Here is a 115,343-nt window from a genome sequence, read left to right on the forward strand (position 1 = left end):
GACATCACAGGCGCATCAGGTCCCGACGCGCGCAAATCATTGATCCGCGATACATTTGCCGCCACAGCGGGGGCCTGGGCCAGGCTGGCGGCAATCTCACGCTGGAAACCCTGACTTTTCAACTGCTGTCGCGCGCCAAAGTAAAACGAGACAATGACCCCCAGCAACCACCACAGCGGCTCCGGCACCAGTGCCAGCCCCTGCATCCGGGCGGCAAACCACAAGGGATCCACCATCGCCGACCCCAGAAGCGCCAGCGTCGACAGTGCTAGCAAGGGACGTGGCAGGCGGTTCACCCCATCCATCCAGCGATCAAACAGGCTAACGGGGCCGTGCCCTGCCTGACTACGGGCGAATTCCGCTGCGAACTGCGCCAACGCATCCGCCCGGCTGGCGTGATCCCGTATCGCGCCGGCTTCAGCGTTTTCGCGAAACACCTCCAGTGTTTCGGCGACCACATTGCGCTCCCGCCCGAACAGCCCGCGCAGCACATCTGCGATCAACCCCATGCCACCACCCGCGCCTGAAACTCGGCCTCACTCAGGTGATACTGCGGCGAGACGAAACTCTCGGCCCGCAGGATCCAGCCCCCCTTGCCGCCCTTGCGGGTGCGGGCGTATTTGCGGCTGGCGGGACGGCGATCGGCGATGCGAAAGTAATAGTTGCGCCGGGCCACGCCATAGGCATCGCGCAGGGCAACCCGGCCAATCTTGGCCGCAGCGCGGGCCGCGCCCGCCGTTTGCGGACCGATCCGACCATCTACAGCAACCTGATATCCCATCTGCACCAACAGCCGTTGCAGGATCCGCACCGCATTAGCACCGGCATTAACATACATATCGAAGACCGACGGGTGCAGGACCTCAGGCAATGCGGCGATCCGGGGGGTGTTGAAGTAGTGCCGGATATAGAGCTCAGCCGCTTGGTCCACGCTGACTGCTGCCACATCTGCCCTGTCGATACGCCCGTCACCGGTCAGGTCCATATCAAACCGTTGCAAGGTGCCAAGCGTCACCCCGTGGTTCGTCGCCCCGCCCGGATCATCCGGGTCATCAACATAGCCGCCTTCGCGGGCGACGATTTCATGAGCGATGGCTTTGATGTCGTGCATGTGCCTGTCCCTTTGGTTGGTTCGGGACATCAGCATGACAATAAAGAATGAGCGCACCCGGACCTGAGCGTGCGCTGAGGGCGCAACACCCCTCGGGGTGCGCCCTGTTACAATGGCGAGATTTAGGTGTCGGGTTCCTGATAGACGCCCTGTGCTTTCAGCGCGTCCATCACCTCTTTCGGCATGTAGGTTTCATCATGTTTGGCAAGAATTTCAGAGGCTTCAAAGGTTCCGTTGATGTAGCGACCGGTCCCGACCATACCTTGGTTTTCGGAGAAGAGATCGGGCAGAACCCCAGTATAGGCCACCGGAACCGACGCCCCGCCATCTGTCACCACAAAGCGCACAGTTTCCCCCTGTCCGCGCATGATGCTGCCTTCCTCCACCAGACCGCCGATGCGAAACACCTCATTGGCCTCTGGCGGCTGTTCCATCACCTGGCTGGGCGAGCGGAAGAAATTGATGCCGTCCCGCATGGCATAGCCGATCAGCGCCGTGGCCACCACCAATGCCACAGTGGTGAGTGCGATGATCTGGATGCGGCGCTGTTTTTTCAGTGACTTCATCGCGGCCTCTTTAGGTGTGGGTCCGGCGCATGTTGCGCCAGACCTTTGGGTCGTTAGGGGAACAGCGGCGCCATCATCAGCCCGGTTGTCTCCTCCTCACCTAACATCAGGTTGGCATTCTGCAAGGCCTGACCGCTGCTACCTTTTGTCAGGTTATCCAATGCAGCGATGACGATGGTACGGCCTTCGATCCGGTCCGCCGCTACCCCAATGTGGCAGAAGTTCGAGCCGCGGATATGCCGGGTTGAGGGCGCCTCGCCAAACGGCAGCAGCTCGATGAACGGCTCATCCGCGTAGGCCGTCGCAAGGGTCTGATGGATCGTTTGCGCATCGCCTTTCACATAAACGGTGGCAAGAATCCCGCGATTGGCAGGCACCAGATGCGGGGTAAACTGTACCTTTACCGGGCGACCGGCAATCTTGCTGAATTCCTGATCAAACTCGCCCAGATGCCGATGGGTGCCGCCAACGGCATAGCCGTGATAGCCCTCGCTCAGCTCAGCGTGCAGCAGGTTCTCCTTGAGACTACGACCCGCGCCGGAGACCGCGCATTTAAGATCCAGAATAATGTCATCAAGATCAATCACCGCGGATGCAATCAGCGGACGCAGGGCAAACTGGCCCGTGGCGGCGTTGCAGCCAGTGCCCGCCACCAGACGCGCGGATTTGATTTCCTCGCGGTAAAATTCGCTAAGGCCATAGACCGCCTCTTTCTGCTGGGCGAGGGCCGCGTGTGGGTTGCCATACCATTTTTCATACTCATCCGGATCCCGCAGCCGGAAGTCCGCAGACAGATCGACGATCTTCAGATCCTGCGGCAACGCCGCGATGACCTCCTGGCTGGTCTTATGCGGCAGGGCACAGAAACACAGGTCGATACCGGTGAAATCAATCTCACCAATCTTGCACAGCACCGGCAGCTCCAGATGGCGCAGATGCGGAAACACCTGGGCCATGGTCATACCGGCCTTACGCTCTGCGGACAGTGCCGCGATCTCGATCGTGGGGTGCTGGGAAATCAACCGCACCAGCTCAGCGCCGGTGTAACCGGAGGCGCCAAGAATAGCTACTTTATGGGTCATCAGGGACCTCTTTCGTGACTGGGGTAGAACCGAGACACCGCATCAGGGACGCGGCAGCAATAGCTGATAACGGCGCGAGGGGAATTGTTGCAGATCAAACTTCACGCGTGAAGCCACTGCACCAATATCGGTCAGGCCGCTTGAAAGATCATCTCTCGTCGCAAGAACTGCGTGGCGCGGTCGCTGACACGAGCGGGCACGCCGGTGGTGTAGAACCCACCCTGCCCTTGACCCATCATCTGCGGGTGACGCTCAAGGTAATCGGCCAGACTGTCGGCGACCAATCTGCCCTGACTAAACACCTGCACATCAGCGCCCAGTGCGGCCTGAAAGATCTCTTCCATCAGCGGATAATGGGTACAGCCAAGGATCGCGGCCTGCGGCTCTGGCATCTTGCGTGTCAGCGCATCTACATGGCTGCGCACCAGCGCCTCGGCGAGGATCATATCGCCGTCTTCGATGGCATCTACCACACCGCCACAGGCCTGCGCCTCGACATCCACACCGATGGCGCGGAACGCCAGTTCGCGCTGGAACGCGCGGCTGGACACCGTGGCGGGTGTCGCAAACAGGGCCACATGTTTGACAGCCACCTCGCGCGGCGGGGAATTGTCGCCCCATTGGCGTTCGGTCAGCGCCTCAATGAGCGGCACAAAGACGCCCAACACCCGCTTGCCCTCGGGCAGACCATCCTCTTGCATGCGGCGCAGCGCCGCCGCAGACGCGGTGTTGCAGGCCAGGATCACCAGATCGCAGCCCTTGGACCACATATCCTCAACCGCCGCTTTGGTCAGCTGATAGATGTTTTCGGCATCGCGCACGCCGTAAGGCGCATGGGCGCTGTCCGCATAGTAGAGAAATTCCACATCCGGGAGCCGCTTTTGTGCAGCATTCAGCACGGTCAGCCCGCCAAGGCCGGAATCAAAGATACCTACAGCCATCTGTCTCTCTCATTGCACCGTCAGGCGCGGTGTTTCTCCTCAAACTCAAAACCGTAGTCATAGGATTTGAGTGGTGTCGGAGACAGCTCATACGTGGCTTTGCGCAGGAAATCCATCATTGCTTTTGCGTCACCTGCCAGCGGGTCCAGCACATCCCGCTGGATCGGCGCTCCGATGGAGACGCGCACCGGCGTATCGACGCGTTTGTGAAACTCCTTGATTAACAGGCCCATACGTAAGGTCGGATGCAAATGACTTGCCATCTGAAACAGCCGAGAGGTATGCCCGTCAAAGTAGATCGGCACCACAACCGCACGGGATTTTGCAATCATCCGCGCTGTAAAGCCGCGCCACATCGGGTCCATCGGCGGGACCCTTGGCCGCAGAAAAGGCCGCGCGGCGGTGGACACGGTGCCGCCGGGAAAGATGCCGATAGCACCACCCTGCCCCAAATACTCCAACGCGGTCTTGCGGGTTTCAAGATTGGTTTTCAGCGCCGCTTTGGTTTCGGCGAAATCAATCGGCAGGATAACGCGGGCCAGATCATCAGCCTTGCGAAACACCTGATGGGCCAGAATACGGAAATCACCGCGCGCCTCTGACAGGATATGCCCCAGCATCAACCCGTCGAGAATGCCGTAAGGGTGATTGGCGATCACCACTACAGGCTGATCTTGGGGTATATTGGCAAGCGCGCCACCCACCACGTCCAGCTGGAGACCATAGCGGTCGCGCATCACGCTCCAGAAACTGTGCCCGGCGGCAACATCTGCCTCATACCCATCGGCACGTTTTATCAGTTGCAAACGCCCGGTTGCGTTCTCCATCACCCGGATCACCGCACGTCCGGGCCGGGTCTGGGCGGAATGCGCATAAGAGAGATCGCGCGCGCTGCGCATTGCCTCACGTCGTGATCCGTTTTCTCTAGGATAACTGTTCATGTTACCGGGCGTGCTGCGGGTGGGAAACATGGGATGGGCCTCGTGATCTCAGTCGCGGTCTTACGTTGGGGCAGCTTCGCTGCCTGGTCCGGCTATAGAGCCGGTATCCTAGCTTACACAACCGAGGTAACAGCCACACGACAGCCCGCCCGCCATCCTGTGTCTTTTGGGTCTTACGCAATCCGCCAAACAAAAAAACGCCCCGGAAAACCGGAGCGTTCTTTGGTGTTTTATCAGCTGCGCCCTAGGGCAATGCAGTCGTTTACTCTGCGGCGGTCTTTAACTCGGTGCCGCCATGACGCAATGCGGCCAGCAGCTCCTCCCGGCGTTTTGCAGCCTTGGCTTCATTGGCCTGTTTCACCGGACCAAAGCCCCGGATCTCCAGCGGCAATTCCGCCAGCGCAATCAGCGGCGCCATGATCTCAGGCGATGCCTTGGGCAGCCATTCCTTCATGTCGGCCTCATACTGCGCAATCAGCGCCCGCTCCATCTTGCGCTCAGCGGTATAGCCGAACACATCCAGCGGTGTGCCGCGCAGGCCTTTGAACTTCGCCAACAGACGCAAGCCGCGTTCCAGACCAGGGCCGAATTTGCGCTTCTTGGGGCGGCCATTGGGGTCGGTGCCTGTCAGCATCGGCGGCGCGAGGTTGTAGGAAATCTTCAGATCACCCTCAAACTCCGCCTCGGCCTTCTCGCGGCTGGACAGCAACAGGCGCGCAACCTCGTATTCGTCCTTATACGCCAGCAGCTTGTGATAGCCCTTGGTGACCGCTTCCTTCAGCGCCTTGTCGGAAATGCCATCCAGCATCTTGCCATAGCGTTTGGCCAGACGCGGGCCTTGGTAGTCCACCAGCTGCGCACTGCGGAAGGCAATCTGCTCCTCCAGTGATTTTGGCAGCTCCACCACATTGGGCGCGATCAGTTTCTGCACCTCCTGCGGATACAGCACTGCCCAGCGACCGATATCAAAGGCGCGCAAATTGCGTTCAACAGCAGCCCCATTGAGCGTGATCGCCTCCTGAATGGCCTCCAGGCTGATCGGCAACAAACCACGCTGCCAGGCTGCGCCAAAGATCATCATGTTGGAGAAAATCGAATCTCCCATGCTGGCGCGCGCCAGATCGGAGGCATCAAACAGATCCAGCCGATCCCGCAGCCGGGCCTCCAGTGCGACCTGAAGGCGGTCAGTAGGCAGCTGAAAATCAGTGTCGCGGGTGAAATCACCGGTAATGATCTCATGGCTGTTCACCACCGCACCGGTCTTGCCAGTTTTCATCAGACCAATGGTCTTTGCGCCAGCCGACACCACCAGGTCACCACCAATCAGCGCATGCGCTTCGCCAGTGGCGACCCGGATGGCGCTGATGTCTTCGGGTTTGTTGGCGATCCGGCAGTGGATATGCACAGCGCCGCCCTTTTGGGCGAGGCCGGCCATTTCCATCATGCCTGCGCCCTTACCATCAATCTGTGCGGCCTGTGCCAGCACCGCACCGATGGTGACAACGCCGGTGCCACCAACGCCGGTGATTACCACATTATGAGTGCCGTCAATCGCGGGCAGTTCCGGTTTGGGCAGGTCCGGCAGATCCAATGCGGCGGTTGGCTCCTTACGGATCTTGGCACCTTCGATGGTCAGGAAGGACGGGCAGAAGCCTTTGACGCAGCTGAAATCCTTGTTGCAGGAGGACTGGTCAATCGCCCGCTTGCGGCCCAGCTCGGTCTCCTTTGGCACGATAGAGACACAGTTGGACTGAACACCACAATCACCGCAGCCTTCGCAGACGTCCGAGTTAATGAACACGCGCTGATCGGGATCGGGGAACTGGCCCTTCTTGCGACGGCGACGTTTCTCGGCGGCACAGGTCTGGATATAGATGATGGCAGAGACGCCTTCGACCGTTTCCATTTCCTTTTGCACCGCCATCAGCTCGGCCCGCTCATGCATCCGCATACCCGCCGGGAACAGCTTGGCGTCGACGTCTTCTTTCTCATCATAAACCACGGCGATGGTCTTCATTCCCATGGCCGTCAGTTCATGCGCGATCTGATGTGCGGTCAGCCCGCCCTCGGCCTCTTGTCCGCCCGTCATGGCGACGGCGTCATTGTAAAGGATCTTGAAGGTGATGTTGGTCCCCTCGGCCAGCGCCGCCCGGATCGCCTGCACACCGGAGTGGTTGTAGGTACCATCGCCAAGGTTCTGGAACACGTGCTTGCGGGTGGAGAATGGCGCCTCACCGACCCAGTTCACACCTTCGCCGCCCATATGGGTAAAGCCGGTGGTTTCGCGGTCCATCCACTGCACCATGAAGTGACAGCCGATGCCCGCATAGGCGCGGCTGCCGTCGGGCAGCTTGGTCGAGGAATTATGCGGACAGCCCGAACAGAAATACGGCAGACGGGCGGCGATTTCTTCGGCGTTGTCGGCGCGTTTGGCATCATCCAGCGCGGTCAGCCCGGCGCGGATCGCCTCTGTTTCGCGCCCCTCTTCGATTAGGATCTGGCCCAGTTTCTCGGCGATCATGATCGGGTCGAGCGCGTATTTGGTCGGGAACAGCTCTTCGCGGTGCATGGCACCCGCGCCGCCCTTGTACCAGCCATAGACGCGGCGACCCTGACGGTCGTCAAAAATGGCTTCCTTGATCTGGATCTCGATTAGCTTGCGCTTTTCTTCGACCACCACGATCAGGTCCAGCCCTTCGGCCCAGTCGTTGAAGCCCTTCATATCCAGCGGCCAGGTCTGGCCGACCTTATAGGTGGTGATGCCCAGCCGTTCGGCCATGGTCTCGTCGATGTTCAGCAGCGACATAGCATGGACCAGATCCAGCCAGTTTTTGCCCGCGGCCACAAAACCGATCTTGGCACCGGGTTTGCCCCACATGCGCTTGTCCATCTTGTTGGCGTGGCTGAACGCCTCCGCTGCAAAGCGCTTGTAGTCGATGATGCGGTTTTCCTGCCGGAACCGGTCATCATCCAGACGGATGTTCAGCCCGTCGGCAGGCATGTCGAACTCCGGCGTGACCAGCTTCATTCGGTCGGGGTTTCCGTCAACTACGGATGTGACCTCGATCGTGTCTTTCATCGTCTTCAGACCGACCCACAGACCGGAAAATCGGCTCAGCGCAAGACCATAGGCACCGTAGTCCAGGATTTCCTGCACGCCAGCCGGGCTGACGATGGGCAGGTAGCAATCCATCAGCGACCATTCCGACTGGTGCAACACGGTGGAGCTTTCGCCGGTGTGATCATCCCCCATCGCGACCAGAACGCCGCCGTGTTTGGACGAACCGGCCATATTGGCGTGGCGGATCGCATCGCCTGAACGGTCAACGCCCGGTCCCTTGCCATACCACAGGCCAAAGACACCGTCGTATTTGCCCTCGCCCCGGACCTCAGCCTGCTGCGCACCCCATAGGGCGGTCACGGCGAGGTCTTCGTTCAGACCAAACTGAAAGGTAACATCGCTGGCGGTCAGATGTTTTTCCGCCCGTTTCATCTGCATATCAACCGCGCCAAGGGGCGAACCGCGATAGCCTGTCACAAGACCGGCGGTATTCAGCCCCGCGGCCTTATCCCGGTGTTTCTGCATCAGCATCAGACGCACCAGCGCCTGCGTGCCGTTCAGCATTACCTGGGATTTTGTCAGATCAAATTTGTCGTTCAGAGAAATTTTCTGCGTGCTCATCCTGGGCCTCCCCAACCTCGATTAGCTTGCACTTCTTGACACCATATTAGGTCATAATTGCTGACCTGTATACTGTTTTTTGCCGGAATATGTTTCTGGTCGCCCTATCAAATTGAAAGTTTCGATACATTTCATATAGGCTGCAACAGAGGCATCGAAAGTGACGGGTATGGATTGGGATAAGCTTAGAATATTTCACGCGGTGGCGGACGCAGGCAGTCTGACCCACGCAGGCGACAAGCTGAACTTGTCGCAGTCGGCGGTCAGCCGGCAGATTCGCGCATTGGAAGAGAGCCTCAGCTCGACGCTGTTTCACCGCCACGCGCGGGGGCTGATTCTCACCGAACAGGGGGAGTTGCTGTTTGACGCCACCAAATCTATGTCAAAACGGCTTGAGGCCGCCTCCGCCCGCATTCGCGACAGCGAAGAAGAAGTGTTCGGAGAGCTGCGCGTCACCACCACCTTTGGCTTTGGTACCCTGTGGCTGGCGCCGCGCCTGACCAAGCTTTATGAGCAATACCCGGACCTGAAGATTGATCTGATGCTGGAAGAGCGCGTGCTGGACCTGCCCATGCGCGAGGCGGATGTGGCCATCCGTATGAAGGAACCCAGCCAGGCGGATCTGATCCGCAAGCGTCTGATGACCGTGCAGATGAAACTCTATGCCTCACGCGCCTACGTCGAACGCAACGGCGCACCGGAACAGGCGGAGGATATCGTCGATCACCGGCTGATCTGCCAGAACCCTCGCTCCGCTCAGGTCGGCTCGGCTGCCGTTCTGGTGCAGAAACTAATGACCCATAACCCGTCCTCCCTGCTGACAGTGAACAACTACTTTGGTGTGCTACAGGGCGTGATCCATGATCTGGGCATCGGGGTGTTGCCCGACTACGTGACTGAGGACTTTCCCGACCTGGTGCCAGTCCTGCAGGAAGAGGACACCAGCGACGTGCCGGTCTATCTCGCCTACCCGGAAGAATTGCGCCATTCCCGGCGGATTTCCGCATTCCGGGACTTCGTCCAGAATGAGATTATTGCACATCGCAAGCACATGAAAGAACTGGGCAAAATCTGACATTCAGAGAGCCATGCAAAAAATGCATGGCGGCCTTGTCATTTTCCCAGTCTGATTGCTCTTGATCGGGGCGCATCACACCCCTAAATCACATTTCGAAGGCAGCGACATTGTCGTCCTTCATACCTCCCTGTTGGACTTCGGCCGAGCTTAGTGCTCGGCCTTTTTTTTAGCCCACTGCTCTGCGGTGTTTCCGCTTGGATACCAGCGACAGGCGCCGTCATCATTACCCCACCATCTGACGCCATCCTCACCGCGACGCACGATGCAGGTCAACCGGGACGTCCCTCAGTTTCGCCATAGCAGCCCATCAACAACCACAGTGCCGCGATTTTCATCGTAACCGCTCAATATTCACTCAGACATTTGATGCACCCTATTGGCGCGGTAGCAGCACTCATGACCCCGGATCATCGCCACCGGTCATTTTAAAAAATCCTCCGCCACTCGTCAGCAGCACATTATCTATATATATCAGTATATTAACTCCTGAACGCCTGCCAGTCATGGTGCTCCAAATTTCAATGACCGCGAAAATTCAGGAACCATCCTCCCCCAGCTCTCGTTGAGTAGGCAGAACATACATCAATTATTTAAAGGAGAGCCAATATGCTTCGCATGACCTCAATCGCCGCCCTTATCGCCGTCACCGGTGCCGCTAATGCCGACGTTCTGACCGAAAACGCGACCCCGAATGATGCCGGTGAAACCTTCGTTGAAGAGAACATCGAATTCATTGGCGCGCCGGTCGTTGATGTGAATGGCATGTTGCTCGGCAAGGTGGTCGAAGTCAGCACTGCCCCCGGCCCTGACCGCCAAATTCTGGTCGAGTTCCGCGACAATTTCTCCGACAAGCTGAGCGGCATGCGCTTCAACCTTGATGGCATCTGGGAAACCGATGGCGTGCTGCGCATGGGTCAGACCACTGGCGAGCTCAAGACTATGCTGGAAACCTATGCCAGCGAGAACCCTGAAAAGCTGACAGACGGTTCCGTCCTGAACTAAGCGACGTCACTAAAGAGTGATCGCCCCCGCCCCATGCGGGGCCGGGGACCACAGCAGAGCCAGAGCCTTATCGGCTCTGGCTCTCTTTTGCATGTGCAGCACGTTTTGCGCAACGCGGCCCCGCGCTGCTGTCACCTTGCGCTTTTTCCTTCCCCCTTGGCCTTCCTTGCCCTAAAAGGCGCGCAATCGCAGCCATTGGGGACGTTACACGGATGCAAGAACCCGCCATCACGCCTGAACTGATTGCCAACCACGGGTTGAAGCCCGAGGAATACGATCTGATCCTCGAAATCATCGGGCGGGAGCCAACATTCACGGAGCTGGGCATTTTCTCGGCCATGTGGAATGAGCACTGTTCTTACAAATCCTCCAAGAAATGGCTTCGCACCCTGCCGACCGACGGCCCGCAGGTCATCTGTGGTCCCGGCGAAAACGCAGGGATTGTGGATATCGGCGACGGCGATGCCGTTGTTTTCAAAATGGAAAGCCACAACCACCCGTCCTACATCGAGCCTTATCAGGGCGCGGCGACCGGGGTTGGCGGCATTTTGCGGGACGTCTTCACCATGGGCGCGCGGCCCATTGCATCTATGAATGCGCTGTCCTTCGGCGAGCCGTCCCACCACAAGACCCGCCAGCTGGTCAACGGCGTGGTCGAAGGCATTGGCGGCTATGGCAACTGCTTTGGGGTTCCTTGCGTCGGCGGAGAAGTCCGCTTTCACCCGGCGTACAATGGCAACTGCCTTGTGAACGCCTTTGCGGCCGGCCTCGCCAAAACAGACAGCATTTTCTACTCCGCCGCCTCCGGCGTTGGTATGCCTGTGGTCTACCTTGGTGCAAAAACCGGGCGCGATGGCGTTGGTGGGGCCACCATGGCGTCTGCGGAATTCGACGACACCATTGAAGAAAAGCGCCCCACCGTTCAGGTTGGCGACCCCTTCACCGAAAAACGCCTGATGGAAGCCACGCTGGAGCTGATGCAGACCGGCGCCGTGATCTCGATCCAGGACATGGGGGCTGCTGGACTTACGTGTTCTGCCGTGGAAATGGGCGACAAGGGCAAGCTGGGTGTTAAGCTGAACCTTGAAGACGTGCCGCAACGCGAAGAGAACATGACAGCCTATGAGATGATGCTGTCGGAATCTCAGGAACGTATGCTGATGGTACTGAAGCCAGAGCTGGAAGCTGAAGCGCGCGCCGTGTTTGAGAAATGGGACCTCGATTTCGCCATCGTCGGTGAAACCATCGCCGAGGATCGCTTCCTGATCCTGCACAACGGTGAGGTAAAGGCCGATCTGGTTCTGTCGAAACTGGCCTCTACCGCGCCGGAGTACGACCGTCCCTGGGTGCCGACCCCAGCGGCTGAACCGCTGACCGACGCCGACGTGCCCACCATTGATCCGATTGACGGCCTGAAGGCTCTGCTGACCTCGCCGAACTACGCAGGCAAGCAGTGGGTTTATGAACAATACGACACCACCGTGATGGGCGACACCGCCCGCCGCCCTGGCGTGGGCTCCGGCATTGTGCGCGTGCATGGCACCGACAAACAGCTCGCCTTCACCTCGGACGTGACCCCGCGCTATGTCATGGCAAACCCGTTTGAAGGTGGCAAACAGGCAGTCGCCGAAGCCTATCGCAACTTGACAGCTGTGGGTGCCAAACCCTTGGCAACAACCGACAACCTGAATTTTGGCAACCCTGAGAAGCCCGAAATCATGGGCCAGTTCGTCGGCGCCATCAAAGGCATCGGCGAGGCGGTCGCCGCACTGGACATGCCGATCGTGTCCGGCAACGTCTCACTTTATAACGAAACCGATGGCAAGGGCATCCTGCCCACACCAACCATCGGCGCCGTTGGTCTGATCGCGGCCGACGAAGAGGCCATCAGCGGCGAAGTGCGTGACGGCCATATTGCCTTGCTGATTGGCGAAACCGTTGGTCACCTTGGCCAATCTGCTCTGCTGGCCGAGGTGTTTAACCGCGAGGACGGCGACGCCCCGGCGGTGGACCTGGAAGCGGAGAAGCGCAACGGTGAGTTCATTCGCGCCAACCGTGAGCTGATCAAAGCCTGCACCGACTTAAGCGACGGTGGTCTGGCCATGGCAGCCTTTGAACTCGCCGAAGGCGCTGGTGTTGGCGTGCAGATCGACGCCGGCGACACCCCGACTGTGTTTGGCGAGGATCAGGCGCGCTACCTCGTAGCCTGCAACTTCGATCAGGCCGAGGCACTGATGATGGCAGCAGGTCAGGCCGGTGTCACGGTCACCAGCGTCGGCAAATTCGGCGGCGACATGGTGAAGATCGGCGGCTCAGAGGCCCCGCTGGCCGAACTGGCTGAGGTCTTCCGGCGCAGTTTTGCAGAGGCAGTGGCCTGATCCGGCACGCCGCGAACACCATTGCTGCAAGTGATATAGAAACGGGTGGGATGGCGTAGTCATCTCACCCGTTTTGCAACTGGCCACCAAACCGCCCAGACAAGGGATCTGATCCTGTGACGCTCTCTTCCCAGCCCATGCCGACAAACCTGCCACAGCTCAGTGCAGATTGCAGTCGTTGTGCGGCCCTGTGCTGCGTGGCCTACCCCTTTGATGCGTCAGAGGATTTTGCCATCATCAAGGACACAGAAGAACCCTGCCCCAATCTGTCGGTCACATGCTTTGGCTGCACCATTCACGACAATCTGAGCAAACGCGGTTTCGGCGGCTGTGTCGCCTATTCCTGTGCCGGGGCCGGTCAGCGAGTGACACAGGATCTGTTTGACGGCGAGACCTGGCGTGATGACCCCGATCTGATCCCACATATGAGCCACGCCCTGCGGGTGCTACGCCCCATCCACGAGGCGCTGTTGATCCTGCAGGAGGCCGCCGCCATGACACTGCCGGACGAGCTGGGGACGGAACTGGCCCACCTGAGTGAGACCCTCTCCGTGCGCGGTGGCACCTCGATCTGGGATTTTGAGGAACCGGAGGTTCAGGACGCTCTGGCGCAGGTTCCTGAGTTCGTGCCGCGCCTTGCCCCCTATGTGGTGCCACGCGACTAATCCGCCTTGCAGAGGTCCCTGCAGCAACCTACATTTTCCATAAGCTAGAAATAAGGACATCCCCCAATGCCGATGCAAGCCCAAGAAATCGAAGATCTGTTGCGCGAGAGTTTTCCCGATGCGGAAATTCAGGTTGGCGGCCATGATGGTGTGCATATGTCTGCGATGGTCATCGACGAAAGCTTTCGTGGCAAAAACCGTGTCCAGCAACAACGGGCTGTCTACGCCGCGCTGAAGGGTAAAATGGACGGTGCGAACGGTGATCTGCACGCGCTGGCCCTCACCACCAAAGCGCCTGAATAAACCGTTGGAGTGGCTGCTACAGAGTGTTGGAAATCTCGTTTCTCCCGCCGCGGCCCTTTTAATGCTGCCCATTGTGGCATATCTCGCGCTCAACGACTTTCTGCCTGTCCATCCGAGACAGCATGACGAAAAGGACATAGACCAATGACCGACGTAAAAACCCGCATCGACGAAACCGTCAAAGCCAGCGACGTTGTGCTCTTCATGAAGGGCACAAAGGACATGCCGCAATGTGGCTTTTCTTCTCGCGTGGCGGGCGTGCTCAACTATATCGGTGTTGACTACACTGATGTGAACGTGCTGGCAGATGAAGAAATCCGCGCAGGCATCAAGGATTATTCCGACTGGCCGACCATTCCCCAGCTGTATGTAAAGGGCGAATTCGTCGGCGGTTGTGACATCATTACCGAAATGACCCTCTCGGGTGAGCTGGACGGTATGTTTGCCGAAAACGGTGTCACCTTCGACAAGGATGCCGCCGACAAAATCCGCGAAGCCAACGGCTAAACCTGGTCTAGGTCGGCCCCTTACGGCCGCCTATCCGCATCCGATCCGCACCCTCGGCGCTTGCCGGGGGTGTTTTTTTGGGGATTAGATTGGCTCAGATATCATAGAAAACCGCCGCGAAGGGGCTGACCCTTGCGGCGGTTTCAAATATCAGCGCGTCGCGGTTCGGCAGCCTATCAGCCAGCAGCACCCTGCTCTTCCAGCTCCTGTGCCAGCGCTTCGGTGCGGGCGGCCAGTTCTGCAAGGGTTTCGGTGACCAGCGGCGGCACCACCGGCACCTCGATCCGCTCCGGCTCTGGTGCCGGCGCGGCGCGCAGCTCGGCCAGCTCGGCATTGCGCTCGGCCAGTTCGGCTTCAACCTCTTTGATGCGGTCCTCAACAGCCGCCGTTTTATCCGCCAGCATCAGGCCGGCCATCAACAACATCCGCGCTTCGGGCATACGACCGATCTGATCGGACAGCACTTGCGCCTCGTCGTCCAGCATCTTGGCCGCGGAATGCAGATAGCTCTCTTCGCCCTCTTGGCAGGAGACTTCAAAACCGCGACCGCCAATATGAATAGTGACTTCGGGCATCATACATCCTCCCCTTCAGGCATGGGTTGGGCGGTCAGTCCAGGTGATGTCACGGGGGCTATATGTGTTGCGGCTGCGGGCGCTTCAGTTGGCGGCTCGACAAGGGCATGATCTGCCCCGTCGTCTGCACCGGCTTGCGCAAGCAGCGGTTCCAGCTTGGCAAGCACGGCGTTGACCTCTGCCTGGTCACTGGCGCGCGCGGCGCGCAGATCGTCGATCTCGGCCTGTAGACCTGTATTGATAAGCGTCGCATCACCAACACCGGCCGCATTGGCCTCGCGCAGCGCCGCGTTAGAGCTGCGCAGCTGTTCACCACTATGACGCAAGTCCTGCAAAGAAGCATCCAGCTGCACCAATGTTGCATTCTGGTTCGCGAACTCCTCGGCAGTTGGGCCAACCGGCGCCGCATCCGCTGCTGCCATGGCCGACGCCAGCGCCGCATTTGCAGCATTCAGTTGGCCACGCAGCGCCTCCATCTCCGCCTCCATAGCGGCGGTATCAACCGCAGCGCCCAGATCGTCAGGCTGTTCTGCCAGCTCTTCCTGGAGCCGCGCCATCGTAACCTGCGCCTCGTCAAGTTGATCCTGCAAGGCCTCGCGGGCATTGGCCCCCTCATTGCCCTGCACCTCAAGCTCTTGTTTCAGCCGGGCGGCTTCGGCCTTCAGCGCATCTTTCTCGGCGGTATTGCTCAGCTCATTGCGCAGCAATTCCACCTCGGCCTGAAGCGCAGCCACCTGACCGATATCATCCGTTGCCGGTACAGTATTGGCCTCTGCCTCTTCCAGCCGGGCACGCAGCACCTTCAGCCGCTCTTCCAACTGGGCATTGGCAAGCTTTTCCTCTTCCAGCGCGCGCGTCAGGTCACCCTGGGCGGCATCGGTTCTGGACTGTGCTTCTGCCTGTGCCTGTGTCTGGGCCTCTGCCGAGGCCCGCGCGGCGTCCTGCAATGCGGCAGCACCTGCGCCGATGCGGTCCATCGCGGACAGGATCCGACCCTGCAATTCTTCGATCTGCTCCATGCCTGTCCCTCAGCGACCCCATGTTATGTGCCGTATTCTTAGCCATCCTTGGCCGCCTCTGATCGATCCCGGTGTGAACACGTTTGGCGCGAATCACAGGGCCCGACTGGCAGCAAGACCAGCTTAGTTCATGCAGGGATAAATTACCCCCTGTTTGCTTTCAACCACTTGCAGCGTCAACTTCGCGCAGGAAGCCGCGCAAACGCTTGATCTTTGCCATATCACTGCTATTGAGCGCTCAGTCTGCCGAAAACCCAGAGGAAAAATCCAGTGGATCTGACAGCCCTGCGCACTGCAAACCCCGAACATTGGACCAAGGCCGCGGCCATCCGTGCCTTGACCCTTGATGCCGTTGCTGCGGCAAATTCGGGCCATTCAGGCATGCCGATTGGCATGGCCGATGTCGCCACCGTCCTGTTTGAAAAACACATGAAGTTCGATGTGGCCAATCCCCAGTGGCCCGACCGCGACCGGTTCATCCTGTCTGCCGGTCACGGCTCCATGCTGATCTACTCGCTGCTCTATCTCATGGGCGACGCGCAGGTGACGCTGGATCAGGTGAAGAACTTCCGCCAGATGGGCGCGCTGACTGCTGGTCATCCGGAAAACTTCCTGATTGATGCCGTGGAAACCACCACCGGCCCGCTGGGTCAGGGCATTGCCAATGCCGTGGGTTTTGCCATGGCAGAGGAAATGCAGCGCGCACATTATGGCCGCAAGCTGGTCGATCACCACACCTATGTGATCGCAGGCGACGGCTGCCTGATGGAGGGCATCAGCCAGGAGGCCATCGGCCTTGCCGGTCGTCACAGCCTCGGCAAACTGATCGTGTTCTGGGACAACAACAACATCACCATTGACGGCACCGTTGAGCTGTCGGATCGCACCAACCAGGTGCAGCGCTTCAAGGCCTCCGGCTGGCAGGTTATCGAAATCGACGGCCACGACCCCAAGGCCATCGACGAAGCCATTGAAGCTGCGAAGAAATCGAAGAAACCTTCGATGATCGCCTGCAAGACCCACATCGCGCTGGGTCATGCCGCACAGGACACCTCCAAGGGTCACGGCGCATTGACAGATGCGGATCAGATGCGGGACGCCAAGGCCGCCTATGGCTGGACCACCGGCCCGTTTGAGGTGCCCGCAGATGTGAAATCCCAGTGGGAAGCCATCGGCCAGCGCGGCGCAGCCGAGCGCGAAGCCTGGGAAGCCCGCTTTGCCGAAGCCTCCCAGCAGAAGCAGGACCGCTTCAACCGCGCCTATGCACTGGACGCGCCGAAGAAACTCTCCGCCACCGTTAAGGCGCTGAAAAAGCAGGTCTCCGAGACCCAGCCCAAGGTGGCGACCCGGAAATCGTCTGAGATGGCGCTGGAAGTGATCAACCCGATCATGCCGGAAACCGTGGGTGGCTCTGCTGACCTCACCGGTTCCAACAACACCAAGACCGGCGATCTGGGCATCTTTGACACAGATAACCGCAAGGGCCGCTACGTCTACTGGGGCATCCGTGAGCACGGCATGGCCTCGGCGATGAACGGCATGGCGCTGCACGGCGGCATGCGCCCCTATGGCGGCACTTTCTTCTGCTTCACCGACTACGCGCGCCCCGCGATGCGTCTGGCGGCCCTGATGAAGATCCCGACCGTCTTTGTCATGACCCATGACTCTATCGGCGTTGGCGAAGATGGCCCGACCCACCAGCCGGTAGAGCATCTGGCGATCTGTCGCGCGACCCCGAACACCTATGTGTTCCGTCCCGCCGACACCGTGGAAACCGCAGAGGCCTGGGAAATCGCCCTGACCTCCAAGGACACCCCCTCGGTGATGACCCTGACCCGTCAGAATCTGCCCACCGTGCGGACCGAGCATAAGCTCAGCAACCTCACTGCCAAGGGCGGCTATGTTCTGGCCGAAGCTGAGGGCAAGCGTCAGGTCATTCTGATCGCCACCGGTTCTGAGGTCTCCGTCGCGATGGATGCCAAGGCCAAGCTGGAAGCCGACGGCATCGGCACCCGCGTGGTCTCCATGCCCTGCATGGAACTGTTCGCAGAGCAAAACGAAGCCTACCGCCGCAAGGTCCTGCCCGCAGGCCCCGTCCGCGTCGGTATTGAAGCCGCCATGCGCGCCGGCGGCTGGGATCGCCTGCTGATGGGCGAACGTGGCCAGGAGAAGAAAGCCGCGTTTGTCGGCATGGACAGCTTCGGCGCCTCCGCCCCCGCAGGTGAGCTGTTCGAAAAGTTCGGCATCACGGCTGACAACACCGTCGCCAAGGTGAAAGAACTGCTGGGCTGAGGTCCGTAAAATACTAGAAACAGAAAAGGGCTCCTGTCGGAGCCCTTTTTTTCGGTTTGAACCACCTATTGCGCGTTGTCAGTTTCGGCCATTTCCTTCAACGCATCATAGGCTTTCTGTGCATAGTCCAAACGCAGCTCGTAGTTACCGCTGGCGACGATGAATTCTGGAGGTTCTATCCCCGCAGCAAGGAAAGCCTGCGTCATTTGAGTACCGGAAAGCGGGACATAGTCCGAAGACTCGCCGCTGAAATTGTTGAACAACCGGCCTCCGAACCAGCCACTGCGAGCCTGTGCCTGTTTTACGGTATGCAGACGAAAATGGAGGAAACCGTACAACTGTTTCACGTCCATGGGGGCCAGGTCCGCTGCCTTGCTGATTGCCGAGAGCAAAGATGCCGTTCCGTCTGTCGAGATTTCACCTGCTGCGACTTGGTTTGGAGTTGGGCCGGAAAGAATCTTGATAATTGGCTTATTCAAAAGCGAATCCTCAAACTTTTGCAATCATATGACTTATCACTTTCAGTGTCCCGCAGACTTCCCCGAAATCGCCGCAATCACCGGCCCCACAACCTTGGTCGCCAGCGGGATCAGCGCCAGTCCCCAGGCCAGCCCAAACACCCCGTCCATAGCAGCCTTGGCGCTCCACTCAGCAAAGCCCGCCCAAGCGGCAGGCACCGCGTGGCCCACCGCATAGGCCCAGTCGTGGATGTGATGGCCCAGCCAGCCAAAGCCCAGCACCTCCAGCCCGTGAATAATGATAGAACCGCCAACCCAGAGCATCGCGGCGGTGCCGACCACCGACAGGATCCACATCAGCACCGGCATGAATTTCACCAGCCCACGGCCAAGACCGCGCCCGATGGGCGTTGGTGCGTTGCCCGCCAGATACAGCCCCACGTCGTCCATCTTCACAATCACCGCGACTGAGCCGTAGACAGCCAGCGTCACACCAATCGCGACCACCGCCAGTGTTGCCGCCTGCATCCAGACATTCGGCGCCTCAATGGCGGCCAGCGCGATGGTCATAATCTCCGCCGACAGGATGAAATCGGTCTTGATCGCGCCTTTGATCTTTTGTTCCTCCAGATGGCCGGGATCCTTCACCGACATATCCTGTTCGATCTCGTGGCTTGCATGCGGGAACAGCACGTGAAAAATCTTCTCGGCGCCCTCAAAACACAGATAGGATCCGCCCAGCATCAGCAGCGGCGTGATCAGCCAGGGCGCAAAATTGGCCAGCAACATGGCGACCGGCATCAGCAGGATCAGTTTGTTGAACAGCGACCCACGGGTGATGCGCCAGATGATCGGCAATTCGCGCGCAGGGGCAAAGCCTTGCAGATACTTCGGCGTGACCGCCGCATCGTCGATGATCACGCCCGCCGTCTTGGCGCCCGCCTTGCCCGCTGCTGCGGCCACATCATCGACTGAGGTCGCCGCCACCTTTGCAATCGCTGCCACATCATCGAGCAAAGCCAACAATCCGCTCATACCCGGTCCCCTTTTCCATTCGCGCGCATTTTGGCCCACCCTATCCTATCGTCTATCAGGTACAAGCCGTTGAGCCGCCCGTTTGTTCCCGCACTGCATCAAACACCATCACCTTATGCTGCCGCCCCCGGCAGAAACGTTATCGCAATCAGTCAATTCCGTTACCGCAACCAGCCAAGTTTTGCGCTAACAGTCTGGAATAATGCCATTTTTAAGCTTTTGACCCGAGGGAATGGTCGCTATAGCGAGGACAATTCTTGCTCGCTTGGAGATACGCATATGACCATCAAAGTCGGGATCAACGGGTTTGGCCGCATCGGCCGCTGCACCCTGGCACATATCGCAGCCTCTGGTCGGGACGATATCGAAGTGGTCAAGGTCAATGCCACCGGCCCGCTGGAGACCGCAGCGCATCTGTTGAAATACGACTCTGTGCATGGCCGTTTCCCCGGTGAGGTGACCCTGGGTGAAAACACCATGAACCTCGGCCGTGGCGACATGCAGATGTTCTCCACCTATAATATGGACGATTTGGACTGGTCCGGCTGTGACGTCGTGCTGGAATGCACCGGCAAATTCAACGACGGCGAGAAAGCCAAGGCGCATCTGGCGCGCGGTGCCAAGAAGGTGCTGCTGTCTGCCCCTGGCACCAATGTTGACAAGACCATCGTCTTTGGCGTCAACGACGACAAGCTGCGCGCCGACGACCGGATGGTTTCCAACGGCTCCTGCACCACCAACTGTCTGGCCCCGCTCGCCAAGGTGCTGGATGAAACCGTCGGCATCGAAAGCGGGATCATGACCACGATCCACGCCTATACCGGCGATCAGCCGACGCTGGACCGCCGCCACGACGATCTCTACCGTGCCCGCGCTGCTGCCATGGCGATGATCCCAACCACCACCGGTGCGGCCAAGGCGCTGGGTGAAGTGTTGCCAAATCTGAAGGGCCGTCTGGACGGATCCGCCATACGCGTCCCAACGCCGAATGTCTCCGCCGTGGATCTGACCTTCCACGCGAGCAAACAGACCAGCGTTACCGAAATCAATGCCATCATGAGCGAAGCCGCCAAGGGCCATATGTCCCGCGTCATCGGCTATGAGCCTGCGCCGCTGGTGTCGATTGATTTCAACCACACAGAACAAAGCTCGATCTTTGCCCCGGATCAGACCCGCGTAGTGGCAAACAGCCTGGTACGTGTTCTGGCCTGGTATGACAATGAATGGGCCTTCTCCGTGCGGATGGCGGACGTCGCCGTCGCCATGGGCCGGTTGGGATAATTCAGACAGCCCCCAGTACCACCGGCATCGCTTGTAACACACCGCCCGGTCAGGCATATCTGACCGGGCGTATTTTTTGGGCCGGGCCTATGACCAATCGAATTGCGATCATATTAGCGCTGCTGATCATCACAGCAGTCGCCATAGATATCTGGATCTACGGCCAGGTGCATATGGTGTTTCTGGGCAAGCGCCTGTTTGAATTGCTCGACTGGATCGCATTCTGGCGCTGATACCGGTCGCTGCGCTATAACATTAAAGCAGCGGCAGAACCTCGGCGTTGCAGGATCGGTGCTGACACCTGCTATATCGCCCCAAAGAGAAAGCGGCCACTTGGGACCGCTTTCATATATGGACTTCCCTTTTTTGCATTGCGCTGTGGGCAGCCGCTTATTTCGCCAGTTGGCGGCGTAGCTCTGAGGCAACCAGCGGTGTGACGAACTTCGACACATCCCCGTCCAACCGCGCGATTTCCTTGACCAGTTTTGACGCAATCGCCTGATGCCGTGCCTCGGCCATCAAAAACACCGTCTCGACCGAACTGTCGAGGGCACGGTTCATGCCGACCATCTGGAATTCATACTCAAAGTCGGCCACCGCCCGCAGCCCCCGCACGATAATCTGCGCACCAACGTCGCGGGCGCAGTCAATTAGCAGATTCTCAAACGGATGGGCCACAATTTCGGTGCCGGTCTGTTCGCTCAGCTTGGCACATTCGGCCTCGATCATGGCGACGCGTTCTTCTAATGAGAACAACGGCCCCTTGTCACGGTTGATCGCAACGCCGATCACCAGCTTGTCCACCAGCGCGCTGGCTCGGCGGATAATATCTATATGCCCCAATGTGATGGGATCGAATGTGCCGGGATACAAGCCAATGCGCATGGGGCCTCTCCTGCCTGCTGGTTGCGTGCGCGCAGGCAAACATTTTTGTCATCGGGACGCAAGAGCGTGGAAATACCGAGCCGCTCTTGCGCCGTGACGTCAGGGATCTGACCTGTCAGATAACAGACAGGGTCAGTGCCCCATAATCATGCCTGCAAGGGCATCTTTTTCCATCGCGACCTCGGCCAGCTGAGCCTTCACGACATCACCCAGCGACACCAGACCAACCAGCTTGCCATCTTCGATCACAGGCATGTGGCGAAAGCGGCCTGCGGTCATCTGTTGCAGAATGTCCTCGACGTTGGACTGGGTGGTGCAGGTCACCAGTTTGCGGGTCATGTAGTCGCCTGTGGGCTTGCTCAGGCAGCCCGATCCGCTGCGCGCCAGTTCGCGGACGATATCACGCTCGGACAAGATGCCCTCAGCCGTCTCGCCATCGCTAGAGACAACCACGGTGCCGATCTTGTGGTCGCCCAGTAATTTGGCTGCCTCGGAAATCGTCGCCTCGGGAGCAATGGTAACCACTCCAGAGCTTGCCTTGGACTTCAGAATCAATTGGACCAGCATAGGCGCTCCTTTTTTGTTATTTTATTACGTACTACCAAGGGTTGCCCTATCCCGGCATCAAGTCAAGCCTTCGAGCCGGACCACTTCGTCGCGTATGCCTTTTGACAACGCTTGTGCAAAGCGGTTCAGCCGGTCGCTACGCTGATCCCCCTGGTGGCGCACAAGGTAGAAACTGCGCGTCAGGCTGATCTTGTCAGTCAGAACCTTACGTAGGGACCGGTGTGACGGCAGTGTGAAATCATGCGCCACACATAGCGCCGTGCCCTCGGCTGCCAGTTTGATCTGCACCGAGACGGAATTGGAGGCCAGCGCCACCCGCTCGACCCCGAGATTGGCAAGGTAGTCCAGCTCCCGGTCAAAAATCATGTCGGGGATGTAGCCGATCATCTTGTGATGTTTCAGATCGTCTAGTTTTTCGATCGGCGGATGGTCGCGCAGATAGTGACGCGACCCAACGAGATGCAGTTTGTAGTCGGTGATCTTCTGCACCAGCAGCTGCCCGGCGGTGGGCGCGCTGACAGTAACAGCCATATCCGCCTCGCGGCGGCTGAGATTGATCACCCGTGGCAAAGCGACGATCTGAATATCCAGATCCGGGTTCTCGGCGCCAATCTTGGCACAGACCTGCGGCAGCAGATAATTGGCACTGCCATCCGGTGCGCCGATACGGATCTGCCCGGACAGCGTGTCGCTGGGGCCGACCAGCGCCTCCTGCCCCGCGCGCATCGCCTGCTCTGCCGCCTCTGCATGACCCAATAGGCGATCCCCGGCGGCACTCAGCGCATAGCCCTGCGGCGATTTTACAAACAGCGGCGTATCCAGCGCCTCTTCAAAGCGGGAAATCCGCCGCCCCACAGTGGCCGGGTCCATTTTCAGGATCCGCCCGGCCCCTGACAGGCTGCTTTCGCGCGCCACTGCCAGGAACACCCGCATGTCATCCCATTGTGGATCCATGAGCTTTCCCTCCTCCTGCCGTCAACATTCTGTTAACCTTTGCGTTCCTGCAAAGCCTCTTTGAGATCTTTCCTCTTTTCCAGTGTTTTTTGCAAGCCTAGGATGGCGACAACCTGAACAGAGGAGGATCCGATGGAAGATCTCGGCCACTTTATCAACGGCAAACGCGTGTCCGGCACTTCGGGCCGTTTTGACGATGTCTACAACCCGGCAACTGGCGAGGTGCAGTATAAGTGCCCGATGGCCAGCGCTGAGGAAACCACTGATATCATTGAAAAGGCAGCGGCAGCACAACCTGCATGGGGCGCCACCAACCCACAGAAACGCGCCCGCGTGATGATGGCGATGGTTGGCCTGATGAACCGCGATATGGACAAGCTGGCCGAGGCGCTGAGCCGCGAGCATGGCAAGACCATCCCCGATGCCAAAGGTGATTTGCAACGCGGTCTGGAAGTCATCGAATATTGCGTCGGCGCACCGCAGATGCTGAAGGGTGAATTCACCGACAGCGCAGGCCCCGGCATCGATATGTATTCCATGCGCCAGCCACTGGGTGTTGTTGGCTCCATCATGCCGTTCAACTTCCCTGCGATGATGCCACTATGGCACGTTGGCCCGGCCCTGGCCTGCGGCAACGCCGTGGTGCTGAAGCCCTCTGAGCGCGATCCATCTGTGCCGTTGATGCTGGCAGAGCTGTTTGTCGAGGCAGGCCTGCCCGAAGGTGTGTTTCAGGTCGTGAACGGCGATAAGGAAGCCGTGGACACCATTCTGGACAGCGAAATCATCCAGGGCGTCTCCTTCGTCGGCTCCACCCCGATTGCGCATTACATCTACTCCCGCGCGACGGCCAACGGCAAGCGTGCACAGTGTTTCGGTGGCGCGAAAAACCACATGATCATCATGCCCGACGCCGACCTGGACCAGGCGGCTGACGCGCTGGTTGGCGCTGGTTTTGGCGCGGCTGGTGAACGCTGCATGGCGATCTCGGTCGCGGTTCCTGTCGGTGAAGAAACCGCAGACAAGCTGATCGAAAAGCTGATCCCACGTATCGAAAAGCTGAAAGTCGGCCCCTATACGGCTGGCAACGATGTCGACCTCGGCCCGGTTGTCACCGCCGCTGCCAAGGACCGTATTCTGGGCCTCATCCAGTCCGGTGTTGATCAGGGCGCCAAGCTGGTGGTCGACAACCGTGATTTCAAACTTCAGGGGTATGAGGACGGCTTCTTTGTTGGCGCGCATCTGTTTGACCATGTCACCCCCGATATGGACATTTACAAGCAGGAAATATTTGGCCCGGTTCTGTCCACCGTCCGTGCGGACAGCTATGAGGACGCGCTGAAACTGGCGATGGATCACGAATACGGCAACGGCACCGCGATCTTTACCCGCGATGGCGACACGGCCCGTGATTTCGCCAGCCGCGTCAACATCGGCATGGTCGGCATCAACGTGCCAATCCCGGTGCCGCTGGCTTATCACACCTTTGGCGGCTGGAAGAAATCCATGTTCGGCGACCTGAACCAGCATGGTCCCGATAGCTTCAAATTCTACACCCGGACCAAGACCGTGACCTCCCGCTGGCCCTCCGGCATCAAGGAAGGTGGCGAGTTCAACTTCAAGGCGATGGACTGATCAATCAGCCATAGCCGACCATGACAAAGACCCCGGTTTTGCCGGGGTCTTTTTTGTCGCACCTGCCCGTGAAACTGATGTTCCGCCGTCTCAGTCACAAAGTTTCTCTGCAATTGCGCGTGATTTCACGGCTCTGAACCCTGTTTTTACTTGCTCCGCGCGGCTGGTAGTCTATCCGGTCTTGAAGAGGCAGAAAAACGGCAGGCGTATGAGCATTTCCCCAGAACCCAGAGGGCCGCAGGCGGCCGAGAAAACGGCACGTGACTGGGTGAAGGTCCTGGCCAACTACCGTGAGCCGAACGTCCGGCGCAGCGTGTTCGAACTGGCGGTCACCGTTGTTCCGTTTCTGCTGCTCTGGGTCCTGGCCTGGTGGTCGCTTTCGGTCAGCTACTGGCTGACACTGGCGCTCTCATTTCCGATCGCGGCCTTCCTGCTGCGCCTGTTCACCATCCAGCACGATTGTGGACACGGGTCATTCTTCACCAACCGACGTGTCAGCGATTGGGTTGGGCGTGTCATAGGTGTACTTACCCTCACGCCTTATGACGTCTGGCGTCGCACCCATTCTATTCACCACAGCACCCATGGCAATCTGGGCAAGCGTGGTATGGGCGATATTCATACAATGACCGTAGCCGAATACCGCGCTTTGGGACGCTGGGACCGATTGATGTACCGTATCTATCGCCACCCCGTGACGCTGTTTGGCTTTGGTCCGGGCTATCTGTTTTTCCTGCAAAACCGCATTCCCTACGGCCTGATGGGTCAGGCCCGATATTGGATCAGCGCGATGGGCACCAACCTCACCATCCTAGTTGCGGTTGGTACGATCTGGTATTTCGGCGGGCTGATGCCGCTGGTGCTGATTTTTGTGCCTGCAACGCTGCTCGCGGCGACTGCCGGGATGTGGCTGTTCTATGTCCAGCATCAATTTGAGACCACGCAGTGGGAACAGGAAGAAGACTGGCATCTACATGACGCTGCCCTGCATGGCAGCTCGCATTATGTCTTGCCACCGGTTCTGCAATGGATCAGCGCCAATATCGGCATCCACCATGTGCATCATCTCTACAGCCGGATCCCGTTTTATCGGCTGACCGAAGTTCTGCGCGATCACGCAGAACTGGCAGAGGGCAACAAGATGACCATTCGTGAAAGCCTCGCCAATGCCCGGCTGCATCTGTGGGACGAAGACAGCAAACGGCTGTTGTCCTTTGCCCAGGCGCGCCAAGTTCCCGGCTAAGACCCGCCACAAATCTGCTAACAGATCCAAATGCGCGCGAGCGGCGAACTCCCGCCACCTCGCGCGTTTCTGCGTTACACAAGCCTGTGAACCGGCCCGATACCGCCTGTACCCCCCTAGGAAAACCGGCGCGTATGCCTATTTTATTGCGGAGTTTCATAGCAGCCCGTCAAAGGAGAATATGACCATGTCTCGCATGACCCGCCGCGCCGCCCTCACCGGGCTTGGCGCTACATTGGCCACCCCGGCGCTGTTGCGCGCACAGTCGAGCGACGCCTTTCCGGCGGTCGAGCCCAAGATCGAAACCGAAATCCCGGTCAAGCGCAATATCTCCTCCTTCCAGCAACAGGCCTGGCAGGACCACTTTGATGAGCTGGGGGTGGGCTGTATGCTGGCCGATATCTCCTCACGTGCGCTGCATTACTGGGGCGGCGATGGCGTGACCTACCGGCTGTTCCCCTCCTCTGTTCCGATGACGGAAGAATTGACAAAACGCGGCTATACCGAGGTTGTGCGCAAGGCCAAAAACCCGTCGTGGACACCAACGGCCTCAATGCGCGAACGCGACCCGACCTTACCACAGCGCATGGACGGCGGCCCCGGCAACCCTCTGGGCACCCGCGCAATGTACCTCAGTTGGCCTGCGTATCTGGTGCATGGCACCCACGACACCCGCAAGATTGGACGTCAAAGCAGCTCTGGCTGTATCGGGCTTTACAACCAGCACGTCGAATCTCTGTACGATATGGTAGAGGTCGGCACCCAGGTTCGCCTGCTCTGATCTGCCCCGCTGGCGAAGGCTGCGTTGCATTTTGGGGCGCACGCAAATTCCACGCTGTGTTGATCCAATGGACGATCCGCAGGGAACAGCTGACAGCAGATCTCCAAGGCAGATAGAATGCCCCGTTGGGGGGATCGGAATTAATTGGAAGGGTAAGCACAGGGTAAATTTGAACGTGGCCTTTGGGTGTATCGTGAAAGCCCTGTGTTTACTGGCAAACCCAATTGGGCGGTTCTTTCCACCCTTCGGGCGCTGCGGCGCAAAATAGATTTTATGACTGCCGTTGATTGCCGCATGATGCCAGATGCGGAAACAAATCCTCTCACCATTCGTGCATTGAGGTGGCTTTGTTGCGCAAATCCGTTGATGGGCAGGCTTACCCTTTCCCCGGACGGACTTATCCTACGGGCTCTGTGACTGGTATGCCCGGAGCGGTGTAGCGATTGAGCGCGGCGCCGCGGATTTGGACTTCCGCGACTTGTCTGTCAAAGTCGCGTGCCATGAGTGACTGGCCAAGAAGTTTCACACAGTTCATCTTGCTCTCGACACGGCTTCTGCGGTGGTATCCGCTCCATCGCCGCCACAGGGCGCGAGCCAGGTCTCGCGACGCGTTGACCGCTTCGTTCCGGGCCGCGGCCCCGGCGCTTGTGGGCTTCCAGAGTTTGGCGTTCTTGCGGGGCGGAATGACGGCGTCGGCACCACGGGCAGCAATCGCGTCGTGACATTTGCGCGTGTCATAGGCTCCGTCGGCGGTCACTGATCCGCTGTCCTGATCAGACGGCATTTGCGCGAGCAGTTCCGGCAGCATCGGCGCATCACCAACATTACTGGTGGTGACCTCGGCCGCCCGAACTTCCAGCGTTTCCTCATCAATCCCCATGTGTGTCTTACGCCGAACCCGGTCGTCTGTCGCAGCGGCATGCCGAACAACATCTTCAAGGTCAGGCAGGTCTGGATTGCAGCGTCGCTGAATTGCTGTTGTCGGCCCCGCTTGCCGCTCGGCAGCGGCACCCAGACCATCTCGGGATCAAACCAATCGAAAGTGATCCGCGCCGCTTTAGTGCTGTGTTTTACGAAGGCCAGTTCCTGGTCTTGTATTTCGTAGGGGCCCAACTGTTCATACCAACCAGCTATCACACTGAATTCACGCAGTGAATCCCTCATCCGATTTGCGCAACAAGGCCTGTTTTCAACATCCTGAAAACACACCGGCTTTGTTTCGTGGATAATTGGGAAAATAAATGTTCCAGCCCGGAGCGATCCTGCATGAGGTGATTGACGGATCGTTTCGCTCTATGGGCACCACTTTTGAGGCCTGATGCCGCGAAAATGACGTGCAGTCCAGCACTGCACGCAACGCCACATATGGTCAGTCCTCTGGCCGAGCGGCGAGGAACTCCGTGAGCGGATCATTGATGCCGCAGGCCGCGACACCGTGAAAGCCGCTTAAACCAAGCGCATGGTGATGGAGGCCTCCCGCTTAAAAAGTTCCTGCCCCGCTATGGAGAGCGGGGCGGCAGCGTAAGCGCGGACGGGCTGAACAGGCCGCAAGGCCTGCCTGGACTGCGGGAATAAGCGACCCCAAGCGGCGCGCAGCCGTCCCCTTTGCCAAGCGCTGTGCAGCCTGCCAGCAGATTGCAGAAAGAGCGGTGTAATCCATGCGTCATGCACTTCACCAATTCGAGTGGATCGAAGGGGATTGCTTTGAGCTGGATCGGGTCCAGCCAAAACAACCGGCTAATCAACCTCAAAATAACCCTGAGAAATGGCTTGCCAGTGTCCAGCTTGAGAAGCTGCGGGAGTTTCGCAGGCGGCAGTTCACAAGGCCCTGTCTCAACGCATCTGCGCGACCGCGATCTGCTGGTGCGCGAGGAGCGCACCGGACGCCGGCGCGGCGGCAAGACACTGCAAGTTCATGTAGACAGCCTGCCTGCCGATCTGCGCGAGGCCGGGTATCTGGAGCGCGGGGTTGTCCTGCACGAAAAGCCCGATGCGGAAACCGGCAACAGGTGATACTGCCAGAGCAGGCGTATCAGAATGACGCCAAATTTGAGGCCGATTTGGAATTGGCGCGCTGGCGGCATGAGGTGATCCGCCCGCTGTTGGCCCTTGAAAAAGCAGTCGGCAGGATCCGATCCGACGGGCCGAGGGCCAGGCCCTGGTTGTCGGACTGCGCCCCAGTATCCCGCCGCTCTGGTCGATCACCGAAGTGACCCACTGACTGGGCAGCGGCGGTTACACCGCCCAGATCCGGGGGAACTGCCAAAGCGCGAGGGATGACCTGACCGGCGCGCGTTCAAATTTTAAATGCGCCCCAGTCAAAAAATTTCGGGCCAGTCCAAGAGTGCCCCGGCGCGCGTTTTTTTCCACATCAGCCGATAACTCGCGCGCCTTATGGACGGCGGGCTCTGTTCTACACGCGTCCAGATCGGTGGGCGGTTGAGCCGATCCCGACTACGGTTTACCCTCCGCCAAGCTCAGATGATCCGGCTTCAGCCCGTCGTCATAACGAAGGATCGCCTTTTCTAGCAGGGCTTCGAAATCCCGGACATATTGCTCGGTATCATACAGCGGCGTGGTCGGGATATTTCCTTTCAGTTTTTCACGCAGCTCCTGCCGCTCTTCCGGCTGGGTGGCCAGCCGCAGCGCCAGCGCACGATACTCCTCATCCGTATCGGCGATCAGCTCAGGACAATCGACGGCCGTCACGATACTCGCCGCGACCCGGGCCGCAAATTGCTCTCCCGGTTTGGTGACCACAGGCACGCCCGACCACAGCATCTCGCTCGCCGTGGTGTGGGCGTTACAAGCAAAGGTATCGAGGAAGATATCCGCCAGAGGCAGGCGCGCCACGTGATCCGGTGTGCTGCACCGCCCGGCAAAGACGATCCGATCCGCAGGCACCCCGCGCGCTGCCGCCTCTTTCAGGATATTGGCGCGCACCGCATCGTCGGCTGCCAGGAACCACAGTACGCTGTTGTCCACGTCCTTCAGAAGTCCCATCCAAATATCGAATTCTACCGGCGAGACCTTGTTGTGGTTGTTGAAGGAACAAAACACCACCGCGTCCTCCGGCAGCCCCATTTCGGCGCGTGTTGGTTTGGTCTCGGGATGATCACGGCTGTTGTCATTCACCTGATAGCAGTTTGGCATATAGAGAATTTTCTCTGAGAAATGGCGCCGCCCTTCTTGTGGCACGGTAACCGCATCGGCAAGGAAGTAGTCCATCGTCGGCATGCCTGTGGTGCTCGGATACCCCAGATAGGAGATCTGCACTGGCGCTGCCCGGAAACCAAATATCGCCGGTCGGGCATGTTTAGTGTAGCCTTTCAGGTCAATGGCGATATCGAGGCCATCCGCCCGCGCCAGTTCGGCCACATCCTCATCTTTCATGTTCTCGATCTGCCGGTAACAATCTGCCGACGTCAGAACGCGCTGACGCATCACGTTATCGGGTTGTGCACTGTAGTCGTAAATGTAGATTTCGAACTTGTCCCTGTCATGCAGCTCAAAATGGCGCGCCATCAGGAACATCGTCGCATGATTGAAGAAATCGCATGAGAAATAGCCAATCCGGATCTTACGACCAGCCACAGGAGACCGGTCGAATTTGCATGCAACTTTCCGGGCCGAGATTGCTGCCTTTTTCTTTGTCTTGATCACCGCGCGTTTCTTCTGGAATGCCGCGTCATCTACATACAGAAGCGTGGTGAACGGGTCACCATTGGCCGGATCGTTGTCAAGGATCCTCAGCTTGTTCTTCTGGTCCTCATAGACCGCCCAGTCGCAGAGATTCATCTGCGACTGCACAAGCCGCGAAACATTCATCGCATTTTCCGGGTCCAACTGATACACGGCCTCGAAAAAACCCACCGCATCACTCAGCTTGTCCATCAGGAACAGAATGGTCCCGATCGCGCTCAGCCATGTGGGGTTGGTAGGCTCCAGCTTGAGCGCACCCATCACATGCTTCAGCGCCAGCTCGTATTTCTTCTCCTGCATGAAGCTAGACGCAATCTCTGCGTGCAGCGTGGCATTGTCAGGTTCAAACATTAGCGCCTGAGTGGTCAGCTCCCGCGCGCGTTGGTAATCCGCCTCCACAAAGGCCCGTCCGGCCTCGGCCTTGAGCCTTTCGACCGGCGATGCAACTTGCGTCTCCAGTTGGCGACGCCCCGATTTCGAAAGATGTTTGGTGCGCAATGGCTTGTTCATCGAAAGACTGCCCTCAGCTGATCATCCGTGGCTATGATGCACGACGGTTTTGACAAATTTTGATCAGTTTGATGCAAAATGCCTAAGAAACGGTTCATCAAGGTCCTGCACGAATACAACAGCACATCGGAGTTCGTCCTTATGTCCCCACTGTTTGGAGGCGCTTGATATTGCAGTAACCGGAAGACACCGGCGGAAATCGGGCAAACCCGGATAAGCTATAGAGAATACGTCTTTCGGAAAGATTATTACGGTATAGTCCAAAATGGCGTTTGTCCTGTTCAACCTGAAAATTGGGCTGGCATCAGGCGAATACCAGAAATCGGGACAGCGAAATTTGCAAATTGTGTAGGTCGTCAAATCAAGTCAGATCCGAAAATGACTTCCAGAAATGCGATCGTCAAAGGTTCACATTTAGGATTCACTCGCCGTATTTTTATCGAGCCCCGGCATAGGCTTGCAGGCCAGCACCTCGAATAATGCCGCCGTTTTTCACGCGCAAAATGACGACATGCTGCTTAGCATGCCAACCGTTGCCGACAAAAGCCGATGCTCCCCCCAAAAAACACCCGCACCAAAGGACACGACCACCAAGGCAATATAGAGCAACGACCAGAACATGAGCGTGGACATAACCATCTGCGAGAGCATTGCTTCGAGGGGTTATGTTCCAAACACCTCTTCGGATCATTGAGCCTCTGCGCCTAATGGGGTGGTCCCAATGGCTGCAGCGCGCGCGTATATCGAACTGAAAAAGGAGGTTCCGGCTTAGGCCGGGGCTTCCCCTACCCCAGCAAGAACTTCAAACCGGCCTTTGAAACAGTTCGCTGCGAACGGCAGAAACGAGCCCAATGTTCAGGATGCTGCAGGCTGCACGAATGTCGGCTTAATGAAAGTCCCTACTTGGAAACAGCCGCTTTGATTGGTCTCGTGGATGCATGGCGCGGGCGGGGTAGCGGGATCCTTTGGGAGTGTCGTCCGTGCGAGGGCCTTCGGTGGTGAGCGCTTCTGGCATTGGGTGGCCGAGTTCGGAGAGCTTGTAGGACATATCGCAAATCTCCTGCGCGATCAGATGCACGACGATGCCTTCGCGTTGCAGATAACCCCGCACACGCAGCAAACGTGCCCCCATCACGATGCGGCGGAAACGCTCATAGGTTTTGGGCCAGACGACGACATTGCTGACCCCGGTTTCATCCTCAAGCGTTAGAAAAATCACTCCTGATGCGGTGCCGGGGCGCTGACGGGTGATGACAAGCCCGCAGATTGTGTGCCGCCCCAGGGGAACATCCTGAAGCGCGTTATGGGGGGTAAGGCCCGGTATGCTGGGGCGTAGCAATTCCATCGGATGAGCGCGCAAAGAAAGGCGGGTGGACACATAATCCTCAACCACCTCTTCGCCCAAATGCATTGTGGGTAGGGTGACCTGTGGCTCATCGATGCTTTCGCCATCAATCGGATCGTTAAAGAGCGGCAACGGCTTTGCGCTGCGGATCGCTTTGACCTGCCACAAAGCATCACGACGTGTAAGGCCCATGGCGCCAAACGCATCTGCTTCTGCCAGCCGTGCCAGCACATCAGGACGCAGGCCCGCCCGCAGCCACAGGGTTTCTGGTGTGGGATAACCATTGCCCCGCGCGGCCACGATCCAGCCAGCATCTTCTTCTTTGAAACCTTTGATCTGGCGAAAGCCAAGACGGAGCGCCAATGCACCATCGGGGCGGCGTTCAAGGGTGTTGTCCCATTCTGAATGGTTCACGCATATGGGACGTGTTTCGACACTGTGATCCCGCGCGTCGCGTACAATTTGGGGGGGGGCGTAAAACCCCATGGGTTGAGAATTAAGCAGCGCGCAGGCAAAGACTGCTGGATGATGGCATTTTAACCAAGCTGAGACATACGCGAGCATGGCAAAGGCCGCCGCGTGGCTTTCAGGAAAGCCGTAATCGGCAAAGCCTTCGATTTGGGAAAAGCAGCGTTTGGCAACGTCCAGATCATAACCATTATTAAGCATGCCGTTGATGAATTTGTCCTCAAACGCGCCGATAGTACCCATACGCCGAAACGAGGCGAGCGAGCGGCGCAGATGGTCGGCTTCTTCGGCAGAAAACCCGGCCCCCACGACAGCGATTTGCATGGCCTGTTCCTGAAACAATGGCACACCAAGCGTGCGTCTTGTGACCTCTGCCAGTGTCGGGCCAAAGGGTTCGGGCTGCTCCAGACCCTGACGGCGTTTGATAAAAGGTTGCACCATACCGCCTTGGATCGGGCCGGGGCGGACGATGGCAACCTCGATCACCAGATCATAGAATGTGCGTGGTTTCATCCGGGGCAGAAAGTTCATCTGAGCACGGCTTTCGACCTGAAACACTCCGACCGCATCGGCGATGCAGAGCATATCGTAGGTCGTTTTGTCTTCCTGCGGGATCGTGGCGATGCTGAGGGTTTGACCTTCGTGTTCTGACATCAGATCGAAGGCTTTGCGCACACAGCTCAGCATACCCAGCCCCAGCACATCGACTTTCAAAATCCCCAACGCGTCGATATCATCCTTGTCCCATTCGATCACCGTGCGGTCCTTCATCGCCGCATTGGAGATCGGGGATAGCTCATCCAGGCGTCCGCGTGTGATGACAAAGCCGCCCACATGCTGCGACAGATGCCGGGGGAAGCCGATAATCTCGCCAATGAGCCGGACCGTCTGCATAAGGCGGCGGTCGTCAGGGTTGAGGCCGACCTCGCGGATGCGGTCCAGATCCAGCCCGCCATTGCTCATCCCCCAAATCTGGCCTGACAAACCGGCGGTGACATCTTGAGATAGCCCCATGACTTTTCCAACCTCACGGATCGCGGCACGGGTGCGAAAATGGATGACGGTTGCACAAAGTCCGGCGCGATGTCGGCCATACTTCTGGTAAATCCACTGGATCACCTCTTCACGCCTTTCATGTTCGAAATCGACGTCGATATCGGGCGGCTCGCCTCGGTGTTTTGAGATAAACCGCTCAAACACCATCGAGATCATGTCCGGGCTGACGTCAGTAATACCCAAGAGATAACATAGGACTGAATTGGCCGCTGATCCGCGCCCCTGACACAGGATCCCCTGTGATTTAGCGAATTGCACAATGTCATGGACTGTCAGGAAATAGGCCGGAAAGTTCAATTCCCTGACCACGGCCAGTTCTCTTTCCATAAGACTGACCGCTTTTTGTGTCGGGCCATCTGGATAACGCCGTGTCAGACCTTCACGGGCCAGCCGCTCAAGGCGCGTTTGGGGTGTTTCTTCTCTGGTATCTTCATGAGGATATTCATAGGACAGCTCGCCCAGATCAAAACTACATTTGTCGGCAATCTCTAATGTGCGGCGTATTGCGCCCAGATGATTGCGAAACAGCTGCGCCATATCCTGACCTGCTTTGATCCGCCGCTCAGCATTGGGCAGGGCGCGGGTGCCTATCTCATCAATGAGCATATGATCACGCATACAGGTCAGCACATCGGCCAATTGCCTGCGGGAGGCCCGGTGCATCAGTACATCCCCCACGGCAACCATCGGGGTGCCTGCCTTTTGCGCCGCTTCTGCGCAAGCTGTCAGATAGGCCTGATCGCTGCCGTCATAACGGGGGGCGGCCCCGAGAAAAGTGTGATTGGGGAAATGCCGCCGCATGTTTTGAATGTCCGGCACAGCCTCTTTCAGCCTCTTTTGCGGCAGGGCGATCAAAATCATACCCTTGCACGCGGGGATCATGTCCTTGCTGTAAAGTTCGCAGTCGCCTTTCCCGGTACGGCGTTTGCCCAATGTCAGCAGACGGGTCAGGCGTTGGTAGGCCGCCCTGTCGCTGGGCAAGGCGATCCATTCTACTGAACTGTCGCGCAGGACCAAGCGACACCCGACGATCAGTTTGGGCAATGTCGCCGAGATGGGCTTTACGATGGCTTCCCCCGATCCCACATCCTGCCGCGAAGACGCATCCACACGTTGTTGAGATCGGATTTTCAAAGTCTCGCTTGTATCTCGCCGCAACTCCTTGAGCGCCGTCCAGGCCCGGACAACGCCAGCCAGTGAATTGCGATCCGTGATGGCAATCGCGGATAGGCCCAGCTCTGCGGCGCGCACGACCAGCTCCTCGGGATGCGAGGCCCCGGTTAGGAATGTGAAATTGCTGGTGACACAAAGCTCTGCATAGTCTTGCCGCCGCATCCGCATATCCAGCATATCCCTTTGATACGCCTCGACCGGGCGGTGCGTGCGATTGATCTCAATCATGGGAATTCCCCCTGCACGAACCACCCCGGATTTTGCGGTGTATAAAATAGCCAGAGCCGTCGCCCCTGTGTGGTGTCGATCCGCCAATAATCGCGCAACCCCGACCGCCAGTTGTCGTCCTCAAACCACCATTCAGGCGCAATGCGTTCCGGACCAGTGGCACGGCCTGTGGTCAAAGACATGTGCCGCCAGCAGAAACGTGTCGGCGGATAGCGTCCACTGGCCGCTATTGGTTCTGGGGCGAATAAGCACAGCGGGCGCGGGTTTGGGCAGGCCCAGTTGCTGGCGGGTTTTGAATAGGCAGCGGGTGCCACGATAAAACTGCGCTCTGGAATATGACTATCAGCAGGCAGGAACCGCTGGATATTCTCCAACCTGACCCTTGTACCAATCCGGGTAATAAGGTCATCCAATTGCCCTTTATTATTCTCCATTGAACCATATGTGATCTGTTGAGCTGGCAATGCCTCAAAATGTGTCGCTTCAAGCCTCATTTGGTCGATCCCAAAACCGGCATCCACCTCAGCCAGCCCCCTTTCAAAAAGGGGCAGGATACGATGGGGATCGTACAAAGGACGTGCCAGACGCAATTCAACCATCTGGTGATCCTGATCTACCCGGCGCACTGTGAGTTTCAGCACCCGCGCGCCCACGTCATGCGCTTTCAATTTAGCGCACAGTTGGGTCAGCAACCGCTCTGTCCCCGCCATCACATCGCTGATCAGCCCAATCGGTTCCGGCAATGTCATGCGCACGCCGTAATGGGGCGGGTCTGCCAGTGGCATGATCTCTTCGGGTTGTTGGCCCAAGGCCTGATCCAGCCGCATCAGCACATCAGGCCCGAACCGGCGGGTCAGCGGAGCCCGTGCGGCAGAGGCAAGCTGCCCAATTTTGCGAAACCCCAGCCGGTTCAAAGCTATCGCGGTTTTTCCCTCAAGCCGCAAAGCCGCTATGGGCAGGTTTTGCAACGCAGGCAGCATGTCACCGGCGCGCGCCAGCCCCTCGCCATGATGTGCCAACGCCCATGCTGCGCCGCGCGTGTCTGCCAAGCCAATTTGCACCGACAGGCCCGCCCGCATCAGACGTGCGCGCATATCGCTTAGCATGCGGTCTTCGCCACCAAAAAGATGTGTCGACCCGCTGACATCCAGCACCAGCCCATCCCGGCCTTCCACCCCAACCCAAGGGCAGTACCGTGTCGCCCAACGGCGCAGAATCTGCAAAAAACGCTGCTCTTGCGGAAGATCAGCCGGTGTCGTTTGCAAAGTGGGACAAAACGCACGGGCATCCGCATAGGACATGCCCTGATGCAAACCTTGATGCGTGGCAGTGGTGTTGAGGCAATAAAGCTTATTGGTGTTGTTCTGTTTGAGCGTCAGGGCAAAAGGGCCATCCAGCGGACAGCGCCGCAGAACCCGGTCACTCGCCAGTCGGGGGAACCACAATGAGACGACGCGACGTTGGATCCCATCGAACATACCAAACACCTAATGTTCCTGATTTGTTCTTAATAAGCTCCCACTTTTGTAGAGTCGAGTCCCATGGGCTATGCTTGGGATCAAAAACAGGCGTACAGCGCCAACGTGTTTCAGCAGCATTGCTGCCCATGCCTTCAGGAATAATAGCCAAACCAGTGGATTTTCCGTCACGCGCCGCAAGCTGCAAACGCCGCCCCTCAGTCAGCCCCAACGGTTTGTTAAGAAGGACCACGACCAATGACACAGCGCCCGATCTAAGCGCCTCTTCGGCAACGGCCAAGGTTTGCGTTTGGTCTTTGGTGTTGCAGAGCGTCAAATCCGATGGGGCAATGAATGCAGCGAACCCATTCGGGTTGATTTGAGTGGGATCCCACGCTTCACGCACCCACATACATTGTCCCCCAAGCCGCGCGGCAAGCATAAAAGCAAAAGCATATGCACCAGATCCGCAAACCTCATGCGTGCGGGCCCTGGAGGGCGGAAAAAACCGTAGATCGGAATCGTGCATGAGGAAACTTTAGCACCCGATGACAGTGTTGGAAAACGCTTGTGTGTCACCATAGCTGACATTGGTCTCGCCGCAGCGAAAGCTAACTTTGTTCCACGTTGTTGCCTTCTGGCTCACTGCCAACATGGGTCCGCAATCGCTGTGTCGGCTCGGTTCCAGCGTTCCAGCTCTTTAAATGACCCTTTTAACGCCCTTTAAAACTCTCTGCCGCCCCGCGGTCTTTTAACGATTTGGGCGGCGAACGTTCAAGTTTGCAATGGGAAGTGTCCCGTAATGCAACGGGAAGTGTCCCACACTGCAAGGCGAAGTGTCCCGCTACAGCTACAACAACAGCTGTTAGGAGACACTTCATATTGCAGTAACCGGAAGAGGCCGGAGGAAGCCGGATCAACCCGGATGAGGCATAAAAAATTAGGTTTTCAAGACGGCACAAAGAGAGCCTACCAAGTTGGCGCTTGTCTTTCGCAACCTGAAAACCGCGCTGAAAACCGTCGGATATCAAAAACCAAGACAGCTCGAGTTGCAAATTATTCGGGTCCACCTGCCCCAGTATTGCCTGGGCTAAGCTCATATGGCGGGCTTCACAAAGTGTGACCAGCGACCCGGCGCAGACCTTCGTTCCTGCTAAAGCTAAGGTCCGCTGCGAGCCCAAACCTACTCTTGTTCGTCGGCGTCCCAAGCGGTCTGCCAGAATGAAACCTGATACTCCCATAACTCTTCAGGGTCATCTGGAACGTAAAACTCAACCGTGCAAGGTCGGTCTGGAAATTGGGTTTGTAGCTTAGCCTCCCACATTTCCTTTACGATATTCCCGACGAAAAGCAGTTTGTCTGCGGATAGATTATCGTCATCATGGATATGTAGATCGGCCAAATGCCAATGGTTTAGAACCCACTCAACTCCTTTGGGTGTTGAACCTGCTTGGTTTTCAAAGCCTTCAATGTTTTCTTTGCTTACGCCTTCGACGAGTATGTACTTCCCCACAGCTTCAAATCTTGGCCACAGAAGAGCCGCGTAGCCGACTGCTAGCCTGTAGTTGCCTTCGCATTCCGTCCAAGTTTCAAGCGGTATCCCGGCACCGTTGTTCCACGCTCCAAGTTCGTCAGTCATGCTTTTTGGTGTTTGATGTGGCATTTCACCGATCCTTGCTCTTCGCAACAGCGATAGGACTATTGGACGTAAATCGTCAACGGCGGGAAAGTCCCGCTCTGCCGACCTTGACCTCTGGTTTCAGTCCCGGTTTGGTACGCTGGCGCGGCCAACGGCGGCTCTGAGCCCATTAGTGTCTGATGCTGCGTGGTGCATGAATGGCGGCTAAGCTCATTTAGGTTGAGGCCATGGACAGTTCAGGCTTTACTTGGGCCATGATATTTAGGAACGAAATCAAACAGTTTAGAGACTGGGCGAGCAGAGTTGGGCATCATTCTGCGGAATGGGAGCTGGAGTATCCAAACTGGCCCCGTTTTGAAGCAGCAGTCTTTTCGTTCTTGAATGAAACGGACAGCGCAAAATGGGAAGCGCAAGATTGGCATGACCTGCTCTACGCAGTTGCTCGAGACAATGAGTGTGAGAAATTTATTGAGAGAATTTCTGAGGATCAGTCCCTCCTGAAAAAATTTGCATTTGAAGCTATGAAATCAGACGAAAGTGATGCGAAATGGCAGGTAGCGGAATGTCTGGGACAGGTAGGAGACCTCGAGTTCGCTGAACCTATACTACTGCTTTTTGTGGATGATGCAGATGAGTATGTCCGTCGACGGTCGCTGATGGCGCTTTCAGCCCTTGGCTCCAAAGAAACTGAAAGACTGGCAATTTTGGCATGGGAGACGGGTCGGCTCTATGCAAGAATTGGGGCACTACATGCCCTAAGCAAGATCGGTTCTCCCAGACTCGAACACTTCTTAGAGTTAGCAAGACAGGATGGTAGAGCACACCTTTTGGCCAATGCATCAGAGCTTCAAACAGAACACAAAGTGCAGGATTGATATTCGGCTTAGATGGCTGCACGCGTCCAATCGTTTCCTTAATACAGACATTGGCGCAGCCGCAGCTAATTGGCGCTTCGTCCCACGTTGTTGCCTTCTGGGTCACTGCCAACATGGTCCGCAATCGCTGTGTCGGCTCGGTTCCAGCGTTCCAGCTCTTTAAATGACCCTTTTAACGCCCTTTAAAACTCTCTGCCGCCCCGCCGTTCTTTAACGGTTTGGGCGGCGAACGTTCAAGTTTGCAATGGGAAGTGTCCCAAAGCCGCAGCGTCAGATTGGGGAAGCCGAAGTCTCGGAGCTGGCTGGGCACCGGGTTTTGGCCTAAAAATCAGAGAAATCACAAAAATGAGTTGCTGCAACGCGAAGTGTCCCGCTACAGCCAAACGTTTGCTGCATGTTAGGAGACACTTGATATTGCAATAACCGGAAGACCCCGGATAAAACCGGAAGATACCGGATGGAGCCATGTAAAAAAGGCTTCACGAGGTGTTTAATAGAGTTTGAAAGCCAGGAAGGCGTTGTCCTTCAAAGAGGGTCTAAATCGCTCAAACCGAGACGATAGGCGATTTTGAGACACTTCGTCTTTCAAACTCCCCTCCTCTACTACAGCCCTTAAAAATAGCGCTTCCTGGGGCCGACGCGCCCGGCAAAGACCATTTTCTCGACTTTCGAACTAGGAACTAGGCCGAGCTGAGGCGTTCCAGTTCCTAGAAAGGGATTTTGCTATTGATGGCAATCTCTTGATGAATTTTGGCAAGACTGAGCCGCTCTACGAACTAGGAACAGATTTTGCGGTGTGAACGAGGTGCTCTCACCCCTGCCCAGCGGCAACAAATGGAACGGTAGTTCTGCATATTTACGGGTGCTGCCCGTTCTGGGGCGAAATCAGATCAGAGCCACTGAGGTGCACTACGCCAAACCCGCCATTCACTGCGGCAGCAAAGATACAGCCCCTGCGTACTCACACATTGCGGACGAAGCGGGCTTTCGTAGCGATTGCGCCAATGGCTGCTTTGGGTGTCGGTCAGAACCGGTAGTGTTTGCGTGCGACAGAACAGCATAAGTTCTGGCCGACCTGCGACCGACAGTGACCGCAATTGCGAAGGATGTTATAGCTTTGTGCAGCTGAACTGAGGACCTTTTGCACCATGGCCATTCATCGAGGCAAATTCCCGTATGTAGATGCCGACTTGCTCTTAGCGTATGTTGGGATGGAGACCGACCTAATTTTCAATCGAGGTATCGATCTACCTGGCTTTGCGTCATATCCGCTTTTGGAAACGGCTAAGGGCCGGGATATTCTCGAAGGGTATCTCGCAGACCTGATCGCATTAGGTAAAAAGACCGGCACTGGTGTGATCCTTGAAAGCCCGACTTGGGTGGCGAACCGGGACCGAGGCGCTGCTATCGGATATGCACCCGACGCGTTGAAACAGCTCAACCAACAAGCTGTGGCCATGATGGTGAAGGTGCGCACAGCCTACGGAGACGTACCGACTGTAATCAGCGCAAACCTTGGACCGCGCGACGATGCTTATTCGCCTGAAGCGCAAATGAGTGCGGATGAAGCGGAGCGTTATCATTCCGAACAGATTGCCGCACTTGTGGATACAGAAGTCGATGTCATGAGCGGATACACCCTTGCCTATCCAGCCGAGGCAATTGGTATCGTCCGGGCGGCCCGGCGCTTCACCATACCGGTCGTGATTTCTTTCACGGTTGAGACGGATGGGAAACTTCCGACGGGCACTTCTTTGGAAGAGGCAATCGTGGAGGTTGATGCTGCAACTGAAGGATATGCCGCCTACTTCATGATCAACTGTGCGCATCCAGAGCACTTCAATTCAGTTCTTGAAGAAAAGCCGTGGATGCAGCGGGTCAAGGGTATTGTCGCGAACGCGTCTCGCTGTAGTCATGCTGAGTTGGATGAAGCCGAAGAATTGGATGATGGTAACCCGACTGATCTGGCACAACAACTTGTCGATATCCGGCGTCGGTATCCACACATTCAAGTGTTGGGCGGCTGCTGTGGCACAGACATGCGACACATGGGCATGATCGCTAAAGCTGCGCGCGAAGCGCCTTAGAGGGATTGGTTGATGGATTATGCGTTGTTCAGGGAGAGTGAGCGTGAAGGTTGGAGTGAACGAGCGTCAATTTATCAAAACGCCACGGCAAGGGCGACCTTGCAGACAATCCCCACCCTATTAGCACATGCGCAACTGTTTCCAGGCGCGCGCGTATTGGATGCCGGATGCGGCCCCGGATACGTTGCCGCCTGCGCAAGCCTACTCGGGGCTGAGGTAAAGGGGATAGATTTCTCCCAAGGGATGATCGACGCAGCGAAAGCGCGGTTTCCACACCTTGAATTTGCGCTTGCAGACGTGGAGGAGGTTCCCGAACCCGATCAGTGTTTTGACATGGTTTTGAGCAATATCGTTCTTTTCCATGTCACCGACCCCGCGCGGGCAATACGTGAAGCACACCGACTCTTGAAGCCTGGCGGTCGGTTCGTCTTTAGCCAATGGCTCGGCCCTGATCTTTCGGAATGCTATCAGCTCTTGTTCGAAGTACTTGGGCGGCACGCCGATATGACGCGGGCGGACCCCGCACCAAATGCTTACGTGTTGTCCGACAAAGATCAGGTCAAGGAAATGATGCAAAGTGCGGGCTTGGGAAGTGTCAGATCCGAAACAGTCGAAAACATCCTACATGCACCAGGTCAAAGTTTTTTCGACTTCTTCATGAGATTCGGCGTGCGGGTGCCGCTTATTCTTCAAAGGCAAGACGCAGACGTTCAGGTTGCGATCCGTACCGAGATTGATGAATTGGCATTAAAATACTTCAATGAAGGTAAGTACCAAATTCCAATGCCCAGCATCGTTTTTTCGGGGACAGCAACCTAAAGGATCACTCCGGCCGGTAGTTGAGGTTCCAATGAATTTGTGGCCGCTCGGCAAAGAAGCGGTCATTCGTGGATGGCGCAGCATCGGTCAAATTGGGCTCAAAGCCACCTTGCGGCGATGCGGCGTGTGGTTTTCACCCTGAACACTTTGTCGCGGGACGGATCGGCACACCTGGTTGACTGCTCCCCAGCCCCGAGCGGACCTTCAAGTAGGGCGCAGCGCAGCCACCGCTGCGAGCGCGAAAGGTCTCCCGAAAGCGGACATTTAAGACTGCTCAGCTGGACCTGGGTGTCAATGAGCGTTCAAAGTTGACCCGGTTTCAGCATTTAAAATTGACCCACCCCATGTGGCGCAAAGCCCCCAGGCGGGCCGCCCTCATATAGCGAGTCCGTCTGGGGGCTTTGCTTTCGGGACGGTTACTTTTCTCTGCGGCTTTTGCTCTGAGCAAAGCGATAGGACGTGTTGCCGGTTTCGATGATTGCGCAATGGTGGGTGACGCGATCCAGCAGCGCGGTGGTCATCTTGGCATCGCCAAAGACCGAGACCCACTCTCCGAACTCCAGGTTGGTGGTGATGATGACGCTGGTTTTCTCGTAGAGCTTGCTGATCAGATGGAACAGCAATGCTCCGCCAGACTTGGGGAACGGGATGTAGCCCAGCTCGTCGATGATGACGCAATCCAGAGCCGAGAGTTGCCGGATGATCTTCCCGGCATTGCCCTCGGCCTGTTCCTTGATCAGGGCGTTGATCAGATCGACGGCGTTGAAGAAGCGTGCCTTCTTGCCGTTGGTGATCAGGGTGGTGCCCAAAGCGATGGCGATATGGGTTTTGCCGGTGCCGGTTCCGCCCACCAGGATGAGGTTGTGCGCCTCTTGGGTGAACTGCCCTGTGCAGAACGGTTCGATCTGGGTCTGGGTGATGGCGGCAGCACCATAATCGAAGGTGGCGAAGTCCTTATGATGGGGGAACTTCGCGATCCTCATTTGATACTGGATAGAGCGCGCCCGCCGCTCTACAGTCTCCGCGTCGATCAGTTGCTTTATCGCTGTGGTCAGACTTGGTGGCTTGCGCGCGGACAGCAAATCATGTGCGCAAGCTGCCATTCCGTGCAACCTCAGGGCGGTCAGTTGGTCGATCAGGGCGTTCATGCGGCAACCTCCTCAGTCGAGCACAGGATCTCATAGCGCTTGCAGTCGGCCTCGGGTCGCAGGGTCAGTTGCGGATAGGCATAGGCTTCGCTGAGCGGCGTGATGACCGGCTCCACCAACTGGTTAATCAGGTTGATGATGGCGGGCAGGCGGAGGGTGTTTTGTGCCACGGCCAGTTCACAAGCCATCTCGACAACCTCGATCCCGTGATCCTGGACGAGCAGAAGCAGATCAACGAACTCCCGATCCCCGCCCTTGTCTGCCATGTAATGTTCCCTGATCTGGTGCATGGCCTCAGGCAGTTGCCAGTCCACGAAGGGTGCGCCATTGCGTAGGGCGCCGGGCTTGCGATCCAGCAGAGGAACATAGTGCCAGGGTTCAAAGTAGCTGACGTTGCGGGTGAAGCGGCGCTTATGCTCGGCGATGATATCCTGGCCCGACACCAGCATAATCCGGCCCGCATAAGCGCGCAGCGACACATGTTGACCGGCAAAGTGGGACGGGACGCTGTAGCGGTTGCTGGCATATTGAACCAGGCAAGTGGATCGGACACGAACCGTCTTCTCAACATAGCCGTCAAAAGGCCGACCCAAGGGGCGCAGCTCGGCGCGTTCGTCTTCGAACACCTCGGCAATCGTGCGATCCTGCTGTTCGGGATGGGGACGATTGGCCAGTTCTTCACAGCGCAGGCGCAACCAGGTGTTCAGCGCATCAAGATCTTCAAAGGCAGGCTTGGGCACAAACAACCGGCCGCGCAAAAACTGGACCTGGTTCTCGACCTGCCCCTTCTCCCAACCCGCTGCGGGCGTGCAGGCAACAGGTTCCATCACATAGTGGTTCATCAGAGCCAGGAACCGGGGATGGAATATCCGGTCCTTCGAGCGGGACACATAGGTCACCATGGTCTTGGGGTTATCAATGATCACCCGTCGTGGAACCCCGCCATAGAAAGACAGTGCCTGCACAAAAGCATCCAGAACCATCTCCTGGGCTTCGCCGGGATAGGCGATCACCAAAGGCTTGCGGCTGTGGCACAGGCGGAAATGGGCAACCTAGATCTTTTGTTCAACGCCGCCCAGGACAACCCGTTCTTCGCTCCAGTCAAACTGAAGGGCGTCACCAGCAGCAAAATGCAGGGGGATAAAAGCATCGCCAGAACCGGCGCCAGCCCGCTTCAGATCGCGGACAAATCGCTGAACTGGAGAATAGGACCCGGTGTAGCCTTCCACCACGAGCTGCTCATAAAGCTTCTGGGCCGTTCGCCGCTCCCGACGTGGTCGCTTCTGGTCCTGATCGAACAGTTCCTGAAGCCGGAGATCAAACCCGTTGCACAGTTTGTGCCGAACCGGTGGAGCCTGGCGCTGGTAGCTCGGCGGGCTCTCATCCTTCAAATACTTCTTGATCGTGTTGCGCGATAATCCCGTCGCCCGCGCAACAGACCGGATACTGCGCCCTTCAACCAGCACCCACAGACGGATCTTCGATACACTTTCCATCAATAACACCTGCTCTTTCCTCCGCACTTGAAGCGCGGATGTTAACGAAACAGGTGGGTCAATTTTACTCGCTCATAACCCACCTAAGTGGGTCAATTTCGCATGCCGATTCACAGGACCTGGGGATGCCGCTCTTTGCTTCAAGGTCAGCGACGCGCAGATAGAGACCTTTGCAAAGTCGTGAAATCTGCCAGCCGGACGGCGGTCCCATGCTGCACGAGCAACGGATGGAGCAGACCTTCGCCGCAAGTGCAGCCACCAACCATCATCGAACGGACGTGATGCGGGACAAAGCGACCTTCCGCCTCAACCAGATAGATGACCGCTCCCAGCCCAAAGCGGACATAGACATGGCGACAAGGGTCAATGATGCTGCCGGTGCAAAATTCCATGGCCACTTTCCCGAAAGCGGACTCTCGGCAGGGCTAAGCTGTCTCAGGTGATGCTGCGGCCCGCACCAAGGTCAACGACGCGCAGATAGCTGACTTTGCAAAGTCATGGAGATATCTACGGGGCATGAGGCGGATTCGTCCCAACACTGGCGGTTAGCATTGTTCATGCACGCCGATCACCTGTCACGACTGAGCCATGCCTTAAACGCTAGATAGAACTCATTCACTAACCCAGCGGTATCTTCCGTTGCATCTGAGCCAACATGCCAATCGTCCGGGTAGGGGATACTGTCAGGCAGATACGTTTTTCCTACGCCCGATCGGACGCCAAACAGTGATTGGACAGCGTCCAGATTGAGACCCGTTGAAGAGGTGAAATCCACAGATCTGACAGGCATCGCTGTAAATGTGCAGCCCGTCAGATCTGTGAATTTCAGTATCGCCTCGCTGAGGTCCACCTCGCTGAGGTCCGCCCCGCTGAGGTCCGCCCCGCTGAGGTCTGCCCTTCTGAGGTCTGCCCTTCTGAGGTCCGCCCCGCTGAGATCCGCCCGGCTGAGCTCCGTCTCGCTGAGTTTCGTGCCTCTTAGGTCCGCCCCGCTGAGGTTCGCCCCGATGAGGTTCGCCTTGCTGAGGTTCGCCCCGCTGAGGTTCGCCTTGCTGAGGTTCGCCTTGCTGAGGTTCGCCTTGCTGAGGTCCGCCCCGATGAGGTCCGCCCTGCTGAGGTCCGCCCCGCTGAGGTCCGCCCCGATGAGGTCCGCACCGCTGAGCTCCGTCTCGCTAAGTTTCGCGCCTCTGAGGTCCGCCGCTGACAGGCCCGCCTCGCTCAGATCCGCCGAACTCAGGTCCGCTCTCCTCAGATCCGCGGCACTTAGACGCGCCCATGCAAGGACCGCCCCGCTCAAGTTGGCCTCTTTCAGGTCAGCACCATCTAGATCTGCCGCCCCGAGGTCAACATTCTCAAGGCGTAGCCGAGAAAGAAGTCTGCCTGCTAGTCGATTGCGCGGACCATCAAGGGTGATTCGATGCAACATTCGCCCCCCAGCATTTACGTCTTTTTTTAGTGCTTCTAGTTTGACTAGGTGTTGTTTGCCTTCTCCAGTCTTCGGCTCACTTATTGCCAAAGAGGTGAGCGATCCGAGAAGTGTCGTTTCTGCACAACGTTGCCGCTCAACTAAGGAGTTGAAATTCAACAGCTGCCCTTGATTCAAGTGATGGACTGGCATCCCATTCGTCAGAGTCCAGTCCATAAGGTGTTCCATTTGCCTACGTACTTTCAAGGCTTGCTCTGCTGGCCAAAGTCGTGCCTCATCTTTCATAAAACGTATCACAGGCCCAGTCATCTCCGCCAAGTCGAAGAGCTTTGCCCAGTCTTCAGCAACCCGCAGCTGTTCTGTTGGAGCCCGTGATGCGGCTAACCTTTGGGAGGCGCGCCTAGCAGTGGCAAGGATCGCGCGTGCTGCTAGATATTCACCGAAAGTCTTGTGGACAAATTCAAACCCAGCCCCTTCAATGTCGTGTTGAGTATGTGTCAAAAGCGCGACGGACTTTAAGTCAGTATCAGTGCGCTCTTCGAATTTTTCAAATTTTTCAGGCGCGTACCATTCGCGGAGCCCAGCAAAATCTTCATTGGTTCCGGTTCGTCCATTTCCCCGGAATGCTGCTAGGCCAAAGCACTCCATGAGGTCAAAGAAATCTTCGAGGTTAAGCCCTTGATAGGCATCAAGTCCCTTCTTCGAGTTTCGAGCAAAGATTTTCTCAAAAATATCTTTGTAAACGACATTTCGGTTGTCGGCGGCCTCTTCCCATCGCTCGGTTGCAAATTCCGATACGATCAGTAGGTGAAGCAGAAGGGGTTCTGCGTTTAGATCTTTCATACGCGCATCCGTCAAGGAGGTAGGCGGTGCGCAAGTTGGTATGCCCTTAATTCTGCACCAGCGCTCCCAATACACTGGGCGCTGATCAATCTTAGCAAGGGAGTCAGGGTCTTTCAGCAGATTATCTGAGGAAACCCCTTCCGGGAGCGCTCCCTTTTGCTGCAGGTCCATTTCCGGGTGGGTCAGCGGCCGGATAGGAGCAACGTGCAGCACAGCACTCATCGGAAGGTTTGCGTGAGAACGCATTTGCTCAACCGCAGTTGTGCGGCCAAGTATAAGGGCACGAGCACTTCGCCCCGCGACATTCAGGTCATTCAACAAGTGACGTGTGTCGTTGACGAATTGCTGGGCGAGACGTGTCGCTTCCTCGTCTATCGCTGAGAGCTCATCCAGGCCGTCAAAAACTAGCAAAAGATTCTTGCTCGATGTGCTATGCCAGTCGAAAGGGCTGTCCGGGAACCCCTCGCATAGAGTAGGATGCTTCCAACCATAGCGATTTCTCAGATGCTGTGAAATACGACCCCGGAGTGGACCCTTTCCACGTACGTGCTGCAGGCGAACAAACAAGACGCGCCAGTTCAGATCTTGCAACTGCTCTGATGCAAAGGCACGTGCAAAGGATGATTTTCCGCAGCCGGGTCCACCGGCGACGATCCTAATTGGATCTTCATTGGTACTCTGTTGCAACCATTCTTGCGCCAAATCGTGCAGCATGCCGATTTCCGCTGTTGTGTAGAAACCGAGCTCTTTTCCATCTGAATCCAGAATACTGTGCCTGGTGTTTCGACGTGCTCGAAGCCTGAGATATACATGCGAGAGTGGGGTGGTTTCCGTCTCGTCTGGTGAAAAAATGGGCTCAGAATGGAACTGGCTACGTATCCAGGCAGCATGACGTTCCCAAGCAAGAGATCGCACTACAGGTTCGGCCGTTTCACCAAGAAGAGATGATGCCAATGGACTGTAGCACTCGCTGTTTTGGTTTACCACTTTAGAAACCGAAACAGCGATCGCGTCTTTGAAGCGAGCGAGAGCTTCTTCAGGCGTGTAACCGGTTTCGGGCGCCAGCTGGACAAGCATCGAGGGCAAAGTCTCATAGCACCCCTGCAAGTCATCAAGTAGGCTTAGGTTGACCAAATGGACAGGTTTAAACTCTCCCTTATCCGGTATTGCTTCTAGCAAAGGCTGAAGTGCGCTGGCATGCTCCTCTTGGGACAGTTCGCTCCTCATTCTTGGATCGCTCACTAACTCATGGGCCGCGGTGGTTATGCAGTCTACAAGAAACCTCCAGGCTTTTGCCTCTGGAGAATCTTGTGGAGTAAGTCCTAGATGCCTCACAGTGGTCGGAATTGTCTCTAAGCCAGCTACAACATCGCCATACTTGGCCTTTGCTATGCCCAGGGCAATACTACCTGCGGCCTTTGGCCAATCCCGGATCAATTCAGGCCTTTTGAATTCCAATTTTCCCACTCCTAGTCTTTCGTTCACAGGCAAGCCGGAAATTGAAAAACATGCAAGTAGTTCAACGTGTACCTTTCAACATGTCCAACATCGCAAGTCGGCTCGAAGAAAGTTGCGCTTGAAGATCGGAGGTCTGGCGGAGAGACGACACGGGTCCGCTAGGGTGGCTCTTCATGATTGTCTGCTTTGGGCTGGCTGGCGTCCTCTGAGGACCGGGAACATGTGCGCGCACGCTGCAACTCTGCTGGTGCATCGCCGCAAGGCAGCAATGAGCCCTTAGCCGTCATTAGGGTGTCATGACGTGGCGCTAAGTGGCATTGGTTGAAAACTGTTCGGCCTGCAACGGATTGTTGCGGCCCTTTCTTTGAGACCTGAAATGCAACCAGTCCACCTTCAAACAGAACGTCTGACGTTTCGTATGCCGAATGCTTCGGATCTTATTCCCTACACTTCGTATTGCCTAAGTGATCGGTCCGGGTTCGTTGGTGGACCGTTCGACAGCGTTCAGGCTTTTGAGAAGCTGGCGGCCATGGTCGGGCACTGGGAGCTTCGAGGCTTTGGCCGACTTATATTCACTGATCGTAGCACCGGTCGAGCGTTGGGGCATGTTGGTGCTTTGCACCTCAACGAAGGCGAAGTTCCCGAGTTTACTTGGACCATCTGGTCAAGTGATGACGAGAGGAAAGGCTACGCCACCGAAGCTTGCAGGGCCTATCTGGATCATGCGCGCAACGGGCTGGGTTTGTCCGCCATGATCGCCCGCATAGTGCAGGATAATCTCCCGTCGCGGAGATTGGCGGAGCGTATCGGAGGTATTCAGAACATGAATGCCTTGCCACCGAAGTGGCTCGCGAATTCAGTCACCTATGATTTTGCGATGCAAACCAGAGAGTCCTCAGCGTCCTAAATTCTACGAGCGGCAGCTTCGTCCCGCATCACGTCCGTTCGATGATGGTTGGTGGCTGCACTTGCGGCGAAGGTCTGCTCCATCCGTTGCTCGTGCAGCATGGGACCGCCGTCCGGCTGGCAGATTTCACGACTTTGCAAAGGTCTCTATCTGCGCATCTCTAACCTTCGAGCGGGGTGCAGCATCGACCTGGCCAGCTGAGCTAGCCTGAAGGTCCGCTCTCGGGAAGTCTGGCGGGATCCTTCGCGTCTGCAGCGAGGGCGTCGCAGGCCTCATGCGAATGTCCGAATTGGGCTGCCAGCAGCCGCTAGCGCCATTTGGGACTGAGCTGCCGACGCTCATCGCGAGCCCGACCAAAGAAGTATAGCGATGCCCATTTTGAAACCCGTCCGGGAGCGCGCCGCCCCCGTTCTGTGTAAGTTGGAAGTCCTTGAACCAAAACACAATGGAGGGGGCGCCCATGTGGCGCTCTTTCCTCCCGGAGGTCGACGCAGCTCTGAGGGTAATGCTACGTCCCTAAAGTTGGGAAGAATTGAAAGTCGTGCCCCAAGAGCTCGACTCTGAGCAGTTTAAAGCTTCTTCAAAAGACCTTTAAAGATAGCCGCAGCCGGACATTTTAAACGGTTCGGGATGCGCTATAACCTATTTTGAAATGGGAAGTGTCCCTTACTGCAATGCGAAGTGTCCCTAACTCACTCCGAAATTGGCAACAAAGGTGGGTGGCCTCGGGTCCAGTTCTGGAATATGTAGCAGGGCGCTCGTCAATAAAATTTTGCTGCAATGGGAAGTGTCCCGCACTGCAAAACGAAGTGTCCCGCTACACAGACATTTCTGCACAGCAGCTTTGCACCGCTGCCGCTTGCCCTGTAGCGCTTGGGTCGCTAGAAAAATAAACAACCGTTCAATTCATGACGACTCCGGCGGGTCATATCCGGGCCGGGCTGCGTTCACACGAGGGAGGACACGCTGTGGATTTCGCATTGACCGAGGAACAGACCGCCATTTTCGATATGGCTTTCGCCTTTGGACAGGAGCATATCGCCCCCTTCGCCCGCCAGTGGGAGGCGGAGGGCACCATTCCGAAATCGCTCTGGCCACAGATCGGTGAGCTGGGCTTTGGCGCGCTTTATGTCTCTGAGGAAACCGGCGGCTCGGGCCTGTCCCGTCTTGATGCCACCTTGGTGTTTGAAGCGTTGTCGATGGCCTGCCCGTCTGTTGCGGCGTTCCTGTCGATCCACAACATGTGCGCCAAGATGCTCGACAGCTTTGCCAGTGATGAGATGAAGGCGCGGATCATGCCGGACATCCTGTCGATGAAGACCGTGCTCAGCTACTGTCTCACGGAACCCGGTTCCGGTTCAGATGCTGCCGCGCTGAAAACCCGTGCTACCAAAACCAACGAGGGCTATACCCTCAACGGGACCAAGGCGTTCATTTCAGGTGGTGGGTATTCCGACGCCTATGTCTGCATGGTCCGCAGCGGTGAGGACGGCCCCAAAGGTGTCTCTACCGTCTATGTCGAGGATGGCACAGCTGGGCTCAGCTTTGGCGGGCTTGAGGAGAAAATGGGCTGGAAGAGCCAGCCCACAGCCCAGGTTCAGTTCGACGACTGCAAAATCCCCGCCGCCAATCTGGTCGGAGAAGAGGGCAAAGGCTTCACCTATGCGATGAAAGGTCTGGATGGCGGGCGTCTGAATATCGCCTCCTGCTCGCTCGGCGCAGCACAGCAGGCGCTGACAATGACCCTGCAATATATGTCCGAGCGCAAGGCCTTTGGCAAATCCATCGATCAGTTCCAAGGCCTGCAATTCCGCCTTGCGGATATGGAAATCGAACTTCAGGCGGCTCGTGTGTTCCTACGTCAGGCCGCGTGGAAACTGGATCAGGGCGCGCCGGATGCGTCCAAACACTGCGCTATGGCCAAGAAATTCGTCACCGAAGCTGGCTCCAAAGTGGTCGATCAATGTCTGCAACTGCATGGCGGCTATGGCTATCTGGCGGACTACGGGATCGAAAAACTGGTGCGTGATCTGCGTGTTCATCAGATCCTTGAAGGCACCAATGAGATCATGCGTGTGATCACCGCGCGCCATCTTCTGGCCGAAAACCACTGAGGCAGCCATGAGCGATATTGATATCCGCGTCACCGGCCGCGCCGGGCGGATCACCCTCACCCGCAGCAAGGCGCTGAATGCGCTGAGCTATGACATGTGCATGGCCGTCGATGCCGCGCTGAAGGCCTGGGCCAAGGACGACGCCATTGATCTGGTGGTGATGGACGCCGAGGGCGAGAAAGCCTTTTGTGCGGGCGGTGACATTGCCGAGCTGTACCAGACGGGCATGTCGGGCGATTATGACTATGGTCGCCGGTTCTGGCGCGATGAATACCGGATGAATGCGCGCATCTTCGAATACCCCAAACCGGTGGTGAGCTTCCTGCAGGGGTTTGTCATGGGCGGCGGTGTTGGTCTTGGCTGCCACGGCACCCATCGCATTGTCGGTGACAGCACGAAGATCGCCATGCCCGAGGTTGGCATTGGCCTTATCCCCGATGTTGGCGGCACCTTGATGCTGGCCCTGGCGCCGGGGCGGCTGGGGGAATACCTCGGCCTCACCGGGGCGCGGATGACTGCGGCGGACGCGATTTACGCAGGCTTCGCAGACCACTACATCCCCGAAACCCGCTGGCCCGATCTCATCTCCGAACTGGAACAGACAGGTCGTGCCGATCTGCTGGCAGAAGCGGCTGAGACAGCACCAGCGGGCACGTTAGCCCCGATGTATGATGACATCGGCCGTAATTTTGGCGGCGAAACATTGACAGATATCCTGACCGCGCTTGATCATGACGACAGCAGTTTTGCCGATGCCACACTCAAGACCCTGCGGCGCAACGCCCCGCTGTCGATGGCCGCCACTGTTGAACTGCTGCACCGGTTGCGCCTCGGCAACATGGGCATTCGCAAGGCGCTTGAACTGGAATACCGCTTCACCCATCGTGCGATGGAGAAGGGCGACTTTTTGGAAGGCATCCGCGCCCAGATCATCGACAAGGATCGCCAGCCCAAATGGCAATATACCGACGGCGCGGTGCCTGCCACGGCGGTCAGCCAGATGCTGATGCCGCTGGCGACGCAGACGCTGCAGTTTGAGGAGGAGAACACATGAACATCGGATTTATCGGTCTCGGCAATATGGGCGGCCCGATGGCGGCCAATCTCGCCAAGGCAGGCCATGACGTCACCGGCTTTGACATGGCTGATGTCTCCATCGAGGGGGTGACCATGGCCGCCTCCGCCGCGGAGGCCGCGACCGACGCCGAGGTGGTGATCACCATGCTGCCCAATGGTCAGATCCTGCGCGCGGTGGCAGATGACGTCATCCCCGCCATGAGTGCGGGCGCCACGCTGGTGGATTGCTCCACCGTCGATGTCGACAGCGCCCGTGCCGTGGCCGATCAGGCAGGGTCCGCCAATCTGATGTTTGTCGACGCCCCGGTCTCCGGCGGTATTGGTGGTGCCTCAGGTGGCACGCTCACCTTTATGGCCGGCGGTTCCTCTGCGGCCTTTGCAGCGGCGGAACCGCTGTTTGACATCATGGGGCAGAAGGCCGTCCATTGTGGCGAGGCCGGCGCCGGTCAGGCGGCGAAAATCTGCAACAATATGATCCTCGGCATCACCATGATCGGCACCTGCGAGGCCTTTGCTCTGGCCGACAAACTGGGCCTCGACCGGCAGAAGATGTTCGATGTGGTCTCCACCTCCTCCGGCTACAGCTGGTCGATGAACGCCTATTGCCCCGCCCCCGGCGTCGGGCCGCAATCGCCTGCCGACAATGACTACCAACCCGGTTTTGCCGCCGAGCTGATGCTGAAGGATCTGCGTCTGGCGCAACAAGCCGCCCATAGTGCGGATGCGGACACCCCGATGGGGGCATTGGCACAGGCGCTCTATTCCATGTTCGTTGAGGAAGAAGGCGGCGCAGGCAAGGATTTCAGCGCCATGCTGCCCCGGTTTGAGGCCCGCAGCCGTCACGATTGATCCAATTTCGGATCATGCCGACGGACGCCATTTTACAGAACCCTATATAACACCAAGCGCCGCTTCCGGTTTCGGCAGCGGCGCTTTGAATGGTGTAATGTCTAAAATATAATTTAACTCGTACAATTTCGATATACCGGTGAAGTATTCAGATACCTCACTTACAAATGGCGATTAATGGAAAGATAATTCGACCCAGGTAGCGTTAAGAAGTGTAAAATTCTCATTTTAACACCAAGCCGCGCATTAACTTTTTCCTAGACGGATAAAAAACCATATGCCAACCTACCAATAGATCAACGAAATACCAGATTACCCCCGATCTTGTGGCTAGAAACGGCCCTCCCGGAAGCACTCCGGACTGCAGCATCTTTTTGCTTGCCAGTAGGCAAAAGAATAATGCGGCGACGAACATTTACTTAATTACGAAAGGACACCCAAAGACAAAGCGATCCTTTGCGAATACGTAAGAAACGACACTGAACCCCCACCGGTATCGTCTATTTCGTCGCATTTACACAGGTTCGTTTGTTTTCTGAAAAGAAGACTTCCACGCCAAATGGATTAAAAACTATCGGTGTGCGGCATCCGCTGCCTGCGTATCCTCGGTCTGCAGGCTGTCCCCCGCCCCTATCGGGTGTCGCACCGTCCTGATCCAGCTCTGTGGAAAGCGCCGCTGACAGAATGTCGGCGGCGCTTCGTTTTTGATATGAATATATTGGGTGACGCGGGCGCAAGGCCCTGACAAATTATTCCGCAGCCAGGGATCGCGCTTCCAGAATTTCCTTAAGATAATGACCGGTATGGCTGCCCTTTGCTGCTGCCACATCCTCTGGCGTGCCTGCGGCCACGATCTCACCGCCGCCGTCACCACCTTCCGGGCCAATATCAATAATCCAGTCGGCAGTTTTAATTACATCCAGATTATGCTCGATCACCACAACAGAGTTGCCCTGCTCGACCAATTCATGCAGCACTTCCAAAAGCTTACGCACGTCCTCGAAATGCAGACCGGTCGTCGGTTCATCCAGAATATAGAGCGTCCGCCCGGTGGAGCGTTTCGCAAGCTCTTTGGACAGCTTGACCCGCTGCGCCTCGCCCCCCGACAGGGTGGTCGCCTGCTGGCCGACCTTGATATAGCCAAGCCCCACCCGCATCAACGCATCCATCTTGTCGCGGATTGTTGGCACCGCCTGGAAAAACTGCTGCGCGTCTTCAACCGTCATATCCAGCACATCAGCAATCGACTTGCCCTTGAACTGGATTTCCAGCGTCTCGCGGTTGTAACGTGCGCCCTTACATGTCTCACATTCCACATAGACATCCGGCAGGAAATGCATCTCGATTTTGATAACACCGTCGCCCTGACAGGCCTCGCAGCGCCCGCCTTTCACGTTGAAGGAAAACCGCCCCGGTTTGTAACCACGGGTTTTGGATTCCGGCAGCCCGGCAAACCACTCGCGGATCGGGGTAAAGGCCCCGGTATAGGTCGCCGGATTTGACCGCGGTGTCCGGCCAATGGGCCGCTGGTCAATGTCGATCACCTTATCCAGATGCTCCAACCCCTTGATGGTTTCACAGGGGGCCGGCGTCTGGCGCGCACCGTTGAGGCGCATGGACGCGGTTTTGAACAGGGTTTCAATGGTCAACGTGGACTTGCCGCCGCCCGACACGCCTGACACACACAGAAACTTGCCCAGCGGGAACTCCGCCGTGACGTTCTTGAGGTTGTTGCCAGTGGCCTTGACCACCTTCACCGATTTCCCATTGCCTTTGCGGCGCACAGATGGGACCGCAATCTCGCGTGTGCCGGACAGATACTGCCCGGTGATTGAGCCTTCATCAGCGGCCACCATCTCTGGCGTGCCGTGGCTAACCACCTGCCCGCCATGCACACCTGCACCCGGCCCGATGTCAAAGACATAATCCGCCTCGCGGATCGCGTCCTCGTCATGTTCGACCACGATCACCGTATTGCCCTGATCCCGCAGGTTTTTCAGCGTCTCCAGCAAGCGATCATTGTCGCGTTGGTGCAGACCGATGGACGGTTCGTCCAACACATAAAGAACGCCGGTCAGGCCAGAGCCGATCTGCGATGCCAGACGGATCCGCTGGCTCTCCCCACCGGACAGAGTGCCGGCATTGCGGCTGAGGGTCAGGTATTCCAGACCGACATTGTTCAGAAACCCAAGCCGTTCGCGAATTTCCTTCACGATGGCGCGGGCGATTTCCTGCTTCTGCGGCGACAGCTGATTGGGCACATCCTCAATCCAGGCCAGCGCCTCGCGGATCGACATCTGCACCACCTGCCCCACATGCAGCAGTTGATCCGGGCGGCCGCCAGTAGGACCGATTTTGACCGCCAGCGCCTCTTCGCGCAGACGATAGCCTTCGCAGACGCCACAGGACCGGTTGTTCTGATACCGTTCGAATTCTTCGCGGATCCAGTTGGAATCCGTCTCCCGGTAGCGCCGTTCCATATTGGGGATCACCCCTTCGAACACGCGCTCAACTTCATAGACGCGGCCACCCTCATCATAGCGGAATTTGATTTCCTCGTCGCCAGACCCGCGCAGGAACACCTGCTGCACCTTGTTCGGCAAGTCTTTCCATTTGGTGTTCTTGTCGAACTGATAATGTTTCGCAATCGCTTCGATGGTCTGCAGGAAATAGGGCGATTTGCCCTTGCGCCAGGGGGCCAGCGCCCCGTCATAAATCTTCAGGTTCTGGTCGGGCACCACCAGACGCTCGTCAAAGAACAGCTCAACCCCCAGACCGTCACATTCCGGGCAGGCCCCAAACGGCGCGTTAAAGGAAAACAGTCTCGGTTCGATCTCGGGAATGGTGAAACCGCTGACCGGGCAGGCAAAATTCTCGGAAAAGGTGATCCGCTCCGGCTCAGGCGCCTCTTCACCCTCGGCAGCACGCGGGGCGGTTTCCAAAATGGCAATCCCATCGGCCAGATCCAGCGCGGTCCGCAGGCTGTCGGCCAGCCGGGTCTCTACCCCCTCGCGCACCACCAGACGGTCAACAACGACGTCGATGTCATGGCGGAACTTCTTGTCCAATATTGGTGGCTCATCCAGCTCGTAGAACTCGCCATCGACCTTCACACGCTGGAACCCCTGCTTGCGCAGCTCCAGGAATTCCTTGCGGTACTCGCCCTTGCGGTCCCGCACGATGGGGGCCAGCAGAAAGCCACGGGTCCCCTCCTCCAGCGTCATGATGCGGTCGACCATATCCTGCACCTGCTGCGCCTCAATTGGCATTCCGGTGGCAGGCGAATAGGGCGTGCCCGCACGGGCAAACAACAGACGCAGGTAGTCGTAGATCTCGGTCACCGTGCCGACGGTCGAGCGCGGGTTCTTCGATGTCGTCTTTTGCTCGATGGAGATCGCAGGCGAGAGGCCGCTGATATGATCCACATCCGGCTTTTCCATCATATCGAGAAACTGGCGCGCATAGGCCGACAGGCTCTCGACATAGCGGCGCTGACCCTCGGCATAGATGGTATCAAACGCGAGGCTGGACTTGCCAGAGCCGGACAATCCGGTGATCACCACCAGCTGATCGCGCGGGATATCCACGTCGATGTTTTTCAGGTTGTGCTCGCGCGCACCGCGCACTTCGATTGATTTCAACTCAGCCATACTGCCCCCAGATTCAACACCAGCCGCCCTTGCAGCCGGTGTCCGACCCTACAGATAGGGACTGCGCGCCGAGTCTCCAATAGAAAAATGAGAACGGAGCGCGAACACGCTCAGATTGCTGCGGTTTGCCCGCGCCGCCGTGCCAGCATCGCATGCACGGCAAAGCCGCCGAGGAACAACACCAGCGCCAACATCATCATTCCATGGTATCCGCCAACAGCAACGGCGGCCACCATCAACGGCGTGCCGATGGCATTGCCCATATTACCGGCCTGGCTCATAGCGCCATTGGATTGCGCCTGTTCTGCCGCCTCGGCGTTCAGCTGCGGCACCGAGGCAAAGCTGGCCCCCTGCACCAGACCAAAGGCCACCGCCAGCGCCATGCAGGCCAGCGGCAGACCGGGCATCAGCAACAGCCAGAGCGCGCCACCAGCAGCCAGCAGAAACCCTGCCTGTACCACACGCACCGCCGCCATCCGGCGCAGCAGCCAGACGCCCAGCGTCATCGAGGTGGCAATGCTGACCAGTGGCATGGCACTGATCACGCCCACCCGCACCGCTCGGTCCAGATGCGGCGGCAGCACCGTCAGCAAGGCGACAAAACAGGTGGTATAGAACAGCCAGCCCGCTGCCGGGGCCACTTTCGCCGCAGAGCGGTAGATCTCCAGATGCAGGCCCGGCAGATCCGCCATCTTGGCCAGCGGCAAACGAGGCGGCACCTGCACGGTTTTCAACACCCACCCCAGCACCAATGCCAACACTGCCATCACCAGCGCATGGGCGCCAAACAGCGACAACAGGCCAAACCCCGCGACCAGCGGCAGGCCAAACCACACCAGCAGCGCAAAGGAGACACCAAAGAACGTGCTCCAGATCGACAGCGCCGTGCCACGGTGGCGCGGGCTACAGATCTGCGGGATCAGGGTCGGCGCCGCCACAACGATCCCCAAATGCGACAGGCCTTCGATCAGCCGTGTTGCCAGAAACAGACCATAGGGCAGATGCAGCGCCTGAAGCGCCGACATCGCCGCCCCGATCCACAGCGCCCACACAAGGCTGCGACGATAGCCGAACGAGGCGACAAACCCGCCCGCAACCACGCCCAACAGAATGCCCAGCACCCCGACCATGGTCACCGTCAGGCTGAGCGTCGATCCGGCACCGGGGTACAATGCCTCCAGCTGGTCGAAGATAACGCTGATCTTGCCATATTGGGCCGCGGCCCCCAGACCGGCGGCCCAGATGATCATCACCACACCCCAACGGGTCTGCGGCTGGCTGATATCGGATGTGTTCATGGGGCTGCCCTCATTGCAATCGCGCGTTGCGCATGGAATCCGCCAGGACCGGCCGAAGCGCATGGCATACCTCGCCCCATCATGAAGCACCAGACGAACCGAGTGCCCCAAGCAAAAACCATATGCGAAAAGCCACATGCAAAAACGCCCGAAGCATGGCCTCGGGCGTCTCTGCCATCTCAGTTAAGCAGGCCCAAAGACCAGCTTACATATGGATCACCCGGTCAAAGGCATCCAGTACGCTCTCATGCATCATCTCGCTGAGCGTCGGATGCGGGAAAACCGTATTCATCAGATCCTCCTCGGTGGTCTCCAGCTGGCGACCCACCACATAGCCCTGAATCATCTCGGTCACTTCCGCACCCACCATATGCGCACCCAGCAATTCGCCGGTCTTGGCGTCAAAGATGGTCTTCACCATGCCCTCGGCCTCTCCCAGCGCAATCGCCTTGCCGTTGCCGATGAAGGGGAAGCGGCCGACCTTGATGTCATAGCCCAGTTCCTTGGCCTTCGCCTCGGTGTAGCCGACGGAGGCGACCTGCGGCTGGCAATAGGTGCAGCCCGCAATGCTCTCGGGCTTTACGGCATGCGCGTGTTTGCCTGCAATCAGCTCTGCCACCATGACGCCCTCGTGCGACGCCTTATGCGCCAGCCAGGGCGCACCAGCGATATCGCCAATCGCATAAAGCCCATCGACGCCGGTACGGCAATATTCATCCGTCACAACATGAGTGCGGTCGACCTTGACGCCCAGACCGTCCAGGCCCAAGCCTTCGACATTGCCGACGATGCCGACAGCAGAAATCACGGTGTCGAATTCCTGTTTCTCGACCTTGCCGCCGACCTCAATATGGGCGGTGACCTTGCCCTTGCCACGATCCAGCTGCTTGACCATGGCTTTCTCCATGATCTTCATGCCCTGTTTGACAAAGGCCTTCTTGGCAAAGGCCGAAATCTCAGCGTCTTCCACCGGCAGCACCCGGTCCATCACTTCGACAACAGTCGTATCGGCGCCCAACGTGTTGTAGAAGCTGGCAAATTCGATGCCGATGGCGCCGGACCCGATGACCAGCAGCTTTTTCGGCATCCGTACCGGATCCAGCGCGTGTTTGTAGGTCCAGACCAGATCACCGTCCGCCTCAAGTCCGGGCAGTTCCCGCGCCCGTGCGCCGGTGGCCAGCACGATGTTCTTCGCCGCCAGCTCCTGCGTGCCCTTTTCAGTTTTCACAGACACCTTGCCCTTGGTCGGGAGCGTCGCCTCGCCCATGACCACGGCAATCTTGTTCTTCTTCATCAGATGGCCGATGCCGGAGCTGAGCTGTTTGGCGACCCCGCGTGAGCGTTTGACCACCGCGTCCAGATCATAGCCGATGTTGTCGGCTTTCAGCCCGAAATCCTTCGCCCGCTCCATCAGGTGAAACACTTCCGACGACCGCAGCAGCGCCTTGGTTGGGATGCAGCCCCAGTTCAGACAGATGCCACCCATATGCTCGCGCTCGACAATGCAGGTCTTCAGCCCAAGCTGAGCAGCACGAATGGCGGCCACATAGCCCCCCGGCCCTGCGCCGATTACGATCACGTCATAGGTTTCTGCGGCCATGGTGGTTCCTCGCCAAGCTGGATCAAAACTAGTTCACCGTTAAACTATTTATCGCTGCACTGCAATCATCCAGTGTGGGCTCATAGCAGCCATGCAAGAAACGGCAGCGCCGCGCCCCGATCCTTGGAGCACGGCGCAAAACCAGTGTCAGGGCAGGATGCGTTTCAGGCAAGCCCGAAAGGTAACTGCCTCAGCCTGCGGCCTGCAAACTGCGCATGGTGCTGCCATAGCCGCCTGCCATGACGTAATCCATTTCCGGCGCCGTACTGCTGCGCGACAGCGCCTCATTGCGATAGGGGAAACGACCAAACTGGCGGATCACCTCGCGGTGGGCCCGCGCGTGCAACAGGTTGGAGGCGCCGTTCTTGGGCATCCGCTCTAGCATCAGCCGCACACAGCGTTCCTGATCACAGAGGTTTTCTGAATGCATCAGCGGCAGATAGAAAAACTGCCGTTGCGGCTCATCAATTTTCATGTCCCAAGACTTGCTGATCGCACATTTTGCCGCCGCCAGTGCCAATGTATCCGACGAAAAGGCCTGCGCCTGTCCGCGATACATATTGCGCGGAAACTGGTCTGTCAGAATGATAAAGGCCAGAACCCCCCGCGGCCCGCTGCGCCAGTGATCACATTTGCCTTCGCAAGCCGCCTCCCACGTCGCTTCGAACCGGCGCCGGATGTCCTCATCCAGCGCCTCGTCCTGCATATACCACCCCTTTTCACCCGTGCTCTCGAGCCAAAAGTCTAGGATCTCCTCAGGACCTGTCATAGGTCTGCCTCCACATAGATACCGTTCTGAAATTCAGACGCTTTTGCAGAAGTTTTACAAGGGGAAGCCCGTCACGTTTTGCGTCATACACGACAGTTTCGTGAAAATTCTGACACAGTTTCTTACAGTTAGCGCAATCAACTCGCTTCGGCGGCGGCTTCCTGCTCCTCAATGTCCGTTTCGATTGCATACTCCTGCGCAAATTCAACCACGACAGGTGACCCGGTTGGGGCCATTGGTGACATGATCCCGGTTTCATCATTGGGAATAGCTGGACGCTGAGTCGTCCGGTAACCGGCATAGACCGCCAGCATCAACAACAGCACCGCCATAAACAGAAAGAAGCCCGGCGCGCCAAAGACACTGTCGCCCATCAGCCAACCGGTGATCAGCGGGCCTGCCACTGCGCCCAGACCATTGATGAACACCAACCCACCCGAGGCCGCCGGCATGTCGTCATAGTCGAGGTAGTCATTGGTATGTGCGATCAACAGCGAATAAAGCGGGTTCGTCATGCCTCCAATCAGGAAGGCGGCGATCAGAAGAAAGTTGAAATCCGTCCCCAGGATCATCGCGCCAATTGCCGCCGCGCCAGCCACAGCCGCACCAAACAGGATCAGGATCCGGCGGTCCATCCGGTCCGACATCCAGCCCAGCGGATATTGCATCACTACGGCCCCCACGTAGAACGTCGCGACAAAGATCGAGATCTGCGTCAGGCTGAGACCCGCCGAAGCCGCGTAAACCGCACTCATCCCGAATTGGGCCGAGAACACTCCGCCCAGCAGAAACATACCGACACAGCCCAAGGGCGAGGCATCCATCAGCTGGCGCAGTGACATCGGTTTGGTCCGGTCAAAGGCGGGCGTCGGTGAAATCGACAGCAAAATGGGCGCGAAGGACACCGAGACCACAACTGAAGCAATCACGAAGGTCTCATAGCCTGACGGATCCCCCACCAGCAGCAATGCCTGGGCGCTGACGATACCGATCATCTGCACAATCATATACAGCGACAGCGCCTTGCCCCGGTTGGCATTGTCAGAGGCATTGTTGAGCCAGCTTTCAGCTGTGACATACACGCCGGAGAAACAGAAACCGATCAGCACACGCAGAAGCATCCAGGCCAGTGGGTTGGTGACCGCCGGGTACAGGATCATCACCGCCGAGATAAACGACGCCAGCGCCGCAAAGACCCGCACATGACCGACCCGTCGGATCATCTCCGGCGCCAGTCGGGACCCGCCCAAAAAGCCCACGAAATAGGCCGACATAACAAAGGACATCTGTAACGTAGAGAACCCTTCGATATCCCCTCGCACACCCAAGAGAGTGCCCTGCAGACCGTTGCCGATCATCAGCATTCCCATGCCCAACAGCAGCGCCCATGCGCTCGACAGCACCTGCCACATCGCCCGTATCTCCTACTTCGCTTATCTGTGCCAGAGCACGCCTAACAGGCTCTGGCCCCTCGCTGGGGGTGTTGAATTGGTCACGGACATCGCCATCACCGCGCGCCGTTATGAACGAAATCCCATGGCGTTTTCATGACCAAGAGAGCCAAAAAACCGGGTGTGCCCATGGCAGACCCGGTGACGACAGAATCCGGCAAGACCATAGGACCAACCGGTTAAATCTGCTTTTCGCTGAAATTGCGCCTCAGGTCTGCGACATCTCCGCCGTAGGCGGGATCAAAAGCGACGCATCGCCGTAGGAAAAGAACCGGTATTCCTCGGCCAGCGCATGATCATAGATCGCCCGAATCCGGTCCTGACCCATCAGCGCCGAGACCAGCATCAGCAGCGTCGATTTCGGCAGGTGGAAATTGGTCATCAGCGCATCCGCCACATGGAAGGTGAAACCGGGATAGATAAAAATATCCGTATCCCCCTCCCAGGGCTGGATCGCACCTGATTGTGCCGCACTTTCGATCAGACGCAATGCCGTGGTGCCAACCGGGATCACCCGCCAGCCTGCCGCCTTGGTCGCGGCAATCTCCGCTGCCGTCTCAGTGCTGACGCGGCCCCATTCGGCATGCATCCGGTGGGTGGTCACATCCTCAACCTTTACCGGCAGGAAGGTGCCTGCGCCCACATGCAGGGTGACGTAGCTGATCTCGACACCCTTGGCCTGCAACTCCGCCAACAGTGCATCGTCAAAATGCAAGGACGCCGTGGGGGCCGCCACCGCGCCGGAATTGCGCGCCCAGACGGTCTGATAATCGGTTTTGTCCTGCTCATCCGCAGGTCGTTTGGCCGCAATATAGGGCGGCAGCGGCATCGCGCCGGCCTCCGCCAAAGCGGCATCAAAATCGGTACCACTCAGATTGAATTTCAGATGGCCCTGCCCGTCTTCAATCCGCTCCAGTGTCGCGCTGAGCGCATCAGAGAAAATGATCTCTTCGCCCAGCTTGACCTTCTTCAGCGGTTTCAAGAGCGCCGCCCAGCTGCCATCGGCACCCGGATCCAGCAGCGTCACCTCCACCTTGGCGGCCATCGGCCCCTGCACGGTATCACGGTGACGCAACCCGCTGAGACGCGCGGGGATCACCTTGGTGTCATTCAGCACCAGCCGGTCGCCGGGCCGCAGCCACTGGCCCAGATTGGCAACACGCGCATCGCTGATATGGTCGCCCTCCGCCACCAGCAGCCGCGCGGAACTGCGCGGTACTGCCGGACGGGTGGCAATGCGGTCATCGGGAAGATCGAAGTCAAAATCACTGAGTTTCATAGGCTGCGATATAGGCTGTTGCGCAGCACTTGGCCAACAGGTTTTGTGCATAAAGCCGCCAAACACCGCGCCAAAATCGGCCTCCGCACCCAGCTCCGCCCCCTAGCGATCTTCGCCGGGTGAGACGGAATAAGGCGGCCTTTCCCGCTCGGCCCGTGGCACCACGGTGCTGGGTGGTTCCTCCCCCGGCAGGCTTGGCGCCGGCCCCCGAAACAGCTCGCGGAAGATCCCCGGTGCCAGTCCCGACAGCGGATTCACCTGCACCCGCGGATCATCCGCCGCCCCCTTCAACGTGAAGGCAAAGCCAATCAGCCCCTCCCCCTTGCGGGTAAAGACCCGGCCAACCGCATTGAGCAGATAGATCGGAGAGATCACGCCCCGCATATTCAGCACGCTACGCTCCAGATCGTAATTGCCATCCATCGACAGACCAATCGACGGCCCCACCGCGCTGCTTTCATGGACAATCAGATGGGTCGCGCCCAGCCGGAACTTGGCCTCTACCGTGGTGAACAAAATGCCCTGCCCCGCCAGCGCATCAATCAGCCCGACCACGCTCACCGCATTGAGCAGCGCCGCCATGGATGGCGCGTCCTTAATGCGGGTGTTCTTCACCTCAATCTGGCCGTCATATTCACCGGGTGCGCCAGGGGCCGGGACCAGCGACATATCAAACGTTCCGCCCGAACCGTGCCGCAACACACCCGCCGCGCGGAACACGCCGCCGGCATCCTGCGACTGGATCCGGGTGGCAAAACCGCCATCCTTCGGCACCACCACGCCATTGACCCCGGTTTGCCCGTTCAGCGCCGCGGTAAAATTGCCATTCAACCCGCCGGTGGTGGAAAACCGCCCGCGAAAGCCGGTCAGCGCGATGCTGTCCGTGACCTGCATCCGGTCCAGTTGCAGGTTGATGGGTCCTGACCCGCCTGAGGAGCCACCGCTGCTGCCACTGCCGCCCGATCCGTCGGGCATCTGCCGCAGATCCAGCACGCCACTACGGATGTTAATGCCCGGCGCCCGCGTACCGCGCCCGACCAGCTCAACCGCCCCCCGGAACCAGTTTCGCAATTCCACCCGATCAAACAACGCCCGGCTGAGCCCACCCCCCGGCGCCAATGTAACATTGCCCGAGGCCTGCAACCCTGCCCCCTCAAGCGACAGCGCCTCCACCCGTGGCGTCTCTCCCAGAGTGGCGCTGAGTTGCAGCTGGCCGGTGGTGGCTTCGCTCAACCGCCAGCTCAGCGCCGGGATCCGCAGCCCCAGCCCCGCCAGATCGCTTTCCAGCGTCAACCTCGGCGCCTGCCCCTTGTCGATCACCACCTCATAGCTTCCCACACCGCGACCAAATACCGATCCCGCAGGCAGGCCGATATCAAACCTATCAACCGTGGCCTGCGACAGCTCGATCGTGCCTTTGACCCGCACCGGTGGCGCCTGACCCGCCACCGCACTCGCCCGCTCCACTGCCGGACCGACCGCCTGCCGCCAGACCAGGCTGCCCGGCACCCCCGACAGCGCTCCGTCCCCTTCAATCTGCACGTGGTCCTGATCCCCGCTCAGCCCCAGCACCTCAGCCGAGAGGCTCTCTCCCGGCACCAGCACATCACTGGCCGCGTCGCGAATATGCCCCCTGTAGTGATAGGTGATCTCCTCTGGTGTCACCCCTTTGCGCAGCGACAGGGACAGCGTCCCGCTCAGCGCCACCTGTCCGGAGGCCAGATCCACCGGCAACCCCGCCTTGTCCATCACCGACAGCGGTGGACGGTTGAGCAGCGACAGCGCCGCCGTCACCGGGCCCGAAGCCTCAATCCGGGCGATCCCCGGCGCGCCGTCCTTCACCGAAGTGTCAGGAATGATGAACGACGTACCCGCCGCATCCACGCGCCCGCCCTGATCCGCCGTCACCCAGCCCTTTGTCGCCATCACCACCAACCGGTTGCCGTAAAGGCTGAACTGCCCCGCGGCCTCCCGCAGAGGGGGCAGCGATTTCTGGAATTTTACCGCCGCATCCTCAAAGGCCAGATCGAGATAGACAAAGGGTTTCGCTGTTCCACTGCCGCGCATGGCAAAATTCACATCCCGCGCATAGCCGCCCAGCAGATTTTCCTGCACCCATTCGCGTGGTTTCGGCGGGGCTGCGGCAGGCCAGACCTCTTTCAGCCGCTCGGCGGTCATCCGGTTGGCGCGTCCGTTCAACGCGTAATCCCAACCCGCCTGCCCCGCCGAAATCTCGCCATCCAGCAGGATCCGCGTCTCACCGTCACGCACCAGCATCTCGCCCAGACGCAGCCGGAACGGCGCCATCTCCAGCTTGAAATCCGCCGTCACCCCGGCCAGGTCCAGTGGCGTATCATAGAGTTTCGCCGGGTTGAGGCTCAGGCCCTGAAACCTCAATTGTCCGACCAGATCGGTCAGCTGGCCGTTTTCCACCCCGATCAGACGCGCCCGCCCTTCCATCGTGCCAGAGCCCCAGCCGCTGTTCACCGACAGCTCATTGAAGCGCAGTTCCTGACGGTCCGGCAGATAGGTGAAATAGCTTTGCGCGCCGGTGATCGGCACCGGCCGGGTGGCGGCGGTGGGCTGGATCACCCCTTCGCCGATCTGCAGGCTGGCCGAAACAGGCAGCAAGGCCCCCTCGCTGCTGATCGCGCCGCGCAAAGACCCCGAAATCGGCGCGTCCAGAACATCCAGCCAACCGAGTGCGGCGCTCTGGGCAGCAATATCCTTGCTGGCCACAGAATTGACCAGCACGCCAAATTCCGCCGCCTTATCACCAATGGCAGAGCTGTAGTTCGCCTCAACCGTACCCACATAATCGCGCCCGCTCAGTAGCGAGAACCCGGCGGCCAACTCGATATCCTGACCGCTGCGGTTCATGCGAATGCTGCCGCCATCCAATGTCCAAACACGGCCCAGACGCGCATCCTCATAGCGCAGGGTCAGCGCGTCGGTCTCAACCTCGATGAGCGCTGACAGCACCGGCAACTCCAGCTGGCGGTCCCATTGCTCGATCAACGCTGGCAGGGTAGCGGCCTGCCGCAGCGGTGCCTCCCCCTCGGCCAGACTCAGCGCCAGCCCGCCGCTGTTGTCTCGCCTGAGGGTGCCATATAGCCCGCTCAACATGATGGTCTTGGGCCGGATCTGACCGCGCAGCAGCGGCCGCATCGCCAGTGAGGCCTGCGCATCCGCCAGCCGCGCCACCCGCGCGCCGGTCTCATCACGCAGGGTCACATCGCGCAGGCTGATGCGGGGCCGCCAGCCCCGGTTCACCACCAGATGAATGGCGCCGAATTCAATGCTCAACCCGCCCAGATGCCGCTCAATCCGCCGCTCCACCCGGTCACGCACCCAGTCCGGCGCGTCAAGCCGCGTCCCCAGCCCGAGGAAAACAACCCCGCCCGCAAGCAATGCCAGAACAACGGCGGTGATGGCTGCACTGCGCAGCATCCGGCGCAGGATGCGGGGCTTTGGCTTGGTTCTGACATCCGAAGCGGGTTGTGACGCTGCAGCGGCCACTGGGTCTGCATCCTCGTCAGCAGGTTTGACAAGATCGCCGGCGGAAATGCCATCGGACGCCCGTGGCCCCGGAACCGGCACCGCCTCGTCCCGCATTGTGCGCTCCGCCTCAGCGTCTTGCCCTTCGGACGCTGCGGTCACCTCCGGCGCCTCCTCATCCGGGCCGAAAAACACCACACCCTCCGGCGGCGGTACCGCCTTTGCGACAGCCACGCCCTCCTCAGCCGCTGCCCCACTGGGCCCGGCATCCTGCGCGGCATCCACCGGCGCAGAGGAAGATGGCTCCCGTTCAGGATCCACCGCAGTGGGTGAGGCTGGTTTAATCCTTGCTTTCCCTTTGCCTGTGATGGCCTAACTATGTCACGCAAACCCTGCGAAACCGTTTTGGAGACCTCGATTTATGCTCGCCCCCTCAGACCCCGCGCCCTCCTTTAACCTGCCCCGCGATGGCGGTGGCACCGTGACGTTGGAGGAGCTGCGCGGCAAGGCCGTCGTGCTGTTCTTTTACCCCCGTGATGATACTCCGGGCTGCACCAAGGAATCCATCGGATTTTCTGAGCATCTGCAGGCCTTTGCCGATGCCGGGGCGGTGGTCTATGGCATCTCCAAGGATCCGGTCGCAAAACACGACAAATTTGTCGCCAAACACAGCCTGACCACGCCGCTCCTCTCTGATGCCGAAGGCACCACCTGCGAGGATTATGGCGTCTGGAAGGAAAAGAACATGTACGGCAAGAAACACTGGGGGATCGAGCGCTCGACCTTCCTCATCGACGGCGAGGGCAACATCGCCCAGGTCTGGCGCAAGGTGAAAGTCGATGGCCATGTCGCAGAGGTGCTGGAGGCCGCCAAGGCGCTCTGATCGCCCATTCCGGCGGCCCTGCATATGCCCTTTGACCGGGCGCAGGGCTGCCTATCCGCTTGCAGGTCTGCGCGCCCGGTGGCAGGGAATGGCCAACATCAGCCCCACTCAACAGCCCACCCCCGAAACGGATCCGCACCGATGACCAGCGACGCATCACAGACCAACGCAGACAGCCCTGACAGCCCGCTCAGCCTTGCGCAGATGGCGCAGCAGGTGCTGACCACCGCCGATGGCCGCGAGAAAACCGCCCTGTCGCGCCGCCATGCCGCGCACTGGTTTGCCTATCGCGCCGGTGATGCGGCAAAGATCGAGGTCGGCACCGCCAGCCCGCCACTGCACCCCGCGCGTCCCGACAAGCCCGAACTTCTGAACCCGCGCGATGTGCCCCGTCGTCGCCCCGGATCCGAGGCCGGACGCAAGGCGCTGCTGCATGCGGTGGCGCATATCGAACTGAACGCGGTTGATCTGCACTGGGACATCATCGCGCGGTTCTCTCATGTACCAATGCCGCTTGGGTTCTTTGACGACTGGGTCAAGGCGGCGGATGAGGAATCCAATCATTTCAACCTGATGTGCGACTGTCTTGAAGCCCTGGGCAGCTACTACGGAGAGCTGCCTGCCCATATCGGCATGTGGCGTGCCGCCGAAGATACCGCCGAGGATCTGATGGGCCGCCTTGCCGTCGTCCCGATGGTGCTGGAAGCGCGCGGTCTGGACGTTACCCCCGGCATGATCGAGGTTTTCCGCAAAGCAAAGCTTACTCAGGCGGTTGACGCGCTGGAGGTGATCTACGCCGAAGAGGTCAGCCATGTGGCCTATGGATCAAAATGGTTCCACTTCCTCTGTGGGCGCGACAATCTGGACCCCAAAGAGGTGTTTCATGATCTCGTTGGTAGATATTTCCACGGCCATCTGAAGCCGCCCTTTAACGAGGAAAAACGCGCCGAGGCTGGTATCCCGCCGGATTTCTACTGGCCGCTCGCTGACGAAATCCCGGTCAAACCCCCGGCCCTGCGCTAGGCATCGCTCCCGCCGAGTCTTCAGCTGCAAATTCCGCGCAACCTTTGCCCGCCACAGATAAAATCGGCCTGCCTATCATCGGCGGGCCACCCTTTTCGCACGCACCGGCGCCCTGCCTGCGCCGTGATGATCCGGCCAAACCCGTCAGGTATCGGCGAATTTTCGCTCATTTCGCAGCTGATCCCACAGCTGCCGCGCCGTTTCCGCGCGGACCCGCCGAACAGCGGGTCAACAGGCTTGCCCAAATCCACCCGGCTGGCTATTCCCTTTCGCCATGGCGCGCTAACGCGGCCTGGCACTGCAACAGGGCAGCTCCGATGGGACCGGATCTGGCCAGAAGATACCGGCAGGAGGAGCGCCGGTGACCGCAGCGCCAAGATTGGGGCAGGACAAGGACCAAAGCGTGCGGACACGTCTGGCGATCAAAATACATACGTTTCTCGAACGTCGTTTTCCAGAACGGCGGGTGTTCCTGAAATCCGACTCTGACACGCGTTTCATAAGGCTGCGATCCGAAACTCAGCTCATCGCTTTTGCGGGCATGGCGCTGCTGGTCGCCTGGTCCATCGTTGCCACCGCTATCGTGATGATGGACAGCATCGGTTCCGGCAATTTCCGCGAGCAGGCCAAACGCGACCAGATGACCTACCGCGCCCGCCTCAATGCGCTATCAAGCGAACGCGACGACCGCGCTGCCGAGGCACTGGCTGCCCAGGAACGGTTCAACGCCGCTTTGACACAGATTTCCTCTATGCAGTCTGAATTGCTAGCGTCCGAGACCCGCCGCCGCGAGCTGGAAACCGGGATCGAGGTGATTCAAACCACGCTGCGCCAGACCATGAAGGACCGCGAGACTGCGCGCGACGCATTGACCGCACTGAAACAGGAAACCGCCGCCGACAGCCCGGCGCAGATGATGGCCGTCAGCGCGCCTGTTCAGATGGAGTTCATGGCCGACGCGCTGGCCGAAACCGCCGCACAACGCGACCAGATTGAGGCCAACGCCCAATCCGCGCTGGAGCAGCGCGATGCGCTGGAACTGGAACTGCGCCTGATGGATGAGCGCAACGACCAGATTTTCCGCCAGCTGGAAGAGGCGATGGAAGTTTCTGTCGCACCGCTCGACAAAATGTTTCGCAGCGCCGGAATGCCCACCGACCGTATCCTGGAACAGGTGCGGCGCGGATATAGCGGTCAGGGCGGTCCACTCAGCCCTTTAGCCCTGTCCACGCGCGGTGAGGAACCCACCCGCGAGGAACTGCGCGCCAACGACCTGCTGCACCAGATGAATCAGCTGAACCTCTACCGATTGGCCGCGCAAAAGGCGCCCTTTGCCGCGCCGGTGAACCTCAATCTGGTGCGCCGCAGCTCTGGCTTCGGCTACCGCCGCGACCCCAAAACAGGCGGTCGCCGCCTGCACAAAGGATCCGATTTCGCTGGCCGCACCGGCACCGATATCTTTGCCACCGCTGATGGGGTTGTGACCCATGCAGGCTGGCAATCCGGCTACGGAAAACTTGTTACAATTCAACATGCCTTTGGCATTGAGACGAAATATGCCCATAACTCGAAACTCCGCGTTAAGGTCGGTCAAAGGGTCTCGCGCGGCGATCACATCAGTGATATGGGTAACACCGGACGGTCCACCGGGACCCACCTCCACTACGAGGTTCGGGTCAATGGCAACCCCGTAAACCCGATGATCTATATCAAGGCTGCGAGAAATGTTTTCTAAGAGCAAAATCAACGAGCCCGGCCAGAAAGCGGCCGAAGCAACCCCTGCGGCACCTGCGCCGTCTTCCGCTCCGGTTCCGCCCGCCAGCGATTTCAAGGCAACCGCCCCCAAGGCAAAGCCCCCGGCATCCGTGCTCAGCTCGGATCTGCACATCACTGGCAACCTCAAGACCACCGGTGACATTCAGGTCGAAGGCACCGTCGAAGGCGACATTCGTGCCCATCTTCTGACCATCGGCGAGAGCGCGACCATCAAAGGCGAAGTGACCGCCGATGACGTGGTGATCAACGGCCGCATCGTTGGCCGTGTGCGCGGCCTGAAGGTGCGTCTGACCTCGACCGCCCGCGTCGAAGGCGACATCATCCACAAGACCATCGCGATTGAGAGCGGTGCGCATTTCGAAGGCTCCGTTCAACGTCAGGACGATCCGCTGAACCCCGGCAAAGCTGCAGCGCCCCGCGCCGCAGCCCCGGCACCAGCTCCGTCAGCCGCCGTCACCGCAGCAACCGCGGCACATAAACACGACAGCTGATCGCGCGCCTGCCTATTTTGGCAGATGAGACGAGACAAACGCCGCAGGTTACCCCCTGCGGCGTTTTCATGTCTGAAATGAATGACCGGATTCAATCACCTCACCAATTCATGCAGGTAGAGCGAACGCAACGTCCCATATGGAGAGTGCGCGACCTGAAATGCTGGGCCTTGCACCTATAAGTTGCTGAATGTAGGTAATAGGTAAATTTGCATGCATCATGCGTACCGCCATCACAATCAGGACATATATTTTCGACAATGGCTATTTTCACCGTAAATGACCCGACAGGCACGCTGTCGCTGAATAACCTCGGCGACCTTGGCTTTGACAACATCAGCCTGAACAGCCGAACAATCAATCAGCTGTATTTTACCAGTCCCACTGGCAGCAGCGTCACGCTGACCGGTAATTTCATATCGTCGTCGCCCTATCTTTGGACCATCGAGTCTATGACCATCAGGTCAGGTGGCGTCTCGGTCTACAGCATGAGCGGATTTTCGATGAATTTCTACCGCTTCGGCTCCTCCAGTGGCGCAGCTCTGGAAGCGGCGATTCTGACTGGCAACGATACAATCACTTCCAACATGGCCGAAGGCAACCGCTGGCTGGCATACGGTGGTGACGATGTCATCAGCCTGGGCGTCGGAGATGACTACGTCCACGGGGGGTACGGCACCGACAGGCTGATCATCCACGACACTTATGGTCGGGCGGACATCTCCTCGGTCTACGGCGGCGTGTGGATCGACTCTGCCGACGGGCGAGACACCTTGCTGTCGATCGAACAGCTGCAGTTCAGTAACCGTAGTTTTTCCCTGAACGTGGACACCAGCAGCAGCACGTCAATGAGCGGCGATCGCGACCGCTCCCTTACCAGCGACATCATGCTGGGCGGCCTTGGCGCTGACACTTTGGCCGGGCTCTCCGGGCGCGATATGCTGCTGGGCGAAGAGGACAACGATCACCTGATGGGCGGCGAGGGTCACGACACACTAAAAGGTGGCGATGGCAATGATATCCTCCTTGGTGGCACCGGTCGCGACTGGCTCGCTGGCGATCTCGGTAATGATGCCATCAGCGGCGGTTCCCACGGTGACAAACTCATCGGCGGCGGCGGTCATGACACGTTGCGCGGTCAAGATGGTCACGATGTACTGCGCGGCAACTCCGGCTGGGATCAACTCCTAGGCGGGCGCGGCAACGACCGCCTCTATGGCGATGGCGGACAGGACCGGCTGATCGGCCAAGAGGGTAATGACACCCTGACCGGCGGGGCCCATGCCGACACATTTGTCTTCCATCGCGGCTATGGCAGCGACATCATCACCGATTTCACCACCGGCGAAGACCGCATTCAGATTGGTCGCGGGGCGGACGGCATGGACGATCTGACCTTCAACACCGTAGGCGAAGATGTTCAAGTGGCCTTTGCCAATGTGACCATCTTGGTGGAAAACACCACGCTGGCACAGATTGACGACGCGGATAACTTTCTGTTCTGATCTGCTGCATATCGCAGGTCTTCAATGGCGCGCTCCACCTGGGGCGCGCTTTTTCGATTGGACCCGCGCGACAGTCACATCTGGCAGTCACACAGCCGACAGTCACAATCGTAGCCGCGCGCGCGCCAAAGGCCGGTGAAGAATTTTCGCAACAGAGTTAATAAAGGTTAATCAACCGTTAACCACACCCTTTTCTGTGCTGACCCGACTGCCTAGGCTCCTCGCCAAAGCACCACAAGGTGACAACAGGCAGTCAAGCAGCAGGTCAGACTATGGCAGAGGTTCTCGTAACCGCGGCGTCCAATTCCGCGCCGCCTTTTGATTTTAGCAATTTCGATTTTACCAAAGTTGCTGTTCTCAGCGCCTCAGACAGTCAAATTGCCGTGCAATACGGCGAGTTTGTCATTCTGTTTGAGGGCAGTTTTGCCTTTGACGAATTGGGCAATCTGACACCTGACAGCCCGCTCAACGCATTTGGCCTGTTCTACGAACAGACCCTGGTGATGTCTGTAAGCGGCTTTTCCCTGCCGTCCCAGATGATCGCTGAAAATGATCTCTATACGCTCCTGGCCGTGGCACTTGCAGGGGATGACAGCATCACCTCGGCCTGGACGGGCGGCGAGCGGATCAGCGGCTTTGGCGGCGATGATACCATTCGCGCAGGCAGCGGCGACGACACCATTATTGGCGGGCCGGGTCAGGACGACCTGATACTGGGCGATGGGATCAGCAGCTACAGCTTTGCCTTTGACGAAACCGCAGGCGCTGTCCTGACCACTTTGGACGGGCGCGACCTGCTGATCGGGGTAGAGACGGTGCGGCTCGACGGCCAAACACTTCAGATCCAAGAAGGCAGTAGCGCTGACGAGGTGCTGACCAGCAGCAACGACGCGGATGCGACCCTCTCTGACATGATCCATGGGCGCGGCGGTGATGACAGCATCAGCGGTGGCGCGGGCAAGGATTTCCTATTGGGCGGGCATGGCGATGACACGCTGGTCGCGGGTGCCAACAATGACTTTCTAGACGGTGAATTGGGCAACGACTATCTTTCGGGCGGCTCCGGCCACGACAATCTGCGCGGCAGCCTTGGCAGTGACACGCTGATCGGCGGCGCAGGCAACGACACGCTGCGCGGCGACAATGATGTGGGTCCGGCGGACAATGCCGATGATCTGTTGCTGGGTGGCAATGGCCGCGACAGTCTGACCGGCAACGCTGGGCATGACACGCTGAAAGGCGGCAACGGCACCGACACCCTGGATGGCGGCGACGGCAATGACCACCTCAGTGGTGGCAAGGGGCGCGACCTGATAGAAGGCGGCGATGGCAATGACACGCTCACCGGTGGTCGCCACAACGACACTTTGACCGGCGGTGCGGGTCAGGACCGGTTGAACGGCAGCATGGGACGCGATGTTCTGCGTGGCGATGCCGGAGATGATGTGCTGCTGGGTGGCCGCGGACGCGATACATTGTTTGGCAGCGACGGCGCAGACCGGCTACTGGGTCATGCTGGCAATGACCGCCTGACCGGCGGCAGCGGCGGCGATACATTCGTCTTTGCCCGCAACAACGGCCATGACATCATCACCGATTTCACGCTCGGCGAGGATCTGATCCAGATCACCCGTGGCGCCAACCGCATTGAGCATCTCGGCTTTGAGCAGTTGGGCGAGAATGTGCACATCACCTTCGCCAATGTTTCGATCCTGGTCGAGGATGTGGCCCTGACCCAGCTAATGGATAGTGATAACTTCCTGTTCTGATTTGTTACCGCTCTCAGAATATGGCTATAGGCGTATCCCTTGTGGATGCGCCTTTTTTCGTCTTCGCGCCTGCTCAGATCCATTCCAATGCTTCAGACCCGTCACTCCAGCATCCAGTCCCCCTTGGGCCAGAAGGCGTCATAGGCAAAGGCAAACATCACATCATGGGGCAGATCCGCGCCATCACGCCCCTGCACCCGCACCGATCCCACATCGCGCCCCTTGCCGACATGCCCCGCATCCAGCGCCGAGGCCTGCCCGGCCCGCCAACTGAGGACCAGTCCCGCCTCGCGGATTTCCCCGGCCTTGGCCAAGCGCGCCAAGGGCCAGGCCCGATCCCCCACCCGCACCACACGCGCCAGCGGCGCGATGCCATGGGGCGGCGGTGTCCCATCATAAAGAAACGGCCAGTTCGACCGGTCATAACCCTGATAGGGATTGCGGCCATAGCTGCGGTTGTGGCGCGGCTCAGCCATCACCAGCCCCTCTGGATAGGCGGCGCGAAATCCCTGCCAGCTGTCCAGCCAGCTCGGCAGCTGCCGCAGCTCCCGGCCAGTCATCTCGCCTACGATGCCGGTGCCCGTGGCCTGCTGCCACCAGCTCTCGCTCTCGCGGTCATACATCACCATATCAGACTGCCGCAGCTTGCCGGTGACGCCAAAGCTCAGGGTGCGACCAGCCACCCGTCGGTCAAAGCTCATCGCGGAATTGCACAAGGGGCAATAGGTGATCGCAACCGGGGTGCCGCCCACCCGGTCATTGACGATTTCATGCCAGATCAGGTAGCGCAGCGGATAGGCGCGCGCCGCCTGCCCCGGCAGATCCAGCACCACCACCGGCTCGGCACGGCTCAGCCCCTTCACCTGCGCGGCAGGGTGAAACGCCGGATCGCTCAGGGCTGGGATGCCATCCTTTGGCGGACCACCGGATTTGATTTCGCCCCAGTCCGCAACAGTGGTGCGGCTAAAATCCGTGGTCGGCCATTCGCGCGCCCAGATGGCCGGATCAGCACGGGCCGCCGCCAACCATGGCAGCATCAACAGCAGCGCCAGCACCGCCACCGCCCGATTTTGTACTCTGGATATCCCTCTCCTGGCCGCCTGTGACATCGCTGGCCTCCTTCCTGTGCCCCACAGGTATCCCATGGGTTCCCCGGCCCAAATCAGGGGCACAGCCTGCCGCAAATCAGCCTCACATGCACCGCACAAGCCCGTGACAGGCGGAAAACAGCAAACGGCCCGCACCATTCAAGGTACGGGCCGTTCAAGACATCACCTGCGGATCACAGACCCGCGGGCCAAGGTTCACTCGGTCACAGAGACCGTTTTCATCACGTCAGGCTGGCCAGTAACAGAACCATTCGCACCGCCGCCGCGCTTGATCGCGTCAACGACATCCATGCCCTCGGTCACTTTGCCCACAACGGTATATTGACCGTTCAGGAAATGCCCCGGTGCAAACATAATGAAGAACTGCGAATTGGCACTATCCGGGTTCTGCGAGCGGGCCATGCCGACCACACCGCGATCAAATTCCAGATCCGAGAATTCGGCCGGCAGGTCAGACAGCTCGGAGCCGCCCATGCCTGCGCGGCTCATATTGCCACCGATCTTGCCGAATTCCACATCACCGGTCTGCGCCATGAAGCCTTCGATCACGCGGTGAAACACAACGCCATCGTATTTGCCCTCTGCCGCCAGCGCGGTGATCTGCTCGACATGTTTGGGCGCCACGTCCTCAAACAGGTCGATCTTGATGGTGCCATTGGCGCCCTCGCCCTCAACCGCGATCTCCAGACCGCTGGCCAGTGCCGGACCCGCCATCAGTGCAAATACCGCTGCCAGCTTATACATCGGCTGCCACCTTGACGCTGACCATCCGATCGGGGTTCGCAGGCGGCTCGCCACGGGTGATCGCATCGACATGCTCCAAACCCTCGATCACGCGGCCATAGACCGTGTACTGACCGTTCAGGAAATGGTTGTCCTTGAAATTGATGAAGAACTGCGAGTTGGCCGAATCCGGGTTGGCCGAGCGTGCAGCACCCAGCGTGCCACGGTCATGCGGCAGCTTGGAGAACTCCGCCGGAACATTCGGCAGATCAGAGCCACCCGTGCCCGCCATACGCAGGTTGAACCCGTCTTCCATGTCGCCGTGCTGCACGTCGCCGGTTTGCGCCATGAAGCCGTCGATCACCCGGTGAAACGCCACATTGTCATAGTCGCCGCTACGGGCCAGTTCTTTCATGCGCGCGCTGTGCTGAGGGGCCACGTCGGGCAGCAGTTCGATCACCACCTTGCCGTCTTTCAGCTCCATGATGATGGTGTTTTCGGGGTCTTTGATCTCGGCCATGTGGCGCTCCTGTTCTTTGCATTTGCCCGATAGTTAAGGCCCGCGTCCGCAATTGCCAAGGGAGCTTTGGTCACAGAGCATTGACTGAGCGGCAAAAAGCCCCGAAACATCGCGCCAACACCGCCTGCGGCGCAGTTTCCGCCGCTGACGCATCAAACCAAGACCAAAGAAGGATATGATCATGGGCTGGACCGCACTCGACACGATGGACCTGGCAGGCAAGCGCGTTCTGGTGCGCGTCGATATCAACGTCCCGGTTGAGGATGGCCGGGTCACCGATGACACCCGCATCCAGCGCGTCGCCCCCACGATCAAAGATATCCTCGCCGCAGGCGGCACGCCAATTCTGCTGGCCCATTTCAGCCGTCCAAAGGGCAAAGTGGTCGCAGAGATGTCGCTGCGCCCGCTGGTGCCAGCACTTGAGGCCGCGTTCGGCGCGCCGGTGACCTTTGTCGCCGATTGCCGTGGCCCCGCTGCCGAGGCCGCCGTGCAGGGCCTGCCAGCCGGCGGCGTGCTGCTGCTGGAAAATACTCGTTTCCACGCGGGCGAGGAAAAGAACGACGCCGATCTTGCCGCTGAGATGGCCAAGCTGGGCGATATCTACTGCAATGATGCGTTTTCTGCCGCCCACCGCGCCCATGCCTCGACCGAGGCGCTCGCCCGTCTGCTGCCCGCCTGTGCTGGTCGTCTGATGCAGGCCGAGCTGACCGCGCTGGAAGCGGCCCTTGGCCAACCCCAGCGCCCGGTGACAGCCGTCGTCGGCGGCGCCAAGGTCTCCACCAAGCTTGAATTGCTGGGCAATCTGGTCGGCAAGGTCGACAATCTGGTGATTGGTGGCGGCATGGCCAATACCTTCCTCGCGGCACAGGGCATCGACGTGGGCAAATCCCTCTGCGAACACGATATGGCCGACACTGCCCGCGAGATCCTGAGCAAGGCCGAAGCTCAGGGCTGCAAGATCATCCTGCCCGTTGATGTTGTGGTCGCGCGCGAATTCAAGGCAGGTGCCGACAATGAAACCGTCGCTGCAGACGCCTGCCCCGCCGATGCGATGATCCTGGATGCAGGCCCGCAGACCGTTGCTGCCGTCGCGGATACGCTTTCGGCCTCCAAAACGCTGATCTGGAATGGCCCGATGGGCGCCTTTGAAATCGCGCCCTTTGACGCCGCCACCAACGCCGCCGCACAACAGGCCGCCAGCCTCACCAAATCCGGCGCGCTGGTCAGCGTGGCGGGCGGTGGTGACACCGTGGCCGCCCTCAATCAGGCCGGGGCTGCGGCTGATTTCACCTACATCTCCACCGCAGGCGGTGCCTTTCTGGAGTGGATGGAAGGTAAAACCCTGCCCGGCGTTGCCGCCCTCGAAGGGTGAATCAGCCGCGCGAGCTGTCGTCGACCTGACGCCAAGCTGCCGCAAAAGGTTAAGATCGCGGCGATCCGCAAAACGCATTAACCATCTGTTTACCATTCGCACCCCTGCCACGCGGTTGGGGTGCGGTTTTGCCTGAGAATGTTCAAAATTAACAATTTTTACGTTTCACAAACCATGTTGCCTGTGGCAGTATTGTTGCAGACGCCGGGCAAACTGGCGCAAGACTTGAGCAGCAGATCATACAGGCTATCCACCGTGACCCGAACCAACCGACCCTCTCTGGGCGCATTCGTTTTTTCAACGATTGCATTCGCACTCAGCGCATATTTTACCTTTGCCGCCGTGCAGGGCGACTTCGGGTTGTTCAGGCGGGTCGAGATCCAGGCCGAGGCCGAAGCGCTGCGTCAGGATCTCGACCAGCTGAAGCGCGAAACCGCGCAAATGGAAAATCTCACCCACCGGCTGTCGGATGACTACCTCGATCTGGATCTGCTGGATGAGCAGGCCCGCTCGGTGCTGGGGCTGTTGCGCGCGGATGAAATCGTCATTCGCTGATCTGATCAGAATTTGACAATCTCGTCTTAAGACCAACGCCCGCAGCCCCGCTCGCGGGCGTTTTGCTGTTCCGCCAGCAATAGGACCACCATCCTTACCCCAGCACCACACAGTTACCGTGCAAACGGTCACCGGCCTGGCCTGCTGCCCTCAGGTTACCCCCGGAAAACACCATCGCCTTTACCCCTTGGTGACGGAACGTCATAATAACACTCGCATGACGTCGTAAAATCCATTATGAACTAGTTTAGCATTAAACTATCTAGCCTTAAGGGGGAGCCCGCCACTATGGCTGCGAGAAAAAGTGTCAAGAAACCAAATGTTTCTGCCGATGAGCTGCTCGAATACTACCGCGAGATGCTGCTCATCCGGCGATTCGAGGAAAAGGCCGGCCAACTTTATGGCATGGGTCTGATTGGCGGCTTCTGCCATCTCTATATCGGCCAGGAAGCGGTTGTTGTCGGCCTTGAGGCCGCCGCCGAAGATGGCGACAAACGCGTGACTTCCTATCGCGATCACGGCCATATGCTGGCCTGTGGCATGGACCCGGACGGCGTGATGGCAGAACTTACCGGTCGCGAAGGCGGCTACTCCAAGGGTAAGGGCGGCTCCATGCATATGTTCTCCAAGGAGAAGCATTTCTACGGCGGCCACGGCATCGTCGGCGCTCAGGTACCACTGGGTGCAGGCCTCGCCTTCTCTGACAAATACAAAGGCAACGACCGCGTGACATTCGCCTATTTCGGCGATGGCGCGGCCAACCAGGGCCAGGTCTACGAGACCTACAATATGGCGCAGCTTTGGGATCTGCCGGTGGTTTTTGTCATTGAAAACAACCAATACGCCATGGGCACCTCGGTCCAGCGCTCCACCAAATCCCCCGCCCTGTGGAAACGCGGCGAAGCCTACGGCATCAAGGGTGAAGAAGTGGACGGCATGGATGTGCTGGCGGTGAAAGAGGCCGGCGAACGCGCTGTCGCCCACTGCCGCGCAGGCAAAGGTCCCTATATCCTTGAGGTCAAAACCTACCGCTACCGTGGTCACTCTATGTCCGACCCCGCGAAATACCGCACCCGCGAAGAGGTGCAGAAAATGCGCGAGGAACGCGACCCGATCGAGCAAATCCGCTCAATGCTGCTGACCGGCAACCACGCCAGCGAGGATGACCTGAAGGCGATCGACAAAGAGATCAAGGACATCGTCAACAAATCCGCAGACTTCTCCAAGGAAAGCCCGGAACCGGCGCTTGAAGAACTCTGGACCGATATTTATGCGGACGACCTGCCGCAAGAAACCGCCTGAGGGGACGAACAAGATATGGCAACTGAAATCCTGATGCCCGCCCTGTCGCCAACCATGGAGGAAGGCACCCTGGCCAAATGGCTGGTCAAAGAGGGCGATACCGTAACCTCTGGCGACATCCTCGCCGAGATCGAAACCGACAAGGCGACGATGGAGTTCGAAGCCGTTGATGAAGGCACCATCGGCAAGATCTTGATCGGTGAAGGCACCGAAAACGTGAAGGTCAACAGCCCCATCGCGGTGCTGCTTGAGGATGGCGAAAGCTACGACCCCGATGCGGCACCCGCAGCATCCACGCCGTCCGCAAGCGAAGCGCCGGCGGCAGAGGCACCTGCGGCGCCCGCAACCGCCGCCGCTGCTGCCGCAGCCCCCGCCGCACCGGAAGTGGACACCACCCCCGACTGGCCCGAGGGCACCGAGGTGGTGCAGACCACGGTTCGCGAAGCGCTGCGGGACGCGATGGCTGAAGAGATGCGCGGCGACGAAGACGTCTTCCTGATGGGCGAAGAAGTCGGCGAATATCAGGGCGCCTATAAAATCTCGCAGGGTCTGTTGGATGAATTCGGCCCCAAACGCGTGATCGACACCCCGATCACTGAACACGGCTTTGCCGGCATCGCCACCGGTGCGGCCTTTGGCGGTCTGCGTCCCATTGTGGAATTCATGACCTTCAACTTTGCCATGCAGGCGATTGACCACATCATCAACTCTGCGGCCAAGACGCTGTATATGTCCGGCGGCCAGATGGGCGCGCCCATGGTGTTCCGTGGTCCCAATGGAGCCGCTGCCCGCGTCGGCGCCCAGCACTCTCAGGACTACGCCGCCTGGTACATGCAGATCCCCGGCCTGAAGGTGGCGATGCCCTACTCCGCCTCCGACGCCAAAGGTCTGATGAAAACCGCAATCCGCGACAACAACCCGGTGATCTTCCTCGAGAACGAGATCCTCTACGGCAAATCCTTTGATGTGCCGAAGCTGGATGATTACACCGTTCCCTTTGGCAAGGCCCGGATCTGGCGCAAGGGCGAGGATGTCACCATCGTCTCCTTCGGCATCGGCATGACCTATGCGCTGGAAGCGGCGGAAAAACTGGCCGAGGAGGGTATCAGCGCCGAGGTCATTGACCTGCGCACCCTGCGCCCGATGGACACCGGCTCCATCATCAAATCGGTGATGAAGACCAACCGTCTGGTCACTGTTGAGGAAGGCTGGCCGCAGGGCTCTGTTGGCAGCTATATCTCCTCTGTGGTGATGCAGGAGGCGTTTGATTACCTCGATGCCCCCGTCATCACCTGCACCGGCAAGGACGTGCCCATGCCCTATGCCGCCAATCTCGAAAAACACGCGCTGGTCACCACCGATGAGGTGATCGAAGCCGTGAAACAAGTGACCTACCGGTAAGGAGAGACAGCGATGCCCACAGAAATCCTGATGCCCGCCCTCTCTCCCACGATGGAGGAAGGCACGCTCGCCAAATGGCTCGTGAAGGAAGGCGACACTGTCGCCTCCGGCGACCTTCTGGCGGAAATCGAAACCGACAAGGCGACGATGGAATTTGAGGCCGTCGACGAAGGCACCATCGGCAAGATCCTGATCCCCGAAGGCTCTGAAGGCGTGAAGGTCAACAGCCCCATCGCCGTGCTGCTGGAAGAGGGCGAAAGCGCCGATGACATCGCCGCCACACCGGATGCCCCCGCTGCCGCGGCAAACAAGGCCGCCCCCGCAGCGTCCGAGGAAGCTGCTTCCGCGCCAGCTCAGGCCACCACGGCGGCAACACCAGCGCCCGCCGCCCCGCAGGGCGCCGATGGCAACCGCATCTTTGCGTCCCCCTTGGCGCGCCGTATCGCGGCTGACAAGGGGTTGGATCTCTCCCAGCTGAGCGGTTCCGGCCCCCGTGGCCGCATCGTGAAGGCCGACGTGGAAAATGCCAAACCCCAGGCCGCCGCCGCTCCGGCAACCGCCGCAGCCTCTGCCGCAGCTGCCGCCCCCACAGGCCCCTCTGCCGATCAGGTCGCCCGTATGTACGAAGGCCGCACCTATGAGGAGGTTAAACTGGACGGCATGCGCAAGACCATCGCCGCCCGCCTCACCGAGGCCAAGCAGACGGTGCCGCATTTCTACCTGCGCCGCGACATCCAGCTGGATGCGCTGCTGAAGTTCCGCGGTGAGTTGAACAAGCAGCTGGAAGCCCGTGGCGTCAAACTCTCGGTCAATGACTTCATCATTAAGGCCTGCGCCCTGGCGCTGCAGGCCGTGCCGGACGCAAACGCGGTCTGGGCCGGGGACCGCGTGCTGAAGATGGAAGCCTCCGATGTGGCGGTCGCCGTCGCGATTGAGGGCGGATTGTTCACGCCCGTCCTGCAAAACAGCGACACCAAATCGCTCTCGACCCTGTCGACCGAGATGAAGGACCTCGCCAAACGCGCCCGTGACCGCAAGCTTGCGCCGCATGAATATCAGGGTGGCAGCTTTGCGATCTCCAACCTCGGCATGTTCGGCATCGACAATTTCGACGCCATCGTGAACCCGCCGCACGCAGGCATCCTTGCCGTCGGCGCCGGGGTCAAAAAACCGGTTGTGGGTGCGGACGGCGAACTGGCCGTGGCCACCGTCATGTCAGTGACCATGTCCGTCGACCACCGCGTCATCGACGGCGCCCTTGGCGCGGAACTCTTGAACGCGATCAAGGACAATCTGGAAAACCCGATGATGATGCTGGCCTGAGCCACCGCACCTCAACGGAGACATAAAAGGACCGGGGCATTGCTCCGGTCCTGTTATTATGCGGCTTGAGTTTTGGGGTTGGCTGCGCCTGTGTAGCTGCCCGCGATAGGCATCCCGCGATAGACCACAGGCGAAATGGGGGGTGCACCAGCATCCGCAGCGCGCGATCTCCGGACTCGCTCTGCCTGTACCGGCCAAATATCATGCGATCTCCGCTCAGCGGACAAAGCCGCTGTTACAAAATAAGGCTGCGCGGTTTACTTAGCTACGAAATTTACCTTGAGTACCGTATTGGACTGGTCAAACACCCTGCTTAGGTCGGTTTCCTCAGAAGAGAAGCGTGAAAGTGTCACGCCCCATCTCCGGCTATCATCTCTTTCAAACTGTGACCAAAGCTGAAATGCATCCCATTCTGTCAGCCCATGACTGTCATCCAACGTGAGCATTGGGAATTCGGATGCCACGAGTGCGGTAGTTAAGGCTGCAAATTGGTCACGTTCTTCAGAATTCATGTGGAGCAGAACATCTGATATAGAACAATGGCTTGAGGTTAACTCCAGAACAAATTGGCTCTTGGGGTCAGCCCAACTCTGCCGTATGCCAACAGGGACAAGATCAGATAGATCAGGTGCTGAACCCACATCGCCTAACTTTGAAACTGGGACGCAAACGGCCCTAAATAGCTCCACAGCGGCAATAGCTCTTTCTGGCTGACGCTCATAATTGTGTCGGATGCCAAGCCCAAGGGCCAGTCCGCCAATGGCGACCAAACCCAACTTACTTGCAAACTTCATGAGTATCTCCGGTGTTTTTTGGCGCACCTTGGAGGTTCAAACTATTCCATCAATGAGCTAACCGCCACGGGTAAATTGGGCTCGCAGCCGACTTGCGGCGGTGCGGCAGTAGGGTTGCAGCGATACCGCAATTCGTCTCAGCCGCTCGTTGATCGCAGCCCGCCCAATCACATCATTCACTCCGAATGTAACATCACGAACGGAACTGACAAGCGGGCCGCATTGCGACGCCCCAGCCACGTACGAAAAACGCCGATAGCAATACCCCCCAGCCCACGAAAAAAGGGGCCGACCACGTCGCGCCCCTTCATCGTCATCTTTCCAAAAATACTCACAGGCAAACCTATGGCGGCACTCGCAACACCCGCGATGGTCCCCCGCAGCGCAGCCTTACTGCGGCTTGCCGCCTGCCAGCACCTGATTCATGCTGACCGAGGGCTGATCGCACCCGGCTTCGCCAACGATCTTGGCTGGCACGCCTGCCACAGTCTTGCAGGGGGGGATCTCCTGCAACACCACCGATCCGGCGGCAATTCGGCTGCAATGGCCGACCTTGATATTGCCCAGAACCTTGGCGCCGGCCCCGATCAGCACCCCATCGCCAATCTTCGGATGGCGGTCTTCCTCTTCCTTGCCGGTGCCGCCGAGGGTCACCGAATGCAGCATCGACACATTGTCGCCCACCACAGCTGTCTCGCCAATGACGATGGAATGGGCGTGGTCGATCATGATGCCGCGGCCGATTTTGGCCGCCGGATGAATATCGACGCCAAAAATCTCGGAAATTCGCATCTGGAAGAAATAGGACAGGTCGTAATCGCCCTGCTGCCACAGCCAATGGGCGACCCGGTAGGCCTGCACCGCCTGATAGCCCTTGAAGTAGAGGATCGGCTGCAACAGGCGATGGCAGGCCGGATCACGTTCATAGACCGCCATCAGATCGGCGCGTCCGGCGGCAATCAGATCCGGGTTTTCCCCATAGGCCTTGTCGACGATTTCGCGCAGGATCACCATCGACATCTCATTGGAGCAGAGCTTGGCCGCAATGCGATAGGACAGCGCCTTCTCAAGCGAGGTGTGATGCAGGATGCAGGCATGGATCAGCCCGCCCATCAGCGGCTGGCGGCTTACGGCGTCCTGCGCCTCGGTGGTGATCTGATCCCAAACCGGATCAACGGAACTAACGGCGTGGCGCGTCTCAAGCATAGCTCTGCCTCCTGTGTTGCGACCAGATTACCTATGTAAGCGCAAAAAGGCCAACCGCAAATCCGTGATGACAGCCATCGGATCTGCTGATCTTTCCGCTCCGCCAGATCTATATTCCGCGCCAGCCCCTTGTTTTCATTGCGCCCAGGGCCGAATTATGACGTTTAACAACGCACGCACAGCCGCTGTGCGGATCTGTGATCGCCCGGAGGGAGACATGGCACAGCGCGCCTCCAAACGGCGGCGGCAGCCGCAGCAGATCGGCCTTAAGGGTCAGCCCCGTGACCTTCGGCCGCCCCATGGTCGCGCAGATGCCGCGCCAGGCGGGCCAGCACCAGTCGCGTGCAGGCCAGATAGGGGGCCACGTCATAAAACGGCTCATCCGCCAGCGTGAATTTCCGCGCCGCCGCACTGAGGGAGCCATCGCCCCAATCCGGGCAGAGCCGCCGGGTACGGCGCGTATGGCGCAACGCCTGCCCGGCCCCGGCAAAGATCCGCTCGCAGAGCGCACGCCGCTGCGCCGGGGCCACCGCCAGCAGGGCGCGGGCGGTGCTGGTGATGTCACCGGGCAGGATAGGCCGTCGCATCGCCGTCCCTCCTCAGACCAGCCGCAGCGCGGTGGCCGCGCCCGCCCCGTAGCGGGCCGAGACCTGCGCCACCTCGACGCGATCCCCCGGCACCACCGCATCCGTCACCTGCGCCGCTGGCAGATAGCTCCAGCCGGGACTGTCCAGCAGCTCTTCGCGCAGCACCTCACTGCCGCGCAGCACCCGCAGGTGGTAGCGCTCCAGATCCTCGCCCAAGGGGATCTCCGCCAGATCCCAGCGGTCGCCGTCAATGCGGCTGCGGCGGATCCAGTTCAGCCCAACCGCACCAGAGCCCAGCGCGCCTTTCTGGCGCAGATGCACCGGCGCATAGGGGCGCAGCCCCTCGCCTGCGAAAGCCGCCTCCAGATGCAGATAGCTCGGGTCATCATAGGGCCGCCGAGCGGTGCCAATGCGGTAATGGCGGCTCAGCCCCCGTTGATTGGCGGCCAGCGCAATCTGCTGCGGGGTGCCATCCAGCGCCACCACATAAGACCCCTTGGGCCATGCCACCGGCATCCGCGCATCACTGCCCTGCTGCCCACGCAGCCGGTCGCGCAGCAAATAGCGCCCCGGCGCGATCAGCTCGGCCTTGGCAAATTGCATCAGCTCCCAATTGCCGGGGCTGCCATCGCCAATCGCCACCAGATTAGCCCCGTTCAACACCGCCAGAGGGTCACGGCTCTGGAACTGGCCGGAGATCATATCGACCTCCAGATCGTCCCCGCGCTCCCAACGGCCCAGCGCGCCCGCAGGCAGCACCGTGTTGGTGATGGCAATGGTAGAGGCCGCGGCCAGAACCTCTTCAAGCGCATAATCCGCATCACTCTGTGCGCCATACAGGGCAACGCTCCCCGGCCAGGGCTGCGCGGTCACTGCCAGATGCGGCGCATGGGGCACCTCATCGCCGCTGATCAGCGGCAGGTCCATGAACAACGGCAGCACCGGCACTGGCGCCGCAAAGGCGGTGACACCGGGCAGTTCCTCCGGCACCGGTGCGGGGTGGTAGTTCTCCGGCTCAATCCGCACCGCCTCGATCAGCTGCGCCGCGCCCTGTTCCACCCGGTCGATCCGGTAGCGCGCCTGCGCACCGCTGCCGACCTCCGCACCCGCCTCTGAGCCCAACTCTAGGCCTGCCTCTGCCCCCGCAAGCGGCAGGCGGATCACATCGCCCGCGCCCAGCGCCATGGCGGAGGGCGGCAGCTCCAGCCGCAGGGTATCACGGGCCATACGGGCCTCGCTCAGCCAGCGCTCCACCACCTGCCGCCCCTCGGCGCGGGTCAGCGCCATCGGCAGCTCATTGTCGCTGACCGCATGGGTGGCCTCATCGGGCAGCACCGCCTCCTCGCCGCGCAGATCATGGCGCCCGCCCCATTCGACAAAGCGCAGCCGCATCCGCCCGGCCAGCTCGGCCTCCGGCGCGCGGGTCTGTTCCAGCACCCCGTCCAGCTCCTGCCCCTCAACCAGTTGCGCCAGATCCAGCGCTGCGTCCTGTCGCCCGTTGCGCAGGCGGAACCGCAGGAGCCCGTCACGTTCGATGGCATCCACCCCGTGGCGCAGCAACAGCGGTTGCAGCGCGGCGCGGGCCTCCCCGACATCGCTGATCGCATAGCCGCGCACCAGCGCAGGCAGGTCGCTCACATCAATCGCCGCAACCCCAGAGGCGGCACAGATCTCCTCCAGCACCGAGGCCAGCGTGCGCTGCCCCACCCGGCCGTTCAGCCAATGACCCCGCAGGTAATTCTCGCCGTCGCTCCAGACCTCCACCGCATTGGGAAAGGTCGGAAAAGGCCGCGCGTCCCAGGCCCAGACATAGGCGTTGGACATATCCAGCATCGGCCCGCCATAGATCTCTGAGACCGGGTTATTCGCCGCCTCCCCCCAATAGCCCAAAAGAGCACGCAGATAGGCCAGCTGCATCATGTCATCGCGCTGCCCGTCAGAGAATTTCGGCAGTTTGGATTCCGAGCTTTTGGGATCCAGAAACTTGTTCGGCTGATTGGTCCCCTTGTCGATGGCGGCACAGCCCAGTTCGGTGAACCAGATCGGCTTGCTCTCAGGCTCCCATGCTGTGGGCAATGCGGCCCGTTCGCCGTTGATCCGGTCATGATGCGGCTTCGACCACCAGCTGCGCAGATCCTTGTAGCGCCAGATCCACGGCTCCTCATACGCCCCATCGGTGATTGGTGTGCGGATCTGGGCCGCCTCCGCCTCGGGCGAGTGGTAATACCAATCATAGCCCTCCCCGCCTTCGATATTGGCGCGCAGATAGCTGAGGTCATAGATATTGGGCGTGCCGGCCTTGGCGTCCAGATGATCCTCCCCCTCGCGCCAGTCGGACAGCGGCATGTAATTGTCGATGCCGATGAAGTCGATCTCCTCATCCGCCCACAGCGGATCAAGGTGGAAATAGCGATCCCCCTCCGGGCTCTGGTAGCCCCAGTATTCCGACCAGTCGGCGGCATAGCCGATCTGGGTGTCCGGACCAAGGATCTGGCGCACCTCCTGTGTCAGCGCCCGCAGCTCTGCCACGGCGGGAAAGCCCGCCTCATCGCGGATCTGGGTCAACCCACGCATTTCCGAGCTGATGCAGAACGCCTCCACCCCGCCCGCCGCGGCACAAAGCGCGGCATTATGCAGGATAAACCGCCGCAGCCCCCAATCCTCCAACGGGCCGCTATAGGTGACGCTCCCGTCAGCCACGGTGAAATCCGCCGCCGTCACTGTGCCAAAGAACTGCTGCACCTCATCCCGTGCCATAGCCGTGCCATCAAGGCTGCCGGGCTGGCCCGGTGCCAGTGACAGGGTGATCCGTCCACGCCAGGGCAGATGCGCCTGTCCCGGCTCACCGCTCCAGGGGTCGGGCAGATCATTGCCCGCCATCTGATCCATCAGGATAAACGGGTAGAACATCACCCGCTTGCCCTGCTCCTGCAGTGCGCGAATGGCCTCAACCACCGAGGCATCAGTTGGGGTGCCGCCATAGATCGGCCGGTCCTCCTGCCGCGCGATCAGCTCTGCCTCTGTGCGGGTCAGACCCGCGACGGACCAGGGCATATTCGCCCCCTCGATATGCTGGCGCTCCACCTTGGGTTTGATGGTACAGTCCCCGCAGCGCAGATCATCGCCGAACCACGACACAATCAGCGAGGCCGCGCCACAGGCGGGCAGCTCCTCTCCCAATGTGGTGAGCGAGGTCACAAGATCGGTCTCTCCCGAAGGGCTGTGTGAATTGGCCGGTTTGGCCTGTCCCGGTCCATGATCATAATGCACCGGCGTCGTGGCCAGCGCATACTCCCCGGTCCCCGGCATCAGCGCCACGCCCTGAACCAGCTGCGGCAGATCCAGATCATAGGTGCTGGCGGCCGGCTGCTCGGCACGCAACACCTCAAACGAGAATTGCGGCACCCGGTTGCCAAAGCGTTCCAGCGCCAGGTTCTCCATCACCACATAGGCGGTGCCACGATAGGCGGGCACCTCGCCCGTGCCCTCCACCGCCTCGATCACCGGATCGGGCAGCTGGTCCATGGTGCCGCGATAGACGGTCATGTTCAAATCCTTGGGCGCGACCTCCTCACCATCGGCCCAGACCCGCCCGATGGAGGCGACCTCCCCGGCGCAGACCGCCACCGCCAGCGAGACATCATAGCTGTAGCTGGTGACCTTGGGCTGGCGCGGACCGCCGCCCTTGCCACCGCCGCCACTGGTGGTGGAGGTCTCGCGGAACTCAGACGACCAGATCACCTGCCCGCCCACCCGCATCCGGCCATAGACCTGCGCAATCGGCTGGCCATCGCTGGCATGGGTCAGGCGGAAGCGTTCCACCCGGCCGGTCTCCACCGGCTCACTGCCCGCCCCCAGCAGGCGGCTGTCGATGGCACGCCCGACGGTGGCGCCAAGTGCGCGGCCAATCGCTACCGAGGACAGACCCGCCACAGCCCCCCCAACCGAGCCGCCAAGTGCCGCCCCCGCCGCAGAAAGAAGAATGGTCGCCATCACGTCACCTCATCAGCATCAACATCAGGAAAGGAAAACCGCGCCACGATCCGCCGGTGCCACGGCTGGCTCAGCGCGTTTTCAATCACACCGTGGCCGCTATAGGCATGGATGAACCGCGGCATGGCGCCGGTTTCAGTTTGCAGCGCGATATGTTTGGCCACCGCCCCCAGGCGCATACGGAACAGGATCACATCCCCAGCGCGCGCCTCGGTGAGGGGTCTGGGCGTGAGATGGCGCAGAGCCGCCTGCCACAGCGCCTCCTCGCCCTGCGGTTCGGACCAGTCCATCGTATAGCCCGGCACCGTCTCAGGCTCCTGGCCGTAGACCTCACGCCAGAGCCCCCGGATCAGGCCGAGACAATCGCAGCCAGCACCGCGCCGGGCGGCCTGATGCACATAGGGCGTGCCCAGCCAGCCCCGTGCTGCCGCGACCAATGCGGTGCGGGATACCCCCGTCGCGCCACTCATCTGCGGCTGCCGCCGGTGTTGGTGCCGCTCTGGCGCGGCACGCTCATCACCCAGTCTTCGCCGGGAATATCCGGGAAGCCCTGAAAATTGACGCCATTGTTGAACTTCAACCGGCAGGTCTTCAGCCGCTTGTCGCAGCCTGCTGCCAGATGCAGCCGATCGCCGGGCTGCACCGTCGCACGCAACGGCTCCCACAGGGTCAGCTGGCGATGCTCTGCGTTCGGATCCGGCGCGCTTGCGTCCTGTCCCAGACGCCCGGCCTGCTGGCGGTTCTGTTTGATCCAGCCCCACAGCCCCTTGGCCGCCCCACTCATCACCGTGAGGCGGCCAGAGGTGAACCAGTTCGGCTCAAACCCCGGCAGCGCGGCAAAGCTGAAATACTGCCCCTCGCGGATCTCTTCGGCGGCCAGCTCCAGCGCATAGCCCGGCGTGGTCATGTCAAAGCGGCAGGCGCCATCACCCAGCACCGCCGTGCAGGGTTTCTGGTAGATCCGCCCCATCGGCTGATTGAGCGCCTCCGTCAGGCCGCGCAACTCCGCCTCAAAGGCACCACCAGCACGGCGGATCTGGCCGAAACTGCCGCGAAACTGCAACCAGCGCACCGACACATCAGCCCAGTTCACCAGCCAGCAGCGCACCTCCGCGCCGTCAAAGCGCCCGGCCTCAATCTCCTCCTCGCGGATGGCGGCATCGCTCAGCGCGCCAAGCGCCTCGGTATTGTCGACCGCCAGCCCTGTGGCCTGTTGCAGGCTGCGCGCGGTCAGGCCAGTGCCTGCGCGAAACAGCAGACCGGCCTCGCCCTCGGCGGCGCTTTCGAACCGCAGGTCGCGGTCATGGTCGGTAAAGCCAAACCGCACGCCATCGCTGCGGGTGACCAACCAACAGCGACACAACGTGGTCAGGCCGCCTGCTACATGAGTTTGAAATGCCTCGCTTATCCCCGCCATCAGATCCGCACCTCTACCACCGGCACATTGGGCACGTCGCCCGCCTGAAAGGACGCCACGCTGGTCTGGATGCGGTCGGTGTCAAAGCGCACCGGGACATCAAATTCAAACCCCGCCTTTACTGACAGGCCCGCCTCTGGTGGATGCGCCAGCGTGATGGTGCCAAGGGTGCTGTCGAGCGTGTAATCCACCGTCTCCTGCAAAGCGTCCTGCTCAATCCCGATGCGCACGCTGCCCGCCACCGGTTTCGAAATCGGTCGCTGATAAGCATAGCTGCCGGAGCGATAGGTCTTGCTCAGCTGGAACACCTGCTGCGCCCCGTCGCCCATACCGATCACCTGATCGTCAAAGGCCACCTCCTGCGTGGCACGGGCGGATTTGTAGTCGGACCAATCTTTCCAGCGGAAACCATACATCTGGCCTTGCCGCGCCTCGAAAAAGGCAATCAGCGCCTCGATATCCTCCAACCCCCGCAGGCCCAGCCCCGCGTCATAGCGGCGACGGGAATGCGCCCAGGGGGTGTTGCGTTCCTCATGCCCGTTGGCAAGCGTCACCACATCGGTGCGCCGCTCCGGCCCGCCGATTGAGCCGAAGCTCAGCGATGCGGGAAATCTGACCTCGTGAAAATTCATCTGCTGCCCTCCGGTTCAGCGATTGCGGTTGCCACGCGTCAGGGCGCGGCTCAGCTGGGCCGCGATCTGGCCCTGACTGCGTTGAAATCCCTGCACATCGGGAGTCTGGATGTTCATAACGACTGAGGTTGCCCCGCCCCCCTGACTGCGCACACCAAGCGCGCCATCGGCGCCACGGGTCAGCGGCAGGATCGCCTCTGGTCCGGCCTCACCCATCAGCCCGGTGCCGCCGCGCATGGGAAAGCTCACCGGGCCGCTGACGATCCCCCCCTTGGCAAAGGGCATCACCCGGCCTTGTGAAAACGCCGCCCCATCGGCAAAGGGGAGAATGCCGCTCATCAGCTTGCCCACCCCATCCGACAGCAACCCACCCACATGGCTGGTCACGGGTTTGATGGCCGCCGAATAGGTGGTCTGGATCATCGACTGCGCCATCGTATCCAGCGCATCCGAGAGCTTCATGCCGTCAAAGACAACACCGTCAAAGGCCCGGCGCAGCCCCTTGGACATACCGCGTTCCAGTGTTTCGGCATCCTTGCCAGTGGCGGCAAAGGCGGCGCGCACCCGGCGCAGCTCGGCGTCGAACGTGGCCGCCATGCCCGCCGCATCGCCAAGGCTGTCGCTCAGCGCCTCGCCCTGTTGTTCCAGCTGGTTCAGTCCTGTGTCACTCATCGCTTACTGCTCCTGTTTCTGGGGATTTCGGCGCTGCGGGATCCGGGAAGGCGTGCATCAGCTGATCCAGCCCCGCCCGACCCAGTGGCACCGCGCCCGTGTCCTGCCCCAGCATCAGCCGCAGCTCTGCCGGGGTGAGTCGCCAGAACTGGTCCGGCGTGAGGCGCAGCCCCACCAGCCCCGCCCGTATCAGCGCCGGCCAGTCAAGGCCCGTGCTCAGCCCGTCCGTGGTGCGCTGCTGCGGCGTCATGGGGCCACCGATCCCGGCCCCTGTCCCGAAACCTGCGCGCCTGCCTCTCCCGGCAGCGCGAAGCTGCGCGCCAGGAGCTGTGCGGCGGTCCGTGCGGCCTGCATCGGGCCGCCGTCGATATCGGCAGCAGCCAAATCCGCCTCGCTCATCGTGCGACCGCCACCGTGCAGCCCTGCCGCCAGCAGCGCCAGCACATCCGCCGCCGAAAACCCGCCGCTTTCGAACCGGGTCACCAGATCAATCAGCGACCCGGTCCTGAGCCGCGTTTCCAGCGTCGCCAGCGCCCCGAGGGTGAGTTTCAGCGCCAGCGTCTCGCCATTGACCCCAAGCGCCACCTCGCCGGCATAGGGATTGGCTGCATAGGCATTAACGGCTGGGGCTGGCTGTTCAGAGAGGGTCATGATCGGTCCCTCCTTAGATGGCAGTGAAGACCAGCGCCCCGGCGCTGGCCAGCGACAGCTCATAAGTCGCCTCACCATTGTGGCTGCCGGCATATTCCAGCGCGGTCACCTGAAACGCGCCTTCGACAATGCCGAAATCGGGGATGATCACCTGAAACGCCGGGGTGAGCCCGTCAAAGAACAGCTGCCGCGCCCTCTCATCAGTGCCTTCGTCGCGAAAAATACCGGAGCCGGAGATATTCGCCGAACGCACCCCGGCGCCGGACAGCAGCTCACGCCAGCCGCCCTGGCTTTCCAGACTGGTGACATCGACGCTTTCAGCGTTGAAGCTGATACGCGTGGCGCGCAGCCCCGCGATGGTTTCGAACTGACCGTCGCTGGTCATGTCAACCTTCAGCAATAGATCCTTGCCATTCTGAGCACCCATGTGGTGGCCTCCTTTTTGATAGATCGGTGAGCGCTGCGCCAAAAAAGATCAGCTTTTTCGCTCAATTTATTGAAATCAAACATTTTAGGCGAAAACCGTTCGGATATTGATCAGCCATCCTCCAGCCGCGCGGCAAAGCGCAGACGGATCTTGCGCCCCCCGGATTTGCTGCGACTGGCACTGGCGCGTTCAAACCAAAGCCCCACCAGCCGCCCCCGTGAGAGGGTCAGCGATGCCGTCGCCAGGCTGTCGCAGATGCTGGCGGCAATTGCCTTGGCACCGGCGAACCCGGCTGTGTCCGTATGCACGGTGATCTCCATCCGGTGACGTGCGCCAGAGCCACTACGGTCAGACCGGTCGCGCACCTCCTCCGGGCCAAGGGTCACATAGGTCTGCGGCAGCGCGCCTGCTGGCAGCGCATCATAGATCGCGCCATTGAGCGCCGCCGTCAGGTCGGGGTTCGCGCTCAGGTGCTGAAATAACGCTTCCTGCAATGGCAGGGCCAGGGCATAGGTCATGCGCTTGTCTCCTCGGTGGCGAAACAGGTCAGGAAGCGGCCATCGGGGTCGCCTTCGGCCACCGCATCAATGCGGAAAATCCGGGCGCCATCGCGCAGCCGCTGATCTGGTCGGGGCCGTGCCGGGCTGCCGGGCGGATGGGCGCGCAGGGTGATGCGATAGCGTTGCAACGACAGGCTGGTGCCGGATTGGTCGGTGCTGCGTCCAGTGAGTGCACGCAACGCGCACCAATGATGACCAAGCAGTTGCCATGCCTCAAGAAACCCGCCCGCGCCGTCCGAGCTGCGGCGCGGATCTTCCAGCGCCAGACAGCGGTTGAGCCGTGGTGTGAAGCGGGATGTGGTGCGCTGTCGGCTCATGCGCCTGTCCCCGGTCCAAAGCCGCGTCCGTACCCAGCGCCATAACCGCTGCCATGGCCACCGCCCATGCCAAGGCTGAGCCGCAGCGCGCGGTAACGTTCGATCAGGCTGGTGACACCAAATGGCATGCAGCCCCCCTGTAGCCGGGTGTCATCGCGGAATTCATAATAATGCGCCGCCAGCATCAGCACCGCCTGCGCCAGATCACCGGGCAGTGCCGACCAGCTGTTGGCCATGCCGGCCCGCATCAGAATGCGCGCGGTGCCGCCACTGGCAATGGCGGGCAGCGCACTGCCCACCGGACGCAGCCGGGGGTGCTGGCTGTCAGGTTCCAGCCGGTATCGGGCGCTGTCCAGCAGCATCTCATCCCCCACGGCATCTACCAGCGTCACCGATTGGATCAGCTGCACCGGCGCCAGTGGCAGGGCCTGTAGCTGCGGATCTCGCCAGGAATTGAGGGCCAGCACAAAATCCCGCGCCAAGAGTACCTTGCCGGTGCGGGCCTCAATCGCGGCGATGGCCGCACGCAAAAAGCTGATCAGCACCGTGTCCTGCAAACCAGCCTCGTCAAACCCGGTGCCCAGTCGCAGATGCGCCTTGAACGCCTCTTGCGGCAGAACCGCCTCTGGCACCGGTGTCACTTCACTCAACATCATCTTTTCACTCCAACGGCTAATCTAGGGGGCTGAACGGACTGGCTGGGTCGGGACAGATCAGGAACGGATGCGCGCCGGGCTGCTGCCGCAAGACGGAGGGGGCAGCTGGACGGCAGTGGCTCGTGGCGCGCATCCGCGGACGGAACCGGGCTGCCGGTTCCGCCATCGGTCCAAGCGTCAGCTCAGGCCGAATTTCAGCAGCTTGATGGCAGCAAAATCGCTGACATCACCGCCAACACGTTTGGTGGCATAAAACAGCACATGGGGTTTGGCGCTGAAGGGGTCGCGCAGCACCCGCAGATCAGGGCGTTCAGCGATGGTATAGCCGGCCGCAAAATCACCAAAGGCCACCGCATAGCCGTTTACATCGGCGTCGGGCATGTCCTCGGCGATCACCACCGGATAGCCCATCAGTCGCGCCGGTTCTGCGGCGGCCAGTCCGTCGGACCACAGGAAGCGGCCATCGGCGTCCTTCAGCTTGCGCAGCAGACCGGCAGTTTTGGAGTTCATCACAAAGCTGGCGTTGGCCCGATACTGCGCGCCAAGCGCATAGACCAGATCAATGACCGCATCGCCATCGCCGATATCGCCCTCAACACCGGTGGTCACATAGCCGATATTGCCCCAGCTCCAGCTGTCATTGGCAATAACCGGATGATACAGCATGCCGGTGGGCTTATCGACGCCATCACCATTGATGAAGGATGCCGCCTCTGCCCGCGAAAATTTATCGGCGATGCGCCCCGCCAGCCAGCCCTCGATATCAAAGGCGCTGTCGTCCAGCAGCCTTTGCGAGGCCTTGGGCAGCGCGCTCAGCTCATGCAGCGGGATGGTGATCCGGTCGATCACCGGGGTGGATGTTTCCATCGTGGCGGTGGTTTCATTCGCCCAGCCATGGCCAATATCACCATGGTCGATCAGCACGTCATACGATGTCGCTTCTACCGTCACCACCGACGCCACGGCGCGGATTGACGCGGTGCTGGTCAGCACCGATTTGACCGTCTCGGCGGTCTGGGGATCGACGAGATAACCACCGTCGCCGTTGACGGTTGTGCTCATTGCCTTGGCATCCAGATCCAGGCCGCGCAGCTCGGCGTCATCGCCACAGCGCAGATAGGCATCAAAGGCCTTTTGATGGGGCGCGCCGCCTGTGTCAGCAGCGGCCAGAGGGGGACGATTGGCAAAGTGGGATTTGCGATCCAGCATGGTCATACGCTCTTCTGTCTGTTTCAGTTTCAGGGCAATGTCGTCTTTGAATCCGTTGAAATTATGCATGAAATCCGCGACGGCCTGTTTGACCTCATGGGGTGCGGAGGTTGCGTGCAACGGCGGTGTTTGGTGGCTCATCTCTCTGTCCTTTGATGGTCTATGGAAAAGGCTCAGGCCCGGCGGGATCAGGCAGCCGGGGTTAGATTGGCACCGCTGCGCAGCAGGTCGATAACCTCACGCCAGATCTGCGGGGTCTCGTCCACGGCCGGTTCAAGATCGGTAACGAGCAGCCCGTCTGATTTGGCGGCAACGGCGGGTTCAGCGGTGGCGGTGACACGCGCGGTGGGCAGCATTGGAAAGGTCACCAGCGACACCTCCCATAGATCCAGCTCGCATAGGCAGCGACCGCCACCTTTGCGCTGCGTGGCGCGGCGGGCGCGATAACCGATGGAAAGACCATCCAGCGCCCCCACTGCGATCAGGGCAGCGGCATCGGCGCCCTTTTGGGTGCGGGTCAGAATGCGGCCTTTGACATGGAGCCCACGGGCGTCCTCGCGCACCTCGTCCCAGACACCTATGGGCTGGGCCGGATCATGCTGCCACAGCATTTTAACCGTGATACCCGCCTTTAAAAGACGGTCGAGTGATGCCTGATAGGCCCCCGGCTGCACAAGATCACCGCCGCCATCGACGCAGCCGAACAGGCTGGCGTAGCCGCTAATGGCAACCATATCATCGGCCTTGGCATCAATCGTCAGATCCTCGCCGAAGCGGGCGAACTTATGTTCTAGATGCTCATCATGTCGCATCATCTTCCCCTTATATCTCATTGAATTCATGTGTATTACTGAACCACCAGAAAGGACTGAAACGCCTGCGCCAAAATGACCGCAGCAACGCCGTAGACGGTGAGCCAGAGCCGTTTTTCCATCCGTTCCATCATCATCTCCAGCCGGTCGAGCCGACGGTTCATCGCCTCTTGCTGTATTTCAGCAATGCGTTCATGGGCGGTGAGCCGCAGCCCCGGAGAGCATTCAAACGGCGGGATCGGGATCTCAGTCATCGCGCTCTGCCTCCTCTTGCGGCGGCAGGCCCAGAAGGCGGCGTTTTTCTGCAACGCTCAGAAAGTCGGCGCTGGCCACACGGCGCCACTGCGCCTCACGTTCGGAGGCCAATGCAGACACCTGATCAAGGTCCGGTTTCAGCGTCACCGCAGACCCCTGATAGCGCGACAACCAGTCCGACAGCGTGGCCGTGACACGGGTCACAAGCGGCAGCACGGTGAGTCGGTAAAAGGCGCGGTTGGCCTCTTGATAATTGGCATAGGTGGCGTCGCCGGGCAGTCCCAACAGCATCGGTGGCACCCCAAAGGCCAGCGCAATCTCACGCGCAGCGGCGTCCTTGGTCTGGTGAAATTCCATATCCGATGGCGAGAAGCCCATCGGTTTCCAATCCAGCCCGCCTTCGAGCACCATCGGACGGCCGGCATTGCGCGCACCTTGGAAATTCATTTCGATTTCGTCGCTTAGGCGTCGAAACTGATCCTCTGCCATCAGCCCCTGACCATCGCTGCCGCTCCAGACCAGCGCGCCAGAAGGCCGGGCTGCATTGTCCAAGAGCGCCTTGGACCAGCGCGAGGCAGAGGTATGCACATCCACCGCCATGGCGGCGGCCTGCATCGGCGACAGCCCGTAGTGATCATCCTGCGGGTGAAAGCTGCGCAGATGGCAAATCGGGGCGCAGGGCATGGTCACATCAAAGCGGTGTTTCCGGCCCGACACGCTGTAATCATAGGCCACGGGCCAACCATCGCTGCCAGGCACAACACTCATCCGATCGGGGCGCAGTACATGCAGTTCGACCGGCAATACGTCGCGACCGTCGGGATCGCTAACCGCCTCAATATAAGCGTTGCCCGACAACAGCAGGTGGCCAAACAGCGCCTCCAACAGCTCGGCGCGGCCTTGGGCGGCATTGGGGCGGGCCAGCAACGCCAGCAGCGGGTGGCTGTCGTAGCGCTGTGTGCCGTCCTGCAACACCAGCGGCAGCGCTGCGGCGGCCTCAATGATCATCTTGACGGCGCGGTAGCCGACTGGATTGCCAGCAAAGCCGCTGCGGGTCAGTGAACTGCTGTCGCGGGGGCTCCAGCCGGCGCCACCGGTGCTGCCATGCCAGGCCACCACGCGGGCGGCGGCGCTTGTCTTGGTTTCGACGGGCTGTTGCTTGCGCCGCAGGAGGTCAAAGACCATGGGCCACTCCTTTGATTGAAGGGGCGAAGGATGCCCCTGTTTGCTGTGATCCTTTATGACGGCTAGAATTGAATAAGATTTGAGCGAGGCGTGCGCAGGGCCCGCAACACTTGTCGTAAGTATCTGCATAAAAACGAAAAACGCCCGCATCACTGCGGGCGTTTCGGAGGCTGTCAGCCGGGGTGTGATCAGCTCACAACATGCGCGCGCGGGGCATCCGGTGGCGATTGGCCGGGGTCAGGATCAGCTCCTGCACCGCCCAGACCAGCGCATCCAGCCGGTCGGGAGAGCCTTGCCCCAGAAAGCCGCGCGGGGTCATTTGGCAAAGCTGATCCTCCAGCGCGCCAAGTTCCGGCAGGTGCCGCACCCGGCCCTGTTCATAAAGTGCCGCAACCGGTTCGGCCCGCGCGCCCTTGCCCCGGCTGGCATGCAGCGCGGTGAAGGGCACCAGCGGATCAATCTGGCGCAGCAGGCTTTCGACCAGAGCCCCGCCCTGATTGACCTCGGCGACCACGCGGTCGGCGCCGTAGCGGTCGCGCGCATCAATGGCGGCCTGCGCCCAGGTCAGCGGACCAACCCCCTGCACGGTGCAATCAGCCAGCACATAGGCGCACCAGTCCTGTGGCGGCCCCTGCAACGTCGCCCCAACCACCATGATGCCGCAGGCGTCGGAGCGTTTGCCCGCGCTCACCGCAGGATCAACCGCCACCACCACCCGGTCCAGTGTTGGGGCCTTTGCGATCTGCGCCGCAACCAGCCCGGCATTGGTCCAGAGCGCGCCGTCGACATCCTGCAACAGGATGCCGTCCAGCTCTTGTCGGCCCAGCCGCGACCCGGCGTAGCGATTGCGCACCTCTTGCAGGAAGGACGCTGCCAGATTGGCGCGGTTGGCCTCCGTCGCGGCATGGGTCTGCACCGTAGAGGGGCTGGCAAGCAGATCGCGCAGCACACCCACATTGCGCGGCGTTGTGGTGACGCAGACACGCGGGTCCTGTCCCAGCCGCAGCGCAAATTGCAGCATGTCCCAGCTGTCCTGCCCGCGCTTCCACTTGGCCAGCTCATCCGCCCAGGCGGCATCAAACTGCGGTCCACGCAGCGCCTCTGGGTCATGGGCCGAAAACGCCTGCGCGGTGGCCCCGTTGGGCCAGATCAGCCGTCTTTCGGTGGCTTTCCACGTCGGGCGGCGGTCGGGGGGCGTGCAGGCAAGGAGGCCGCTGTCGCCTTGGACCATGACATCGCGCACCTGATCATAGGTTTCCCCAAGCAGCGCGATACGTCGGGCGCCGCCTGCGGACAGCGGTGTTGCCCCTTCGGCCAGCGTGCGCACCCATTCGGCACCGGCCCGGGTTTTTCCCGCCCCCCGTCCGCCAAGGATGACCCAGCTGCGCCAGTCCCCCGCAGGCGGCAGCTGATGTGGCAGCGCCCACAGACCAAAGAGATAGGGCATCGCACAAAGATCATGATCACTGAGCCGATCCAGAAACATCTTCTGCATCAAAGCTGGCGCGCAGGCGAGCCAGTCGGCCTTCGATTTCATCACGGGCGGCATCAAGGTCAAGCCCGGCTGCGGCTTGGTGCTGTTCGCTTTGTTCGACAAGGGTTTTCTCCACTTTCTGGCTGTCACGTATCAGGCTTTCCAATTTGGCGATGCGCGGAGTGCTGCCGCCCTCATCCTCATCGCAGGCAAGACGTTCGAGCATCTGCTCTGCCTCCTGCCGGAGCCGTTCGATGGACCTGTGGAGTGAGAAAAGAAGATCAGCGGTCTTGGCCAGCCGATTTTCGGGTGTGTATTGCGTCATGGGTCGGGGACCTCATAAAAATGTGGTCTCCGTCGAAGGAAAGAAACCCTGGCCCGGCCACACACCAAAAGGCGTATAGTGGTTGAACGGAGTTCTTTTCCAGCTGCAGGGGTTTGATAGCATAGACCAGCGTAAAAGTCAAAAATCACGACTTGAGGCTTCGACCTCAGATAGTTGAATTCATTAATAAAACCGAGAATTCTCTTACCGTGGAGTTAATCTGAAACCCCTTGCACGCAGACAAAAAAAGGGACGCCAAAGCGCCCCTTCTCAAGTCATGATTTACGGATGTTGAGCGATCAGTTGCTGTTGCGCTGCGCTTCGATCTCGCGCCATTTGGCAACATTGCGATTGTGTTCATCCAGTGTGACAGCAAAGGCGTGGCCACCGGTGCCATCAGCCACAAAGAACAGATAGTCGCTCTGGTCCGGGTCCACTGCGGCCTCAAGGCTGGCCATGCCGGGATTGGCAATCGGGGTCGGCGGCAGGCCTTCGATCACATAGGTGTTCCAAGGCGTTGCGCGGCGCAGCTCGCTCTGGCGCAGACCACGGCCCAGTACACCCTCGCCCTTGGTAACGCCATAGATCACTGTCGGGTCCGTCTGCAGCCGCATGCCGCGGTTCAGGCGGTTGGTAAAGACCGCTGCCACCTGACGACGTTCCTCGGCCACGCCAGTTTCCTTTTCGATGATCGACGCCAGGATCAGCATCTCTTCCGGGCTGGACACTGCCGAACGGTCCGAACGGCTCTCCCAGGCGGCATTGATGCGCAACGTCTGGCGCTGTTCCATATCCGCCAGGATCGTAGCGCGGTCGTCGCCGGGGCTGACCTCATAGCTGTCAGGCGCGAGCCGTCCCTCAGCCGGGCGCTCACCCGGCTCACCAGTCAGGATGTCCATCGCCTTGAGGGATTCGACCACCTGCCAGCTGGTGACACCTTCGGCCAATGCGATGCGGTAGCGGGTATCGGCGTCGGCTTTCTTCTCATCGTAGATCGCCGGGGTTTTGTCTGTACCGGGCACGAATTCCGCCCGTTCCACAAAACGGTTGGTGGCCGGATCCAGTTCGCGTACCTCGGCCAACACGCGGGTGACCCCAACGCGGTAGACGATTTCCGTGCCGCAGCTGCTGGCGCCGCCACGGGTGATCTGGTCAACAATATCCCCCATCGACGCGCCTGCGGGCACCAGATAGCTGCCCGCCTTTAGCTGGTCGGTTTTGTCAGAATAGCGCACCCCGATCCGAAACAACGGACCAGAGTTGATCGCACCCTGCTCTTGCAGGTTGCGGCTGACCTTGGTCATGTTGCTGCCCGACGGCACGCGCAGGCAGATCGCGCTTTCTAACGGGCCTTCGGAACTGTATTGCGACTGCCCCCAGATGATGACGCCGCCCAGAAGGAACAGCACCACCACCAGGATGGTCAGCATATTAGAGGCGAGGCTGCGCCACATTATTCAGGCTTTCCGAACAGAACAGACGCATTGGTGCCGCCAAAACCAAAGGAATTCGACAATGCGACGTCAATCTTGCGCTCGCGTTTCTGGTTGGGCGCCAGATCCACGGTGGTTTCCACAGCCGGGTTGTCCAGATTGATGGTCGGCGGTGCCACCTGATCGCGAATTGCCAGGATTGAGAAGATCGCCTCAATCGCGCCAGCCGCGCCCAATAGATGGCCTGTGGCGGATTTGGTGGACGACATGGTCACCTTGCCTGCGGCATCGCCCATCATCCGTTCAACCGCGCCCAATTCGATGGTGTCAGCCATGGTCGAGGTGCCATGCGCGTTGATGTAGTCGATGTCGGCAGGCTCTAGCCCCGCATTGGCCAGCGCCGCCCGCATGGAGCGTTCACCGCCTTCGCCGTTCTCAGACGGCGCGGTGATGTGATAGGCATCCCCGGACAGACCATAGCCCAGCACCTCGGCATAGATCTTGGCGCCGCGGGCTTTGGCGTGTTCATAGTCTTCCAGCACTACAATGCCGGCGCCCTCACCCATGACAAACCCGTCGCGGTCCGCATCATAGGGGCGCGAGGCGGCCTTGGGGTCGTCGGCGCGCTTGGTCGACAAAGCCTTGCAGGCGTTAAAGCCCGCGATGCCGATTTCGCAGATCGCGGCCTCGGCACCGCCTGCAATCATCACATCCGCATCACCGGATTTGATCAAACGGGCTGCATCGCCAATGGCATGAGCGCCGGTGGAACACGCCGTCACAACCGAGTGGTTCGGACCTTTGAAGCCAAAGCGGATCGAAACCTGACCGGAAATCAGGTTGATCAGCGCGCCTGGAATAAAGAAGGGCGAGACCCGGCGTGGGCCTTTTTCCTTGATCATCACGGCGGTGTCCGCAATTGACGACAACCCGCCGATACCAGAGCCGATCATCACGCCAGTGCGCAGGCGGCTTTCTTCATCCTCGGGCGTCCAGCCGGCGTCCCGCACAGCCATATCCGCAGCAGCGATGCCATAGAGAATAAAGTCGTCGATCTTTTTCTGATCTTTCTTCACGACCCAATCGTCGGCATTGAAGGTGCCGTCGCTGCCATCGCCCCGTGGAACCTCACAGGCGTAGGTGGTCGCAACGCCGCTTTCGACCGCATCAAAAAGCGTGATCGGGCCCGCGCCGGACTGTCCGTCCAGCAACCGCGACCAGCTTTCTTCGACGCCGCTTGCCAGCGGTGTGACCAAGCCCAGTCCGGTAACTACTACTCGACGCATTTCTTGCCCTCCTTTGCCTCGGCAATTTGTCTCCAAATAGCTTGGATTGCCGCATAGGTGCAAGAGCCGGAACACGAGGGAAGTTTTGCGATAAATTAACGACCCCTTTAGGCTGCAGTTAACACAGATTACGTAACCTATGATTGTTATAAAGTCTGACCCTGCCTTGGCATAGCCCTATTAGCAGCGCTGGACAGACGTGCGGCACCCGTTTGGCAGGGTGTAAGATCAAAGGCTGCGGTCATTAGGGGCATGACGTAAATGGTGCACTTTGGGTTTGTTATTTACCACCCTCCCCGACGGGCTTTTGACCTGCGAAGGAGTCGGCGGACGGCACACCGCCGCCCTTCGCGCATTCGGAGGCTGTTGCCGGCTTTTCTGCTGGTTCTGGTCGGCTTCGTTCTGGACGCTGCCCCTGTGGCGGCCCGTGACTGCCGGATCTTCAACCAGTTGATGACTCTGACATTGGCCAGTGAAGAGCTGCATGAGTATCTGCGCACTGGCAGCAATTCAGCCGCCATTGCGCGGATGGAGCGGTTTCTGTCCAACACCTCCAAAACGGAGCTGAGCCGTGGCATGAAGCAACAGGGGCTGCATGATCTCTACAAGGCGACAGAAACGCTGATGGCGCAACAACGGACCTTGCTGAATATGCTCGCGATACGTGACCGGCGCGGTGCAGAGCGCACGTCGATCAAGCTGTTTGCCCGCGAAACCGTGGCCGCCTACCGGCGCGATCTGGCGCGAATGCCCTGCCGTCGCAGCCATAACAGCGGGTTGAACGAGGGGGAAATGGGCGCGCTCAAGGCGCTAGGCCATATATCTAGCGCCACCGCTGCGGCCGGATCTCTGGGGTTGGTCGCCATTGGCGCCTTGTGTTTTATCATCTACGAGCGGCGGATGACCATCCTGAGACGGCGGCGCAAACGTTATAGCTGCAATCTGGACTGCACCCTTCGGTGCAATAACGAGGAGGCCGAAGCCACCCTTCTGGATATCAGCCAGGAAGGCGCCAAGATCAAATCTGTCATGGCCTGTTCCGTTGGGGACGTGATTGCGCTGGACCTGCCTGATGGCGCGCCGAAAATCGACTTGGGCAGCCGAGTACAATGGAGTAATGCTAACTACTTTGGCGTGAACTTCAAAGAGAAACTGCCACGAGAAGCGGTGAAGGATCTGACCAGCTATCGGCGCCGGGGCGCCGCCCCCCCGCGACCTTTGAGAACAAGCCGCGCATGATTCACACGAGTCATCAGTGGCCTGACCGGACGCCAGTTTGGACGGTGCCCCGGTGCTGCTGACCCCCTTGGCGGGCTAACAGATGCGATGCTGCCCAATGTTTAGAGCAGCATCAGATTTTTGGATCCGCAATTTCAGCCAATGTTCTGGCCAGTTAGATGTCGCAGCGGGTTAGCGGAATTCGGCAATCTCTTCACGGCTGGGGGTCGCGGTCTCTAGCGCCTCAGACAGCGTCAGTGTCTTGCGGAAGAGTGCCCGTCCAACCAGTGTGCCAGAGACCGATCCGATATATTTGAGTCGCGCAACGTCATCCACCGTGCGCACAACACCACTGGCAATCACTGGCGTGCGGGCCTTTTCCGCCAGCCCTGCAATCAGGCCCAGCTGCGCCTCAACATCGGTCATATCGCTTTCGATATCGGTGATGATGATGCCCGCAAAAGGACAGTCGGCAAACGCCTCGATAAAGGCTTCGGGCGTAAAAGAACCGCTTTGCCGCCAGCCATCAGTCATCACCTGACCTTGCCAAACATCCACCGCCAGAACGATCTGATCGGGATGGAGGCGGGTCAGCACACGCACCATCTCAGGGTCCTGCGCCGCGAGGGTGCCCACCACAACGCGGCCGGCGCCCTTGTCGATCCAATGTTCGACATGTTCGCGGCTGCGCATGCCGCCGCCCAGCTGCACTGGAATGCCTGCAGTGCGGATGATTTCCTCCACCAGCTCAGCATTGCGGTTATCGCCTTCAATGGCATCGAAATCCGTCAGATGCATCCATTCGGCACCATCCGCCGCAAAGCTGCAAGCGGTGGCCACCGGGTCCACATGCCAGATCATGGCGGTATCAAGCCGCCCCTTGTCCAGCGTCACGCAGCGCCCGTCCTTCAGCTCCATCGTGGGGTAGATCATCATCACAATGCCCTCCTGTCGTCGGCAGTTTCGCCAAGGCTAGCACGGAGACCGATCACCCCTAAGGAGGAAACCCGACCTCGCATGGGTCGGAAACGTCCACAAACGCAAAACGGCGCCTTCCTGCTCGGAAAGCGCCGTCTGTGATCGTCACCGATTGGGTGGGATCAGGAAGCTTCGCTGATGAACTTCACCGCATCGCCAAAGGTCTGGATGGTCTCGGCTGCGTCATCGGGGATCTCGATGCCGAACTCTTCTTCGAAGGCCATAACCAGCTCAACGGTGTCCAGGCTGTCTGCGCCCAGATCATCGATGAACGACGCGTTTTCGGTCACTTTGTCTTCTTCAACACCCAGGTGTTCTACAACGATCTTTTTTACGCGGTCTGCGACGTCGCTCATGTCAATTCCTCATCTTTTCAGGCATTTGCCCGGTTGTCAGGCCTTCGCCCGGTTCTGCCCTTGCCCGCTCGGGGCGGCGTGGTTGTGCCCGATGCGGGCGATCGTGTCCCGCACAGCGGAACGTGCCCCTGCCGGTCCGGCATGGACCCGCAGATGGCGAATATGCGCCGCCTATAACACAGACCGACGCAGAGGCAAACGATTTCGCAGCATCACTGCAACCGCCGACCCGAAGCCTGTTACCTGGGTCTCAGGTAACAGGGTGAGCATTTGGCCACAGGCAGCGGCACATGCAAGACTTGTATGCGATATTTTTCGTCCCATGTGGATCGACGGTATGATTTTTACATTATTTTTCAGCGGGTTTCAGCCAGACATACCGGTTCGCAAGGCAGCGTTTCGCCCGCGTGCGCCCTGCAATCATACGCAAACCCATCGCAAAATGACCCGAAATCTTACGCAAATCATCACCAAGGCAGGCCGGCATCCGGCACAAGTCCTGAGGCATCCGCGTCACATATCGGTTCGGTTGCAGCGGGGGTCTACAATGAAAACCCCGCCGCCGGACGAACCGGAGACGGGGCAACTGACTCGAGCGTCTGGCGCCTCATCCAAAGAGCTATCAGCCCCCGGATCAGAGCATCGCCATACCGCCGTTCACATGCAGCGTGGTGCCGGTGACATAGCCAGCCTCAGCGCTGGCCAGATACAACACGGCTGAGGCGATTTCCTCGGGGTTGCCCATGCGACCGCTGGGGATCTGGGTCAGGATCGTCTCTTTCTGGGCATCGTTCAGCTTCTCGGTCATGGCGGTCGCAATAAAACCGGGGGCCACCGCGTTAACGGTGATGCCACGGTTGGCGACCTCATAAGCCAGCGATTTCGACATGCCAACCATGCCGGCCTTCGCAGCAGCATAGTTGCCCTGACCTGGGTTGCCGGTGGCCCCTACAATGGAGGAGATGTTGATGATCCGGCCCCAGCGCGCCTTCATCATGCCACGCAGAACGCCGCGACACAGGCGCATGGTAGAGGTGAGGTTCACCTCAAGCACGCTCTGCCACTCCTCATCCTTCATCCGCATGAAGAGATTGTCACGGGTGATACCGGCGTTGTTGACCAGAATATCAACCGACCCCATCGCCGCGATGGCCTGTTTCGGCAGCGCCTCGACCGCCTCTGCATCCGAGAGGTTGCAAGGCAGAACATGGGCGCGCTCGCCGAGTTCCGCCGCCAGTTCCTGCAACGGCGCTTCGCGGGTGCCAGAGAGGCCAACCGTGGCGCCAGCGGCGTGCAGCGCGCGGGCGATATCACCACCGATGCCGCCGGACGCGCCGGTGATGAGGGCAGATTTGCCAGTCAGATCAAACATATGGTTTCCTTTGTCGCATCCCCGGCCCGCGGTCCGCCGTTTTCTTTGGAAGAAAACGGGCCGGAATTCTAATGAAAATTCCGCGTTCAGCCCGCGGTGATGGCGGCCACATCCTCAGCGGTGCCGACCTGACGGCTGGTCAGGCTGCGGTCGATCTTGCGGATCATGCCGGACAGCGCCTTGCCCGCGCCGATTTCCCAGAACTCGGTCACGCCTTTTGCGGCCATGGCCTGCACGCTTTCACGCCAGCGCACCGATCCGGTCACCTGTTCGACCAGCAGTTTGCGGATCTCATCCGGGTCCGTCACCGCATCGGCGCGCACATTGGCGATCAGCGGCACGGCGGGCGATGTAATGGCCACATCTGCCAGCGCCTTGGCCATCACATCGGCGGCAGGCTGCATCAGCGCGCAATGGAACGGTGCGGAGACCGGCAGCATCACCGCCCGTTTGGCGCCTTTTTCCTTGGCGATTTCAGCGGCGCGTTCCACGGCAGCCTTGGCGCCGGAGACCACGACCTGGGTCGGGTCATTGTCATTGGCGGCCTGGCAGACCTCGCCTTGCGCGGCCTCATCAGCGACGGCGCGCACGGCTTCAAGGTCCAGCCCCAGAATGGCGGCCATTGCGCCCTGCCCAACCGGTACGGCGCTTTGCATGGCCTGACCACGTGTGCGGAGGAGCCGCGCTGTATCGGCCACGGAAATCGCGCCAGCTGCGGCCAATGCGGAATATTCCCCAAGGCTGTGACCGGCAACAAAGGCAGCCTTGTCGATGCTGACACCCTCAGCCTCCAGCGCGCGCATAGCGGCGAGCGACGTGGCCATCAGGGCCGGCTGGGCATTCTGGGTGAGGGTCAGGGTTTCGATGTCCCCCTCCCAGATCAGCTGGCTCAGCGCCTCTCCCAGTGCGGCATCCACCTCGTCAAAGACCGCTTTGGCCGCCGGATAGGCCTCGGCCAGCGCCTTGCCCATCCCGATGGTCTGCGCGCCCTGCCCTGGAAACACGAATGCAATTGTCATCTGAGACCTCATCTTCTGTGCACATCTGCGTTGCACCGGGTTTAGACGGAGGTGACGCTGCGTACAAGCACAGCCTTGCGCGGATGCACCAAGCCTGTGCATCAGGTGACAGAGATGCGTGTTGTCTCAGCCTGCTGAGAAGATAGGGTAATCCTGTCGCTCCAGATGAGAAGGTTTTCCCTGACGTGTCCTCCCCTGCCAGTTCTCCCGCCGCCCGTCACAACACCGCCCAACACTATGGCAGCGTCGCCAAGGGGTTTCACTGGCTGACCGCCCTCTTGATGCTGGCCGTGTTCCCGTTGGGGTATTTCGCCAATGATCTGGCACATCACATCCAGAGCGCCGATTTCGACGGCGCGCAGGCGACGCTGAACCGCGCGGCGCTGCTGTTCTCGCTACATAAAACCCTGGGGCTGGCGCTGTTCCTGACTGCGCTCTTGCGTATTCTCTGGGCGTTGAGCCAGCCCAAGCCGGTGGCACTCCACCCCGAACGACAGGCGGAGACCGTGCTGGCGGAGGTGGTGCATTGGCTGCTTTACGGTGCGCTGGTTGCCGCGCCGCTGACCGGCTGGATCCACCATGCGGCGACCACCGGCTTTGCGCCGATCTGGTGGCCCTTTGGCCAGAGTCTGCCGTTTGTGCCGAAATCAGAGGCGGTGGCTGCGGTGTTTGGCGGGCTGCACTGGCTGTTTGTCTGGACCCTTGCCGTGGCGCTGGGGCTGCATATTGCCGGTGCGCTGAAACATGAGGTGATCGACCGCGACGCCACCCTGCGCCGGATGCTGCCGGGGCGCGCACCTGAGGTCACCGCCCAGACCGAGACACCCCATGGTGCCCTGCCGTTTCTGGTGGCGCTGGCGATCTGGGGTCTGGTCTTGGCGGGCGGCGGGGCCTTCGGACTTTATGCGCCGCATAGCCACGCGTCGGCCGACACCACAGCCGCCCACGGAGATGATCATACCCACGAGGTCGCCACAGATGCCGCCCCCGCTGAGGCGCTGCCCGCTGGCGGCTGGGTGGTTGAGGACGGTACGCTGGCCATCGCCATCGTACAGATGGGCAGCGAAGTGCGCGGCCAGTTCGACCAATGGCAGGCGAGCATCGCGTTTGAGGAACCAAACGCCCCCGGCCCGGCAGGCACTGTCACCGTCTCCGTAGCGATCCCGTCGCTGATGCTGGGATCGGTCACCGATCAGGCGATGGGACCGGATTACTTCGACAGCGCCAGCTACCCCACTGCCGAGTTCCGCGCCGAGATTGAGAAGCTGGCGGAGGGATATATCGCTGAGGGCACCCTGCGCATCCGCGACCAGGAGGTGCCGCTGCGCCTGCCCTTCACGCTGGATCTGAACGGTGACACCGCCACGATGTCCGGCAGCGCCGAAGTGAACCGGCTGGATTTCAACATTGGCCAAGGCGTGCAGGACGAAGGCTCTCTGGCCTATGCGGTGACCATCACTGTCGACCTGACCGCCCGCCGCGCGCCGTGACAGTTGCAGCCTGACCGGTTTCTAGCAGCGGCAATGTCCCGGTTCATACAATCAGTATGGCCGGGTCATCTTTGATCGGAGCCTGCAGGACATATCAGGGCGCATAGTCTTTCGCGCCGCTGACCAACCAACCTCATCCGCCCTAGCCCTCTGCAGGGGGCTTACAGCCCATCAAGGAGGATCTCTTGACAGGGGGAAGTCAGGTGTGCTGGACAAGGACGACACCGCTGTCGGGGAACTGGCGTTTGTTGCGCGTTGATGTGAGTGGCGTGGATTTTGCGAGCTGACGCACCTGCCTGACGATTGGGACCTTCTCAATCTAATGACAGGAGGGTCTGATGACCGATCAATATGGTCCCAAACTGCGCCAACGTTTTCTAAAAAAATATGCGGATCAAGGGCCGGCAGCCGAAGACACCGACGATGTACCTGCGTGCGATGCGCGATTTGCGCAGCAATGCCCCGAGAGGGGGTCGCAGTCTCCAACCATCGGCTTCTCTTCGCGGATGCCAGCACTGCTGGCTTTCGATGGAAAGACTACCGTATCAAGCGCAGACACCGCCCGTCGTCACGCAACCGTTTGCTCTCAACGTGCGACACTGCGGCTGTGACCCACAATCCCCACAGACCCAAAACAGCCCGCGCTTTCCTCCTTGTCAGATTTGTCACCGCTGCAGATCACGCCGAACAGCAGCCGCAGACCTTAGACTTTGCTGCCGTTCATCGCTCCAAATTCAATGGCCGTTTTGCCAAAAATCGAGAAATGTGCGAGGTACAGGCTGGGCCAAACCCTCTTTTTCAGTGGTTTTGATCGTCCCGCATACTCAGTAAGTTGGCTGCACAGTAGTGTTTTATGAACTACCCCAGTTTGTAAACCTTCTGGCGCTCTTTGCGCCAGTCGCTTGGTTTCGCACCAAAGACTTCCGCGTCTTTCGTAATTCCGCAGCTTATGAAAATGAACAAAAATTGCATGGAACATATTGGGGGTACAGAACGCGTGCACCCAAGAATCCAAGAGTCAGACAGTATTCTCTCCAAACCGCGTGGGCAGCCGTGCTCCTCGTACCTTTTCCGTAGACAACTTCGGCTCCAAACCGCAGATAGGCGGCCCGGTTCGCGATCGGCAGCATTGGCCGCGTCCCTGGTGACACACCTAACAGAACCATGGCGCCGCCAGAGTTTGACGAGGCCTGCAGGGGCCTGGCATTGGGCGCGGCCCCCAGCCGACCTTGCAAAATTTTGTGAGGGTTGCGGACCTCATGCGCACGCCCCGCGATCTTCTTCTAAATCATTGAACTACCGTAAAAACCGGCGAAATCAGCTCTTTAAATTGACGTTATCCGGGTTTGCACGCCTGCAAGAGGTCTTACCCCTGTCAGAGCAGACAGGTCTTGGAGGCCAGCTCGTCAATCAGAACTTTCTGGTTCTCGGAGTAATCAACCGGCAGGTCGATCAGATGCACGCCCCCGGTTTCAAACGCGGCGGTGATGGTCGGCACCAAATCATCGGTTGCCTCAATCCGGTGCCCCGTCGCGCCGTAGCTCTCGGCATAAGCCACAAAGCCGGGATTGTTGAATTCCAGCCCCCAGTCCTCAAACCCCAGTCCGGCCTGTTTCCAGCGAATCATGCCGTATGAGCTATCGTTGAGCACCATCACCACCAGGTTCAGTTTCATCCGGATCGCGGTCTCAAGCTCTTGTGAATTCATCATGAACCCACCATCGCCGCAGATCGCCATCACCCGGCGATCCGGGTTCAGGAATGCGGCAGCCATGGCCGAGGGCAGACCTGCCCCCATTGTGGCCAGCGCATTGTCCAAAAGCACCGTGTTTGGCTCATAGGCCTTATAATTGCGCGCGTACCAGATTTTATAAATGCCATTGTCGAGCGCGATGATATCCTCGTCGCCCATCGCCCGACGGGTGTCCGCCACAAACCGCTGCGGTGTGACCGGAAAGCGCGGATCGTCGACCCCCTCGCCGAGGTGTTTTTCGACCTCAGCCTTGACGGTGTTAAAGTAAACTTTATCAAAATCGCACCCACCGCCCAATGCATCACACAGCTTTTTGACCGAGGCCGCCAGATCGCCGACCACTTCGACCTGTGGAAAATACACCTGATCGACCTGCGCCGATTTATAGTTGACGTGGATCACCTTCTTGCCGCCGTCTTCCATGAAAAATGGCGGTTTTTCTACGACGTCATGCCCGAAATTGATGATCAGATCAGAACGGTCGATGGCACAATGCAAATAGTCATTGTCCGACAGCGCCGCGGTTCCCAGGAAAAGCTCCGATCGCTCGTCCACCACGCCTTTGCCCATCTGCGTGCAGAAGAACGGAATGCCGGTGGCGTTGATAAACGCTGATATTGCGCTGCGTGCATGTTTCCGGTTGGCACCCGCCCCCAGCAGGACCAACGGCATCTTTGCCGTCCTGATCAGTGCCACCGCGTCTGCGATGGCACTGTCGCTGGCGACCGCGTAGTGGCGCGCATGGGGCGGAATAACGGGTGCCTCGCACGGCTCTTCGGCGATGTCCTCTGGCAGCTCCAGCAACACGGCACCGGGACGTTCCTCACTGGCCAGACGAAAGGCCTCGCGCACCAGGGACGGGATTGAATTGCCATGCACGATCTGCTTGGACATTTTGCAGATCGGATCGAACAGATTAACCACGTCGATGATCTGGAATTGCCCCTGTTTCGAGGTCTTGATCGGCTTCTGGCCGGTGATCATGATCAACGGAAACCCGCCCAGATGCGCGTAGGCTGCGGGTGTTGTCAGGTTGGTGGCCCCTGGCCCAAGCGTGGCCATGCACACGCCGGGCTTGCCCGTAAGCCGCCCGTAGGTTGCCGCCATGAACCCTGCGCCCTGTTCGTGGCGTGTCAGGACCAGTTTGATACTGGAGCGGCGCAGCGATTCAACAAGATCCAGGTTTTCCTCGCCCGGCACCGCAAAGATCTGCTCAACGCCTTCGGCCTCTAGCGCCTGAACGAACAGATCGGATGCCTTGGTGGTCTGGCGGGTGGTCTGGGGTCTTTGGTCGGTCATGTCGGGTCGATCCTTTGGAAGAGAGGCACAGCTTAAGATACCACCACATGCGGCGCGTAATCAGGCAGGACGTTTTTGTAAGGGAAACGCTCATCCATGGGCACCGACGTCCCGTCCGGCAAGACAATGCGCACATGTTTGCGTTTCAACAGCCGCGGCCGACCAACCCCACAGGAATGCGAGATAATTTCGACCTCATGGATCAGGTTCTTGCAGAAATTGGCGACTTTGACCGATTTCTCGGCTGGGTTCAGCCCGTTCTGCAAGCGTTTGTTATGGGTGGTGATGCCGGTTGGGCAAGTGTTCTTGTTGCACTTCAACGCCTGAATGCAGCCCAGTGAGAACATAAAACCACGCGCCGAGTTGATGAAATCCGCACCAGAGGCCAGGGCCCAGGCAACTTCGGATGGGGTGACCAGCTTGCCTGATGCAATGATCTTGATCCGGTCGCGCAGCCCGTATTCCGTCAGTATGTCCACCACAAGCGGCAGCGATTCCCGCACCACCAGCCCAACATTGTCCATCAGGGGCATCGGCGCGGCACCGGTGCCGCCATCGCCACTGTCAACGGTAATGAAATCCGGGGCGGATTGCAGGCCACGGCGGTGGATTTCTTCGGCCAGTTCAGACAGCCAGCCGTAGCTTCCCAGCACCGCCTTAAAGCCAACGGGTTTGCCGGTAACCGCACGAATATGGTTGATCATATCCAGCATCGACGCTGCATCATTGATTTCAGGATGCCGGTTGGGAGAGATTGAATCCTGCCCCTCGGGGATACCCCGGATCGCCGCAATCTCTGCTGTCACCTTAGAGCCGGGCAGGATTCCGCCCTTGCCGGGTTTCGCGCCCTGGCTCATTTTCAGCTCGATCATCTTGACCTGATCATGGGCTGCGACCTCACGCAGCTTATCGTCAGACAGGTTGCCGGTGTCATCACGCACGCCATATTTCGCAGTGCCTATCTGAAAGACAATATCGGCGCCACCTTCAAGATGATGGGTCGATAATCCCCCCTCACCGGTGTTCATCCAGCACCCGGCCATTTTTGCACCTGCCGACAAAGCCTTCACCGCAGGTGTCGACAACGCGCCATAGCTCATCGCGGAGATGTTGAAAAATGAGGGGGCATCATAGGGTTTTTCACATCCCTCGCCGATGCGCAGGGGCTGCACCTCGATGGCATCCGAATCCAATGTCGGAAACGGGCAATTCACAAAAATCGCAGTGCCCGGAACAGTCAAAATCTTGCTCGACCCAAAGGCGACAGTGTTGTCCTTACCCTCCGCTGCCCGGTGGATCCACTCACGTTCAGCACGGTTGAACGGCAGTTCTTCGCGGTCCATGGCAAAGAAATACTGGCGGAAGAATTCACCAAGTTTTGTGAACAAGGAGCGAAACCGACCCAGCACCGGAAAATTTCTGCGCACCGCGTCCTGGGTTTGCGTGATGTCGATGACAAACATCACAATGATCGCCAGCACGCCGATCCCAATCAATAGAATGAACGCAGATGACAAGAAAGACAGGCCATTCACCATGAAGTTGTCAAACAATAGTTTCATCTCGCAAAGTCTCCGGGTTTCTTAAAGGTGCACATCGACGCGCAGAATAGGCCGGTGCAAAGGTGGTATCTAAGCCATCACGATTGAATTGCGATCCACCGACCTTCTGTAACGGTGGCAAGCAATTCGTATTTGGACACGACCGTCATCTCGTCATCGATCACATAACATTCCGGCATCCCCCCCATGACGGCCATCACGGCCGTCAGGATCCGCGTTTTTGGACCCCTGCCATGCTTTGTGTCGCCAGGTCTCTCTCCGCCATTCTGCATAACTATCAAATGACGGGCTGCACGTGATGTGTGAAGAGACGACAACGCCTATCAATCAATCGTGTATCATCTATCTGACCTGTCAGCCGGTTGCGCCGCACTGCGGCGGGCACACTTGGCATAATGGGTGGATCTGCTGCGAGCTGCCAGATATCTCCTCTTTCACTATGGGCACCATAGGACCCTAGCCCCATAAGAAAAGCCCCCGCCAGCATGTGGCAGGGGCCTATGTCAGTCTGACGATATTAGAACCGGCTTACTGTGGCAGCGCCTCTTTGATGCGCTTCAGGACCGTTTCAAGCAGAGCCGGGTTGTCGCGGGCCTGATCCAGGGTGGTGATCAGCAGCGCCTTCTGGGTGGCTTCGATCGAGGACTCCTCGATCATAGTGACCACCTTGTCATAATTGAACCCTTCGGGCGTCAGCAACGCGTCCTGCGCAGCATCAGTGCCCCCTTCAACAGCCGTGGCGACATCGGCTGCGGCATCCGCCACGCCGTCGGTTGCCGCCTCTGCGGTCTCGGCTACGGCGGTGGCTGCATCGCCTGCGGTCTCCGCCGCGTCATTGGCCACGCCTTCAGCAGCCTCGCCCACAGCAGCAGCAGTGTCACTGGCCGCATCACCTGCGGCGTTTGCCGTAGCAGCCGCCTCCTCGGTCAGCGCAGCGGCGCCCTCGGTTGCGCCCTCAACGGCAACGGCGGCACTGTCCTGTGCCTGGTTGGCGCTGTCGGTGACCCCTTCAGCGATCTCGTTCACGGTTTCCTCAGTTGTCTCGGCAACGGCGGCGGCGGCACCGCTAACTGCATCAGCAGCAGCATTAACTGAGCTTTCGATGGCGCTTTCGGCCTCTTCGGCGGCAGTTGCGATATCGCTCTCGACTTCGGCGGCCATCTCGGCGGCGGTGTCACTGGTTTCCTCGGCGGCTGTGTCTGCCTCGGGGGTCACGATGATGGCTTCTGGCGCGGGGGGGCTGGTCTCCATGGAGGACACGTAGAAATATCCGCCCAATGCGACGGCTCCCACACCCAGGCCAATGACGATCGGTTTCATGATAGATCTCCTTAATCTCTCCAACTGCCCCAATGTCGCGGGGCTTATGTGCTAGCACTTGGGCCTAGGGGCCTGAAACTACAAGGGGAATAAACCGCGATTGTCAGCATCGGCCAAACCCTGCCAGTCTGACCCG

General features: G+C 59.5%; 97 protein-coding genes and 1 pseudogene (1 of these 98 running past the window's edge). 34 read left to right on the top strand and 64 right to left on the bottom strand.

The window, feature by feature from the left end; translation table 11 throughout:
• The 7 genes from PhaeoP97_RS08460 to PhaeoP97_RS08490 form a co-directional block, all read right to left on the bottom strand.
• Positions 1–509: the 5' portion of a holin family protein gene (locus PhaeoP97_RS08460; RefSeq protein WP_072504706.1), read on the bottom strand. It extends 103 nt beyond the left edge of the window; the window shows 509 of its 612 coding nt (coding positions 1–509); its start codon is at positions 507–509; its stop codon lies beyond the left edge, outside the window.
• Positions 500–1,111 carry a holin-associated N-acetylmuramidase gene (locus PhaeoP97_RS08465; RefSeq protein WP_072504707.1) on the bottom strand — a complete coding sequence of 204 codons (612 nt, stop codon included), beginning with the start codon at positions 1,109–1,111 and terminating at the stop codon, positions 500–502. Before PhaeoP97_RS08465 ends, PhaeoP97_RS08460 begins: the two co-directional genes overlap by 10 nt.
• 122 nt (positions 1,112–1,233) lie before the next feature.
• Positions 1,234–1,677: a cytochrome c maturation protein CcmE gene (ccmE, locus tag PhaeoP97_RS08470; RefSeq protein ID WP_072504708.1), complete on the bottom strand. Its 444-nt coding sequence runs from the start codon at positions 1,675–1,677 to the stop codon at positions 1,234–1,236.
• Between the two features lie 53 nt (positions 1,678–1,730).
• A complete protein-coding gene (gene argC / locus PhaeoP97_RS08475) occupies positions 1,731–2,759 on the bottom strand; it encodes an N-acetyl-gamma-glutamyl-phosphate reductase (RefSeq protein WP_072504709.1) in 1,029 nt (342 codons plus the stop codon).
• A 131-nt stretch (positions 2,760–2,890) separates the two neighbouring features.
• On the bottom strand, positions 2,891–3,700 hold the full coding sequence (locus PhaeoP97_RS08480) for a glutamate racemase (RefSeq protein ID WP_072504710.1): 810 nt from the start codon (positions 3,698–3,700) through the stop codon (positions 2,891–2,893).
• Between the two features lie 20 nt (positions 3,701–3,720).
• On the bottom strand, positions 3,721–4,641 hold the full coding sequence (locus PhaeoP97_RS08485; RefSeq protein WP_072506374.1) for a lysophospholipid acyltransferase family protein: 921 nt from the start codon (positions 4,639–4,641) through the stop codon (positions 3,721–3,723).
• A 262-nt stretch (positions 4,642–4,903) separates the two neighbouring features.
• Positions 4,904–8,323, bottom strand: a complete 3,420-nt coding sequence (locus PhaeoP97_RS08490) for an indolepyruvate ferredoxin oxidoreductase family protein (protein WP_072504711.1) — start codon at positions 8,321–8,323, stop codon at positions 4,904–4,906.
• A 169-nt stretch (positions 8,324–8,492) separates the two neighbouring features.
• Here PhaeoP97_RS08490 and PhaeoP97_RS08495 point away from each other — a divergent pair, with 169 nt between their 5' ends.
• The 6 genes from PhaeoP97_RS08495 (at position 8,493) to grxD (ending at position 14,256) form a co-directional block, all read left to right on the top strand.
• A complete protein-coding gene (locus PhaeoP97_RS08495) occupies positions 8,493–9,398 on the top strand; it encodes a LysR family transcriptional regulator (RefSeq protein ID WP_027247229.1) in 906 nt (301 codons plus the stop codon).
• A gap of 609 nt (positions 9,399–10,007) precedes the next feature.
• The gene (locus tag PhaeoP97_RS08500) at positions 10,008–10,403 is read left to right on the top strand and encodes a CBS domain-containing protein (RefSeq protein WP_072504712.1); all 396 of its coding nucleotides are present in this window, start codon (positions 10,008–10,010) and stop codon (positions 10,401–10,403) included.
• A gap of 212 nt (positions 10,404–10,615) precedes the next feature.
• Positions 10,616–12,781 (top strand): phosphoribosylformylglycinamidine synthase subunit PurL, encoded by a 2,166-nt coding sequence (gene purL / locus PhaeoP97_RS08505; RefSeq protein ID WP_072504713.1) that lies wholly within the window; start codon positions 10,616–10,618, stop codon positions 12,779–12,781.
• Positions 12,782–12,897: 116 nt separating this feature from the next.
• The gene (locus PhaeoP97_RS08510; protein ID WP_237029003.1) at positions 12,898–13,446 is read left to right on the top strand and encodes a hypothetical protein; all 549 of its coding nucleotides are present in this window, start codon (positions 12,898–12,900) and stop codon (positions 13,444–13,446) included.
• 66 nt (positions 13,447–13,512) lie between these two features.
• On the top strand, positions 13,513–13,749 hold the full coding sequence (locus PhaeoP97_RS08515) for a BolA/IbaG family iron-sulfur metabolism protein (protein ID WP_072504715.1): 237 nt from the start codon (positions 13,513–13,515) through the stop codon (positions 13,747–13,749).
• Positions 13,750–13,893: 144 nt separating this feature from the next.
• Positions 13,894–14,256, top strand: a complete 363-nt coding sequence (gene grxD / locus PhaeoP97_RS08520; RefSeq protein WP_072504716.1) for a Grx4 family monothiol glutaredoxin — start codon at positions 13,894–13,896, stop codon at positions 14,254–14,256.
• A 176-nt stretch (positions 14,257–14,432) separates the two neighbouring features.
• Here the strand turns inward: grxD and PhaeoP97_RS08525 are convergent, their stop codons facing one another.
• Positions 14,433–14,831, bottom strand: coding sequence for a cell division protein ZapA (locus tag PhaeoP97_RS08525; RefSeq protein WP_072506375.1), 399 nt, complete (start codon positions 14,829–14,831; stop codon positions 14,433–14,435).
• On the bottom strand, positions 14,831–15,850 hold the full coding sequence (locus PhaeoP97_RS08530; protein ID WP_072504717.1) for a coiled-coil domain-containing protein: 1,020 nt from the start codon (positions 15,848–15,850) through the stop codon (positions 14,831–14,833). Before PhaeoP97_RS08530 ends, PhaeoP97_RS08525 begins: the two co-directional genes overlap by 1 nt.
• Positions 15,851–16,120: 270 nt before the next feature.
• Here PhaeoP97_RS08530 and tkt point away from each other — a divergent pair, with 270 nt between their 5' ends.
• Positions 16,121–18,142, top strand: coding sequence for a transketolase (gene tkt, locus PhaeoP97_RS08535; RefSeq protein WP_072504718.1), 2,022 nt, complete (start codon positions 16,121–16,123; stop codon positions 18,140–18,142).
• 65 nt (positions 18,143–18,207) lie between these two features.
• On the opposite strand, the gene PhaeoP97_RS08540 is transcribed toward tkt, so the two are convergent.
• On the bottom strand, positions 18,208–18,621 hold the full coding sequence (locus PhaeoP97_RS08540) for a hypothetical protein (RefSeq protein ID WP_157891238.1): 414 nt from the start codon (positions 18,619–18,621) through the stop codon (positions 18,208–18,210).
• A gap of 42 nt (positions 18,622–18,663) precedes the next feature.
• Entirely contained in the window at positions 18,664–19,635 is a 972-nt protein-coding gene (locus PhaeoP97_RS08545) for a DUF808 domain-containing protein (protein WP_072504720.1), read from the bottom strand.
• A gap of 279 nt (positions 19,636–19,914) precedes the next feature.
• Here PhaeoP97_RS08545 and gap point away from each other — a divergent pair, with 279 nt between their 5' ends.
• Positions 19,915–20,916 carry a type I glyceraldehyde-3-phosphate dehydrogenase gene (gene gap, locus PhaeoP97_RS08550; protein WP_072504721.1) on the top strand — a complete coding sequence of 334 codons (1,002 nt, stop codon included), beginning with the start codon at positions 19,915–19,917 and terminating at the stop codon, positions 20,914–20,916.
• 89 nt (positions 20,917–21,005) lie between these two features.
• Positions 21,006–21,149, top strand: coding sequence for a hypothetical protein (locus PhaeoP97_RS20435; protein ID WP_027247212.1), 144 nt, complete (start codon positions 21,006–21,008; stop codon positions 21,147–21,149).
• A gap of 157 nt (positions 21,150–21,306) precedes the next feature.
• Here the strand turns inward: PhaeoP97_RS20435 and coaD are convergent, their stop codons facing one another.
• The 3 genes from coaD to PhaeoP97_RS08565 form a co-directional block, all read right to left on the bottom strand.
• Entirely contained in the window at positions 21,307–21,801 is a 495-nt protein-coding gene (gene coaD, locus PhaeoP97_RS08555; RefSeq protein WP_027247211.1) for a pantetheine-phosphate adenylyltransferase, read from the bottom strand.
• A 132-nt stretch (positions 21,802–21,933) separates the two neighbouring features.
• Positions 21,934–22,368 (bottom strand): CBS domain-containing protein, encoded by a 435-nt coding sequence (locus PhaeoP97_RS08560; protein ID WP_072504722.1) that lies wholly within the window; start codon positions 22,366–22,368, stop codon positions 21,934–21,936.
• A gap of 57 nt (positions 22,369–22,425) precedes the next feature.
• Entirely contained in the window at positions 22,426–23,322 is an 897-nt protein-coding gene (locus tag PhaeoP97_RS08565; RefSeq protein WP_072504723.1) for a LysR family transcriptional regulator, read from the bottom strand.
• Positions 23,323–23,454: 132 nt separating this feature from the next.
• Between PhaeoP97_RS08565 and PhaeoP97_RS08570 the strand changes: the two genes are divergently transcribed.
• The 3 genes from PhaeoP97_RS08570 (at position 23,455) to PhaeoP97_RS08580 (ending at position 26,978) form a co-directional block, all read left to right on the top strand.
• Complete coding sequence (locus PhaeoP97_RS08570; RefSeq protein WP_072504724.1) at positions 23,455–24,954, top strand: CoA-acylating methylmalonate-semialdehyde dehydrogenase; 1,500 nt, start codon at positions 23,455–23,457, stop codon at positions 24,952–24,954.
• 208 nt (positions 24,955–25,162) lie between these two features.
• The gene (locus PhaeoP97_RS08575) at positions 25,163–26,197 is read left to right on the top strand and encodes a fatty acid desaturase (RefSeq protein WP_192849688.1); all 1,035 of its coding nucleotides are present in this window, start codon (positions 25,163–25,165) and stop codon (positions 26,195–26,197) included.
• A 181-nt stretch (positions 26,198–26,378) separates the two neighbouring features.
• A complete protein-coding gene (locus tag PhaeoP97_RS08580) occupies positions 26,379–26,978 on the top strand; it encodes a L,D-transpeptidase (protein ID WP_072504725.1) in 600 nt (199 codons plus the stop codon).
• A gap of 397 nt (positions 26,979–27,375) precedes the next feature.
• Here PhaeoP97_RS08580 and PhaeoP97_RS08585 read toward each other — a convergent pair.
• Positions 27,376–28,099: pseudogene (locus PhaeoP97_RS08585) on the bottom strand (IS5 family transposase).
• Between the two features lie 544 nt (positions 28,100–28,643).
• On the opposite strand from PhaeoP97_RS08585, the gene PhaeoP97_RS08590 reads away from it, so the two are divergent.
• The gene (locus PhaeoP97_RS08590; RefSeq protein WP_072504726.1) at positions 28,644–28,991 is read left to right on the top strand and encodes a hypothetical protein; all 348 of its coding nucleotides are present in this window, start codon (positions 28,644–28,646) and stop codon (positions 28,989–28,991) included.
• Positions 28,992–29,432: 441 nt separating this feature from the next.
• Here the strand turns inward: PhaeoP97_RS08590 and PhaeoP97_RS08595 are convergent, their stop codons facing one another.
• The 5 genes from PhaeoP97_RS08595 to PhaeoP97_RS08615 all read right to left on the bottom strand — a co-directional run bounded on the left by PhaeoP97_RS08595 (position 29,433) and on the right by PhaeoP97_RS08615 (position 38,580).
• Positions 29,433–31,190, bottom strand: a complete 1,758-nt coding sequence (locus tag PhaeoP97_RS08595) for an O-linked N-acetylglucosamine transferase, SPINDLY family protein (protein ID WP_072504727.1) — start codon at positions 31,188–31,190, stop codon at positions 29,433–29,435.
• An 886-nt stretch (positions 31,191–32,076) separates the two neighbouring features.
• Entirely contained in the window at positions 32,077–35,460 is a 3,384-nt protein-coding gene (locus PhaeoP97_RS08600; RefSeq protein WP_072504728.1) for an error-prone DNA polymerase, read from the bottom strand.
• Positions 35,457–36,938, bottom strand: coding sequence for a Y-family DNA polymerase (locus PhaeoP97_RS08605; protein ID WP_072504729.1), 1,482 nt, complete (start codon positions 36,936–36,938; stop codon positions 35,457–35,459). Before PhaeoP97_RS08605 ends, PhaeoP97_RS08600 begins: the two co-directional genes overlap by 4 nt.
• Positions 36,880–37,329 (bottom strand): ImuA family protein, encoded by a 450-nt coding sequence (locus PhaeoP97_RS08610; RefSeq protein ID WP_338048692.1) that lies wholly within the window; start codon positions 37,327–37,329, stop codon positions 36,880–36,882. Before PhaeoP97_RS08610 ends, PhaeoP97_RS08605 begins: the two co-directional genes overlap by 59 nt.
• Positions 37,330–38,100: 771 nt before the next feature.
• Positions 38,101–38,580, bottom strand: coding sequence for a hypothetical protein (locus tag PhaeoP97_RS08615; protein WP_157891239.1), 480 nt, complete (start codon positions 38,578–38,580; stop codon positions 38,101–38,103).
• A gap of 203 nt (positions 38,581–38,783) precedes the next feature.
• Here PhaeoP97_RS08615 and PhaeoP97_RS08620 point away from each other — a divergent pair, with 203 nt between their 5' ends.
• The 3 genes from PhaeoP97_RS08620 to PhaeoP97_RS08630 all read left to right on the top strand — a co-directional run bounded on the left by PhaeoP97_RS08620 (position 38,784) and on the right by PhaeoP97_RS08630 (position 42,337).
• Entirely contained in the window at positions 38,784–39,431 is a 648-nt protein-coding gene (locus PhaeoP97_RS08620) for a HEAT repeat domain-containing protein (protein WP_072504732.1), read from the top strand.
• Between the two features lie 1,148 nt (positions 39,432–40,579).
• Positions 40,580–41,518, top strand: a complete 939-nt coding sequence (locus tag PhaeoP97_RS08625) for a homocysteine S-methyltransferase family protein (protein ID WP_072504733.1) — start codon at positions 40,580–40,582, stop codon at positions 41,516–41,518.
• A gap of 12 nt (positions 41,519–41,530) precedes the next feature.
• Entirely contained in the window at positions 41,531–42,337 is an 807-nt protein-coding gene (locus tag PhaeoP97_RS08630; RefSeq protein WP_072504734.1) for a class I SAM-dependent methyltransferase, read from the top strand.
• A gap of 416 nt (positions 42,338–42,753) precedes the next feature.
• Here the strand turns inward: PhaeoP97_RS08630 and istB are convergent, their stop codons facing one another.
• The 5 genes from istB to PhaeoP97_RS08650 form a co-directional block, all read right to left on the bottom strand.
• Positions 42,754–43,485 (bottom strand): IS21-like element helper ATPase IstB, encoded by a 732-nt coding sequence (gene istB, locus PhaeoP97_RS08635; RefSeq protein WP_072503358.1) that lies wholly within the window; start codon positions 43,483–43,485, stop codon positions 42,754–42,756.
• Positions 43,482–44,498 carry a Mu transposase domain-containing protein gene (locus PhaeoP97_RS08640; RefSeq protein ID WP_237029005.1) on the bottom strand — a complete coding sequence of 339 codons (1,017 nt, stop codon included), beginning with the start codon at positions 44,496–44,498 and terminating at the stop codon, positions 43,482–43,484. The genes istB and PhaeoP97_RS08640 overlap by 4 nt, the downstream gene beginning before the upstream one ends.
• A 39-nt stretch (positions 44,499–44,537) precedes the next feature.
• A complete protein-coding gene (locus PhaeoP97_RS20490) occupies positions 44,538–44,981 on the bottom strand; it encodes a hypothetical protein (RefSeq protein WP_217525901.1) in 444 nt (147 codons plus the stop codon).
• A gap of 146 nt (positions 44,982–45,127) precedes the next feature.
• The gene (locus PhaeoP97_RS08645) at positions 45,128–45,373 is read right to left on the bottom strand and encodes a hypothetical protein (RefSeq protein ID WP_072504735.1); all 246 of its coding nucleotides are present in this window, start codon (positions 45,371–45,373) and stop codon (positions 45,128–45,130) included.
• A gap of 176 nt (positions 45,374–45,549) precedes the next feature.
• Complete coding sequence (locus PhaeoP97_RS08650; protein ID WP_072504736.1) at positions 45,550–48,474, bottom strand: pentapeptide repeat-containing protein; 2,925 nt, start codon at positions 48,472–48,474, stop codon at positions 45,550–45,552.
• Between the two features lie 607 nt (positions 48,475–49,081).
• On the opposite strand from PhaeoP97_RS08650, the gene PhaeoP97_RS08655 reads away from it, so the two are divergent.
• From PhaeoP97_RS08655 to mmsB, 4 genes are all read left to right on the top strand, one after another.
• Positions 49,082–49,612, top strand: a complete 531-nt coding sequence (locus PhaeoP97_RS08655; RefSeq protein WP_051338965.1) for a GNAT family N-acetyltransferase — start codon at positions 49,082–49,084, stop codon at positions 49,610–49,612.
• A gap of 968 nt (positions 49,613–50,580) precedes the next feature.
• A complete protein-coding gene (locus tag PhaeoP97_RS08665) occupies positions 50,581–51,726 on the top strand; it encodes an acyl-CoA dehydrogenase family protein (protein WP_072504738.1) in 1,146 nt (381 codons plus the stop codon).
• Positions 51,727–51,733: 7 nt separating this feature from the next.
• Positions 51,734–52,780, top strand: coding sequence for an enoyl-CoA hydratase/isomerase family protein (locus tag PhaeoP97_RS08670; RefSeq protein WP_072504739.1), 1,047 nt, complete (start codon positions 51,734–51,736; stop codon positions 52,778–52,780).
• The gene (gene mmsB, locus PhaeoP97_RS08675; RefSeq protein ID WP_072504740.1) at positions 52,777–53,652 is read left to right on the top strand and encodes a 3-hydroxyisobutyrate dehydrogenase; all 876 of its coding nucleotides are present in this window, start codon (positions 52,777–52,779) and stop codon (positions 53,650–53,652) included. Before PhaeoP97_RS08670 ends, mmsB begins: the two co-directional genes overlap by 4 nt.
• Before the next feature lie 749 nt (positions 53,653–54,401).
• On the opposite strand, the gene uvrA is transcribed toward mmsB, so the two are convergent.
• The 7 genes from uvrA to PhaeoP97_RS08710 form a co-directional block, all read right to left on the bottom strand.
• Complete coding sequence (gene uvrA / locus PhaeoP97_RS08680) at positions 54,402–57,302, bottom strand: excinuclease ABC subunit UvrA (protein ID WP_072504741.1); 2,901 nt, start codon at positions 57,300–57,302, stop codon at positions 54,402–54,404.
• Positions 57,303–57,412: 110 nt separating this feature from the next.
• Positions 57,413–58,663, bottom strand: a complete 1,251-nt coding sequence (locus tag PhaeoP97_RS08685) for an MFS transporter (protein WP_072506377.1) — start codon at positions 58,661–58,663, stop codon at positions 57,413–57,415.
• Between the two features lie 142 nt (positions 58,664–58,805).
• Positions 58,806–60,200: a dihydrolipoyl dehydrogenase gene (gene lpdA / locus PhaeoP97_RS08690; RefSeq protein ID WP_072504742.1), complete on the bottom strand. Its 1,395-nt coding sequence runs from the start codon at positions 60,198–60,200 to the stop codon at positions 58,806–58,808.
• A gap of 190 nt (positions 60,201–60,390) precedes the next feature.
• Positions 60,391–60,969: a DUF924 family protein gene (locus tag PhaeoP97_RS08695; RefSeq protein ID WP_072504743.1), complete on the bottom strand. Its 579-nt coding sequence runs from the start codon at positions 60,967–60,969 to the stop codon at positions 60,391–60,393.
• A 137-nt stretch (positions 60,970–61,106) separates the two neighbouring features.
• A complete protein-coding gene (locus PhaeoP97_RS08700; RefSeq protein WP_072504744.1) occupies positions 61,107–62,381 on the bottom strand; it encodes an MFS transporter in 1,275 nt (424 codons plus the stop codon).
• 247 nt (positions 62,382–62,628) lie between these two features.
• A complete protein-coding gene (gene queA / locus PhaeoP97_RS08705) occupies positions 62,629–63,699 on the bottom strand; it encodes a tRNA preQ1(34) S-adenosylmethionine ribosyltransferase-isomerase QueA (protein ID WP_072504745.1) in 1,071 nt (356 codons plus the stop codon).
• Positions 63,700–63,801: 102 nt separating this feature from the next.
• Entirely contained in the window at positions 63,802–67,518 is a 3,717-nt protein-coding gene (locus PhaeoP97_RS08710; RefSeq protein WP_072504746.1) for a YhdP family protein, read from the bottom strand.
• Positions 67,519–67,618: 100 nt separating this feature from the next.
• Here PhaeoP97_RS08710 and PhaeoP97_RS08715 point away from each other — a divergent pair, with 100 nt between their 5' ends.
• The 6 genes from PhaeoP97_RS08715 (at position 67,619) to PhaeoP97_RS08745 (ending at position 74,644) form a co-directional block, all read left to right on the top strand.
• Positions 67,619–68,080 carry a peroxiredoxin gene (locus PhaeoP97_RS08715; protein ID WP_072504747.1) on the top strand — a complete coding sequence of 154 codons (462 nt, stop codon included), beginning with the start codon at positions 67,619–67,621 and terminating at the stop codon, positions 68,078–68,080.
• Between the two features lie 141 nt (positions 68,081–68,221).
• A complete protein-coding gene (locus tag PhaeoP97_RS08720; protein WP_072504748.1) occupies positions 68,222–69,103 on the top strand; it encodes a ferritin-like domain-containing protein in 882 nt (293 codons plus the stop codon).
• Between the two features lie 403 nt (positions 69,104–69,506).
• Positions 69,507–70,838 (top strand): M23 family metallopeptidase, encoded by a 1,332-nt coding sequence (locus PhaeoP97_RS08730; protein ID WP_072506378.1) that lies wholly within the window; start codon positions 69,507–69,509, stop codon positions 70,836–70,838.
• Positions 70,828–71,370, top strand: a complete 543-nt coding sequence (locus PhaeoP97_RS08735) for a bactofilin family protein (RefSeq protein ID WP_072504750.1) — start codon at positions 70,828–70,830, stop codon at positions 71,368–71,370. The genes PhaeoP97_RS08730 and PhaeoP97_RS08735 overlap by 11 nt, the downstream gene beginning before the upstream one ends.
• Positions 71,371–71,630: 260 nt before the next feature.
• Positions 71,631–72,875 (top strand): calcium-binding protein, encoded by a 1,245-nt coding sequence (locus PhaeoP97_RS08740; protein WP_072504751.1) that lies wholly within the window; start codon positions 71,631–71,633, stop codon positions 72,873–72,875.
• A 272-nt stretch (positions 72,876–73,147) separates the two neighbouring features.
• Positions 73,148–74,644 (top strand): calcium-binding protein, encoded by a 1,497-nt coding sequence (locus tag PhaeoP97_RS08745; protein ID WP_072504752.1) that lies wholly within the window; start codon positions 73,148–73,150, stop codon positions 74,642–74,644.
• A 101-nt stretch (positions 74,645–74,745) separates the two neighbouring features.
• Here PhaeoP97_RS08745 and PhaeoP97_RS08750 read toward each other — a convergent pair whose 3' ends face one another.
• From PhaeoP97_RS08750 to PhaeoP97_RS08760, 3 genes are all read right to left on the bottom strand, one after another.
• Complete coding sequence (locus PhaeoP97_RS08750; protein WP_072504753.1) at positions 74,746–75,753, bottom strand: DUF3179 domain-containing protein; 1,008 nt, start codon at positions 75,751–75,753, stop codon at positions 74,746–74,748.
• A gap of 195 nt (positions 75,754–75,948) precedes the next feature.
• Complete coding sequence (locus PhaeoP97_RS08755; RefSeq protein WP_072504754.1) at positions 75,949–76,497, bottom strand: peptidylprolyl isomerase; 549 nt, start codon at positions 76,495–76,497, stop codon at positions 75,949–75,951.
• Positions 76,490–76,996: a peptidylprolyl isomerase gene (locus PhaeoP97_RS08760; RefSeq protein ID WP_072504755.1), complete on the bottom strand. Its 507-nt coding sequence runs from the start codon at positions 76,994–76,996 to the stop codon at positions 76,490–76,492. The genes PhaeoP97_RS08755 and PhaeoP97_RS08760 overlap by 8 nt, the downstream gene beginning before the upstream one ends.
• 181 nt (positions 76,997–77,177) lie before the next feature.
• Between PhaeoP97_RS08760 and PhaeoP97_RS08765 the strand changes: the two genes are divergently transcribed.
• The 5 genes from PhaeoP97_RS08765 (at position 77,178) to PhaeoP97_RS08785 (ending at position 82,949) form a co-directional block, all read left to right on the top strand.
• Entirely contained in the window at positions 77,178–78,368 is a 1,191-nt protein-coding gene (locus PhaeoP97_RS08765; protein ID WP_072506379.1) for a phosphoglycerate kinase, read from the top strand.
• A gap of 255 nt (positions 78,369–78,623) precedes the next feature.
• Positions 78,624–78,923, top strand: a complete 300-nt coding sequence (locus tag PhaeoP97_RS08770) for an FtsB family cell division protein (RefSeq protein ID WP_072506380.1) — start codon at positions 78,624–78,626, stop codon at positions 78,921–78,923.
• Positions 78,924–79,211: 288 nt separating this feature from the next.
• Positions 79,212–80,225: a pyruvate dehydrogenase (acetyl-transferring) E1 component subunit alpha gene (gene pdhA, locus PhaeoP97_RS08775; protein WP_072504756.1), complete on the top strand. Its 1,014-nt coding sequence runs from the start codon at positions 79,212–79,214 to the stop codon at positions 80,223–80,225.
• 15 nt (positions 80,226–80,240) lie between these two features.
• A complete protein-coding gene (locus PhaeoP97_RS08780; protein WP_072504757.1) occupies positions 80,241–81,626 on the top strand; it encodes a pyruvate dehydrogenase complex E1 component subunit beta in 1,386 nt (461 codons plus the stop codon).
• Between the two features lie 12 nt (positions 81,627–81,638).
• Positions 81,639–82,949, top strand: a complete 1,311-nt coding sequence (locus PhaeoP97_RS08785; RefSeq protein WP_072504758.1) for a pyruvate dehydrogenase complex dihydrolipoamide acetyltransferase — start codon at positions 81,639–81,641, stop codon at positions 82,947–82,949.
• Positions 82,950–83,206: 257 nt separating this feature from the next.
• On the opposite strand, the gene PhaeoP97_RS08790 is transcribed toward PhaeoP97_RS08785, so the two are convergent.
• The 22 genes from PhaeoP97_RS08790 to fabF form a co-directional block, all read right to left on the bottom strand.
• Positions 83,207–83,743, bottom strand: a complete 537-nt coding sequence (locus PhaeoP97_RS08790) for a hypothetical protein (protein WP_072504759.1) — start codon at positions 83,741–83,743, stop codon at positions 83,207–83,209.
• A gap of 390 nt (positions 83,744–84,133) precedes the next feature.
• Positions 84,134–84,949 (bottom strand): serine O-acetyltransferase, encoded by an 816-nt coding sequence (gene cysE / locus PhaeoP97_RS08795; protein WP_072504760.1) that lies wholly within the window; start codon positions 84,947–84,949, stop codon positions 84,134–84,136.
• A 266-nt stretch (positions 84,950–85,215) separates the two neighbouring features.
• Positions 85,216–85,536, bottom strand: a complete 321-nt coding sequence (locus PhaeoP97_RS08800) for a DUF7742 family protein (protein ID WP_072504761.1) — start codon at positions 85,534–85,536, stop codon at positions 85,216–85,218.
• Positions 85,537–85,548: 12 nt separating this feature from the next.
• Positions 85,549–89,529 carry a baseplate multidomain protein megatron gene (locus tag PhaeoP97_RS08805; protein ID WP_072504762.1) on the bottom strand — a complete coding sequence of 1,327 codons (3,981 nt, stop codon included), beginning with the start codon at positions 89,527–89,529 and terminating at the stop codon, positions 85,549–85,551.
• Positions 89,529–89,999: an NlpC/P60 family protein gene (locus PhaeoP97_RS08810; protein ID WP_072504763.1), complete on the bottom strand. Its 471-nt coding sequence runs from the start codon at positions 89,997–89,999 to the stop codon at positions 89,529–89,531. Before PhaeoP97_RS08810 ends, PhaeoP97_RS08805 begins: the two co-directional genes overlap by 1 nt.
• Positions 89,996–90,946, bottom strand: coding sequence for a DUF2163 domain-containing protein (locus tag PhaeoP97_RS08815; RefSeq protein ID WP_072504764.1), 951 nt, complete (start codon positions 90,944–90,946; stop codon positions 89,996–89,998). The genes PhaeoP97_RS08810 and PhaeoP97_RS08815 overlap by 4 nt, the downstream gene beginning before the upstream one ends.
• Positions 90,946–91,578, bottom strand: coding sequence for a DUF2460 domain-containing protein (locus tag PhaeoP97_RS08820; RefSeq protein ID WP_072504765.1), 633 nt, complete (start codon positions 91,576–91,578; stop codon positions 90,946–90,948). Before PhaeoP97_RS08820 ends, PhaeoP97_RS08815 begins: the two co-directional genes overlap by 1 nt.
• A gap of 15 nt (positions 91,579–91,593) precedes the next feature.
• Entirely contained in the window at positions 91,594–92,250 is a 657-nt protein-coding gene (locus PhaeoP97_RS08825) for a phage tail tape measure protein (protein ID WP_014880164.1), read from the bottom strand.
• Positions 92,243–92,500, bottom strand: a complete 258-nt coding sequence (locus PhaeoP97_RS08830; protein ID WP_072504766.1) for a rcc01693 family protein — start codon at positions 92,498–92,500, stop codon at positions 92,243–92,245. Before PhaeoP97_RS08830 ends, PhaeoP97_RS08825 begins: the two co-directional genes overlap by 8 nt.
• Positions 92,497–92,901 carry a gene transfer agent family protein gene (locus tag PhaeoP97_RS08835; protein WP_072504767.1) on the bottom strand — a complete coding sequence of 135 codons (405 nt, stop codon included), beginning with the start codon at positions 92,899–92,901 and terminating at the stop codon, positions 92,497–92,499. The genes PhaeoP97_RS08830 and PhaeoP97_RS08835 overlap by 4 nt, the downstream gene beginning before the upstream one ends.
• Before the next feature lie 13 nt (positions 92,902–92,914).
• Entirely contained in the window at positions 92,915–93,328 is a 414-nt protein-coding gene (locus tag PhaeoP97_RS08840; protein ID WP_072504768.1) for a phage major tail protein, TP901-1 family, read from the bottom strand.
• A 110-nt stretch (positions 93,329–93,438) separates the two neighbouring features.
• Positions 93,439–93,846 (bottom strand): DUF3168 domain-containing protein, encoded by a 408-nt coding sequence (locus PhaeoP97_RS08845; protein ID WP_072504769.1) that lies wholly within the window; start codon positions 93,844–93,846, stop codon positions 93,439–93,441.
• Positions 93,843–94,205 (bottom strand): head-tail adaptor protein, encoded by a 363-nt coding sequence (locus tag PhaeoP97_RS08850; RefSeq protein WP_072504770.1) that lies wholly within the window; start codon positions 94,203–94,205, stop codon positions 93,843–93,845. Before PhaeoP97_RS08850 ends, PhaeoP97_RS08845 begins: the two co-directional genes overlap by 4 nt.
• Entirely contained in the window at positions 94,202–94,861 is a 660-nt protein-coding gene (locus tag PhaeoP97_RS08855; protein WP_072504771.1) for a head-tail connector protein, read from the bottom strand. Before PhaeoP97_RS08855 ends, PhaeoP97_RS08850 begins: the two co-directional genes overlap by 4 nt.
• A gap of 177 nt (positions 94,862–95,038) precedes the next feature.
• Positions 95,039–96,211, bottom strand: coding sequence for a phage major capsid protein (locus PhaeoP97_RS08860; protein ID WP_072504772.1), 1,173 nt, complete (start codon positions 96,209–96,211; stop codon positions 95,039–95,041).
• A 47-nt stretch (positions 96,212–96,258) separates the two neighbouring features.
• Positions 96,259–96,882: an HK97 family phage prohead protease gene (locus PhaeoP97_RS08865; protein WP_072506381.1), complete on the bottom strand. Its 624-nt coding sequence runs from the start codon at positions 96,880–96,882 to the stop codon at positions 96,259–96,261.
• Positions 96,883–96,917: 35 nt separating this feature from the next.
• Entirely contained in the window at positions 96,918–97,136 is a 219-nt protein-coding gene (locus tag PhaeoP97_RS08870) for a GTA head formation protein, RCAP_rcc01685 family (protein WP_014874871.1), read from the bottom strand.
• The gene (locus PhaeoP97_RS08875; RefSeq protein WP_072504773.1) at positions 97,129–98,322 is read right to left on the bottom strand and encodes a phage portal protein; all 1,194 of its coding nucleotides are present in this window, start codon (positions 98,320–98,322) and stop codon (positions 97,129–97,131) included. Before PhaeoP97_RS08875 ends, PhaeoP97_RS08870 begins: the two co-directional genes overlap by 8 nt.
• A gap of 193 nt (positions 98,323–98,515) precedes the next feature.
• A complete protein-coding gene (locus PhaeoP97_RS08880; protein ID WP_072504774.1) occupies positions 98,516–99,808 on the bottom strand; it encodes a DNA-packaging protein in 1,293 nt (430 codons plus the stop codon).
• Positions 99,786–100,121: a recombinase gene (locus PhaeoP97_RS08885; RefSeq protein WP_072504775.1), complete on the bottom strand. Its 336-nt coding sequence runs from the start codon at positions 100,119–100,121 to the stop codon at positions 99,786–99,788. The genes PhaeoP97_RS08880 and PhaeoP97_RS08885 overlap by 23 nt, the downstream gene beginning before the upstream one ends.
• A gap of 299 nt (positions 100,122–100,420) precedes the next feature.
• Positions 100,421–101,575 (bottom strand): endolytic transglycosylase MltG, encoded by a 1,155-nt coding sequence (mltG, locus tag PhaeoP97_RS08890; protein ID WP_072504776.1) that lies wholly within the window; start codon positions 101,573–101,575, stop codon positions 100,421–100,423.
• A complete protein-coding gene (fabF, locus tag PhaeoP97_RS08895) occupies positions 101,575–102,840 on the bottom strand; it encodes a beta-ketoacyl-ACP synthase II (protein ID WP_072504777.1) in 1,266 nt (421 codons plus the stop codon). Before fabF ends, mltG begins: the two co-directional genes overlap by 1 nt.
• 366 nt (positions 102,841–103,206) lie before the next feature.
• Between fabF and PhaeoP97_RS08900 the strand changes: the two genes are divergently transcribed.
• On the top strand, positions 103,207–104,079 hold the full coding sequence (locus PhaeoP97_RS08900) for a PilZ domain-containing protein (RefSeq protein WP_237028913.1): 873 nt from the start codon (positions 103,207–103,209) through the stop codon (positions 104,077–104,079).
• 171 nt (positions 104,080–104,250) lie between these two features.
• Here PhaeoP97_RS08900 and PhaeoP97_RS08905 read toward each other — a convergent pair whose 3' ends face one another.
• From PhaeoP97_RS08905 to fabD, 4 genes are all read right to left on the bottom strand, one after another.
• A complete protein-coding gene (locus PhaeoP97_RS08905) occupies positions 104,251–104,994 on the bottom strand; it encodes a 1-(5-phosphoribosyl)-5-[(5-phosphoribosylamino)methylideneamino]imidazole-4-carboxamide isomerase (protein WP_072504779.1) in 744 nt (247 codons plus the stop codon).
• A gap of 164 nt (positions 104,995–105,158) precedes the next feature.
• Positions 105,159–105,392 carry an acyl carrier protein gene (locus PhaeoP97_RS08910; RefSeq protein WP_005982462.1) on the bottom strand — a complete coding sequence of 78 codons (234 nt, stop codon included), beginning with the start codon at positions 105,390–105,392 and terminating at the stop codon, positions 105,159–105,161.
• Positions 105,393–106,026: 634 nt separating this feature from the next.
• Positions 106,027–106,764, bottom strand: a complete 738-nt coding sequence (gene fabG, locus PhaeoP97_RS08915; protein WP_072504780.1) for a 3-oxoacyl-ACP reductase FabG — start codon at positions 106,762–106,764, stop codon at positions 106,027–106,029.
• Positions 106,765–106,850: 86 nt separating this feature from the next.
• On the bottom strand, positions 106,851–107,783 hold the full coding sequence (gene fabD, locus PhaeoP97_RS08920; protein ID WP_072504781.1) for an ACP S-malonyltransferase: 933 nt from the start codon (positions 107,781–107,783) through the stop codon (positions 106,851–106,853).
• A gap of 185 nt (positions 107,784–107,968) precedes the next feature.
• Between fabD and PhaeoP97_RS08925 the strand changes: the two genes are divergently transcribed.
• On the top strand, positions 107,969–109,273 hold the full coding sequence (locus PhaeoP97_RS08925) for a cytochrome b/b6 domain-containing protein (RefSeq protein ID WP_072504782.1): 1,305 nt from the start codon (positions 107,969–107,971) through the stop codon (positions 109,271–109,273).
• A gap of 338 nt (positions 109,274–109,611) precedes the next feature.
• Positions 109,612–109,884, top strand: a complete 273-nt coding sequence (locus tag PhaeoP97_RS20285) for a hypothetical protein (RefSeq protein ID WP_072504783.1) — start codon at positions 109,612–109,614, stop codon at positions 109,882–109,884.
• 764 nt (positions 109,885–110,648) lie between these two features.
• Here PhaeoP97_RS20285 and PhaeoP97_RS08935 read toward each other — a convergent pair.
• The 3 genes from PhaeoP97_RS08935 to PhaeoP97_RS08950 form a co-directional block, all read right to left on the bottom strand.
• The gene (locus PhaeoP97_RS08935; RefSeq protein WP_072504784.1) at positions 110,649–112,325 is read right to left on the bottom strand and encodes an acetolactate synthase large subunit; all 1,677 of its coding nucleotides are present in this window, start codon (positions 112,323–112,325) and stop codon (positions 110,649–110,651) included.
• A gap of 32 nt (positions 112,326–112,357) precedes the next feature.
• Positions 112,358–113,887: an FMN-binding glutamate synthase family protein gene (locus PhaeoP97_RS08940; protein WP_083570344.1), complete on the bottom strand. Its 1,530-nt coding sequence runs from the start codon at positions 113,885–113,887 to the stop codon at positions 112,358–112,360.
• A gap of 528 nt (positions 113,888–114,415) precedes the next feature.
• A complete protein-coding gene (locus PhaeoP97_RS08950) occupies positions 114,416–115,207 on the bottom strand; it encodes a hypothetical protein (RefSeq protein WP_072504786.1) in 792 nt (263 codons plus the stop codon).
• Between the last annotated feature and the right edge of the window lie 136 nt (positions 115,208–115,343).

Source organism: Phaeobacter porticola (assembly GCF_001888185.1).
Classification (GTDB): domain Bacteria; phylum Pseudomonadota; class Alphaproteobacteria; order Rhodobacterales; family Rhodobacteraceae; genus Phaeobacter; species Phaeobacter porticola.

Bases quoted from the DNA above. Each gene is read 5' to 3' on its own strand.
- PhaeoP97_RS08465 (WP_072504707.1), bottom strand. From the start codon at position 1,111: ATGCACGACATCAAAGCCATCGCTCATGAAATCGTCGCCCGCGAAGGC.
- ccmE (WP_072504708.1), bottom strand. From the start codon at position 1,677: ATGAAGTCACTGAAAAAACAGCGCCGCATCCAGATCATCGCACTCACC.
- argC (WP_072504709.1), bottom strand. From the start codon at position 2,759: ATGACCCATAAAGTAGCTATTCTTGGCGCCTCCGGTTACACCGGCGCT.
- PhaeoP97_RS08480 (WP_072504710.1), bottom strand. From the start codon at position 3,700: ATGGCTGTAGGTATCTTTGATTCCGGCCTTGGCGGGCTGACCGTGCTG.
- PhaeoP97_RS08485 (WP_072506374.1), bottom strand. From the start codon at position 4,641: ATGAACAGTTATCCTAGAGAAAACGGATCACGACGTGAGGCAATGCGC.
- PhaeoP97_RS08490 (WP_072504711.1), bottom strand. From the start codon at position 8,323: ATGAGCACGCAGAAAATTTCTCTGAACGACAAATTTGATCTGACAAAA.
- PhaeoP97_RS08495 (WP_027247229.1), top strand. From the start codon at position 8,493: ATGGATTGGGATAAGCTTAGAATATTTCACGCGGTGGCGGACGCAGGC.
- PhaeoP97_RS08500 (WP_072504712.1), top strand. From the start codon at position 10,008: ATGCTTCGCATGACCTCAATCGCCGCCCTTATCGCCGTCACCGGTGCC.
- purL (WP_072504713.1), top strand. From the start codon at position 10,616: ATGCAAGAACCCGCCATCACGCCTGAACTGATTGCCAACCACGGGTTG.
- PhaeoP97_RS08515 (WP_072504715.1), top strand. From the start codon at position 13,513: ATGCCGATGCAAGCCCAAGAAATCGAAGATCTGTTGCGCGAGAGTTTT.
- grxD (WP_072504716.1), top strand. From the start codon at position 13,894: ATGACCGACGTAAAAACCCGCATCGACGAAACCGTCAAAGCCAGCGAC.
- PhaeoP97_RS08525 (WP_072506375.1), bottom strand. From the start codon at position 14,831: ATGCCCGAAGTCACTATTCATATTGGCGGTCGCGGTTTTGAAGTCTCC.
- PhaeoP97_RS08530 (WP_072504717.1), bottom strand. From the start codon at position 15,850: ATGGAGCAGATCGAAGAATTGCAGGGTCGGATCCTGTCCGCGATGGAC.
- PhaeoP97_RS08545 (WP_072504720.1), bottom strand. From the start codon at position 19,635: ATGAGCGGATTGTTGGCTTTGCTCGATGATGTGGCAGCGATTGCAAAG.
- gap (WP_072504721.1), top strand. From the start codon at position 19,915: ATGACCATCAAAGTCGGGATCAACGGGTTTGGCCGCATCGGCCGCTGC.
- PhaeoP97_RS20435 (WP_027247212.1), top strand. From the start codon at position 21,006: ATGACCAATCGAATTGCGATCATATTAGCGCTGCTGATCATCACAGCA.
- coaD (WP_027247211.1), bottom strand. From the start codon at position 21,801: ATGCGCATTGGCTTGTATCCCGGCACATTCGATCCCATCACATTGGGG.
- PhaeoP97_RS08560 (WP_072504722.1), bottom strand. From the start codon at position 22,368: ATGCTGGTCCAATTGATTCTGAAGTCCAAGGCAAGCTCTGGAGTGGTT.
- PhaeoP97_RS08565 (WP_072504723.1), bottom strand. From the start codon at position 23,322: ATGGATCCACAATGGGATGACATGCGGGTGTTCCTGGCAGTGGCGCGC.
- PhaeoP97_RS08570 (WP_072504724.1), top strand. From the start codon at position 23,455: ATGGAAGATCTCGGCCACTTTATCAACGGCAAACGCGTGTCCGGCACT.
- PhaeoP97_RS08575 (WP_192849688.1), top strand. From the start codon at position 25,163: ATGAGCATTTCCCCAGAACCCAGAGGGCCGCAGGCGGCCGAGAAAACG.
- PhaeoP97_RS08580 (WP_072504725.1), top strand. From the start codon at position 26,379: ATGACCATGTCTCGCATGACCCGCCGCGCCGCCCTCACCGGGCTTGGC.
- PhaeoP97_RS08590 (WP_072504726.1), top strand. From the start codon at position 28,644: ATGCACTTCACCAATTCGAGTGGATCGAAGGGGATTGCTTTGAGCTGG.
- PhaeoP97_RS08595 (WP_072504727.1), bottom strand. From the start codon at position 31,190: ATGAACAAGCCATTGCGCACCAAACATCTTTCGAAATCGGGGCGTCGC.
- PhaeoP97_RS08600 (WP_072504728.1), bottom strand. From the start codon at position 35,460: ATGATTGAGATCAATCGCACGCACCGCCCGGTCGAGGCGTATCAAAGG.
- PhaeoP97_RS08605 (WP_072504729.1), bottom strand. From the start codon at position 36,938: ATGTTCGATGGGATCCAACGTCGCGTCGTCTCATTGTGGTTCCCCCGA.
- PhaeoP97_RS08610 (WP_338048692.1), bottom strand. From the start codon at position 37,329: ATGTGGGTGCGTGAAGCGTGGGATCCCACTCAAATCAACCCGAATGGG.
- PhaeoP97_RS08615 (WP_157891239.1), bottom strand. From the start codon at position 38,580: ATGCCACATCAAACACCAAAAAGCATGACTGACGAACTTGGAGCGTGG.
- PhaeoP97_RS08620 (WP_072504732.1), top strand. From the start codon at position 38,784: ATGGACAGTTCAGGCTTTACTTGGGCCATGATATTTAGGAACGAAATC.
- PhaeoP97_RS08625 (WP_072504733.1), top strand. From the start codon at position 40,580: ATGGCCATTCATCGAGGCAAATTCCCGTATGTAGATGCCGACTTGCTC.
- PhaeoP97_RS08630 (WP_072504734.1), top strand. From the start codon at position 41,531: ATGGATTATGCGTTGTTCAGGGAGAGTGAGCGTGAAGGTTGGAGTGAA.
- istB (WP_072503358.1), bottom strand. From the start codon at position 43,485: ATGAACGCCCTGATCGACCAACTGACCGCCCTGAGGTTGCACGGAATG.
- PhaeoP97_RS20490 (WP_217525901.1), bottom strand. From the start codon at position 44,981: ATGGAAAGTGTATCGAAGATCCGTCTGTGGGTGCTGGTTGAAGGGCGC.
- PhaeoP97_RS08645 (WP_072504735.1), bottom strand. From the start codon at position 45,373: ATGGAATTTTGCACCGGCAGCATCATTGACCCTTGTCGCCATGTCTAT.
- PhaeoP97_RS08650 (WP_072504736.1), bottom strand. From the start codon at position 48,474: ATGAGGAGCGAACTGTCCCAAGAGGAGCATGCCAGCGCACTTCAGCCT.
- PhaeoP97_RS08655 (WP_051338965.1), top strand. From the start codon at position 49,082: ATGCAACCAGTCCACCTTCAAACAGAACGTCTGACGTTTCGTATGCCG.
- PhaeoP97_RS08670 (WP_072504739.1), top strand. From the start codon at position 51,734: ATGAGCGATATTGATATCCGCGTCACCGGCCGCGCCGGGCGGATCACC.
- mmsB (WP_072504740.1), top strand. From the start codon at position 52,777: ATGAACATCGGATTTATCGGTCTCGGCAATATGGGCGGCCCGATGGCG.
- uvrA (WP_072504741.1), bottom strand. From the start codon at position 57,302: ATGGCTGAGTTGAAATCAATCGAAGTGCGCGGTGCGCGCGAGCACAAC.
- PhaeoP97_RS08685 (WP_072506377.1), bottom strand. From the start codon at position 58,663: ATGCGCTTCGGCCGGTCCTGGCGGATTCCATGCGCAACGCGCGATTGC.
- lpdA (WP_072504742.1), bottom strand. From the start codon at position 60,200: ATGGCCGCAGAAACCTATGACGTGATCGTAATCGGCGCAGGGCCGGGG.
- PhaeoP97_RS08695 (WP_072504743.1), bottom strand. From the start codon at position 60,969: ATGACAGGTCCTGAGGAGATCCTAGACTTTTGGCTCGAGAGCACGGGT.
- PhaeoP97_RS08700 (WP_072504744.1), bottom strand. From the start codon at position 62,381: ATGTGGCAGGTGCTGTCGAGCGCATGGGCGCTGCTGTTGGGCATGGGA.
- queA (WP_072504745.1), bottom strand. From the start codon at position 63,699: ATGAAACTCAGTGATTTTGACTTCGATCTTCCCGATGACCGCATTGCC.
- PhaeoP97_RS08715 (WP_072504747.1), top strand. From the start codon at position 67,619: ATGCTCGCCCCCTCAGACCCCGCGCCCTCCTTTAACCTGCCCCGCGAT.
- PhaeoP97_RS08720 (WP_072504748.1), top strand. From the start codon at position 68,222: ATGACCAGCGACGCATCACAGACCAACGCAGACAGCCCTGACAGCCCG.
- PhaeoP97_RS08735 (WP_072504750.1), top strand. From the start codon at position 70,828: ATGTTTTCTAAGAGCAAAATCAACGAGCCCGGCCAGAAAGCGGCCGAA.
- PhaeoP97_RS08740 (WP_072504751.1), top strand. From the start codon at position 71,631: ATGGCTATTTTCACCGTAAATGACCCGACAGGCACGCTGTCGCTGAAT.
- PhaeoP97_RS08745 (WP_072504752.1), top strand. From the start codon at position 73,148: ATGGCAGAGGTTCTCGTAACCGCGGCGTCCAATTCCGCGCCGCCTTTT.
- PhaeoP97_RS08750 (WP_072504753.1), bottom strand. From the start codon at position 75,753: ATGTCACAGGCGGCCAGGAGAGGGATATCCAGAGTACAAAATCGGGCG.
- PhaeoP97_RS08755 (WP_072504754.1), bottom strand. From the start codon at position 76,497: ATGTATAAGCTGGCAGCGGTATTTGCACTGATGGCGGGTCCGGCACTG.
- PhaeoP97_RS08760 (WP_072504755.1), bottom strand. From the start codon at position 76,996: ATGGCCGAGATCAAAGACCCCGAAAACACCATCATCATGGAGCTGAAA.
- PhaeoP97_RS08765 (WP_072506379.1), top strand. From the start codon at position 77,178: ATGGGCTGGACCGCACTCGACACGATGGACCTGGCAGGCAAGCGCGTT.
- pdhA (WP_072504756.1), top strand. From the start codon at position 79,212: ATGGCTGCGAGAAAAAGTGTCAAGAAACCAAATGTTTCTGCCGATGAG.
- PhaeoP97_RS08780 (WP_072504757.1), top strand. From the start codon at position 80,241: ATGGCAACTGAAATCCTGATGCCCGCCCTGTCGCCAACCATGGAGGAA.
- PhaeoP97_RS08785 (WP_072504758.1), top strand. From the start codon at position 81,639: ATGCCCACAGAAATCCTGATGCCCGCCCTCTCTCCCACGATGGAGGAA.
- PhaeoP97_RS08790 (WP_072504759.1), bottom strand. From the start codon at position 83,743: ATGAAGTTTGCAAGTAAGTTGGGTTTGGTCGCCATTGGCGGACTGGCC.
- cysE (WP_072504760.1), bottom strand. From the start codon at position 84,949: ATGCTTGAGACGCGCCACGCCGTTAGTTCCGTTGATCCGGTTTGGGAT.
- PhaeoP97_RS08800 (WP_072504761.1), bottom strand. From the start codon at position 85,536: ATGCGACGGCCTATCCTGCCCGGTGACATCACCAGCACCGCCCGCGCC.
- PhaeoP97_RS08805 (WP_072504762.1), bottom strand. From the start codon at position 89,529: ATGGCGACCATTCTTCTTTCTGCGGCGGGGGCGGCACTTGGCGGCTCG.
- PhaeoP97_RS08810 (WP_072504763.1), bottom strand. From the start codon at position 89,999: ATGAGTGGCGCGACGGGGGTATCCCGCACCGCATTGGTCGCGGCAGCA.
- PhaeoP97_RS08815 (WP_072504764.1), bottom strand. From the start codon at position 90,946: ATGGCGGGGATAAGCGAGGCATTTCAAACTCATGTAGCAGGCGGCCTG.
- PhaeoP97_RS08820 (WP_072504765.1), bottom strand. From the start codon at position 91,578: ATGAATTTTCACGAGGTCAGATTTCCCGCATCGCTGAGCTTCGGCTCA.
- PhaeoP97_RS08825 (WP_014880164.1), bottom strand. From the start codon at position 92,250: ATGAGTGACACAGGACTGAACCAGCTGGAACAACAGGGCGAGGCGCTG.
- PhaeoP97_RS08830 (WP_072504766.1), bottom strand. From the start codon at position 92,500: ATGACGCCGCAGCAGCGCACCACGGACGGGCTGAGCACGGGCCTTGAC.
- PhaeoP97_RS08835 (WP_072504767.1), bottom strand. From the start codon at position 92,901: ATGACCCTCTCTGAACAGCCAGCCCCAGCCGTTAATGCCTATGCAGCC.
- PhaeoP97_RS08840 (WP_072504768.1), bottom strand. From the start codon at position 93,328: ATGGGTGCTCAGAATGGCAAGGATCTATTGCTGAAGGTTGACATGACC.
- PhaeoP97_RS08845 (WP_072504769.1), bottom strand. From the start codon at position 93,846: ATGACCTATGCCCTGGCCCTGCCATTGCAGGAAGCGTTATTTCAGCAC.
- PhaeoP97_RS08850 (WP_072504770.1), bottom strand. From the start codon at position 94,205: ATGAGCCGACAGCGCACCACATCCCGCTTCACACCACGGCTCAACCGC.
- PhaeoP97_RS08855 (WP_072504771.1), bottom strand. From the start codon at position 94,861: ATGATGTTGAGTGAAGTGACACCGGTGCCAGAGGCGGTTCTGCCGCAA.
- PhaeoP97_RS08860 (WP_072504772.1), bottom strand. From the start codon at position 96,211: ATGAGCCACCAAACACCGCCGTTGCACGCAACCTCCGCACCCCATGAG.
- PhaeoP97_RS08865 (WP_072506381.1), bottom strand. From the start codon at position 96,882: ATGCGACATGATGAGCATCTAGAACATAAGTTCGCCCGCTTCGGCGAG.
- PhaeoP97_RS08870 (WP_014874871.1), bottom strand. From the start codon at position 97,136: ATGACTGAGATCCCGATCCCGCCGTTTGAATGCTCTCCGGGGCTGCGG.
- PhaeoP97_RS08875 (WP_072504773.1), bottom strand. From the start codon at position 98,322: ATGGTCTTTGACCTCCTGCGGCGCAAGCAACAGCCCGTCGAAACCAAG.
- PhaeoP97_RS08880 (WP_072504774.1), bottom strand. From the start codon at position 99,808: ATGTTTCTGGATCGGCTCAGTGATCATGATCTTTGTGCGATGCCCTAT.
- PhaeoP97_RS08885 (WP_072504775.1), bottom strand. From the start codon at position 100,121: ATGACGCAATACACACCCGAAAATCGGCTGGCCAAGACCGCTGATCTT.
- mltG (WP_072504776.1), bottom strand. From the start codon at position 101,575: ATGTGGCGCAGCCTCGCCTCTAATATGCTGACCATCCTGGTGGTGGTG.
- fabF (WP_072504777.1), bottom strand. From the start codon at position 102,840: ATGCGTCGAGTAGTAGTTACCGGACTGGGCTTGGTCACACCGCTGGCA.
- PhaeoP97_RS08905 (WP_072504779.1), bottom strand. From the start codon at position 104,994: ATGATGATCTACCCCACGATGGAGCTGAAGGACGGGCGCTGCGTGACG.
- PhaeoP97_RS08910 (WP_005982462.1), bottom strand. From the start codon at position 105,392: ATGAGCGACGTCGCAGACCGCGTAAAAAAGATCGTTGTAGAACACCTG.
- fabG (WP_072504780.1), bottom strand. From the start codon at position 106,764: ATGTTTGATCTGACTGGCAAATCTGCCCTCATCACCGGCGCGTCCGGC.
- fabD (WP_072504781.1), bottom strand. From the start codon at position 107,783: ATGACAATTGCATTCGTGTTTCCAGGGCAGGGCGCGCAGACCATCGGG.
- PhaeoP97_RS20285 (WP_072504783.1), top strand. From the start codon at position 109,612: ATGACCGATCAATATGGTCCCAAACTGCGCCAACGTTTTCTAAAAAAA.
- PhaeoP97_RS08935 (WP_072504784.1), bottom strand. From the start codon at position 112,325: ATGACCGACCAAAGACCCCAGACCACCCGCCAGACCACCAAGGCATCC.
- PhaeoP97_RS08940 (WP_083570344.1), bottom strand. From the start codon at position 113,887: ATGAAACTATTGTTTGACAACTTCATGGTGAATGGCCTGTCTTTCTTG.
- PhaeoP97_RS08950 (WP_072504786.1), bottom strand. From the start codon at position 115,207: ATGAAACCGATCGTCATTGGCCTGGGTGTGGGAGCCGTCGCATTGGGC.